The sequence below is a fragment of the Polaromonas sp. genome, assembly GCF_013817205.1.
GTDB lineage: Bacteria > Pseudomonadota > Gammaproteobacteria > Burkholderiales > Burkholderiaceae_C > Polaromonas.
The window spans coordinates 1-91,878 of the sequence record NZ_JACDDD010000003.1; the positions used below are offsets into that span (position 1 = coordinate 1).

Annotated in this window: 84 protein-coding genes and 1 tRNA gene; 52 read left to right on the plus strand and 33 right to left on the minus strand. The window is 62.1% G+C overall.

Annotation, left to right across the window (positions count from 1 at the left end):
• Positions 1-122 precede the first annotated feature (122 nt).
• The 7 genes from H0W47_RS01045 to H0W47_RS01075 all read right to left on the minus strand — a co-directional run bounded on the left by H0W47_RS01045 (position 123) and on the right by H0W47_RS01075 (position 8,042).
• Positions 123-716 carry a hypothetical protein gene (locus H0W47_RS01045; protein WP_296919539.1) on the minus strand — a complete coding sequence of 198 codons (594 nt, stop codon included), beginning with the start codon at positions 714-716 and terminating at the stop codon, positions 123-125.
• Positions 717-869: 153 nt separating this feature from the next.
• Positions 870-2,159: an amidohydrolase family protein gene (locus tag H0W47_RS01050; RefSeq protein WP_296919541.1), complete on the minus strand. Its 1,290-nt coding sequence runs from the start codon at positions 2,157-2,159 to the stop codon at positions 870-872.
• 26 nt (positions 2,160-2,185) lie between these two features.
• Positions 2,186-2,779 carry a carboxymuconolactone decarboxylase family protein gene (locus tag H0W47_RS01055; protein ID WP_296919542.1) on the minus strand — a complete coding sequence of 198 codons (594 nt, stop codon included), beginning with the start codon at positions 2,777-2,779 and terminating at the stop codon, positions 2,186-2,188.
• A 387-nt stretch (positions 2,780-3,166) separates the two neighbouring features.
• A complete protein-coding gene (gene upp, locus H0W47_RS01060) occupies positions 3,167-3,808 on the minus strand; it encodes a uracil phosphoribosyltransferase (RefSeq protein ID WP_296919544.1) in 642 nt (213 codons plus the stop codon).
• A 23-nt stretch (positions 3,809-3,831) separates the two neighbouring features.
• A complete protein-coding gene (locus tag H0W47_RS01065) occupies positions 3,832-5,133 on the minus strand; it encodes a URC4/urg3 family protein (protein WP_296919545.1) in 1,302 nt (433 codons plus the stop codon).
• Positions 5,126-6,445, minus strand: coding sequence for a GTP cyclohydrolase II (locus tag H0W47_RS01070; RefSeq protein WP_296919547.1), 1,320 nt, complete (start codon positions 6,443-6,445; stop codon positions 5,126-5,128). Before H0W47_RS01070 ends, H0W47_RS01065 begins: the two co-directional genes overlap by 8 nt.
• A 115-nt stretch (positions 6,446-6,560) precedes the next feature.
• A complete protein-coding gene (locus H0W47_RS01075; protein ID WP_296919549.1) occupies positions 6,561-8,042 on the minus strand; it encodes a helicase HerA-like domain-containing protein in 1,482 nt (493 codons plus the stop codon).
• A gap of 65 nt (positions 8,043-8,107) precedes the next feature.
• Between H0W47_RS01075 and H0W47_RS01080 the strand changes: the two genes are divergently transcribed.
• From H0W47_RS01080 to H0W47_RS01125, 10 genes are all read left to right on the plus strand, one after another.
• Positions 8,108-8,830, plus strand: a complete 723-nt coding sequence (locus tag H0W47_RS01080; protein ID WP_296919550.1) for a YebC/PmpR family DNA-binding transcriptional regulator — start codon at positions 8,108-8,110, stop codon at positions 8,828-8,830.
• Positions 8,831-9,017: 187 nt separating this feature from the next.
• A complete protein-coding gene (purD, locus tag H0W47_RS01085; protein WP_296919552.1) occupies positions 9,018-10,334 on the plus strand; it encodes a phosphoribosylamine--glycine ligase in 1,317 nt (438 codons plus the stop codon).
• Between the two features lie 115 nt (positions 10,335-10,449).
• Positions 10,450-11,361 (plus strand): oxygen-dependent coproporphyrinogen oxidase, encoded by a 912-nt coding sequence (gene hemF, locus H0W47_RS01090; RefSeq protein WP_296919554.1) that lies wholly within the window; start codon positions 10,450-10,452, stop codon positions 11,359-11,361.
• Positions 11,358-11,987, plus strand: coding sequence for a nicotinate (nicotinamide) nucleotide adenylyltransferase (gene nadD / locus H0W47_RS01095; RefSeq protein ID WP_296919556.1), 630 nt, complete (start codon positions 11,358-11,360; stop codon positions 11,985-11,987). Before hemF ends, nadD begins: the two co-directional genes overlap by 4 nt.
• A gap of 34 nt (positions 11,988-12,021) precedes the next feature.
• Positions 12,022-12,795: a ribosome silencing factor gene (gene rsfS / locus H0W47_RS01100; RefSeq protein ID WP_296919559.1), complete on the plus strand. Its 774-nt coding sequence runs from the start codon at positions 12,022-12,024 to the stop codon at positions 12,793-12,795.
• Positions 12,792-13,259: a 23S rRNA (pseudouridine(1915)-N(3))-methyltransferase RlmH gene (rlmH, locus tag H0W47_RS01105; RefSeq protein WP_296919561.1), complete on the plus strand. Its 468-nt coding sequence runs from the start codon at positions 12,792-12,794 to the stop codon at positions 13,257-13,259. The genes rsfS and rlmH overlap by 4 nt, the downstream gene beginning before the upstream one ends.
• 144 nt (positions 13,260-13,403) lie before the next feature.
• Positions 13,404-14,006 (plus strand): nucleoside triphosphate pyrophosphatase, encoded by a 603-nt coding sequence (locus H0W47_RS01110; protein WP_296919563.1) that lies wholly within the window; start codon positions 13,404-13,406, stop codon positions 14,004-14,006.
• Positions 14,007-14,015: 9 nt separating this feature from the next.
• Entirely contained in the window at positions 14,016-15,494 is a 1,479-nt protein-coding gene (gene rng / locus H0W47_RS01115; protein ID WP_296919565.1) for a ribonuclease G, read from the plus strand.
• Between the two features lie 15 nt (positions 15,495-15,509).
• Positions 15,510-16,256 carry a polysaccharide deacetylase family protein gene (locus tag H0W47_RS01120; RefSeq protein WP_296919568.1) on the plus strand — a complete coding sequence of 249 codons (747 nt, stop codon included), beginning with the start codon at positions 15,510-15,512 and terminating at the stop codon, positions 16,254-16,256.
• Positions 16,253-17,422, plus strand: coding sequence for a glycosyltransferase family 4 protein (locus H0W47_RS01125; RefSeq protein ID WP_296919570.1), 1,170 nt, complete (start codon positions 16,253-16,255; stop codon positions 17,420-17,422). The genes H0W47_RS01120 and H0W47_RS01125 overlap by 4 nt, the downstream gene beginning before the upstream one ends.
• 11 nt (positions 17,423-17,433) lie before the next feature.
• Here the strand turns inward: H0W47_RS01125 and H0W47_RS01130 are convergent, their stop codons facing one another.
• A complete protein-coding gene (locus H0W47_RS01130) occupies positions 17,434-18,306 on the minus strand; it encodes a glycosyltransferase (protein WP_296919571.1) in 873 nt (290 codons plus the stop codon).
• Positions 18,303-20,057 carry a lipid A export permease/ATP-binding protein MsbA gene (gene msbA / locus H0W47_RS01135; RefSeq protein ID WP_296919684.1) on the minus strand — a complete coding sequence of 585 codons (1,755 nt, stop codon included), beginning with the start codon at positions 20,055-20,057 and terminating at the stop codon, positions 18,303-18,305. Before msbA ends, H0W47_RS01130 begins: the two co-directional genes overlap by 4 nt.
• Before the next feature lie 359 nt (positions 20,058-20,416).
• Here msbA and H0W47_RS01140 point away from each other — a divergent pair, with 359 nt between their 5' ends.
• From H0W47_RS01140 to H0W47_RS01175, 8 genes are all read left to right on the plus strand, one after another.
• A complete protein-coding gene (locus H0W47_RS01140; protein ID WP_296919573.1) occupies positions 20,417-21,181 on the plus strand; it encodes a glycosyltransferase family 2 protein in 765 nt (254 codons plus the stop codon).
• Positions 21,182-21,224: 43 nt separating this feature from the next.
• Positions 21,225-22,484, plus strand: a complete 1,260-nt coding sequence (gene tolB, locus H0W47_RS01145) for a Tol-Pal system beta propeller repeat protein TolB (protein WP_296919574.1) — start codon at positions 21,225-21,227, stop codon at positions 22,482-22,484.
• A gap of 50 nt (positions 22,485-22,534) precedes the next feature.
• Positions 22,535-23,077, plus strand: coding sequence for a peptidoglycan-associated lipoprotein Pal (gene pal, locus H0W47_RS01150; RefSeq protein WP_296919576.1), 543 nt, complete (start codon positions 22,535-22,537; stop codon positions 23,075-23,077).
• Positions 23,078-23,095: 18 nt separating this feature from the next.
• The gene (gene ybgF / locus H0W47_RS01155; RefSeq protein WP_296919578.1) at positions 23,096-23,854 is read left to right on the plus strand and encodes a tol-pal system protein YbgF; all 759 of its coding nucleotides are present in this window, start codon (positions 23,096-23,098) and stop codon (positions 23,852-23,854) included.
• 46 nt (positions 23,855-23,900) lie between these two features.
• Complete coding sequence (locus tag H0W47_RS01160) at positions 23,901-25,016, plus strand: YeeE/YedE family protein (protein WP_296919580.1); 1,116 nt, start codon at positions 23,901-23,903, stop codon at positions 25,014-25,016.
• Between the two features lie 26 nt (positions 25,017-25,042).
• Positions 25,043-25,861: a tRNA threonylcarbamoyladenosine dehydratase gene (locus H0W47_RS01165; protein WP_296919581.1), complete on the plus strand. Its 819-nt coding sequence runs from the start codon at positions 25,043-25,045 to the stop codon at positions 25,859-25,861.
• Positions 25,862-25,951: 90 nt separating this feature from the next.
• Positions 25,952-26,027, plus strand: a tRNA-Lys gene (locus H0W47_RS01170).
• 182 nt (positions 26,028-26,209) lie between these two features.
• Positions 26,210-26,629, plus strand: coding sequence for a BLUF domain-containing protein (locus tag H0W47_RS01175; RefSeq protein WP_296919583.1), 420 nt, complete (start codon positions 26,210-26,212; stop codon positions 26,627-26,629).
• On the opposite strand, the gene H0W47_RS01180 is transcribed toward H0W47_RS01175, so the two are convergent.
• From H0W47_RS01180 to dapC, 7 genes are read right to left on the minus strand one after another with little or no spacing between them, the layout of a single operon-like run.
• Positions 26,614-27,165 carry a hypothetical protein gene (locus H0W47_RS01180; RefSeq protein WP_296919585.1) on the minus strand — a complete coding sequence of 184 codons (552 nt, stop codon included), beginning with the start codon at positions 27,163-27,165 and terminating at the stop codon, positions 26,614-26,616. The two genes, H0W47_RS01175 and H0W47_RS01180, sit on opposite strands and share 16 nt — an antisense overlap.
• Positions 27,166-27,224: 59 nt before the next feature.
• Positions 27,225-29,246 carry an ABC-F family ATP-binding cassette domain-containing protein gene (locus tag H0W47_RS01185; protein WP_296919586.1) on the minus strand — a complete coding sequence of 674 codons (2,022 nt, stop codon included), beginning with the start codon at positions 29,244-29,246 and terminating at the stop codon, positions 27,225-27,227.
• Positions 29,247-29,299: 53 nt separating this feature from the next.
• The gene (gene prmB, locus H0W47_RS01190; protein WP_296919588.1) at positions 29,300-30,190 is read right to left on the minus strand and encodes a 50S ribosomal protein L3 N(5)-glutamine methyltransferase; all 891 of its coding nucleotides are present in this window, start codon (positions 30,188-30,190) and stop codon (positions 29,300-29,302) included.
• On the minus strand, positions 30,187-31,389 hold the full coding sequence (gene dapE, locus H0W47_RS01195) for a succinyl-diaminopimelate desuccinylase (protein ID WP_296919590.1): 1,203 nt from the start codon (positions 31,387-31,389) through the stop codon (positions 30,187-30,189). Before dapE ends, prmB begins: the two co-directional genes overlap by 4 nt.
• A 19-nt stretch (positions 31,390-31,408) precedes the next feature.
• Positions 31,409-32,587 carry a PilT/PilU family type 4a pilus ATPase gene (locus H0W47_RS01200; RefSeq protein WP_296919686.1) on the minus strand — a complete coding sequence of 393 codons (1,179 nt, stop codon included), beginning with the start codon at positions 32,585-32,587 and terminating at the stop codon, positions 31,409-31,411.
• A gap of 48 nt (positions 32,588-32,635) precedes the next feature.
• A complete protein-coding gene (dapD, locus tag H0W47_RS01205) occupies positions 32,636-33,463 on the minus strand; it encodes a 2,3,4,5-tetrahydropyridine-2,6-dicarboxylate N-succinyltransferase (RefSeq protein WP_296919592.1) in 828 nt (275 codons plus the stop codon).
• Positions 33,464-33,465: 2 nt separating this feature from the next.
• Positions 33,466-34,671 (minus strand): succinyldiaminopimelate transaminase, encoded by a 1,206-nt coding sequence (dapC, locus tag H0W47_RS01210; protein WP_296919594.1) that lies wholly within the window; start codon positions 34,669-34,671, stop codon positions 33,466-33,468.
• Positions 34,672-34,972: 301 nt separating this feature from the next.
• Between dapC and smc the strand changes: the two genes are divergently transcribed.
• The 4 genes from smc to ligA all read left to right on the plus strand — a co-directional run bounded on the left by smc (position 34,973) and on the right by ligA (position 43,040).
• Positions 34,973-38,506, plus strand: coding sequence for a chromosome segregation protein SMC (smc, locus tag H0W47_RS01215; RefSeq protein WP_296919595.1), 3,534 nt, complete (start codon positions 34,973-34,975; stop codon positions 38,504-38,506).
• A gap of 136 nt (positions 38,507-38,642) precedes the next feature.
• Positions 38,643-39,722, plus strand: coding sequence for a cell division protein ZipA C-terminal FtsZ-binding domain-containing protein (locus H0W47_RS01220; protein ID WP_296919596.1), 1,080 nt, complete (start codon positions 38,643-38,645; stop codon positions 39,720-39,722).
• 94 nt (positions 39,723-39,816) lie between these two features.
• The gene (locus H0W47_RS01225; RefSeq protein ID WP_296919597.1) at positions 39,817-40,950 is read left to right on the plus strand and encodes an ATP-binding protein; all 1,134 of its coding nucleotides are present in this window, start codon (positions 39,817-39,819) and stop codon (positions 40,948-40,950) included.
• Complete coding sequence (ligA, locus tag H0W47_RS01230) at positions 40,947-43,040, plus strand: NAD-dependent DNA ligase LigA (RefSeq protein WP_296919598.1); 2,094 nt, start codon at positions 40,947-40,949, stop codon at positions 43,038-43,040. Before H0W47_RS01225 ends, ligA begins: the two co-directional genes overlap by 4 nt.
• 5 nt (positions 43,041-43,045) lie before the next feature.
• Here the strand turns inward: ligA and H0W47_RS01235 are convergent, their stop codons facing one another.
• Positions 43,046-43,486, minus strand: a complete 441-nt coding sequence (locus H0W47_RS01235) for a YbaN family protein (protein ID WP_296919600.1) — start codon at positions 43,484-43,486, stop codon at positions 43,046-43,048.
• 131 nt (positions 43,487-43,617) lie between these two features.
• On the opposite strand from H0W47_RS01235, the gene H0W47_RS01240 reads away from it, so the two are divergent.
• Genes H0W47_RS01240 through def form a run of 3 tightly spaced genes read left to right on the plus strand, consistent with a single transcriptional unit; the run spans position 43,618 to position 44,796 of the window.
• Positions 43,618-43,908 (plus strand): nucleotidyltransferase family protein, encoded by a 291-nt coding sequence (locus tag H0W47_RS01240; protein ID WP_296919601.1) that lies wholly within the window; start codon positions 43,618-43,620, stop codon positions 43,906-43,908.
• Positions 43,892-44,260 carry a DUF86 domain-containing protein gene (locus tag H0W47_RS01245; protein WP_296919603.1) on the plus strand — a complete coding sequence of 123 codons (369 nt, stop codon included), beginning with the start codon at positions 43,892-43,894 and terminating at the stop codon, positions 44,258-44,260. The genes H0W47_RS01240 and H0W47_RS01245 overlap by 17 nt, the downstream gene beginning before the upstream one ends.
• The gene (def, locus tag H0W47_RS01250; RefSeq protein WP_296919605.1) at positions 44,257-44,796 is read left to right on the plus strand and encodes a peptide deformylase; all 540 of its coding nucleotides are present in this window, start codon (positions 44,257-44,259) and stop codon (positions 44,794-44,796) included. The genes H0W47_RS01245 and def overlap by 4 nt, the downstream gene beginning before the upstream one ends.
• Before the next feature lie 75 nt (positions 44,797-44,871).
• Here def and H0W47_RS01255 read toward each other — a convergent pair whose 3' ends face one another.
• Together H0W47_RS01255 and map are read right to left on the minus strand one after the other, a co-directional pair.
• Entirely contained in the window at positions 44,872-47,700 is a 2,829-nt protein-coding gene (locus H0W47_RS01255) for a bifunctional uridylyltransferase/uridylyl-removing protein GlnD (protein WP_296919607.1), read from the minus strand.
• A gap of 48 nt (positions 47,701-47,748) precedes the next feature.
• Positions 47,749-48,603: a type I methionyl aminopeptidase gene (map, locus tag H0W47_RS01260; protein ID WP_296919609.1), complete on the minus strand. Its 855-nt coding sequence runs from the start codon at positions 48,601-48,603 to the stop codon at positions 47,749-47,751.
• Positions 48,604-48,717: 114 nt separating this feature from the next.
• Here map and purL point away from each other — a divergent pair, with 114 nt between their 5' ends.
• Complete coding sequence (gene purL / locus H0W47_RS01265; protein ID WP_296919611.1) at positions 48,718-52,767, plus strand: phosphoribosylformylglycinamidine synthase; 4,050 nt, start codon at positions 48,718-48,720, stop codon at positions 52,765-52,767.
• A gap of 3 nt (positions 52,768-52,770) precedes the next feature.
• Positions 52,771-53,076, plus strand: a complete 306-nt coding sequence (locus H0W47_RS01270; RefSeq protein ID WP_296919613.1) for a hypothetical protein — start codon at positions 52,771-52,773, stop codon at positions 53,074-53,076.
• Between the two features lie 87 nt (positions 53,077-53,163).
• Here H0W47_RS01270 and H0W47_RS01275 read toward each other — a convergent pair whose 3' ends face one another.
• The gene (locus tag H0W47_RS01275) at positions 53,164-53,301 is read right to left on the minus strand and encodes a hypothetical protein (protein ID WP_296919616.1); all 138 of its coding nucleotides are present in this window, start codon (positions 53,299-53,301) and stop codon (positions 53,164-53,166) included.
• A 150-nt stretch (positions 53,302-53,451) separates the two neighbouring features.
• Here H0W47_RS01275 and H0W47_RS01280 point away from each other — a divergent pair, with 150 nt between their 5' ends.
• Positions 53,452-55,857 (plus strand): catalase, encoded by a 2,406-nt coding sequence (locus H0W47_RS01280; RefSeq protein WP_296919618.1) that lies wholly within the window; start codon positions 53,452-53,454, stop codon positions 55,855-55,857.
• A gap of 68 nt (positions 55,858-55,925) precedes the next feature.
• Here the strand turns inward: H0W47_RS01280 and H0W47_RS01285 are convergent, their stop codons facing one another.
• From H0W47_RS01285 to H0W47_RS01310, 6 genes are all read right to left on the minus strand, one after another.
• On the minus strand, positions 55,926-56,711 hold the full coding sequence (locus H0W47_RS01285) for a peptidylprolyl isomerase (RefSeq protein WP_296919620.1): 786 nt from the start codon (positions 56,709-56,711) through the stop codon (positions 55,926-55,928).
• Between the two features lie 55 nt (positions 56,712-56,766).
• Complete coding sequence (locus H0W47_RS01290; protein ID WP_296919622.1) at positions 56,767-57,057, minus strand: BolA family transcriptional regulator; 291 nt, start codon at positions 57,055-57,057, stop codon at positions 56,767-56,769.
• 3 nt (positions 57,058-57,060) lie between these two features.
• Positions 57,061-57,675 carry a septation protein A gene (locus H0W47_RS01295; RefSeq protein ID WP_296919624.1) on the minus strand — a complete coding sequence of 205 codons (615 nt, stop codon included), beginning with the start codon at positions 57,673-57,675 and terminating at the stop codon, positions 57,061-57,063.
• A 79-nt stretch (positions 57,676-57,754) separates the two neighbouring features.
• Positions 57,755-58,162 (minus strand): peptide-methionine (R)-S-oxide reductase MsrB, encoded by a 408-nt coding sequence (gene msrB / locus H0W47_RS01300; protein ID WP_296919626.1) that lies wholly within the window; start codon positions 58,160-58,162, stop codon positions 57,755-57,757.
• Positions 58,163-58,194: 32 nt separating this feature from the next.
• Positions 58,195-59,673 (minus strand): YdiU family protein, encoded by a 1,479-nt coding sequence (locus H0W47_RS01305; protein ID WP_296919628.1) that lies wholly within the window; start codon positions 59,671-59,673, stop codon positions 58,195-58,197.
• A gap of 43 nt (positions 59,674-59,716) precedes the next feature.
• Positions 59,717-60,445 carry a Crp/Fnr family transcriptional regulator gene (locus H0W47_RS01310; protein ID WP_296919630.1) on the minus strand — a complete coding sequence of 243 codons (729 nt, stop codon included), beginning with the start codon at positions 60,443-60,445 and terminating at the stop codon, positions 59,717-59,719.
• Between the two features lie 234 nt (positions 60,446-60,679).
• Here H0W47_RS01310 and H0W47_RS01315 point away from each other — a divergent pair, with 234 nt between their 5' ends.
• The 16 genes from H0W47_RS01315 (at position 60,680) to H0W47_RS01390 (ending at position 78,709) form a co-directional block, all read left to right on the plus strand.
• Complete coding sequence (locus H0W47_RS01315; RefSeq protein ID WP_296919632.1) at positions 60,680-62,308, plus strand: 3-(methylthio)propionyl-CoA ligase; 1,629 nt, start codon at positions 60,680-60,682, stop codon at positions 62,306-62,308.
• 325 nt (positions 62,309-62,633) lie between these two features.
• A complete protein-coding gene (locus H0W47_RS01320; RefSeq protein ID WP_296919688.1) occupies positions 62,634-63,818 on the plus strand; it encodes a branched-chain amino acid ABC transporter substrate-binding protein in 1,185 nt (394 codons plus the stop codon).
• An 80-nt stretch (positions 63,819-63,898) separates the two neighbouring features.
• Positions 63,899-64,933 (plus strand): branched-chain amino acid ABC transporter permease, encoded by a 1,035-nt coding sequence (locus tag H0W47_RS01325; RefSeq protein ID WP_296919634.1) that lies wholly within the window; start codon positions 63,899-63,901, stop codon positions 64,931-64,933.
• Positions 64,934-64,936: 3 nt separating this feature from the next.
• On the plus strand, positions 64,937-66,226 hold the full coding sequence (locus tag H0W47_RS01330) for a branched-chain amino acid ABC transporter permease (RefSeq protein ID WP_296919636.1): 1,290 nt from the start codon (positions 64,937-64,939) through the stop codon (positions 66,224-66,226).
• Positions 66,227-66,446: 220 nt separating this feature from the next.
• Positions 66,447-67,217: an ABC transporter ATP-binding protein gene (locus tag H0W47_RS01335; RefSeq protein WP_296919638.1), complete on the plus strand. Its 771-nt coding sequence runs from the start codon at positions 66,447-66,449 to the stop codon at positions 67,215-67,217.
• 1 nt (position 67,218) lies between these two features.
• Positions 67,219-67,914 (plus strand): ABC transporter ATP-binding protein, encoded by a 696-nt coding sequence (locus tag H0W47_RS01340; protein WP_296919639.1) that lies wholly within the window; start codon positions 67,219-67,221, stop codon positions 67,912-67,914.
• 307 nt (positions 67,915-68,221) lie between these two features.
• The gene (locus H0W47_RS01345) at positions 68,222-70,321 is read left to right on the plus strand and encodes a 3-hydroxyacyl-CoA dehydrogenase NAD-binding domain-containing protein (protein ID WP_296919641.1); all 2,100 of its coding nucleotides are present in this window, start codon (positions 68,222-68,224) and stop codon (positions 70,319-70,321) included.
• A gap of 24 nt (positions 70,322-70,345) precedes the next feature.
• Positions 70,346-71,521 carry an acetyl-CoA C-acyltransferase gene (locus H0W47_RS01350; RefSeq protein WP_296919643.1) on the plus strand — a complete coding sequence of 392 codons (1,176 nt, stop codon included), beginning with the start codon at positions 70,346-70,348 and terminating at the stop codon, positions 71,519-71,521.
• Positions 71,522-71,632: 111 nt separating this feature from the next.
• Positions 71,633-73,465 carry an acyl-CoA dehydrogenase gene (locus tag H0W47_RS01355; protein ID WP_296919645.1) on the plus strand — a complete coding sequence of 611 codons (1,833 nt, stop codon included), beginning with the start codon at positions 71,633-71,635 and terminating at the stop codon, positions 73,463-73,465.
• Entirely contained in the window at positions 73,465-73,695 is a 231-nt protein-coding gene (locus H0W47_RS01360; protein WP_296919647.1) for a hypothetical protein, read from the plus strand. The genes H0W47_RS01355 and H0W47_RS01360 overlap by 1 nt, the downstream gene beginning before the upstream one ends.
• A 94-nt stretch (positions 73,696-73,789) precedes the next feature.
• A complete protein-coding gene (locus tag H0W47_RS01365) occupies positions 73,790-74,581 on the plus strand; it encodes an SDR family oxidoreductase (protein WP_296919649.1) in 792 nt (263 codons plus the stop codon).
• 121 nt (positions 74,582-74,702) lie between these two features.
• Positions 74,703-75,143 (plus strand): PaaI family thioesterase, encoded by a 441-nt coding sequence (locus tag H0W47_RS01370; protein ID WP_296919650.1) that lies wholly within the window; start codon positions 74,703-74,705, stop codon positions 75,141-75,143.
• A gap of 83 nt (positions 75,144-75,226) precedes the next feature.
• On the plus strand, positions 75,227-76,243 hold the full coding sequence (locus H0W47_RS01375; protein ID WP_296919651.1) for an NADP-dependent oxidoreductase: 1,017 nt from the start codon (positions 75,227-75,229) through the stop codon (positions 76,241-76,243).
• A gap of 144 nt (positions 76,244-76,387) precedes the next feature.
• The gene (locus tag H0W47_RS01380; protein ID WP_296919653.1) at positions 76,388-77,341 is read left to right on the plus strand and encodes a glutathione S-transferase family protein; all 954 of its coding nucleotides are present in this window, start codon (positions 76,388-76,390) and stop codon (positions 77,339-77,341) included.
• On the plus strand, positions 77,338-77,787 hold the full coding sequence (locus H0W47_RS01385; protein ID WP_296919655.1) for a GNAT family N-acetyltransferase: 450 nt from the start codon (positions 77,338-77,340) through the stop codon (positions 77,785-77,787). The genes H0W47_RS01380 and H0W47_RS01385 overlap by 4 nt, the downstream gene beginning before the upstream one ends.
• Positions 77,788-77,803: 16 nt before the next feature.
• The gene (locus H0W47_RS01390) at positions 77,804-78,709 is read left to right on the plus strand and encodes an SDR family oxidoreductase (RefSeq protein ID WP_296919656.1); all 906 of its coding nucleotides are present in this window, start codon (positions 77,804-77,806) and stop codon (positions 78,707-78,709) included.
• Positions 78,710-78,788: 79 nt separating this feature from the next.
• Here the strand turns inward: H0W47_RS01390 and H0W47_RS01395 are convergent, their stop codons facing one another.
• Together H0W47_RS01395 and H0W47_RS01400 are read right to left on the minus strand one after the other, a co-directional pair.
• Positions 78,789-79,073 carry a hypothetical protein gene (locus H0W47_RS01395; protein WP_296919657.1) on the minus strand — a complete coding sequence of 95 codons (285 nt, stop codon included), beginning with the start codon at positions 79,071-79,073 and terminating at the stop codon, positions 78,789-78,791.
• Between the two features lie 376 nt (positions 79,074-79,449).
• Positions 79,450-79,611 carry a hypothetical protein gene (locus tag H0W47_RS01400; RefSeq protein ID WP_296919659.1) on the minus strand — a complete coding sequence of 54 codons (162 nt, stop codon included), beginning with the start codon at positions 79,609-79,611 and terminating at the stop codon, positions 79,450-79,452.
• 359 nt (positions 79,612-79,970) lie between these two features.
• Here H0W47_RS01400 and H0W47_RS01405 point away from each other — a divergent pair, with 359 nt between their 5' ends.
• The 3 genes from H0W47_RS01405 to H0W47_RS01415 are packed head-to-tail and all read left to right on the plus strand — an operon-like array spanning position 79,971 to position 81,680.
• Positions 79,971-80,888, plus strand: a complete 918-nt coding sequence (locus H0W47_RS01405; RefSeq protein WP_296919661.1) for a helix-turn-helix domain-containing protein — start codon at positions 79,971-79,973, stop codon at positions 80,886-80,888.
• Positions 80,867-81,226: a VOC family protein gene (locus H0W47_RS01410; protein ID WP_296919663.1), complete on the plus strand. Its 360-nt coding sequence runs from the start codon at positions 80,867-80,869 to the stop codon at positions 81,224-81,226. Before H0W47_RS01405 ends, H0W47_RS01410 begins: the two co-directional genes overlap by 22 nt.
• 13 nt (positions 81,227-81,239) lie before the next feature.
• Positions 81,240-81,680, plus strand: coding sequence for an SRPBCC family protein (locus H0W47_RS01415; protein WP_296919665.1), 441 nt, complete (start codon positions 81,240-81,242; stop codon positions 81,678-81,680).
• Here the strand turns inward: H0W47_RS01415 and H0W47_RS01420 are convergent.
• Positions 81,668-82,228 carry a DUF2917 domain-containing protein gene (locus tag H0W47_RS01420; RefSeq protein ID WP_296919667.1) on the minus strand — a complete coding sequence of 187 codons (561 nt, stop codon included), beginning with the start codon at positions 82,226-82,228 and terminating at the stop codon, positions 81,668-81,670. The two genes, H0W47_RS01415 and H0W47_RS01420, sit on opposite strands and share 13 nt — an antisense overlap.
• Between H0W47_RS01420 and H0W47_RS01425 the strand changes: the two genes are divergently transcribed.
• Positions 82,154-83,041: a LysR substrate-binding domain-containing protein gene (locus H0W47_RS01425; RefSeq protein ID WP_296919691.1), complete on the plus strand. Its 888-nt coding sequence runs from the start codon at positions 82,154-82,156 to the stop codon at positions 83,039-83,041. The two genes, H0W47_RS01420 and H0W47_RS01425, sit on opposite strands and share 75 nt — an antisense overlap.
• 226 nt (positions 83,042-83,267) lie before the next feature.
• On the opposite strand, the gene H0W47_RS01430 is transcribed toward H0W47_RS01425, so the two are convergent.
• Positions 83,268-84,176 (minus strand): LysR family transcriptional regulator, encoded by a 909-nt coding sequence (locus H0W47_RS01430; RefSeq protein WP_296919669.1) that lies wholly within the window; start codon positions 84,174-84,176, stop codon positions 83,268-83,270.
• Positions 84,177-84,282: 106 nt separating this feature from the next.
• Between H0W47_RS01430 and H0W47_RS01435 the strand changes: the two genes are divergently transcribed.
• Entirely contained in the window at positions 84,283-84,900 is a 618-nt protein-coding gene (locus tag H0W47_RS01435; protein ID WP_296919672.1) for an NAD(P)H-dependent oxidoreductase, read from the plus strand.
• Between the two features lie 134 nt (positions 84,901-85,034).
• Here the strand turns inward: H0W47_RS01435 and H0W47_RS01440 are convergent, their stop codons facing one another.
• From H0W47_RS01440 to H0W47_RS01450, 3 genes are all read right to left on the minus strand, one after another.
• Entirely contained in the window at positions 85,035-85,730 is a 696-nt protein-coding gene (locus tag H0W47_RS01440) for a thioredoxin family protein (protein ID WP_296919674.1), read from the minus strand.
• 157 nt (positions 85,731-85,887) lie between these two features.
• Positions 85,888-86,406 (minus strand): hypothetical protein, encoded by a 519-nt coding sequence (locus H0W47_RS01445; RefSeq protein WP_296919675.1) that lies wholly within the window; start codon positions 86,404-86,406, stop codon positions 85,888-85,890.
• Between the two features lie 94 nt (positions 86,407-86,500).
• Complete coding sequence (locus H0W47_RS01450) at positions 86,501-88,372, minus strand: monovalent cation:proton antiporter-2 (CPA2) family protein (RefSeq protein ID WP_296919676.1); 1,872 nt, start codon at positions 88,370-88,372, stop codon at positions 86,501-86,503.
• A gap of 143 nt (positions 88,373-88,515) precedes the next feature.
• On the opposite strand from H0W47_RS01450, the gene H0W47_RS01455 reads away from it, so the two are divergent.
• From H0W47_RS01455 to H0W47_RS01465, 3 genes are all read left to right on the plus strand, one after another.
• Positions 88,516-90,891 carry a Tex family protein gene (locus tag H0W47_RS01455; RefSeq protein WP_296919678.1) on the plus strand — a complete coding sequence of 792 codons (2,376 nt, stop codon included), beginning with the start codon at positions 88,516-88,518 and terminating at the stop codon, positions 90,889-90,891.
• A 163-nt stretch (positions 90,892-91,054) separates the two neighbouring features.
• The gene (locus H0W47_RS01460; RefSeq protein ID WP_296919680.1) at positions 91,055-91,360 is read left to right on the plus strand and encodes a type II toxin-antitoxin system Phd/YefM family antitoxin; all 306 of its coding nucleotides are present in this window, start codon (positions 91,055-91,057) and stop codon (positions 91,358-91,360) included.
• Positions 91,357-91,791 (plus strand): type II toxin-antitoxin system VapC family toxin, encoded by a 435-nt coding sequence (locus tag H0W47_RS01465; RefSeq protein ID WP_296919682.1) that lies wholly within the window; start codon positions 91,357-91,359, stop codon positions 91,789-91,791. The genes H0W47_RS01460 and H0W47_RS01465 overlap by 4 nt, the downstream gene beginning before the upstream one ends.
• Positions 91,792-91,878 lie beyond the last annotated feature (87 nt).

Genomic DNA, 91,878 nt, shown 5'->3' on the forward strand with positions numbered 1-91,878 from the left:
CTCGCCTCGGTGCTCCTGCACCATACGGACCGCGCGTTCGCGTACTTCGGGGGAAAACTTGTTTGATTTCTTCATGGCTCCATCTTCTCAAAGGTTGGAGCCTCCTCAATTCCCGGGGCGATTCAATATAGACGCTGGATGCCTTCAGTATCGATCGGAATGACTTCAACAGATCTGAAGATGCGTAGTGCTGTTAGATCGTCTGCGGCCGCTCGCCGTCTTGCTTCTAGAGCGGTATCGCCTGTCCACGTTCCCGTTGTCACATAGTAGAGCCGGCAAACGGGGTTGCCTCTCTTGAATTTGCTGCTTTGCTTGTAAATTGAGGCCTGAATTTTTGCAAGCTTTGCAATGTCTTTTCCGCGTGGTAGTGCAGGTGTTTCTTTGAAAAAATCTTGAACGCCAAAGGAAAATTGACCAATTTTCGCAGTTTCGAAAGACGACGAGCGCTCTGCCTGAACGAAAACAAATGTGACGTCAAGATATCCATTTCGTTCTGCAAATTCGTCGATTTCGGTCGCGTCTTCAACCAAGGAGCCATTCACGACAATTGCTAGAGCATCAATGCCTGTGTCACCGCTTGCTCCAATTACCACTTCTCCAGTATCTAGAGCTTCGGCAAGAGAGCTACTAACTGTTAGAAAGGCCGCGAAGTGCTCGAACTGTTTGTCTTCGGACAATGCTCTCAAATTCTGTTCCGTCGTGAATTCGGTGAGCAAAGATTTTGTTATTAGGTCCATTTTGAGCTTTAGCTTTCGGAACTACAGGGAGAAATTTTCTTAGAGGCTACCATGCAAAAGCTTGCTGCGCGAGTTGCCAAGTCTCCACGTTGCCGAATATGGTCATTACAACTACGGGTAGGAGCTGCCACGTTAAGCTTTTGACGAACGTGAAAAGCCAATTGCATTCGGTCTGCCAGTTATATGCAGGCTTGCCATTAGCGCTTGCGTCTCTCCCAGCAATTTGCCCTTCCTCCAAACCTTCAACCGATTCGCCCTTAACCGGATCGCCTCCACCGCATCCCGCGCCTGCAGCAGCACAAAACTCGCATCACAGCCCGGCGCGATACCGTAGTTGTCGAGGTGCATCACCTTCGCGGCGTTGACCGTCACCGCGTCAAAACAGGCGCGAACGCATTTCTGGCTGGTCATCTGTGCCACGTGCAGGCCCATGTGCGCCACCTCCAGCATGTCGCCGCTGCCCATGCCGTACCAGGGGTCCATCACGCAGTCGTGGCCGAAGGCGACGTTGACGCCGGCGGCCATGAGTTCGGGCACGCGGGTCATGCCGCGGCGTTTGGGGTAGCTGTCGTGGCGGCCCTGCAGGGTGATGTTGATCAGCGGGTTGGCGATGACGCTGACGCCGCTTTCAGCGATCAGGGGCAGCAGCTTGCTGACGTAGTAGTTGTCCATGCTGTGCATGGAGGTGCAGTGGCTGCCGTTGATACGACCCTGCAGGCCGAGGCGCTGCGCTTCGAAGGCCAGGGTTTCGATGTGGCGGCTCAGCGGGTCGTCGGTTTCGTCGCAGTGCATGTCGGTCAGCAGGCCGCGTTCTGCGGCGATCTCGCACAGCAGCTTCACGCTGGCGGCGCCTTCGGCCATGGTGCGTTCGAAATGCGGAATGCCGCCGACGACGTCCACGCCCCGGTCCAACGCGCGTTTCAAATTTTCGACGCCGCCTGGACTGCGCAACACGCCGTCCTGCGGGAAGGCGACGAGTTGCAAATCGATATACGAAGCCACCTGCTTCTTCACTTCCAGCAAGGCGTCCACTGCCAGCAAACTCCGGTCGCTGGTGTCTACATGGCTGCGTATCGCGAGCAGCCCCTTGGCGACGGCCCAGTCGCAGTAGGTGAGGGCACGTTCGATGATGGCGTCGACTTTCAGCGTGGGTTTGAGTTCGCCCCAGACGGCAATGCCTTCGAGCAAGGTGCCGCTTTCATTGACACGCGGCAGGCCATAACTGAGCGTGGCGTCCATGTGGAAGTGCGGGTCGACAAAATGCGGGCTGAGCAGGTAGCCGCCGGCATCGACTGTTTCGGTAGCCTGCACCCCGACGATAGAGCCTGCGGTGACTTCGGTGATCTTTTCGTCCTGCACGGCGATGGACATGCCGGTGCGGCCGTCGGGCAGAGAGGCATTGGTGATCAAAAGGTCAAGCATGTGACGGCGTCCTCGCGTCCTTGCGTTCAGCGGAGATGTTTGCCGGCATCCCAGCCATGGCTGCCGGCGCTCTGCCGTGCGACCGCGTCGGGCACAGCTTCCAGCGGCGTGGCCATGCTGTCGTTCCAGCGGTTCAAAAAGCCGAACATCGCCACCACGCCCAGCAGTTCGACAATTTCGCCGTCGCTCCAGTGCTGGCGCAGTTGCGCAAACTGTTCGTCGGTGACCGCGTTAGGCTGCGCCGCGGCAGCCAGCGCGAAGTCCAGCGCCACGCGTTCGCGCTCAGAATACAGGGGGCTGGAGGCGTAGGTCCATACGGCGGCCAGTTTTTCTGGACTGACGCCGAAGTTGCTGGCGCCCAGCAGTGTATGGGCCTGGCAGTACAGACAACCGGCCGCCTTGCTTGCCACGTGGCCGATGAGGCGGCGAAAACCCAGCTCCACCTCACCCGCCGGATCCATCACTGCGGCATTGAGCTGGGCAAAGGCCTGCACCAGCTTGGGCTTGCGTTGCATGGTGAGCACGCTGTTGGGTGTGAACCCGAGCGTGGAGAGAAAGAAGTCGAAGTGCGGCTTCAGCTCAGGCGTGGTTTCGGGCGGCAGGGGTTCAAGACGGGACATAAGGCTCATTTCAAAAGTGGGGTCTGAAGCAATTTTGCCTGCCCGCCAGGCGCTGCCTCCCTGGCAGGGGCAGGTGGCAGGGGCAGGTGGCAGAGGCAACAGTGCCGTTTCGGCTAAGGTGTTTCCGGTTGTCCACTCAATAGTTTCAGCACCCAGGCCACCGCTCAGGGCGTCCAGCAAAACCTGTCGCTCAGCTTGCTTGCGCGCGGTTTTTTTCATCGAGAAGAGCCGGGTCGGCATTGTTTTGGCGGCTGCGCATCAATGTTCTCGGTAGGGCTTCATCAGCAGTTGGCGTGGCCAGGCGCAGGCTCTGTGTGACGATACTCCAGGGAATAGCATGCTATGAAATACATAGCTGCTTGCGCCCGTGTTTATTGGGCTGGTGGCCTATTTTGTGCCGAAGATGCGGTCACCGGCATCACCCAGGCCCGGCAGAATGTAGCCGTGGTCGTTGAGCTCGCGGTCGATGGCGGCGGTGTAGATCGGCACGTCGGGGTGGGCGGCCTGCAGCGCGGCGATGCCTTCGGGGCAGGTCAGCAGGCAGACAAACTTGATCGACTTGGGGTTGAGTTCCTTGAGCCGCTCAACCGCCGCAATGGCCGAATTGCCGGTGGCGAGCATCGGGTCGACGATGACGATGTCGCGCTCTTCCATGTCATGCGGCATCTTGAAGTAGTACTCGACGGCGGTCAGGGTTTTCGGGTCGCGGTACAGGCCGACATGGCCCACGCGGGCGCCTGGCACCACACTCAGCATGCCTTCAAGAATGCCGTTGCCGGCGCGCAAGATGGAGACAAACACCAGCTTTTTGCCGTCAATGACTTTGGAGGTGGTTTTTTCGAGCGGGGTTTCGATCTCGATGTCCTGCATGGGCATGTCGCGCGTGACCTCATAGGCCATCAGCATGCTCAGCTCATTGAGCAGGGTGCGAAAGGTGTTGGTGGATGCGTCCTTGCGCCGCATCAGCGTGAGCTTGTGCTGCACCAGCGGGTGGTCGATCAGGTGAACTTTGTCGCTGCGGGTGGTCATGTCGGTGTCTCGGGGTTCGGGTTCTAGAAAACGGTGCCGTCGCTCTGGATGTTCAGGGGCGGTTTGCCGCCATGCAACTGCTGGGCCAGCACGCGCCCGGCGGCCCAAGTGCCGCCTTCGAGCACGCAGGCCAGCGGCATCTGCTCAGCGCTCAATCCTAACTGCTCGCGCACCAGCGGCGCGAGCTCGTCCAGCAGCGCCACCGTCAGAGCGCGCCATTCGACGATCAGCTCGTCACCAGCCTCATGCAACCGGTCGGCCTGGGCCGGATCCTTGAGCTGCAACACGCCGGCGTCTAGAAAGAGGCCGCCGTTGCGGTATTCAGGCAAGCCGGTCAGCGCGTCCAGCCCGCCGACGGGGTGGCCGGCCCATTCAAAGGGCTCGAGCAGCGAATAGGTGAGCCACTGCGAAAGTTTGTGAAAAGGCACCCAGCCGATGGATGGACCTTCTTCCTCGCTGCCCGCAGCTGCGTGGCGCCAGCAGTCACCCAGCGCAACGCCATCCAGCGTGTTTTGCGCCGGCCAGATCGGCGACAGGCCGGTGAGCAGCACGGTCAGCAGATCGTGCGCGTTGATGTCGGAGCCGCCCTTGGACTGCCGCGCCAGCAAATCAAAGAGATGCCCGGGCCGCGCAGGCTGGCCAAACAGTTCGGGCTGGTCGTGCAGGGCCTGGCCCAGACGGCGCAGCAGGGTGGCGCGGCCTTCCAGGCCTACCAGCGGGTTGGTGGCAGCGTCTGCCTGAAAGGCCGCGGCCAGGCTGTCGGTGGTGACGGCCTGAAGCCCTTTGGCATCGGCCTGCAGCGCTTGCGCAGGGTCGCTGGAAAACAGCCCGCTCATGAACGCGTGAAAACTCGCCACGCCCAGGCCTTCCGAGCGGTTGTAGCTGTGCTCGGGGCGTTCACCTTCGGCAGCTTCGCAGAAAGACCAGTCGGGGCCGGCGCCTGCGTCCAGCAGCACGCTGACCAGCGCCAGGTCGATCTGCGCGCGGGCTCTTTCGGCGGCTGAGACCGCGCCAAGCGCCTGGTTCAGTTGCGCCAGCCTGTCCACGCCGCCAGCCTCGAAGTGCCGCCAGCGGCTGTGGTACGGAATTTTCAGATGGGGGTAACGCGCCTGCGTCAGCTCGGCCACCAGCAAGGCGGCTGTGTTCATGGCGCCGTCGTTGACGGTGAACCATGCCGATTCACCACGGCGCGCCCGCTCCAGTAGCGCCGAAGCGCGCCGGCGTATCGTGCTTGTAGAGCGTAATTCGGCTACAGCCCTTTCTGTACGGGCGTCAGCAGCTCCTATTTTAATAGCGTCTGCCTGCAGGGTGTGGGGCTCAGGCATCGAGCCCCCGTCCCTTGGCCTTTTTCAGCTCTTCGGCCGTGGGCACTGCACCGGGCGTGAAATAGCCGGCAGCCATCTTCGCGTCCATTTCCACCTGCGCATCGGCAGGAATCATGTGGTCAGGGATGTTGACGCGTTCAACGACCTCAATCCCGGCGCGCGTGATGGCGTCGTACTTCATGTTGCTCATGGAAACGAGCCGGTGAATCTTGCGTATGCCCATCCAGTTCAGCACGTCGGGCATCAACTCCTGAAAGCGCATGTCCTGCACGCCGGCCACACATTCGGTGCGGTTGAAGTACTGGTCGGCCGTGTCGCCGCCAACCTGGCGCTTGCGGGCGTTGTAGACCAGGAACTTGGTGACTTCGCCCAAAGCCCGACCTTCCTTGCGGAAGTAGGAGACCAAACCGACGCCCCCGCGTTGCGCACCCTGGATACATTCTTCAATGGCATGGGTCAGGTAGGGGCGGCAGGTGCAGATGTCGGAACCAAAAACGTCAGAGCCATTGCACTCGTCATGCACGCGGGCGGTCAGCTCGATGTCGGGGTTGGCCAAGTCGCGTGGCTTGCCGAAGATATACGCGGTGAGGCCGCCGATGGGCGGCAAAAATACTTCGAGGTCACTGCGAGTCACCAACTCCGGGTACATGCCACCGGTTTCTTCAAACAGCACGCGGCGCAGGTCGGTCTCGCTGCAGTTAAAACGTTTGGCAACTTCAGGCAAATACCAGACCGGCTCGACCGCCACCTTGGTCACCATGGCCGCGCCTCCGGCGGTCAGGTATTTGCCGTCGGCTTTCAAGCGGCCGGACTTCAAGGCCTCAATCACTTCCGGAAGGATGACGTGCGCCTGCGTGACGGCAATCGTGGGGCGGATGTCGTAACCCGCTGCCAATTCGTTGGCAAACACGTCGGCCACCGTCGCGCCCCAGGGGTCCATGGCGACAATGCGGCCGGGCTCGCTCCACTGCGGGTAGGGACCGATGATGTCGGTGGGGGATGTGTTGGTGAGGTCGGCCTTGTGTTTGGCAGAAAGCGAACCGGAAGCAATCGCGAGCGCACGGTAAACGCTGTAGGAGCCGCTGTGGGTGCCAATGACGTTGCGGTGGCTTCGTTTGGTAGTGGTGCCGACCACCGGTCCGCGTTCGGTGGGGGTGGCCGCCGCCCAGCGTATCGGCAGGGCGCCGTGGCCACCGGCGTGGGACGTCAGGCGAATGTGTTGTGGCGCAGCAGAGGCAGCGGCCGGGGATGGGGCAGAGGAGGGGGGTGCCGCAGTGGGGTCCACAGCCTTGGCAACAACTTCAGCAGACATTGCGGATCCTTCAAAAAATTCAATGTACCGATGCGTGCTGCGATTGACAAGCCCGAAATTTTGCAGGTCGCTAATTTGCGACAGCCCGCGGCAGCGAGCTTCGGTTCGAGTTGCTTTAGCGCTTTCTGCCGCCGAGGATGCCGCCCAGTGCGCCGCGCAGCACCTGGCGCGCCAGGTTGCGAGCCTCGGACTTGAGCACCTGTTGCACCAGTCCGTCGCGCTGACCGCCGCGCGGGCCCTTGGAGCCGAACAACACGTCGCTGAGCCCGCCCATGAAACCACCCGAGGTTTCGGCGGCCTTGGCTGTTTCGGCCTGTGTCGCGGCGGTGCGGGTCTTGAGCATCTCGTAGGCGGAGTCGCTATCGACCGCTTTTTCGTACACACCGGCAACCAGGGAGGTGGCCACCAGCGCATGGCGCTGCTGCGGCGTGATCGGGCCGATCTGGCTGCCGGGCGGCAGGACGTAGGCGCGCTCGGTGACGCTGGGCCGGCCCTTGCTGTCGAGAAAACTTACTAGCGCCTCGCCCACGGCGAGTTCGGTGATGGCGGTTTCAATGTCCAAACCGGGCTTTTGCCGCATGGTCTGCGCTGTTGCCTTGACGGCCTTCTGATCGCGCGGGGTGTAGGCGCGCAGCGCATGTTGCACGCGGTTGCCGAGCTGGGCCAGCACAGAATCGGGAATGTCCAACGGGTTCTGCGTGACGAAGAAAACGCCCACGCCCTTGGAGCGCACCAGCCGCACCACCAGTTCGATGCGCTCGATCAGTGCCTTGGGCGCGTCGGTGAACAGCAGATGCGCCTCGTCGAAGAAAAACACCAGCTTGGGCTGATCGGGATCGCCAATCTCGGGCAACTGTTCGAACAGCTCGGACAACATCCACAGCAAAAAGGTAGCGTACAGGCGTGGCGAGTTCATCAGCTTGTCGGCGGCCAGGATGTTGATGACACCCTTGCCGTCCACGGTTTGCATGAAGTCGCTGATGTTGAGCATGGGCTCACCGAAAAACTTGTCGCCACCCTGGGTTTCGATCTGCATCAGCCCGCGCTGGATGGCGCCCACGCTGGCGGCGCTGATATTGCCGTATTCGGTGGTGAACTTGCTGGCGTTGTCGCCCACATGCTGCAGCATGGCGCGCAAATCTTTCAGGTCCAGCAGCAGCATGCCGGCGTCGTCGGCGATCTTGAACACCAGGTTGATCACGCCAGCCTGGGTTTCGTTCAAGCCCAGCATGCGGCCCAGCAGCAGCGGGCCCATGTCGGAGACCGTTGCCCTCACCGGGTGCCCTTGCTCGCCAAACACATCCCACAGGGTGGTGGGGCAGGCCAGGGGTTCGGGCTTGGCTATGCCGCGCTCCTTCAGTACAGCGGACATCTTTTCGCCCATGCTGCCGGCCTGGCTGATGCCGGCCAGGTCGCCCTTGACGTCGGCCATGAAGACCGGCACGCCGATTTTCGAGAAGTTTTCAGCCAGGGTTTGCAGGGTGACCGTCTTGCCAGTGCCGGTGGCGCCGGTGATCAGGCCGTGGCGGTTGGCCAGCGCCGGGAGCAGTTCGCAGGTGGTGGATGCATTCCTGGCAATCAAAAACGGCTCGGCCATGGGGTGTCCTCTATGTGAAAAAGTAAAATGCGCCCTGCAGATTAAATCAATTCCAAAGGATTTCCGTGGCCGGTCACAGCAAATGGGCGAATATTCAGCACCGCAAGGGGCGCCAGGACGAAAAACGCCAGCGCGTCTGGACCCGCGTGATGCGGGAAATCATGGTTGCGGCCCGCATGGGCGGGGGCGACATGGGCACCAATCCGCGCCTGCGGCTGGCCGCTGAAAAAGCCAAGGCGGCCAACATGCCGCTGGAAAACGTCAAATACGGTATTGCCAAGGCGACTGGAAGCCTGGAAGGCGTGCATTACGAGGAAGTCCGCTACGAGGGTTACGGCATTGGCGGCGCGGCCATCATCGTGGACTGCATGACCGACAACAAGGTGCGCACCGTGGCCGAGGTGCGGCATGCGTTTTCCAAACACGGCGGCAACATGGGCACTGAAGGCTCGGTGGCTTTCCAGTTCAAGCATTGCGGTCAGCTTATTTTTGCGCCCGGCACCAGCGAAGACAAGATCATGGAAGTGGCGCTGGAGTCCGGCGCCGACGACGTGATCACGCATGAAGATGGCGCCATCGAGGTGTTGACGCCTTACACCGGTTTCGAAACCGTCAAGAACGCGCTGGAAGCCGCCGGTCTGAAGCCCGAAGTCGCCGAAGTCACCATGCGTGCCGACAACATGATCGAGATGTCCGGCGCAGAGGGCGAAAAAATGCAGCGCCTGCTCGACGTGCTGGAAGACCTGGGCGACACCCAGGACGTGTTTCACAACGCAGCCATTGCATGAGCCCCCACGCTCCGCACTTCGTGTCGTCGCTGCCCCCCGGGGGGGCGCTGCGCCTGCGGCCCGGCAAAGCCGGTTCCGCGGCCCTTGCTGGTAAAAAGGGCGTGCTCCCGCTTGTCGCTTTGCATATTGCGCTGCCGTCTGAAGGTTTGTTTGTTTGTTTTGGAAATCCATCTACGAAAGTTCTTCCATGAAAGTCCTGGTGGTCGGCGGCGGTGGCCGTGAACATGCGCTGGCCTGGAAACTGGCCCAGTCTCCCAAGGTGCAGGCGGTGTACGTTGCGCCGGGCAACGGGGGCACGGCGCTGGATTCGCGCCTTGAGAACGTAAATATCACGGATGTCCACGCGCTGCGGGCGTGGGCAGCTACTGAAAAGATAGCATTGACGGTGGTGGGCCCCGAGCAGCCTCTGGCGGCGGGCATGGTGGACGAGTTTCGCGCGCACGGTCTGCGTGTATTCGGCCCGACAAAAGCGGCCGCGCAGCTCGAAAGTTCCAAGGCCTTTTCGAAGGCCTTCATGAAGCGGCATGGCATTCCGACGGCCGAATACGAAACTTTCACCGATGCGACAGCAGCCCACGCCTATGTGGACGAGAAGGGCGCACCGATTGTGGTCAAGGCCGATGGCCTGGCGGCCGGCAAAGGTGTGGTCGTGGCCATGAGTCTGCATGAGGCACATGAAGCCATCGAGTTCATGCTGGCGCCCGACCCCAGCTTCAATCCGTTGGGCGTGACGCACAACGCTGGCGGCGCGCGGGTGGTGATCGAGGAATTTCTGGAAGGCGAGGAAGCCAGCTTCATCGTGATGTGCGACGGGAAGAATGTTGCGGCCATGGCGACCAGCCAGGACCACAAACGCCTGCTCGACGGCGACCAAGGGCCAAACACCGGCGGCATGGGCGCCTACTCGCCTGCGCCGGTGGTCACGCCCACGGTGCATGCGCGTGCCATGCGCGAGATCATCCTGCCGACCATCAAAGGCATGGAAAAAGACGGCATTCCTTTCACCGGCTTTTTGTACGCTGGCTTGATGATCACACCCGACGGCAAGGTCAAGACGCTGGAATTCAACTGCCGCATGGGCGACCCGGAAACCCAGCCCATCATGCTGCGGCTCAAGTCCGATCTCTATGAGGTGATGATGGCCGCGACCTCGGGCAAGCTGGACGAGGTCGAGCTCGACTGGGACCGCCGGGTGGCGCTGGGCGTGGTGATGGCCGCGCACGGCTATCCACTGCAGCCGCGCAAGGGCGACCTGATCACCGGCCTGCCGGCGGTCAATACCTTAGACGCGGAGGACACGGTGGTGTTTCATGCTGGCACTGCCACGGCCGAAGGTGGCAACAAAGGCGGCGTCGTCACTTCGGGCGGGCGCGTGTTATGTGTCACTGCGCTGGCCAGTTCGGTCAAGGAGGCGCAGCAGCATGCCTACGAGGCCGCGAAGTCCATTCATTTTGACGGCGCCCAGTACCGCAAGGACATCGGTTATCGAGCGATCAAGCCCTGATGGGCAGCGACGTACAGCCGCTTCAGGGTCGTGGCCTTTGGGCCGTGGCCGCCCGTCCTGTGCGCGTGCTCAAGGCGGGCCGCCTGTAGGCCGATACCATTGTGAAATGACGACCATGATCGATTCTTCCCCCGTTCGCAGCTATCTGCTGGGTTTGCAGCAGCGCATCACCAGCAGCATTGCTGCCATTGATGGCGGTGTGTTTGCCGCCGATCCCTGGGAGAAGGCGGCTGATGAGCCGCTGCAGGGCAATGGCATCACCATGATCCTGGAGCAGGGCGACGTGTTTGAGCGCGCCGGTTGCGGGTTCTCGCATGTGCGCGGGCCCAAACTGCCGCCCTCCGCCACACAGCACCGGCCGGAGCTGTCGGGCGCGCCCTTCGAAGCCATGGGCGTGTCCCTGGTGTTTCATCCGCGCAATCCCTATGTGCCGACGGTGCACATGAATGTGCGCATGCTGGTTGCAACGCCTGCCTCTGGCGCCAAAGCCTGCTGGTTCGGCGGCGGCATGGACCTGACGCCTTATTACGGCTTTGAAGATGACGCGCGGCACTTCCATCAGACCTGCAGCGATGCACTGGCGCCCTTCGGCGAGGACAAATACCCGCGCTTCAAGACCTGGTGCGACGAGTATTTCTATTTGAAGCACCGCGATGAGCAGCGCGGCATAGGCGGTGTGTTTTTCGACGACTTCCAGGAGCTGGGTTTTGAACGCAGCCGGGCCATGATGCAATCGGTGGCCGATGCCTTCCTGCCGGCCTACCTGCCCATTGTCGAAAGGCGCAAGGACATGGCGTACGGCGAGCGCGAGCGCGACTTCCAGCTTTACCGCCGGGGCCGGTATGTCGAGTTCAACCTGGTCTGGGACCGCGGAACCCATTTCGGGCTTCAGTCCGGTGGGCGCACCGAATCCATCCTCATGTCCATGCCGCCGCTGGTGAGCTGGTCTTACCAGCGGGCGCTGGAAGCAGGTTCGCCAGAGGCGCGCCTGAACACGGAGTTTTTGATCCGGCGGGACTGGCTTTGAGCAATCCAGAGGCCAGCGCACGACGCATCGGCATGTTCGGCGGTTCGTTTGACCCGCCGCATCTGGCGCACGTGGCGCTGGCCCAGGCGGCGGTGGCGCAGTTGCAACTCGATGCGCTGCACATCGTTCCAACGGGGCAGGCCTGGCACAAGGACAGGGCGCTCAGCGCCCCCGAACATCGGCTCGCCATGGCTGAACAGGCTTTTGGCGACCTTGAGCGGGTACGGGTGGACGCGCGCGAACTTCAGCGACCTGGACCGAGTTTCACCATTGACACCCTGGAGGCGCTGCAGGCCGAGAATCCGGGTGCCCGGCTCTACCTCATCATTGGAAAAGACCAGTTCGCGGCGCTGAAAACCTGGCACCGCTGGGAAGACCTGATCCAATTAGCTATAATTTGTATAGCAGATCGCGCAGGACCGACAAGGGCTGAGGCCGGATTTGACCCTCAAATTCAGCTTCCACACCCGCTGGTGCCCCTGCAACTGCCCCTGATGTCCGTCAGCGCCACCGATATCCGGCGGCAGATCGCGGCGGGCACCGCAAGCCTGCAAGACCTGGCTCGGCTGGTTCCCGAGCCTGTTGCGCGTTATATTGAGCGCCATCGTCTCTATATTTCGCCCTGATTCGAACCTTTTATTTTATTGAAGCCCACACTGCATGACCTCCACCCCCGCCAACACCACCGCTGCCAAAAAAGACGTCCAGAAACTGCAGCGAGCCATCATCGATGGGCTGGAAGACGTGAAAGGGGTGGACATTCAGGTGTTTGACACGGAACACATCACCTCGCTGTTCGAGCGCGTGATCATCGCTTCTGGCAGCTCTAACCGGCAAACCAAGGCCCTGGCAGCCAGCGTGCGTGATGCGGTGCGCGACGCCGGTTTCTCCAAGCCCCGCATAGAAGGCGAAGAAAACGGCGAATGGATCATCGTGGATTGCGGCGCAGCCGTGGCCCACATCATGCAACCCACCATCCGCCAGTATTACCACCTGGAAGAACTGTGGGGCGACAAACCTGTCAAGCTCAAACTCGGCGCGCCGGCCCCGCTGGTCAAGGCCGCCAAACCGGAAGCCGAAGAAGTACCCAAGCCAGTCAAGGGCCGCGCAGGCGGCAAGCCTGCTGCGAAGTCCGCCAAATCGGCTGGCAAGGCTGAAACCAAACCCGCCACCAAAAAGGTCGCCCGCACCGACGACGGCACTTATGTCGGCCGCGTCGGCAAGACCAACGACTGGACCGCCAAACGCAATGCCGCCGCACCAGCGGCCGAGCCTGCCGCCAAACCAGCGGCGAAGAAGTCTGCAGCCAAGACGCCGATCGTGAAGATTCCTGCCACCAAAAAAGCGGTGGCCAGGAAGACTGCCGTCAAAACGGCGGCCAAAACCGCAACCAAAAAGCCTGCCGCCCGCAAGACCTCGACCCGGAGCCAATGAGGCTGACGATTGTCGCCGTCGGCCAGAAGGTGCCCGACTGGGCGCAGACCGCTTACGACGACTACGCCAAACGTTTCCCGCCTGAGCTGAAGGTCGAACTCAAAGCCGTCAAGACCGAGCCGCGCGCGTCCAAAACGCTGGAAAACCTGCTGGCCGCCGAACGCCAGCGCATCGAAGCCGTAATTCCCAAAGGCACACGCATCGTGGCGCTGGACGAGCGCGGCACGGCCGTGACCACGTTGGCCTTGTCGGCCCGGCTGACCGGCTGGCAACTGGGGGGCGACGATGTGGCCATCGTCATCGGTGGGCCCGACGGGCTGGACCCCGGCTTCAAGCAGGCGGCGCACGAGCGCCTGCGCCTGTCCGACCTGACCTTGCCGCATGCCATGGTGCGCGTGCTGCTGATCGAGCAGCTGTACCGCGCCTGGAGCATCACGGTGAACCATCCGTACCACAGAGAGTGATGGCCCCCACGCTTGTCGCTTCGAGCCTCCGGCGCGCTGCCCCTTTTCTCACCTATGGGGCCGCTGCGCCTGCGGACTGGCAGAGCCAGATCCGCGCCCCTGTTGGACTAAATCGGGGATCCTGGTCTGCCTCGCGACTTCAATATGACTGAATTTATCTATCTCGCGTCCCAAAGCCCGCGGCGGCGGCAGTTGCTGGAGCAACTGGGCGTTTCCTGCGAATTGCTGCTGGCGGACGCCGGGGAAGACAGCGAAGCGCTGGAAGCCGTGTTAGGCGGCGAATCGCCCACTGCCTATGTGCAGCGTGTCACACAGCTCAAGCTCGACGCCGCGGTAGCGCGCTTGAAAAAGCGCGGCTTGCCGTCGGCGCCGGTCTTGTGCTCTGACACCACGGTGGCGCTGGGCCGCCGCATTTACGGCAAGCCTGAGGATGAAGCGGATGCCGCGCGCATGCTGGGTGAATTGGCGGGAACCACGCACCGCGTGCTGACTGCTGTCGCGGTGCAACTCGGACGCAAACGCGTGCAGTCCCTGAGCGTGTCGCGCGTGACGTTTGCCCCCATGAGCCGGGCACAGATCCGCGCCTATGTGGCATCGGGCGAACCCATGGGCAAGGCTGGCGCGTATGCGGTACAGGGCAGGGTGGCCATGTTCATCAGCCATATCAGCGGCAGTTATTCGGGCATCATGGGTTTGCCCCTGCATGAAACGGCAGGACTGCTGCGAGCGGCCGGCCTGAAAATATAGAGACAAAACATGCAACAAGACATCCTGATCAACTGGTCGCCCCAAGAAACCCGCGTGGCGGTGGTCGAATACGGCGCGGTGCAGGAGCTTCACGTGGAGCGCACCCTGGAGCGCGGTCTGGTGGGCAACGTCTACCTCGGCAAGGTGGTGCGGGTGTTGCCGGGCATGCAATCGGCCTTCATCGACATTGGACTGGAGCGAGCGGCGTTCTTGCATGTGGCCGACCTGATGAGCAGCATCAACAGCCGCCATGCCGATGCCGACGGTGGAGCCGCTTCGGCGGCTCCGCAGCCGATTGAAAAGCAGCTGTTCGAGGGCCAGGCCATGATGGTGCAGGTGCTCAAGGACCCGATAGGCACCAAGGGCGCCAGGCTGACGGCCCAGGTCAGCATTGCGGGGCGCCTGCTGGTCTTCCTGCCCCAGGACAACCACATCGGCGTGTCGCAGAAAATCCCGTCGGCACAGCGCGAGGAATTGCGCGATCGCCTGCAGGCCCTGACCGGAGACATGGGCGGTGGCTTTATCCTGCGCACCAACGGCGAAGACGCGACCGATGCGGAGCTGGGCGAGGACATTGCCTACCTGCGCAAGACCTGGGCGCGCATCAAGGACGCCGCGCTGCGGCTTCCTCCGGCGTCGGTACTGCACCAGGACCTGAGCCTGCTGCAGCGGGTGTTGCGTGACATGGTGGTGGAAAACACGCTGAGCATACGTATCGATTCGCGCGAACAGTTCGACCAGCTCAGGCAATTCGCCACCGAGTTCATGCCTGCAACGCTGCAGCGGCTGCAACTGCACGGCGGCGAGCGCCCGATTTTCGATCTGTTCAACATCGACGAGGAAATTGCCAAGGCTTTGGGCCGGCGTGTGGATCTCAAGTCCGGCGGTTACCTGATCATCGACCAGACCGAGGCACTGACCACGGTGGACGTCAACACCGGCGGTTATGTCGGTGCCCGCAATTTTGACGACACCATCTTCAAGACCAACCTCGAGGCCTCGCTGGCCATTGCGCGGCAACTGCGGCTGCGCAACCTCGGCGGCATCGTGATTGTCGACTTCATCGACATGGTGCAGGCCAGCCACCGCGAAGCCGTGCTGGCCGAATTTCAGAAGCAGCTCGCGCGTGACCGCATCAAGACCCATGTGAATGGCTTCTCGGCGCTGGGCCTGCTCGAGATGACACGCAAGCGCACCCGCGAGTCGCTGGCGCACCAGCTGTGCGAACCCTGCAGCGCCTGCATGGGCAAGGGTGTGGTCAAGACGGCGCGCAGCGTCGGCTACGACATTCTGCGTGAAATCCTGCGCGAGGCGCGCCAGTTCAATCCGCGCGAGTTCCGGGTCATCGCGTCACCCAAGGTGATCGAGCTGTTTCTCGATGAGGAAAGCCAGCACCTGGCGGGCTTGAGCGACTTCATCGGCAAGCCGATCTCGCTGCAGGCGGAGGCGGCGATGGCGCAGGAACAATACGATATCGTCCTGCTGTAGACCTGCTTGGCCCGTATGCTAGATACTGCCCGTCCATCGCCATCCATCCCCATCCTGGTCTACCACCAGATCAGCGAAGCGCCGCCCAGGGGGGCGCCGTTTCGAGGTCTGTACGTGTCGCCAGGCGCCTTTGCCCGGCAGATGGCCTTGCTCAAGCTGCTTGGCTACCAGGGGCTGTCGATGAGCGCATTGCTTCCTTATCTGAAAGGTCAACGAAGCGGCAAGGTGGTGGGCATCACCTTTGACGATGGCTACCTGAACAACCTGACACACGCGCTGCCGGTGCTGCAGCGCCACGGCTTTTCATCGACCTGTTACGCCGTCAGCAAGCTGCTGGGCCAGACGAATGTCTGGGACCAGGGCATCGGCATCGCCCAGGTGCCGCTGATGGATGCCAGCCAGTTGCGCCAGTGGACGGCCGGCGGGCAGGAGGTCGGCTCACACACTCAAAACCATGTGCGCCTTCTGCAGAGTGATGCGCCGACGGCACAAGCTGAAATGACGGACGACAAGGCTGCGCTGGAAACCGTGATGGGCACGTCCGTGCAGCACTTCTGTTATCCCTATGGCGAATACGCGCCTGAACATGTCGTGATGGCGCGCGAGGCAGGTTTCGAAACCGCGACCACCACTCGCCGGGGGCGCAGCACCATCATCGGCAACTTGCTGGAGTTGCCGCGCGTACCGGTGGTGCGTTCGACCAGCCTGCCGGTGTTCTGGCTCAAGATCGCCACTGGCTACGAAGACAGGGAGCGCGCTTGAGCCCGCCTGTGCCGCCCAGGCTCCGCGTTGCGGTGCTGAACCGGGTTTTCGACAACACGGGTGGTGGGGCGGAGCGTTATTCCATCGCGCTGGTCGAGCAACTGGCGCTACGCCATGAGGTCCATGTGTTTGCCCAGCAGATCAATCACCATGCGCCAGGCGTCGCTTATCACCGCGTGTCCATGCCGATGCGTAAACCGCGTTGGCTTAACCAGCTCTGGTATGCCTTTGCCACCTGGCGCGCCACGCGCACGGGCTTCGACATCGTGCATTCGCATGAAAACACCTGGCATGGCCAGGTTCAGACTGTGCATGTGGTGCCGGTCAGGCACAACCTGTTCCACAAGCGGACAGGCTGGCGGCGCTTGCTGCGCTGGATCAAGGTGCTGACCAGCCCTCGGCTGCTGATCTATCTTGGGCTGGAATGCATGCGGTTCAGACCGGTGAAGGCGCGCCGTGTGGTGGTCACCTCCGCCAGCCTGGGCAGCATCACGGCCGCAACTTACCCGGGCGCAGAGGTTATGACCAGCGTCATCACCCCGGGCGTTCACCTTCCGGCGCAGCCCGCCAACGACGACGACAAAGTCCGGGCGCGGCGAACGCTGGGCTTGCCCGCGCAAGGCTTTTGCCTGCTGTTTGTCGGCAACGACTACCGCAAGAAGGGGCTGGACACCCTCCTTGAGGTGCTGGCAATGCTGCCTGAGCCGACGGTGCTTGCCGTCGTCGGAAACCCCGGACATATCCCCGAGTTCAGGCAGCGGGCCGAGTCGCTCGGCATCGGCGGGCGGGTGTTTTTCCTGGGGGTCATGCAGGATGTGGGTGCGGCATATCTGGCTGTTGACGCCTTGGTGCACCCGACGCTGGAAGATACCTTTGCGATGGTGGTCCTGGAGGCCATGGCGCACGCCTTGCCGGTCGTGGTCAGCGGCGCGGCCTATTGCGGAATTTCCGGCCTGCTGAGCGATGGTGTCAACGCGCTGGTGCTTGAGGATCCTCGCAATGTCCAGGCACTGGGCGCAGCCCTGGAAAAGATATCAAGAGATGAGGAACTGCGCCGCACTTTGGGCGGGCATGCCCGGATTTTCGCCAGCGCTTTCCGCTGGGAATACATCGCGCGCCAGCAGGAGTCGGTGTATCTCTCGTCACTGGCAGCGTCGAGACTCTGAGCTGCGCGGACTCAGGCGACCAGCTTGAAGTGTTTGCGACTGAAATCCAGCCCCGTCAACAGTTCAATCCGCCGCATCAGGTGGTACTTGTTTTCCTTGGGCGTGGGCCGGTAGCCCGGGTCAATGTGGAGTTCCTGCTCGGCGCCCGTCGCCAGCCACTGCCTTGCCACAGCAGGGTGGGTCCCCCGATAGGCCTGCAAGGCCCTCGCGTCGAACTGACTGTACTTGACCTGCATGGTGGTGGAATCAGCCCAGTACTTGCTGACCTGGTCGAGCTTCTTCTGCATGTCCTCATTGCGGCGAATCCAGCCATAGTGAAAGATGTGCGCATTGGCCAGCGCCGCCTTGGGGTTGCGCGGCTTTTTGTGATCGGTGGTAACCAGCCAGTACTGGCCGTCGGGCGCATAGCTGCGGATGGTGTTGCGGATCAGCCGGCACTCGCGGCGATACCAGCCGGGGCTGATCGACACCCACTGCGCCGAACCGTAAAAATGGCGGTAGTCAAACACCAGGGCCTCCACCTCCGGGTTGGCGTGATGCCGCTCCACGCTGGCGCGGATGGCCGGCAGGTCATCCTCGTGGACCACTTCGTCGCCTTCAAGGTAAAACGCCCAGTCGCCGGTGCAGGCGTACTGGGCGATCATTTTCTGCTGGGCATACACAAATCCGCGGTCCGCCATGCGTTCATTCCACAGGGTTTCGATGACGCGGATTTTCGGGTCACCAATGGCGCGCACCCGTGCGAGGGTGTCATCGCTGCCTTGCCCCACGGCCACCACGAACTCATCCACCAGCGGCAGCAGCGAGCGTATCGACGCCTCAAAAGGAAAGCCCAGCTCAACGCCGTTGCGGATGAAGGTGAAACCACTGATGGAAACTGTCATGAGAGTTGCACAGAGGGTGCGCTTTGCGAAAGATCCGAATCGTACAGGCCCAGCCGGTACAGCCGCGCATACGGACCGTCGCCGGTGATCAGTTCGGCGTGGGAGCCGGTCTCTACAATCCGGCCGGTATCCATCACCACAATCCGACTGGCATGCTGCACAGTGGACAGGCGGTGGGCAATCACCAAAGTGGTGCGGTTGCGCATCAGGCGCAGCAGAGCTTCCTGTACGGCGCGTTCGGATTCGGTATCCAGGGCAGAAGTGGCCTCGTCAAGGATAAGAATGGGCGCATCCTTGTAAAGTGCACGCGCAATGGCCAAGCGCTGCCTCTGCCCTCCAGAGAGTTGCGTGGCGTTGTGGCCCACCAGGGTATCGATGCCTTGCGGCAGGTCGGTAACAAAACGCGCCAGGTTGGCGGCCTTGAGGCTGGAAGCTACCTTGTCCCGGTCCACCTCCATGCCCAGCGCCACGTTCGCCGCAACGGTGTCGTTGAGCATCACCACATGCTGGCTGACCAGCGCAAACTGGCTGCGCAAGGAGTCGATTTTCCAGTCGGCCAGCGGCACGCCATCAAGCTCAATGCTCCCCGAAGTGGGTTCCAGAAAGCGCGGCAGCAGGTTGACCAGCGTGGTTTTTCCTGCACCCGAAGCGCCGACCAGCGCAACTGTTTCGCCCGGGGCGATGGACAGGTTCAGGGCATCCACCGCAGGTGGAGCGTCCTGGGTATAGGCTACCCGCGTATTCAGAAAACTGATCTTTCCTTCAGCCCTCGGTTTTGAGAAGTCGCCACCCTGCTCGTCGGGGGCTTTCTCCATCAGGTCCAGACCGCGCTCCAGAGCCGCAAGGCCGCGGGTGATGGGGTTGGCGGCCTCAGACAGGCGTTTGATGGGTGCTACCAGCATCAGCATGGCTGTCACAAATGCCACAAACGAGCCTACCGAGGTGTTGTCGGTCGCACTTTGCAGCAGGGCCACGGAAATAACAGCCGACAGTGCCGAGGCCGTCAATAGCTGGGTGGCGGGTGTCATGGCCGCTGAGGCAACGACCGATTTCATGGACAGGCGGCGCAGGGCGTCGCTGAGCACAGCAAACCTTTGGGCCTGAGCGCCCTGAGCCGCATGCAGCCGAATATCTCTGTGAGCCAACACGTTTTCTTCAACAACGTAGGCCAGCGCATCGGTCGCCCCCTGGCTGGCCCTGGTCAACCTGTAAAGGCGGCTGGACAACACGCGCATCACCCAGGCAATTGCGGGGATCAGGAGGGTGATGATGAGAGTCAGTTGCCAGTTCAGGTACAGAAGGTAGCCGCAGAGGGCCATCACTGCCAGCGAATCACGCGTCAAACCCATCACGGCATTGACGAGCATGGAGGAGCCGTTCTGGACCTCATACACCACGGTGTTAGACAACGCGCTCGCCGACTGGCTGGAAAAGAGGTCGAGCCGCGCCCTGAGGAGCTTGTCGAACATGGCCTTGCGAAGCTTCAAAAGGCCGGAATTGGTGACTTTGGCCAGCGCGACTTCCGCGACAAAGCCGGCAAAACCGCGCACCCCGAACAGGAGCAACAGCGCGACGGGAACCTTCCAGATGTCAAGGTCCCCTTTGCGAAATCCCTTGTCGAGCAAAGGCTGGAGCAAAGCCGGAATCAGGGGCTCGGTGGCGGCACCGACAAGGGTCGCACCAATCGCCAGGGCCCAAGCGCTGGAAGGGCGACTGAAGTAAGGCCAGATGCGGCGTAAGCGCTTGCCCATAGGGATGGGTGACGCATCGGCAGGGATGACAGTGGCTGCCAGGCCAGTGATGCTTGTCAATTCAAGGCCTCGTTGACCCATGCGCTTGTTGCGTTTGAGTCGGATTTCCGGCGCGACCGCGCCGTTACCCGATCCGCAACTGCGGGGATGTGGCATGAAAGAACGACATGACGATCAATTGCAATTTTGGGCATGGCCGCTGCACAAGTGCGCAGTAAGTGGGGAAGCCTGCATTATCGTGGAACAATTGATGGTCAATTCCTACAAACCTGCCTGCAACCCACGGTCAAAATCGGTCGCTTGTCGACGGAAGCTTATTGTGGTGGCTGGCCTGTGCAATTTACGAAGCCCGGACTTCCATGACCCTGTCTGTCATCATCATCACCAAAAACGAAGAGGCCAATTTGCAGGCATGTCTGGAGTCAGTGAGCTTTGCCGACCAGTGGGTGGTTGTTGACAACGCGAGCACGGACAACACACGTGCTATTGCAAGTGCGTTTGGCGCAGAAGTTGTTCAGACCACGACATGGCCCGGCTTTGGTCCGCAAAAAAACATGGCGCTTGCGCATGCCACCCAGGATTGGGTGTTGTCACTGGATGCCGACGAACGTGTCACGCCGGAACTGGTGCTGGAGATTCAAAAGGCCATGCAAAACCGTGCGGCCGATGCCTTCGAAATTCCCCGCCTCACACAGTTTTGCGGCCAGTGGATCCATCATTGCGGCTGGACGCCGGATCATGTGTTGCGCCTGTTCCGCCGCGGCCAGGCGCGTTTTAGTGACGACCTGGTGCATGAACGTGTGATCCTCAATTCAGGTGCCCTTGTGCGCCTGAACTCGCGCCTGCTGCATTACAGCTATCCGACCCCGGCGCACTACTGGCGTAAGCTGGAGCAGTACAGCCTGGCGTGGGCGCAGCAGGCCCATGCACGCGGCAGGACCAGTTCGATGCCCCGGGCGGTAACATCGGGCCTGATGGCCTTCGTGAAAAGTTATATTTTTCGCCTTGGCATTCTTGATGGCAGCATGGGCTTTGCCGTGTGTGCCATGCAGGCCCAGGCCGCCTTCGGTAAATATTTCACCTTGTATTGTTTGAACCAGCAAAATGCACCCAAAAAAACCTGATAGTTCCCCGACCGCATTTGCCGGGCATCAACGGCGCAGTCTGATGGCCGCGTTGACGGGTCTGGGCACGCTGGCGGTATTGCCAGCGTCATGGGCCCAGTTCCGCGTCGAGGTGTCGGGCGTGGGCCTGACCCAGTTGCCCATCGCCATCGCAGCGTTCCGGGGTGACGCCCAGTCTCCGCAAAAGATCGCTGCCATCGTGCAGGCCGATCTGGAAAGAAGCGGCCAGTTTCGCGCCGTGGACGCCAGTGGCAACCCGCTCGATGAAACTTCGCGGCCTGACCTGGCGCTTTGGCGCCAGCGCGCTGCCGACTCCCTGCTGACCGGCAGCATCACGCGGCTGGCCGATGGCCGTTATGACGTGCGATGCCGCCTCTGGGACGTGGTGCGGGGGCAGGATCTGGGCGGCCAGAGTTACGTGGTGCCGCAGGGCGATTTACGCCTGTCTGCACACCGCATTGCCGACTTTGTCTATGAAAAGTTGACCGGCGAGAAGGGTGTTTTTTCCACCCGCATCGCCTATGTCACGAAGACGGGCACGCGCTACAACCTGTGGGTTGCGGACTCCGACGGTGAGGGCGCCCAGTCGGCGCTGGCCAGTCCGGAGCCCATTATTTCGCCGTCATGGTCCCCCAATGGCTCGCAACTGGCCTATGTGTCCTTCGAGTCGCGCAAGCCGGTGATTTATGCCCATGACGTGGCCTCGGGACGGCGCCGGCTGCTGGCCAATTTCCGTGGTTCCAACAGTGCGCCGAGTTGGTCACCCGATGGCAGCCAGTTGGTCGCCACGCTGAGCCGCGACGGGGGCTCACAACTCTACGCGATTGCAGCCGCAGGCGGCGAACCGCGCCGCCTCACGCAATCGGCCAGCATCGATACCGAACCGGCATTTTCTCCGGATGGACGCTTCATTTATTTCGTCAGCGACCGCGGTGGCTCTCCCCAGATCTACCGCATGGGCGCCTCTGGCGGCAATGAGGAGCGCGTCACCTTTACCGGGAGTTACAACATATCGCCCGCGCTCAGTCCCGACGGCCGCTGGCTGGCCTATATTTCACGCGTAGGCGGCGCCTTCAAGCTGCACGTCATGGAGCTCGGCAAGGGACCTGCGGTGGCCATCACGGACACCAACGGTGACGAAAGCCCCAGTTTTGCGCCCAACAGCCGCCTCATCGTCTACGCGACGCAGCAGCAAGGCCGCGAGGCTTTGCTGACCACCACGCTGGACGGAAAAATCAAGGCCCGCCTGACCGGGTCATCCGGAGACATACGTGAGCCAGACTGGGGACCTTTTCAGAGGTAAGCCGGCTGACCTCATCAGTTTCCTCCTTTCAATTTCCAGACAAGGTCATCATGAAACGCATTCTTACCCTCACCGCCATCATCACCCTGACTGCTGCTATCGTGGGCTGCAGTTCGGGCGTCAAACTCAATGATGTTCCAGTTGAAAACCGGGCGCCGGTTGCGACCGGCCAGGGCGGTACTGGCGCCGCCTCCGGCGTCACGGGTCGCGCTGTGGAGCCGGTGCTCATCGGTGCGACGGATCCCTCACTCGCAGGCCCGGCCGGTGCCGCTCGCGTGATTTACTTCGATTACGACAGTTTTGTGATCAAACCCGAAGCACAGACCACCGTCGAGGCCCATGCCCGTTTCCTGAGCGCAAATAAGGCGCGCAAGCTGGTGATCGAGGGCAGCACTGACGAGCGCGGTGGCCGCGAATACAACCTCGCGCTGGGCCAGAAACGCGCCGAAGCCGTGCGCCGTTCCCTGGCCTTGCTCGGGGCCACCGATGCGCAGGTCGAAGCGGTCAGCTTCGGCGAGGAAAAACCTGCCGCGACCGGTGCGGACGAGGAGTCCTACGCGAAAAATCGCCGTGCCGAGTTCAACTACCGCTAAGCCGGAGCTGTGATCTTGATGAAGCTCCCGATATCCCTGGCCGCGATGGCCTGCGTGTTGGCGTTCAATGCGCACGCTGGCTTGTTCGAAGATGACGAGGCCCGCAAGGCAATTTTAGACATGCGTCAGCGGCTCGATGTGTCCCAGCAGCGGACGGCCGAAGAATTGCGCAAGGTCAATGAAGACAACGCGCAACTCAGACGCAGCCTGCTGCAGTTGTCCGGGCAGATTGATGCACTGCGTAGCGAACTGGCGCAGATGCGCGGGCAGGGCGAGCAGATGACGCGAGAGCTGTCTGAGGTGCAGCGCCGGCAGAAGGACCTGTCGCAAGGTCTGGACGACAGGCTCAGCAAATTCGAGCCGTCCAAGGTCTCTGTGGACGGCAGGGAATTTGTCGCGGACCCGGCTGAAAAGCAGGAATTCGAGACAGCGCTGGCGGTGATGCGCAAGGGCGAGTTTGCAACGGCGCAAACTGGCTTCGGAAATTTCCTCAAGCGGTATCCGCAAAGCGGCTACAAGGCCCCGGCCCTGTTCTGGCTTGGCAATGCGCAGTACGCTCTCCGCAACTACCGCGATGCCATCACCAATTTCCGGACACTGGTCGCGACCGACACCGAACACGTCCGCGCGCCTGAGGCGGTGCTTGCAATAGCGAACTGCCAGGTTGAGCTCAAGGACATCAGCGCCGCGCGCAAGACGCTGCAGGACCTGCTCAAAGCCTATCCGCAGTCGGAAGCCGCCTCGGTGGCCAAAGATCGCCTCAGCAAGCTGAAGTAGCCGGAGGCGGGCGGCGGCTCTTCTGTTCAGCCCCTAAAATCGGGGGATGGACACTTCCCAGCTCGACACCCTCACCACCCAGGTTCTCTGGGCGGCCTTTCTCCTTTCCATGCTGTTCGGCGCGATTGCGCAGCGCACGCATTTCTGCACCATGGGCGCGGTCAGCGACATCATCAACATGGGTGACTGGACTCGCATGCGCATGTGGGGCATGGCTGTGGGCGTGGCCATGATCGGGTTTTATGGCATGGCCGCAGCCGGCCTGATTGATCCGTCCAAAACGCTGTATTCCTCGAACCGCTTCATCTGGCTGTCTGCCCTGGTGGGCGGCGGCCTGTTCGGCTTCGGCATGGTGCTGGCGTCCGGCTGCGGCAGCAAGACGCTGGTGCGCATAGGTGGTGGCAACCTCAAGTCGCTGGTGGTGATACTGGTCATGGGGGTGGCGGCGTTTGCGACGCTCAAGGGCATCACTGCTGTGCTGCGCGTGGCCACAGTGGACTCCGTGGCTGTTGATTTTTCAAGCAACGCAGCGCTTTCTAGCTGGGCTGGTGCAGCAGCAGGCGTGGCCCCGGCGCTGGCCGGCCTGGCCATCGCCCTTGTACTGGGCGGTGGGCTGATCGCCTGGGCGTTGCTTGGCGCTGAGTTTTGCCGCTTCGACAACCTGCTCGCCGGCCTGGGCATTGGTGCAGTGGTCGTAGCCATGTGGTGGGTGAGCGGTCATCTGGGTTACGTGGCCGAGCACCCCGACACACTGCAGGAAGCGTTTTTGGCGACCAACTCGGGCCGTATGGAGGCTCTGAGTTTTGTCTCGCCGGTGGCCTACACGGTGGACTGGCTCATGTTTTTCAGCGACAAGAGCAAACTGCTGACCCTAGGCATCGTGTCAGTGTTTGGTGTGGTCGTGGGCTCGGCCGTGTATTCGCTGCTGTCGCGCAGCTTCCGCTGGGAAGGTTTTCGTGATGCAGAAGACACCGGTAATCACCTGGTCGGCGCTGTGCTGATGGGTGTGGGCGGCGTGACCGCCATGGGCTGCACCATCGGCCAGGGCCTGTCAGGCATCGCCACCCTGAGTGCCACCAGTTTTGTGGCGGTGGCCGCCATCCTGGTGGGTTGCGTGGCCGGTCTGCGTTACCAGATCTGGCGGCTTGAGCGCAGCATGTGATGACCCTAGATTTGCTCCGCACGTCAATGCCTGGGGCACCCGAGGTAACGCCGGCGGATCTGGAGCGCCGCTTCGGTGGCCTGGCGCGTTTGTACGGCGCCGCAGGCGCGCGCAAAATCCGCGCGGCCCACATGGTGGTGGTCGGGCTCGGGGGTGTTGGCTCCTGGGCTGCCGAGGCGCTTGCGCGCAGCGGCGTGGCTCGTCTCACACTGATCGATCTCGACCACATCGCCGAGTCCAACATCAACCGCCAGATCCATGCGCTGGACAACACGCTGGGGCAGGCCAAGGTGCTGGCCATGCGCGACCGTATTTCGCACATCAACCCGGTATGCGCAGTAGACTGCATTGAAGAATTCGTCGATGCTGCCAACTGGCCGGCCATCGCCGGCCTGCAGGGCGGGGAGGGCGTCGCCGTGATCGATGCCTGCGATCAGGTCAGGGCCAAAACCGCGATGGCCGCGTGGGCCATGAAGAACAAAATTGATCTCATCAGCGTTGGCGCAGCCGGCGGCAAACGCCACGCCCACAAGGTCGACATCGACGACCTCGCACTGGTCACGCACGACCCCCTGCTGGCGCAATTGCGTTATCGCTTGCGCAAGGAACACGGCGCTGCACGCAAGGGGCGCATCGGCGTCGCCTGTGTGTTCAGCCGTGAAGCCGTGTTGCAGCCGGCGGCCATTGCGGCTGCAGGTTCAGGTGAAGGCGAGGCGTGTGAGTTGCCCGGTGAAGAGCTAAGCGATGGCAGCCTCAACTGCCACGGCTACGGCTCGGTCGTCAGCGTGACATCCACCTTCGGCTTGTGCGCGGCCGGCTGGGCACTCGACAAAATTGCGGTGTGAGTTTGCAAAGCCCAAAAAAATGACGCTATAATTCAAGGCTTTGCTGCACACGATGCAGCAAAGACCGGGAAGCATCGAAAGATGCCCCTCGGGGCCTTAGCTCAGTTGGTAGAGCAGCGGACTTTTAATCCGTTTGTCGTGGGTTCGACCCCCGCAGGCCCCACCAAATTTCAAAGCGCCTGACTGCAAAGTCAGGCGCTTTTTCTTTGGGGTGCCGTGTTGCAGCCTTCAAACTGAGGAGCCCGCACGAGCCCGCACAGCCAGCACGATTCCATGCAAAATCAACGCTGAAAGGCATGCTTCACAGATCGCTCCATTTTCGGTGCGTCGCATGGCATGGTTAGCCCAATGAACGCTCACATCATCAGACTGCTCTACATCAGCGACGCGGCAGAGGGCCTCGACGAAGAAGCTGTCACCGCCATTCTCAAAAGCGCGGAGAAAAACAATCCACCGCTCGGCATCACCGGGGTCCTGGTTTTTGGTGGTGGCGTATTTGCACAGGTTCTGGAAGGCCCGGAGCGCGGGGTGCTCGGAAAATATGTGCAGGTCATGGGCGACAGCAGGCACCGCAATTGCCGGATCGTCCACATCACCACCACTGTTGAGCGCCTGTTCGAAGGTGTCTCCATGGCCGCGCTGCAGGCGCTTCCGCTGGAGCTGGCGCAGATTGCCGAACTTGATGCTCACCGCAAGGAAACGGTACCCCCCGAGGATTTCAAAAACCTCATGAATGTGTTTTTCTCCAGACTTCAGGCCCTTCCCTGATTGTGGGCCGGCCCGCTGCGCCGCAGCGGTTGATCCGGCCTGTAGCCCAGCAGCGGTACCTCAAGCTGCGCCTGCTGCGCCACGCGTATGCAATCCTTCATATGCTCCTCGCCGAGGTAGCGTATCGCTGCATAACCGACCGAGGCGGCAACGATCTGGCCAGCGAAGGGAACGTATTTGGCGAGTTGCTTGGTGGTCAGGCGCATGCCAATTTTGGTGGCGGCCTTGAGTATCAGGTCTTTAGAGATGAGTTTTCCAATCAGCACCGATCCGACAGTAGCGACGGCTTTTTGCACCTGCTCTCGTTTGGTCGGGTCGAGTTGATCGAGCTGCTGCGGCGTGAGGCCGAACTCCTTGTTGATCTCGGGGATCAGCCGCGACAGCATGGCCGCATCGACGGCCCAGTCCAGCCCGGGCACCGGCACAGCGCTGGCCGCTGCGGCGACCACGGCGCGCCTGTGCAAGAGCTTGCGGCTGCGGGTGACGGCGGCGGCGAGGGCTGCATCGTCGGCAGCCATTTGAAGGGCGGTGGGCATGGACGCACTGTAGCCCGAAATGCCGCCCGGCGTTAGGGCGGCGCGTCAAGCCAGGGTTTTCAGGCCGTAGCGGTTTCGATCTGCTCGGTCAGTTCCAGCCAGCGTTCTTCCAGCGTCACCAGTTCGGCGTCGATGGCCTTGAGGCGTTTACCCGACTGCGCGATTTCCGCTGGCGCCGTGGTGACTGCCAGACCCGCCTGAAGACTGTCCCGCTCGGCCGTCAGCGAGGCCATGCGGGTATCGATTTTTTCCAGTTCCTTGCGCAGCGGTTTAGCGTTGTCGGATTGCTGCTGGCGGCGCTGCGCCTCCTGCTTCTTGTCGGCCGGTTTTTGGGCATCAAATATGCCTTTAGCCCCCACCTGTTGTGCGCTGACAGCTATTGTTTTTGTAGCATCGACGGCGGGACCCGGTGTGTTGGCAGCCTTTTTGGCTTCCTCGCGCTGGCGTTTGGCGTAGTCCAGCAGATACTTCTGATAGTCGTCCAGGTCGCCGTCAAAGGGCGCAACACCGCCTTGCGAGACCATCCAGAACTCGTCGCACACCGCGCGTAGCAGCGCCCGGTCATGGCTGACCAGCATCACCGTGCCTTCGAATTCATTGAGCGCCATTGACAGCGCTTCGCGCGTGGCCAGGTCCAGGTGGTTGGTCGGCTCATCGAGCAGCAGCAGGTTGGGGCGTTGCCAGACAATCATGCACAGCACCAGCCGGGCTTTCTCGCCGCCGCTCATGCTGCCGACGGCCTGCTTGACCATGTCGCCGCTGAAATTGAAGTTGCCCAGAAAGCTGCGCAGGTCCTGCTCACGTGTGGGCTGGTTGCCTAGCTTGCCGGCTGCGGTCATTTCCTTGACCAGGCGGATCATGTGCTCCAGCGGGTTGTCGGCGGGGCGTAACACGTCGAGCTCCTGCTGAGCGAAATAGCCGATGTTCAGGCCCTTGCCCTCGGTCATCTCCCCACTGATGGGGGTCAATGCCCTCGCAATGGTCTTGACCAGGGTTGACTTGCCTTGCCCGTTGGCGCCCAGAATGCCGATGCGCTGGCCGGCGAGCACCGACTTGCTGACGTTCTGCACGATGACGGTGGGCGGCGTGCCTTCGGGCGCATCCTCGGGCGCGGGGTAGCCGAAGAATGCGTTCTGCATCGACAGCATGGGGTTGGGCAGGTTCGCCGGTTCCTTGAACTCGAAAGTGAAGTCGGCCTCGGCGAGAAGCGGTGCGATTTTCTCCATGCGGTCCAGCGCCTTGACCCGGCTTTGCGCCTGTTTGGCCTTGCTGGCCTTGGCCTTGAAGCGGGCGATGAATTTTTGCAGGTGGGCAATCTTGTCCTGCTGCTTGTTGAATGCGCCTTGTTGCAGCGCCATCTGTTCGGCGCGCAGGTCCTCAAACTTGCTGTAGTTGCCGCCATAACGCGTCAGCTTGGCACGTTCGATGTGCACCGTCACGTCGGTCACGGCATCGAGAAATTCGCGGTCATGGCTGATGACCAGCATGGTGCCAGGGTAGCGCTGCAGCCAGGCTTCCAGCCAGACCAATGCGTCCAGGTCCAGGTGGTTGGTGGGTTCGTCGAGCAGCAGCAGCTCGGAAGGGCACATCAGGGCGCGCGCCAGTTGCAGGCGCATGCGCCAGCCGCCGGAAAAACTGTTGACCGGGTTGTCAAGTTCACTGACCTTGAAGCCGAGTCCGAGGATCAGTGCCTGGGCCCTGGCCTGCGCGTCGTGCGCGCCGGCGTCGTAAAGCTCCATGTAGGCGTGCGCCATTCGGTCGCCGTCGCCGCTTTCTTCGGAGGCGGTGACCTCGGCCTGCGCTGCCAGCAGCACCACATCACCCTCGACCACATAGTCGGTGGCACTTTGCTCCGTTTCGGGCATGTCCTGGGCGACCTGCGCCATGCGCCACTGCGCGGGAATGTAGAACTCACCGCCGTCTTCGTGCAAGGTGCCGTTGAGCATGGCAAACAGTGACGATTTGCCGGCGCCGTTGCGCCCCACCAGGCCGATTTTTTCGCCGGGGTTGAGGGTGACAGACGCGCTGTCGAGAATCACTTTGGCGCCGCGACGCAGCACCACGTTTTTAAGGGTAATCATTTAAAACAGACAAACTCGGGAAAGGATGTGGCCCAGGGGCCAGGACGCAGGTTTCAGGCCAGTTGCTGGCGCGTGAGCAGCAAAACCTGGTCAGGGCCTGCGCTGGTCTCGAACCACAGGGGTTCGAGACCGGGAAAGGCGCGTTCAAAATTAACGCGCTCATTGCCGATTTCCAGCACCAAAACCGCATTTTCGCTCATATGAGCGGCTGCGTTTAGAAAAAGGCTTCTGATGAAGTCCATGCCGTCTTCGCCGCCGGACAGTGCCAGCGCCGGCTCGGCCCGGAATTCGGCCGGAAGCGCCGCCATGCTGGCCGCGTTGACATAGGGCGGGTTGCACAGGATCAGGTCATAGGGGCCGGGGCAGGCGGCCAGGCCGTCGGATTCAATCAAGGTGATGCGCTGCTGCAGCTCATGCACACCTACATTGATTTTCGCCACCGCCAGCGCGTCGCTGCTGATATCGGCGGCATCCACAGCCACGTCGGGGTATGCCATTGCGGCCAGGATGGCCAGGCTGCCGTTGCCGGTGCATAAATCGAGCACACGCCGTGTGTTTTCGCTGAGCCAGTGATCAATGCTTTCATCCACCAGCAGCTCGGCAATCAGCGAGCGCGGGATGATCACGCGTTCATCCACGTAGAAGGGAACGCCCTGAAGCCAGGCCTCGCGCGTCAGGTAGGCGGCCGGCTTGCGGGTGCTGATGCGTGCTTCCAAAAGTGTAGCAACCTTTTCAGCATCGGCGGGGGCTACAGGTGTATTTTCCTCTTCATCGAGCTCATCCAGCGGCAGGCCCAGTGACCACAGCACCAGCCAGGCGGCTTCGTCGAAGGCCGTCAGCGTGCCCTGGCCGAAGCCATCGGCCAAGGTCAGGCCGGCGGCCTCCAGCCGATCAGCCCAATACTCGACCAGCGCGATGACGGTCGTAGTCTGCGCGTTACTCACAGCGCGGCCAGGCGCTCCAGCACGCCCTTGTAGATGTTTTTGAGCGGGTCCAGCGTGTCAACGCGCACGTTTTCGTCGATTTTGTGGATGGAGGCGTTGATCGGGCCGAATTCGATAAGCTGCGGGCAGATGCTCGCGATAAAACGCCCGTCGCTGGTGCCACCGGTGGTGGACAGCTCGGTCGTCACGCCGGTTTCGGCCTTGATGGCGTCGGTCACCGCCTGCACCAGTTCGCCCGGCGTCGTCAGAAAGGGCTGGCCGCCCAGCGTCCACTTCAGCGCGTAGTCGAGCTGGTGTTTCTGCAGGATGGCTTCGAGCCGGGTTCTCAGGCTGTCGGCCGTCGATTCGGTGGAGAAACGGAAGTTGAAGTCCACCACCAGTTCGCCCGGGATGATGTTGGACGCGCCTGTTCCGCCATGCACATTCGAGACCTGCCAGCTGGTTGCGGGGAAAAATTCATTGCCTTTGTCCCACTCGGTGGCCACCAGCTCGGCCAGGGCCGGTGCAAAGCGGTGCACCGGGTTGTCGGCCAGGTGCGGGTAGGCGATGTGGCCCTGCACGCCCTTGACGCTGAGCTTGCCACTCAGGGTGCCGCGCCGTCCGTTCTTGATCATGTCGCCGAGCTGGTCCACCGAAGTCGGCTCGCCGACGATGCAGTAGTCCAGCACCTCGCCGCGCGCCTTGAGCTGCTGCACAACAATGGTGGTGCCGTCCACCGAGGGGCCTTCCTCGTCGCTGGTGATCAGGAAGGCGATTGACAGATGTGGTTGCGGGTTGGCGGCGAGGAATTCCTCAACGGCCACCACCATGGCGGCAATCGATGTTTTCATGTCCGCCGCGCCGCGGCCGTAGAGCACGCCGTCGCGATGGCTGGGCGTGAAAGGCGGGCTGGTCCACTGTTCCAGCGGGCCGGTGGGCACGACATCGGTGTGGCCGGCGAAGACCAGCGTTCGGGGCACCCGGGGTGCTATCAAATCAGGAGCTTCTTGTCCTTGACGGACGGGGGCTACCGGCCTAAAACCTTTGAATTTTGCCCACAGGTTGGTGACCCGGAAATGCTCTGGTCCACTGATGATGGTTTCGCATTCAAAGCCCAGCGGCGCCAGCCGGGCCGTGAGGATGGCCTGGCAGCCAGCGTCGTCAGGGGTGACGGAGGGTCGAGAAATCAGTTGCTCGGCAAGGCGCAGTGTGGATGACATGAGGCGGGCAGGGCTGGCTTCAGGGGTTGCCGTAACCGGTGTTGCCGGTTTTGTCGTGGCGAACGTCGAGCGTGATCTCGGTGAAGGAAGGGTGGTCGTCCGGGTCTTCCTCGGGCTCTTCTGCCTTGGCGGCGGCGGAGAAGTCGTTTTCCAGGCGCCACATCAGGTTGGTCGGCGAGTCCGCGTGCAGCAGACCCTCCTTGCGTGTGACCGTGCCGTTGACGATGAGCTTGGCAATGTCCTGCTCAAAGGTTTGCGAGCCTTCCGCCATGGATTTTTCCATGGCTTCCTTGACGCCGGAAAAGTCGCCTTTTTCGATCAGCTCGGAAATCAGCTTGGTGTTGAGCATGACCTCGACCGCCGGTGCGCGGCCTCCGGCCTGGGTTCGCAGCAGGCGCTGCGAGACGATGGCCTTCATGGCCGCACCGAGGTCGCCCAGCATGGTGCTGCGCACCTCGACCGGATAGAAGCTCAGAATACGGTTGAGCGCCTGGTAGCTGTTGTTGGCGTGCATGGTGGCCAGGCACAGGTGGCCGGACTGGGCGTAGGCAATCGCCGCCGACATGGTTTCCCGGTCGCGGATTTCGCCAATCAGGATCACGTCGGGCGCCTGACGCAGCGCGTTTTTCAGCGCCACCTGCAGCGACTGGGTGTCGCTGCCGACCTCGCGCTGGTTCACCACCGATTTCTTGTTGGTGAACAAAAATTCCACCGGGTCCTCAATGGTCAGGATGTGGCCGGGCTGGGTTGCGTTGCGGTGGTCCATCATGGCCGCCAAGGTGGTGCTTTTGCCGGCGCCGGTGGATCCCACCATCAGCAGCAGGCCGCGCTTTTCCATGATCAGGTCGGCCAGGATGGGTGGCACATTGAGGCTTGAGAGTGCGGGAATCTCGCTCGGTACATATCGGATCACGGCGGCGTAGGTGCTGCGCTGCCTGAAGCCGCTGATGCGGAAGTTGCCAACGCCGGCCAGCGGGAAGGCCATGTTGAGCTCGCCCAGCTCTTCCATCTCCTCGATTTTCTCAGGCGGCAACACCTCGGCCAGCAGGTTGCGCGGCGCATCCGGTGGCAGGATCTGGCTGTTGATCGGGATCGCCTCGCCGTTGATCTTGATCAGGGCCGGCGAGTGCGCCGACAGGTAAACGTCGGAGGCCTTTTTCTCGGCCATCAAACGCAGGATACGTTCCATCGTGCTCATGGTCTGCGCATTCATCGTCGGTTCCGATCAATCAGTCAGGAGAGGCTATCAGTCGCGGAGAAGATCATTGAGACTGGTGGTCGCGCGGGTCTTGGCATCCACTCGCTTCACGATCACCGCGCAGTACAGACTGTATTTGCCGCCGGCCTTGGGCAGGTTGCCCGACACCACAACAGAACCTGCCGGGATGCGGCCGTAGGTCACGGTGTCGGCTTCGCGGTCGTAGATCGGCGTGCTCTGGCCGATGTAGACGCCCATGGAGATAACGGAATTTTCTTCGACAATCACGCCTTCGACCACTTCCGAGCGTGCACCGATAAAGCAGTTGTCTTCGATGATGGTCGGGTTCGCCTGCAGCGGCTCCAGCACGCCGCCCAGGCCAACGCCGCCGGACAGGTGCACGTTCTTGCCGACCTGCGCGCAGCTGCCGACGGTGGCCCAGGCATCAACCATGGAGCCTTCATCGACGTAAGCGCCGATGTTGACGTAGCTGGGCATCAGGATCGCGCCCTTGGCAATGAAGCTGCCGCGACGTGCCACCGCAGGCGGCACCACACGCACGCCGCTGGCTTTCATTTCCTCTTCGCTCAGGTGGGCGAACTTGGTCGGCACCTTGTCGAAAAACCCGAGGTCGCCGGCGCGCATCATCACGTTGTCTTTCAGGCGGAAGCTCAGCAGCACGGCCTTCTTGATCCACTGATGCGTGGTCCATTGGCCCACGCCCTGGCGCGTGGCCACGCGCAGCCGGCCGGCGTTGAGCTCGGAGATCGTGTGCTCCACCGCGTCCTGGACTTCTTTCGACGCGGCCGTCGGGGACAGATTCGCGCGGTCGTCCCAGGCGGCGTTGATGATGCTTTCGAGTTGGTCTTGATTCATGGTCACTTTGCGGTGGATTGGATGAAGGAAACGATTCTTTCTGCGGCTTCGACACACTCGGCGGTTTCAGCCACCAGGGCCATACGGATTCTGCCGGCGCCTGGGTTGTGGCCGCGGGCTTCGCGGGCCAGATAACTACCGGGCAGCACCACGACATTGTAAAGAGCGAGCAGCTCGCGCGAGAAAGTCGCGTCATCGCCAGCAAAACGCTCAGGGATCGCAGCCCACAGGTAAAAACCGGCGTCGGGCAGGGCCACGTCCATGACTTTGGCCAGTAGGGGCGTGACTGCGGCGAACTTCTCGCGGTACATCGCGCGGTTGAGCCCGACATGTTCTTCGTCATCCCAGGCGGCAATGCTGGCAGCTTGCACGACGGGGCTCATGGCGCTGCCGTGGTAGGTGCGGTAGAGCAGAAAGGGCTTGATCAGGGCCGCATCACCGGCCACAAAGCCGCTGCGCAGACCCGGCACATTGCTGCGTTTGGACAGGCTGGTCAGCGTGATGAGGTTTTTGAAATCATGGCGCCCCAGTTGCTCGGCGGCTTGCAGCCCGCCCAGTGGCGGCTCGTCACGGAAGTAGATCTCGCTGTAGCACTCGTCCGAGGCAATCACGAAGCCGTAGCGCTCGCTCAGCTCGAACAGCAGTTTCCACTCGTCCAGGCCCATCACCGCGCCGGTGGGGTTGCCGGGTGAGCAGACAAACAGCAGTTGCGTCTTTTGCCAGACCTCCTGTGGCACGGCGGCCCAGTCGACGGCGAAGTTGCGCGCCGGGTCGCTGGGGGCGAACCAGGTGTCTGCGCCCGCAAGAAGCGCAGCGCCTTCATAGATTTGATAGAAGGGATTGGGTGACACGACCGTCGCGCCGGGCTGTGTGGGATCGATCACGGTCTGAGCCAGGGCGAACAGCGCTTCACGCGAGCCATTGACCGGCAGGATCTGCGTTAGCGGATCCAGGCTCAGGCCGTAACGCCGCTGCATCCAGCCGGCCATGGACTGGCGCAGCCTGGGTTCGCCGGCCGTTGCGGGATAGCTGGCCAGCCCGGCGAGGCTGGCGCTCAGCGCGGTCTTGATCAGCTCGGGGGTGGCATGTTTGGGCTCCCCAATCCCCAGGCTGATGGGCCGGTAGGCAGGATGGGGGGCGACATCGGCGTGCAGCAGGCGCAGCCGCTCAAAAGGGTAGGGCTGCAGGCGTTTCAACAGGGGATTCATGGCCCGGATTATCCCGTGTGTACGCCGGGGGCCGGCCAGCTACGGCAGCTGGCACCATGCTTGCTATTGAATTTATAGCTAACTTCCCTTGCTGGTCGGGGGCTAGGGGGCGATTTGATGCATCAGCCGGTGGGACAGGCTGCGGGGAGGCCCCGGACACCCTTTTTTACAGCGGCCAGCCCTGGTCCCTCGGGTAACATTGCAGGCTCAGCATTGCTGGAGGCGGGTCGGGTGCTTCCTGAAAGCGCTATAAAAATCAACGACTTAGCTCCAAAGCGCCAAGAAGAAAACAGGGTCTGCCGTGCGTCTCAATTCGATCAAGTTATCCGGGTTCAAGTCCTTTGCCGAACCGACCAATTTTGTGCTGCCGGGGCAACTGGTCGGCGTGGTCGGCCCCAACGGTTGCGGCAAGTCCAACATCATGGATGCCGTGCGCTGGGTGCTCGGTGAAAGCCGCGCCTCTGAGCTGCGCGGCGAGTCCATGCAGGACGTGATCTTCAACGGCACCAACCTCCGCAAACCGGCCAGCCGCTCCAGCGTCGAACTGGTCTTCGACAACGCCGACCACCGCGCAGGCGGCCAGTGGGGCCAGTTTGCCGAAATCGCCGTCAAGCGGGTGCTCACGCGCGACGGCACCAGCAGCTACTACATCAATAACCAGCCGGTGCGCCGGCGTGACGTGCAGGACGTGTTCCTGGGCACCGGCCTGGGACCGCGCGCCTACGCCATCATCGGACAGGGCACGATCAGCCGCATCATCGAATCCAAACCCGAGGAGCTGCGCCTGTTCCTCGAGGAAGCCGCGGGTGTTTCCAAGTACAAGGAGCGCCGCCGCGAAACCGCCAACCGCCTGAGCGACACGCGTGAGAACCTGACGCGCGTCGAGGACATCCTGCGCGAGCTCAATGCCAACCTCGACAAGCTGGAGAAGCAGGCCGAGGTCGCCTTGCGCTACAACACCTTGCACGCCGACGCTACGCTCAAGCAGCACCAGCTGTGGTTTCTGAAGCGCGCCGAGAGCGAAGCCGATCAGGCCAGAGTCAAGGCCGAAGCCGAAAAATCGGTCAACGACCTCGAAAGCCGCATCGCCGATTTGCGCCACATCGAGGCTGACCTGGAAACCATTCGCCAGGCGCACTATGCCGCTGGCGACCATGTGAACCAGGCCCAGGGCAAGCTGTACGAGGCCAGTGCCGAAGTCGGACGCCTGGAGGCCGAAATCCGTTTTGTGGTGGAGGGCCGGCAGCGGGTCGAGCAGCGGCTGGCGCAATTGAAAGAGCAAACCGCCCAGTGGGCCGCGCGCAAGGATGACGCCGCGCAGGAAACCGAAAACCTCGCCGCCCAAGCGCTGCAGGCCGAAGAACAGTCAGAACTGCTGGCCGCACAAAGTGAAGACCAGGCCGGCCAGCTACCCGCGCTGGAAGAAGCGCTGCGCGCTGCCCAGTCCAAGGCCAATGAGCAGCGCGGCAGTGTCGGCCAGGTGCAGCAGCAGATCCAGGTGCTGGCCGCCGACCAGCGCAATATCGAGGAGCAGTCGCGCGCGCTGAGCCTGCGCCACGAACGCCTGAGCGCCGACAAAAACGCGCTCAACGCCCCCGACGAGGCGCGCCTGGCCAACCTCAACACGCAGTTCAGCGCGGCGCAGGAAAACCAGGAAATGGTCGAGGCCCGCCTGCACGAGCTGACCGACAGCGTGCCGCAGCTCGACGAGGATCGGCGCACCAGGCAGCAGACCGTCAACACTGAATCGGCCAAACAGGCCGAGCTGTCAGCGCGCATGGAAGCGCTTAAGGCGCTGCAGGAAAAGGTCAAGACCGACGGCAAGCTCAAACCGTGGCTGGCCAAACACGGGCTCGATGGTTTGCAGGGCCTGTGGAGTCGCATTCACATCGAACAGGGCTGGGAAAACGCCCTCGAAGCCGCGCTGCGTGAGCGCCTGGGCGCGCTGGAAGTCAGCCGCCTGGACATGGTGCGTGGTTTTGCCGGGACTGACGGCCGCGATACCCCGCCGGCCAAACTCTCGTTTTATTCGCCGCCATCGGCCGCCGCCCCGGCCCCGGCTTCGCGCCCCGGCCTGAAACCACTGGGCGATTTCCTTCGCCTCGGCGATGCCGGCCAGGCCGCGTTGCTGGGCGACTGGTTGCACGGCTGCCTGACCGCCACCAGCCTGGACGATGCCCTGGCCGTGCGCCAGCAACTGCAGGCCGGTGAGGTGATTTTTGTGCAGACCGGCCATGCGGTAACGCAGCACAGCGTAAGTTTTTATGCCCAGGATTCAGAGCAATCCGGCCTGCTGGCGCGCGCCCAGGAAATCGAAAACCTTGAAAAGCAACTGCGTGGCCAGGCACTGATCGCTGACGAGGCGCGCAGCGCGCTGATTCGTGCCGAAGCGGCTTACGCCGACGCCGCCCAGCGTCTGGCCACGGCGCGACGCGAAGCGGCCGAAGGCCAAAGCCGCACCCACGAGCTACAGGTCGAGGTCCTGCGCCTGACCCAACTGGCCGAACAGACCCGGGCACGCAGCGAGCAGATTGCTGCCGACCTCGGCGAAATCGACGCCCAGATGGCTGACCTGCAGGAACGCAAGGTCACCGCCGAGGCGCGTTTTGAAGAACTCGACATGCAACTGGCCGACAGCCAGGAGCGCCACGCCCAGCTTGACGACCGCGTGATCGAGGCCGAGCGCAAATTGAACGAATCGCGCGAACAGCAGCGCGCGCTCGAGCGCCAGTCGCAGGAAGCGCAGTTTGCGCTGCGCAGCCTGGCTTCGCGCCGCGACGAGCTGGCACGTTCAATAGAAATCGCCGCGCAGCAGGCCGCAACAATTGCCAGCGAGGAAGAGCGCGCCAAAGAGGAACTATCGCGCCTCAGCGATGCCGCCGCCAAGGCCGGCCTGCAGGATGCGCTCAACGTGAAGCTGGAGCGCGAGGCTGACCTGGGTGCCAAACGCAGCCAGTATGACGACCTGACCACCAAGCTGCGGGCCAGCGACGAGCGCCGGCTGCAGCTGGAACGCGAACTCGAGCCGCTGCGCCAGCGCATCACCGAGTTCCAGCTGAAAGAACAGGCGGCGCGCTTGGGGTTCGAGCAGTACGCGCAACTGCTGGCCGATGCCCAGGCTGACCTCGTCGCAGTCGAGTCATCGATCCAGACCGGCAATGTGCGCCTGACTGGCCTGCAGGGCGAGATCGACCGCATCAACCGCGAGATCCAGTCCCTGGGTGCGGTGAATCTGGCGGCTCTCGATGAACTGGCCAGCGCGCGCGAACGCAAGCAGTTCCTCGATGCGCAGTCGGCCGACCTCAACGAGGCCATGAACACGCTGGAAGACGCGATCAAGAAGATCGATACCGAAACGCGTGAGCTGCTGTCCGCCACCTTTGAAACGGTGAACCGGCATTTCGGCGAGATGTTCCCCCGGCTGTTCGGCGGCGGCAATGCCAAACTGATGATGACCGGCGAGGAAATCCTCGACGCCGGCGTGCAGGTGCTTGCGCAGCCGCCCGGCAAGAAGAACCAGACCATCCATTTGCTGTCGGGCGGCGAAAAGGCACTGACCGCAATTGCGCTGGTGTTTGCGATCTTCCAGCTCAATCCCGCGCCATTCTGTCTGCTGGACGAGGTGGATGCGCCGCTGGACGACGCCAACACCGAGCGTTATGCCAAGCTGGTGGCCAGCATGAGCAAGGAAACCCAGTTCCTGTTCATCAGCCACAACAAGATCGCCATGGAAATGGCCGAACAACTCATCGGCGTCACCATGCAGGAGCAGGGCGTTTCGCGCATCGTTGCGGTCGATATGGAAGCAGCCCTCGGATTTGCGGAGGTCGCATGACGATAGTTAAGGAGAGAGGCGCATGTTGGGCTCTTCAGTTCAGCCGGGGCCGCGGAACCGGCTTCGCCGGGCCGCAGGCGCAGCGGCCCCCTCGGGGGGCAGAGAGCCACACGCAGTGGGCGAACGTGGGGGCTAGATGAGCACACTTCAGATCAGTCTGGCAATCATTGGCGGCATCGTGCTGGCCATCGTGGTGGCGCACAGCGCCTGGTCAGCGCGCAAAAATTTGCCGATGCAGCCCACGCCCGACCCGGTGGCCCCGGTCATCGAACCGACCGTCGGGGACTTCGCACCCCACGGCGAGGACACCCAGCCCCAACGCCTGGAACCCGGCTTTGACGGTGACTCCGGCATGGACGCCCTGACGGCGCTGACTACGCCTGAGAAAAGACCGGGCCTGGACGCGTTGATTGATGTGATTGCCCCCATCGTCATCGACTCGGTGGTGTCGGGCGAGGCGGCGCTGGCCGACATGCCAGGCACGCGCCGCGCCGGCAGCAAGCCCTTCGCCATCGAGGGCCTGAGCCTGGCCACAGGTGCCTGGGAAACCCCGACCGCCGGCCAGCGTTACAGCGCCTTCCAGGCCGGCGTGCAACTGGCCAACCGCACCGGCGCGCTGAACCAGATCGAATTTTCCGAATTTGTCATGAAGGCCCAAGCCTTTGCCGACGCCATCGACGGCCTGCCGGAGTTTCCGGACATGATGGAAGAGGTGGCGCGCGCCCGCGAACTCGACAGCTTTGCCAGCACCCACGATGCACAGCTGGGCTTCACCCTGCGTGCCAGGCACACGGCCTGGAGCCCCGGTTATGTACACCAGAGTGCGGCCAAGCTCGGTTTTGTGGCCGGGTCCATCCCGGGCCGCATGGTGCTGCCGGCCAGTCAGTCCGGCCCGCACGCGCCGCCGGTGCTGGGCCTGTCCTTCGACACCCAGGCCGCCATGGCTGAAGAGCCGGAACAGACGGCCTTGCGCGAGCTGACGCTGTCGCTGGATGTGCCGCAGGTGTTGCGCGCCGAGCAGCCGTTTGTACGACTTTGCGAGGCCGCGATTGCGTTGGCTTCCAGCATGGACGGCGTGATCATCGACGACCAGGGCCAGCCGATCCGGCCGGAAGCCATGGAAGCCATCCACGCCGACCTGGAGCAGCTCTACAACACGCTGGAAGAGCGCGACATGCCAGCCGGATCTGCGCTGGGCCGGCGCCTGTTCTCCTGAAAATGGGATGCTTGCCGCGTCTGTTGTTGCGACTTTAATGTATGAGATTGCCAAAAAGTCGCGACTTTTTGACAATTTGATTTAAAATAGTCGCATGCAGCGCTATCTTGATGCCTGTGTCAGGGCCGATCTCAACAAGAAGATGGTCATCCTGACAGGGCCCCGTCAGGTGGGTAAAACCACACTCAGTCGGCAGTTGCTGAGTGAATTCAAAGACGCGCAATACTTCAATTACGACGTGCCGGAGCACAGAGCCGTGCTGGAAAACAGGACCTGGAACAAGAAGTCCACGCTGCTCGTCTTTGACGAAATCCACAAAATGCGCCAGTGGAAGCCTTGGCTAAAGGGCGTGTTTGATGGCCGAACTGACGGCCAGTCGCTGCTGGTCACGGGGAGCGCCCGCATGGACACGTTCCGGCAATCCGGCGAATCGCTGGCCGGGCGCTACTACAAGCTGCGCTTGCACCCGATTTCGGTGCGCGAGTGGTGTGAGCAAACCGGCGCTGCGCCCGAGGACGCGCTGTCGCATCTGCTGCAGCGCGGCGGCTTCCCCGAGCCATGCCTGGCCGATACCGACGAGGAGGCTGCGCGCTGGCGGGCAGAGTACTTTTCCGATCTCGTGCGTGAGGACGTTCTGGAGTTTTCGCGTCTGCAAGAGATCACCACCATGCGCCTGTTTGCAGAGCTGCTGCGCTCTCGGGTGGGCTCGCCCTTGTCACTCGCATCGATGGGGCGGGATCTGGCCATTTCGCCGGGCACGCTCAAAAAATACCTTGATATTCTGGAGGCCTTGTTCATTGTGTTCACCGTGCGCCCCTGGCACCGCAATATCGCCCGGGCCACGTTACAGGCGCCCAAGGTGTATTTTTATGACACCGGACTGGTCAAGGGCGATGACGGCGTACGCTTTGAAAACTTCATGGCTTGCTCGCTGCTCAAACATGTCGAATGGCAGCAGGACGCGCTGGGCAAAGAAGCCGGGCTGCATTACATCCGCACCAAGGATGGCGCCGAAGTTGATTTCGCGCTCAGCCACGGCGACACCTTGACCGATCTCGTGGAATGCAAGCTCAGCGATGCCAAGCCGCACCGTGCCCTGCTGCGGTTTGCCGGCGAATGGCCACAGGCGCGCGCCAGTCAGGTGCTGCGCGGCTTGAGCCATGCCATGGATGTGGGGCCGCTGCAAATCCGTGAAGCAGCAGGATGGCTGATGGAGCTTTCGGCATGACAACTCCCGACCTGTTCACGCAGCCTGAGCCGGGCTCGGCGGCTGACCACATCGCCGCGCTGCGTACCGAATTACATCTGCACGCGCACCGCTATTACGTGCTGGACGAGCCCAGCATTCCGGATGCCGAGTACGACAAGCTGTTCCGGGAGCTGCAGGCACTGGAAGCCGCAAACCCGGAGCTGGCCAGCCCGGATTCGCCGACCTTGCGTGTCGGCGGCAAGGCGCTTGACCAGTTCGCCAGCGTGCGCCATGCGGTGCCCATGCTCAGCATACGCACAGAAACCGATACCGAAGCGACCGGTGCGCAGAACTTCGATGCCCGCGTGCGCAAGGAACTGGGCCTGGCCGAGTCCGATCCGCCGGTGGAATACGTCGCCGAACTGAAATTCGACGGCCTGGCGATGAACCTGCGTTATGAAAACGGTGTGTTGATGCAGGCGGCCACGCGCGGCGATGGCGAGGTCGGCGAGGAGGTGACGCAGAACATCCGCACTCTCCGGCAAATTCCGCTGCGGCTTCCGAGCGACGTTCCGCCGGTGCTAGAGGTTCGTGGCGAGGTCTACATGCGGCGCGATGCCTTCGAGTCACTCAACGACAAGCAGCGCGACAAAATTGCCAAGGGTGCCAAAAACGAAAAAACCTTCGTCAATCCGCGCAATGCTGCGGCCGGCGCCGTGCGCCAGCTCGACCCGGGTATTGCTGCCCAGCGCCCCCTGAGCTTTTTTGCCTACGGCCTGGGCGAAGTCACGCCGCAGGAAGAGGGCGGTCCGCAGTTCGAAAGCCATTACCAGATGCTGCTGATCCTCAAATCTTGGGGTTTTCCGGTCGCAGCCCTTACCCAGACTGCGCAAGGCGCTCCTGAATTGATATCATTTCACGGCAAGATCGCGCGCGAGCGGGACCAGCTGCCTTATGACATCGACGGCGTGGTTTACAAGGTCAACAGCTTGGCGTTGCAGAAAAAACTGGGTTTTGTTACACGCGAGCCACGCTGGGCGGTGGCGCACAAATACCCGGCACAGGAGCAAATCACGACCGTGCTTGCCATCGATGTGCAGGTCGGCCGCACCGGCAAACTGACGCCGGTGGCCAAGCTGGCGCCGGTGTTTGTGGGTGGCGTGACCGTCACCAATGCCACGCTGCACAACGAGGACGAAGCCAGACGCAAGGATGTGCGGATCGGCGACACCGTGATCGTGCGGCGCGCCGGCGATGTGATTCCGGAGGTGGTCAGCGTGCTGGTCGACAAGCGTGTGCAGGACGCGCCGCAGTTCAGCATGCCGCGCACCTGCCCGGTCTGCGGCTCCGACGCGGTGCGGGAGGAGGGCGAGGCCGACTACCGCTGCACTGGCGGCCTGTTCTGCGGCGCCCAGCGCAAGGAAGCCATCCTGCATTACGCGCATCGGCGAGCCGTCGAGGTCGAAGGCCTGGGCGACAGGCTGGTCGAGCAGATGGTTGATGCCAACATCATCCGCACCTTGCCCGATCTCTACAAGCTGGGCCTGACGGCGCTGGCCGGGCTGGAGCGCATGGCCGACAAGTCGGCGCAAAACCTGCTGCAGGCGCTGGAAAAATCCAAGTCCACCACCTTGCCGCGTTTCCTGTTTGGTCTGGGCATACGCCATGTGGGCGAAGCCACGGCCAAGGAGCTGGCGGGCCATTTTGGGAAGCTTGACACGATCATGGATGCGACCGAAGCGCAGCTGCTGGAAGTCAGCGATGTCGGACCCATCGTCGCCCAGAGCATCCGCACCTTTTTCGACCAGGCGCACAACCGCGAGGTGGTCGAGCAGTTGCGCGCCTGTGGGGTGCACTGGCCAGAGGCCGAGCCGGCCGCCCGCGCGCCGCAGCCCCTGTCGGGCAAGACCTTTGTCATCACCGGCACCTTACCGACCCTGAGCCGCGACGAGGCGAAAGACCGGGTGGAGGCAGCCGGCGGCAAGGTGGCAGGCTCGGTCAGCAAAAAAACCGACTACGTGGTGGCTGGTACCGAAGCCGGCAGCAAACTGACCAAAGCGCAGGAACTGGACATTAGCGTGATTGATGAGACCGGTTTGCTGCTATTGCTGAAAACACCTGCCGCCTGATCGGTTCAGGGAGCAGGCGGGACGGCATCAGGCATCTTTTCCGGCCGGCGCCATATCCAGACCAGCACACAGACCATGACGGCAATCACCACCAACGCCATCCAGCGCTTGGGAAAAGTCAGCAGCATGAAGACCGCGCTGCCACTCATGGTCAGGGTGGTCAGCCATTTGGCACGCCGGCGCACTACACCGCCGCGCCGCCACTCGGTCAGCATGGGCCCGAACGCCCGATGCGCTTCCAGCCAGGCCAGCAGTTTCGGTGAACTGCGGGCCGCAGCCCAGGCCGACAGCAGGATGAAGGGTACCGTTGGCACCACCGGCAAGAACAGACCGACGATGCCCAGCACCAGGCTGGTGACCGCAAGGGCGATCAGCAGCCAGCGTACGGGCGCCGCAGGCGGGGTGGTGCCGGGGAGCGCCGGCGGGGGATCGGGTTGGTCGGCCATGCCCCATTTTGCCGTGTGGCAGGCGCGGCTCTGCATGCTCGGGGTTTTGCCATTGCCCAGGAGCGGGAGCCGCGCGTTACGGTGATCAAGAGGTCCATGCTGCCCTATCGCCGGGACGGTAAACTGCGGTCATGAAACGTCAAACAGCGCTCCGGCTTCTCACAGAGCACAAATCCCGTTTGGTCAGCCAATTTGGCGTGACAAAACTCGCTGTATTTGGCTCAACCGCACGGGATTCAGCCACTGACCAAAGTGATGTCGATGTTCTTGTCGCCTTCGATGGCCCAGCGACTTCGGCCCGCTATTTTGGCGTGCAGTTCTACCTCGAAGACCTGCTGGCCTGCCGTGTTGATCTGGTCACGGAAAAAGCGCTACGCGCCGAACTCCGGCCCTTTGTGGAGAGGGATGCTGTTCATGTCTGAGGGCATGTCAAACCGGGAATGGCGTTTTTATATTGACGACATGCTCGATTTCTGTGTCCGCGTGCAGACTTTTACGACAGGGCTCGATCAAGCCGGATTTGTAAACGATGACTTGCGTTTTGATGCCACGGTTCGCAATCTTGAGTTGATTGGTGAGGCCGCCAACCATATCCCCGAATCGGTCCGTACCTCGTTGCCGCAGATTCCGTGGCGCATGATCATTGCAACGCGAAATCGACTCATTCACGGTTATCTCGGAATCGACCATGACACTCTCTGGAGTATTGTCGAAACCGACGTTCCGACCTTGCTTGTCCATCTACAAACGCTGAAAGCGAGGTGGGTGCCATGACCATCCGCGAAATCCTCAAAATGGGCGACCCGCGCCTGCTGCGTGTTGCGCCTCCCGTGACCGAATTCGACACCGACGAGATCCATCTGCTGGTGTCTGACATGTTCGAGACCATGCGTTTGGTCAACGGCGCCGGACTGGCCGCGCCGCAGATTGGCGTGGACCTGCAACTGGTGATTTTTGGCACCGATGCGGTGAACCCGCGTTATCCGGATGCGCCGCTGGTGCCGCGCACCGTGTTGCTCAACCCGGTGATCATGCCGCTGTCGGACGAGGAAGAAAACGGCTGGGAAGGCTGCCTGTCGGCGCCCGGCCTGCGCGGGCTGGTGCCGCGTTATTCACGCATCCGTTACACCGGCTTTGACCCTTACGGCGATCCGATTGATCGCACTGTGGATGGTTTTCATGCCCGGGTGGTCCAGCATGAGTGCGACCACCTGATCGGCAAGTTGTACCCCATGCGAATCCGCGACTTCAACCAGTTTGGCTTTACCGAGGTGCTGTTTCCGGGACTGGACGCGTCAGAAGACGACTGAGAGCCATACCATTGAACCTCATGTAAAACATGAGAAAAGCCTAATAAACAATTGAAAGTATTTATTAATTTGTAATCAAGACGCCAGTGCTTCCAGAATTTCCGTCTCGATGGCGATTTGTGCCTTGTTTTGCTGCAGCTCCGGACCGTCGATCAAAAAGGTGTCTTCCACCCGTTCCCCCAGAGTGGTGACCTTGGCGAGTTGAAGGTTGATGCGGTGGTGTGCCAGCACCCGGGCGATGGAATAAAGCAGGCCGACCCGGTCGCTGGCGGATACGCTGAGCAGCCAACGCTGGCCTTTTTCGTCCGGCCGCAGGTCCACGCGCGGCGTGACAGGAAAGCTCTTGACCCGGCGCGACACCCGGCCCTTGCCGGGCGACGGCAGCGGGCCATTTTCTTCAATCGCCCGATCCAGGTCGGCCTCCACCATCGCGACCAGCTCCCGGTAGTGGTCGGCCAAGGTCGGGCTCACGACCTGGAAGGTGTCCAGCGCGTAACCTTGCGAGCCCTTGTGGGGCTTGGCAGTGTGTACCTTGGCATCCAGAATGCTGAAGCCGGCTTTCTCGAAGTAGCCGCAGATGCGGGCGAACAGATCGGGCGTGTCGGGCGTGTACACCAGCACCTGCATGCCTTCACCTTCGGCCGAGCAGCGCGCCCGCACGATGCATTTGGCGGTGCCCACGTGGCGCGACAGGTGGCGCGCGTGCCAAGCAATGTCACCGGCCTCGTGGCGCATGAAATAGCTGACGTCCAGAGAGTCCCACAGGGCCTTGTGCGCTTGGAAGGGCTCGGCGTGCAGGGCCAGCATCGCCAGCGCCTCTCGTTTGCGGGACTCGACCTCGGCGTCGGCATCCGGTGCGCGGCCGCCCAGCACGCGCAGCGTGTAGCGGTACAGGTCTTCCAGCAGCTTGCCTTTCCAGGCGTTCCAGACCTTGGGGCTGGTGCCGCGAATGTCGGCCACCGTCAGCAGGTAGAGCGCCGTCAGGTAGCGCTCGTTGCCGACCCGTCGGGCGAAAGCGCCAATGACTTCAGGGTCGCTCAGGTCTTCCTTTTGCGCGATGCGGCTCATGGTCAGGTGTTCGCCGACCAGGAACTCGATCAGTCGGGCATCTTCGGCCGGAATGCCGTGCTGGCGGCAAAACACCCGCACGTCCAGACAGCCGAGTACGGAATGGTCGCCGCCGCGCCCCTTGGCGATGTCGTGGAACAGCGCGGCGATGTACAGAATCCAGGGCTTGTCCCAGCCGGCGCCCAATTGTGAGCAGGACGGGTATTCGTGCGCATGTTCGGCCATGAAAAATCGCCGCACATTGCGCAGCACCATCAGAATGTGTTGGTCCACCGTGTAAACGTGGAACAAGTCATGCTGCATCTGCCCGACGATCTTGCGGAACACCCACAAATAGCGCCCCAGCACCGAGGTCTGGTTCATCAGCCGCATGGCGTGGGTGATGCCCGAGGGCTGCTGCAGGATCTGGCGGAAGGTGTTGCGGTTGATCGGGTCGCGCCGGAAACCGGCATTCATGATGCCGCGGGTGTTGTAGAGCGCGCGCAGGGTGCGGGCTGACAGACCCTTGATGCCCGGCGTGGTCTGGAACAGTAAAAAAGTTTCCAGGATGGCGTGGGGCTCGCGCTGGTAGAGTTCGTCGCTGGCCACTTCGATCATGCCGCCCCTGTCGAAGAAGCGTTCATTGACGACCTGCATGGGCGCGGTTTGCGGGTGGATGCGCTCCTCGATGTTGAGCAGCAGGATCTGGTTGAGCTGGGTCACCGCTTTGGCAGCCCAGTAATACCGCTTCATCAGCGCTTCGCTGGCGCGAATCATGGGACGTTTCGCCGACGGGCCGCCCCTAGGCGAAACAGCCTCCTCGGGGGGCAGCGAGGACACGTCAGTGCCGAGCGTGGGGGCGAGATTCGCCGACGGGCCGCCCCTAGGCGAAACAGCCCCCTCGGGGGGCAGCGAGGACACGCCAGTGCCGAGCGTGGGGGCGAGATTCGCCGACGGGCCGCCCCTAGGCGAAACAGCCCCCTCGGGGGGCAGCGAGGACACGTCAGTGCCGAGCGTGGGGGCATTGCGATAACCGAACGACTCGGCGACGGCGGTCTGCAGGTCAAACACCAATCGATCTTCGCGCCGGCCCGAGAGCAGGTGCAGGCGCGCGCGGATCAGGCTCAGCAGCCCTTCGTTGGCCTTGATCTGGCGCACCTCGAAAGCCGTGGCCAGCCCGTTGCGGGCCACTTCGTCCCAGGTCTTGCCCAGGCCGGCGGCCTTGGCCACCCACAGCACCACCTGCAGGTCGCGCAGGCCGCCCGGCGACTCCTTGCAGTTGGGCTCGAGCGCATACGGCGTGTTTTCAAACTTGTTGTGGCGTTGGCGCAGCTCCAGGGTCTTGGCCACAAAAAAGGCCTGCGGGTCCATCACGCGGTCCAGCTCGCCGATCAAGGCCGCAAAAATCTTGGTGGAGCCAGCGATCAAGCGCGCCTCCAGCATCGAGGTCTGCACCGTCACGTCCCTGGCGGCTTCTTCGGCACAGTCTTTCACCGTGCGCACGCTGGAGCCAATCTCCAGCCCGTTGTCCCAGCAGGCGCCTATGAAATTCTCGATCTTGCTTTTCAGCGCCGGGTTGCCTTCGACCTGCGAGTCGTCGCGCAGCAGCAGCAGCACGTCCACATCCGAGTTGGGAAACAGCTCGCCACGGCCAAAACCGCCAACGGCCACCAGCGCGCAACCGACCGGAAAGTCAGCGCGTTGCCAGATGTGGCGCAAAGTGGCATCGGTATGCCGGGCGAGCCGCCGCAGCAGGCTGTGGATGCCCCGGGTGGAGGCGCCACTGCCGGCCAGGGAGGCCAGCAACGCAGTTTTGCCAGCGCGATACTGTTCACGCAGGGCGACCGCTTCGGTCATGGCGGGCTGCGCGGGGAGCATCTTCGGACGGGGAAGTGGCGTGTAGCCTCAGGCCGCAGCGTCGGCCGCCGCCGGCGCGGAAGCGGCCGGGTAAGCCGCCACGAAGTCCGGCGTGGCCGGGCTGCCGGCGGACAGGGTCAGGACCTCATAGCCGGTCGGGGTGACCAGCACCGTGTGTTCCCACTGGGCCGACAGCGAATGGTCGCGCGTGACAATGGTCCAGCCGTCTTTTTCAGGGCCGTCCTTGATGTCGCGTTTGCCGGCGTTGATCATGGGCTCGATGGTGAAGGTCATGCCGGGCTTGAGTTCTTCCAGTGTGCCGGGACGGCCGTAATGCAACACCTGCGGTTCTTCGTGAAAGCGCTTGCCGATGCCGTGGCCACAAAACTCGCGCACCACTGAGAAGCCCTGCTTTTCGGCAAAGGTCTGGATGGCGTGGCCGATGTCGCCCAGCCGCACGCCTGGTTTGACGCGCATGATGCCCTGCCACATGGCTTCAAAGGTGACCCGGCACAGACGCTTGGCAGCAATCGACACGTCGCCAATCATGTACATCCGGCTGTTGTCGCCGTACCAGCCGTCCTTGGTGATCACAGTGACATCGATGTTCATGATGTCGCCCTTTTTCAGCGGCTTGTCGTTCGGGATTCCGTGGCAGACCACGTGGTTGAGCGAGGTGCACAGCGAGGCCGGGTAGGGCGGGTAGCCGGGCGGCTGGTAACCCAGGGTGGCAGATACCGTGCCCTGCACATTGACCATGTAATCATTGGCCAGCTTGTCGATCTCGCGCGTGGTGACACCGGCTTTCACGAAGGGGGTGAGGTAGTCCAGCACCTCAGACGCCAGTTTGCAGGCGACACGCATGCCTTCGATACCCGCTGCGTCTTTGTACGTAATACTCATGTCGCGATTATCCCACCTGGACCCCGCAGAGGCAGGAAGGGCGCCCATCGCTGATAAAATTCAGGGTTAACCAGCACCCCGGCAGCCGCCGACAACCACAAGGCCACCGCCACCGTGACCCTGCACCTGACGACTTTCGAGGGCGATGCCCACGGTATCAGCGCCCTGAGTGACTTCCGCGCCCTGCAACTGCTTCCCCGCCTGCATGCCATAACACCCGACATCAGCGGGATCAGCGCGCGTTTTGTGCATCTGGTGGCCACCGAAGCCCCCCCCAGCGAGGAACTCCGGGCCAGTCTGGCCGCGCTGCTCAGTTACGGCGAACCGGCCGCGCCGGTGGTCGAAGGCAGCCTGTTGTTCATCGTCTCGCCGCGTTTTGGCACGGTCTCGCCCTGGGCCTCCAAGGCCACCGACATTGCCCACAACTGCGGGCTGGCGGTCAAACGCATAGAACGCATCACCGAATACCGCGCCAGCCTCAAACCGGGCTTTTTCAGCAAGGGTGCACTCAGTGAAGCCCAGCGCGGGCAGGTCGCCGCGCTGCTGCATGACCGCATGACCGAAAGCGTGATGGACGACCGGGCGCAGGCCGCCGGCCTGTTCACCGAACTGCAGGGCGCGCCGCTGCAATCCATTGATGTATTGGCCGGTGGCAAGGCCGCGCTCGAAGCCGCCAATAGCGAATTCGGGCTGGCGCTGGCCGCCGACGAAATCGATTACCTGGTGAACGCCTTCACCGGCCTGCAGCGCAACCCGACCGACGTCGAGCTGATGATGTTTGCCCAGGCCAACAGCGAACACTGCCGCCACAAGATCTTCAACGCCGACTTCACCATCGACGGTGTGGCTCAGGGCATCAGCCTGTTCGGCATGATCCGCAACACCGAGAAGCTGCACCCGCAGCACACCGTGGTCGCGTACTCGGACAACGCCTCCGTCATGGAAGGCCTGCCGGTCCAAAAGTTTTATGCCAAATCGGCCTCCAGCCCCCGTCCGACGGGCGCAACCAGCTATCAAAATTATAGCGCAACGGACGATGTGCTGACCCATGTGCTGATGAAGGTCGAGACGCACAACCACCCGACGGCGATATCGCCGTTCCCCGGCGCCTCCACCGGCGCGGGCGGTGAGATCCGCGACGAAGGCGCGACCGGCCGAGGCTCTCGCCCCAAGGCCGGCCTGACGGGTTTCACCGTATCGCGCCTTTTCGACGATAGTTTCGGCAAGCCCGGCCACATCGCCAGCCCGCTGCAGATCATGACCGAGGGCCCGCTGGGCGGCGCTGCCTTCAACAACGAATTTGGCCGTCCGAACCTGGCGGGCTACTTCCGCGAGTACGAACAGACGGTGGGCGGCCAGCGCTGGGGGTACCACAAGCCCATCATGATTGCCGGCGGCGTCGGCACCATCGATGCGCGGCTGACCAAAAAGATTCTGTTTCCGGCGGGCACCTTGCTGATCCAGCTCGGCGGCCCCGGCATGCGTATCGGCATGGGTGGCAGCGCGGCCAGCTCCATGGCTTCGGGCACCAACGCGGCCCAGCTCGACTTTGATTCGGTGCAGCGTGGCAACCCCGAGATCGAGCGGCGCGCCCAGGAGGTCATCAACCAGTGCGCCCAGCTCGGCAGCGGCAACCCGATCCTGGCTATCCACGACGTCGGCGCTGGCGGATTGTCGAACGCCTTCCCGGAGCTGGTCAACGACGCCGGGCGCGGCGCACGGTTCGACTTGCGCGCGGTGCCGCTGGAGGAAAGCGGCCTGTCGCCCAAGGAAATCTGGAGCAATGAAAGCCAGGAACGTTATGTGATGGCGATTTCGCCTGAATCTATGCCGGTGTTTCAGGCCTTTTGCGAGCGTGAGCGTTGCCCGTTTGCGGTGATTGGGGTCGCGACCGAGGAGAAGCAGCTGGTGCTGTCAGACAAGAATGCTGCATCTCCAGTAGATATGCCGATGAATGTCCTGCTGGGCAAGCCGCCAAAAATGCAGCGCGACGTGAAGACGGTTCGCCACGAGATCAAGCCAATCAACCTCACCGGCGTCGACCTGCAGGCCAGCGCGATTGCCGTGCTCAACCACCCGACGGTGGCGTCCAAACGTTTCCTGATCACCATCGGCGACCGTACCGTCGGTGGCCTGACGCACCGCGACCAGATGGTCGGTCCCTGGCAGGTGCCGGTGGCCGATTGCGCGGTAACGCTGGCCGACTACGCCGGTTTTGCGGGCGAGGCCATGAGCATGGGCGAACGCACGCCGCTGGCGGCCGTCAATGCGGCGGCTTCCGGCCGGATGGCGGTGGCAGAGGCCATCACCAACCTGCTGGCTGCACCGATTGAGCTGCCGCGCGTCAAGCTGTCGGCCAACTGGATGGCGGCCTGCGGCGAACCCGGGCAGGACGCTGCGCTGTACGAAACCGTGAAAGCCGTGGGCATGGAACTGTGCCCGGCGCTGGGTGTGTCGATTCCGGTCGGCAAGGATTCGCTGTCCATGCGCACCGTCTGGACGGACGATGGCGCCTCCAAAAAAGTCACATCGCCGGTCTCGCTGATCGTCAGCGCCTTCGCGACGCTGCCCGACGTACGCGGCACGCTGACGCCACAACTCAACGCCGAAGAAGCAGACAGCACGCTGATCCTGATTGACCTGGGCAAGGGCAAAAACCGCATGGGCGGCTCCATCCTGGCGCAGACGCTGGAGCTGGAAGACGGCGAGGTGCCGGACCTGGACGAGCCGCAGGACCTGGTGAACCTGGTCAACGCGGTCAACCACTTGCGCCAGCAGGGCCGGCTGCTGGCCTACCACGACCGCAGCGACGGCGGCCTGTTCGCCACGGTCTGCGAGATGGCGTTTGCCGGCCATGTGGGCGTGTCGCTCAACATCGACATGCTGCTGCTGGAAGGCGACGGCATCTCTGACAGCCGCATGGACACGGGCGACAGCAAGAACTGGGCGTCGCAGGTCAGCGCCCGCCGCGAGGAGCTGACGCTCAAGGCGCTGTTTAATGAGGAGATCGGCGCTGTGATCCAGGTCGCTACCTCCGTGCGTAATGAGGTCATGCAGACGCTGCGAGATCATGGCCTGTCGAAGTTCAGCCACTTCATTGGCAAGACCCGGCCGCAACACGCCTCGCTGGAAGTCGGCAAGGGCGAAGTCCAGGTCTGGCGCGATACCAAAGCGGTGTTCAGCGCCAAGCTGCAGGATCTGCACCAGGTCTGGGACAGCGTGAGCTGGAAGATCAACCAGCAGCGCGACAACCCGGCCTGCGCCGACCAGGAACACGCTGCGGCCGGCGATCCGCTGGATCCGGGCCTGCACGTGGTTTTGGCATCAAATCAGGCTCTAGCCCCCGTCCCGCCTGCGCAGGCAGCTATTGATTCAGTAGCAATTCCGGGGCTGCTGGTGTCCCGGCCCAGGGTCGCCATCCTGCGCGAGCAGGGCGTCAATTCGCATGTGGAGATGGCTTACGCCTTCACCCAGGCTGGTTTCGAAGCCTTTGACGTGCACATGACCGATCTGCAGACCGGCCGCGCGCAACTGGCTGATTTCACTGGCGTCGTGGCCTGCGGCGGTTTTAGCTATGGCGACACCCTGGGTGCCGGCATCGGCTGGGCCCGCTCCATCACCTTCAACCCGGCACTGTCGGCGCAGTTCCAGGCTTTCTTCGGGCGGGCCGATACCTTCGGCCTGGGCGTGTGCAACGGCTGCCAGATGTTTGCCGAACTGGCCGACATCATTCCGGGTGCCGAAGCCTGGCCGCGTTTCACCACCAACCGCAGCGAGCGTTTCGAGGCCCGACTGAGCCAGGTCGAGGTGCTGGACTCACCCAGTCTGTTTTTTGCCGGTATGGCGGGCTACCGCCTCCCGATTGCGGTGGCGCACGGCGAGGGTTATGCCAACTTCGCGCATCGCGGCGACGCATCGAAAGCGATTGCTGCCATGCGTTTCACCGACAACCACGGCCAGCCGACGGAGGCCTACCCGGCCAACCCTAATGGCAGCGCCGGCGGCCTGACGGCGGTGACCACGGCAGACGGCCGCTTCACGGCGATGATGCCGCACCCCGAACGCGTGTTCCGCAATATCCAGATGAGCTGGACGCCGCTGGACCGGAGCGCACCCAGCCCGTGGATGGAGATCTGGCGTAATGCGCGCCGCTGGGTGGGCTAAGCCTTGTCCTTGGATGCGGTCCGGCGTATTTCCTATGTCGTCCCCTATGGTCTGATCGCACTGCTCGCATGGCTGGGCAACCTTTCATGGTGGGCTGTCGCCATGCTTGCGGGTGGGGGTGTGTTCGCCTGGGACTGGTTGTGGGGCGACCGACATTTGCTGAAGGCCGGTACCTGTCTGGCCATCACAGGCCTGGGCCTGTTTTGCCTGCTCGCGGCTTTTTTCCTGGCGCACGGCTTGAACCTGTCTTTGAACGACTACCTCGAGCTCGCGAGTCAATCGCCGCGCAGGCAAAGGCTGTTGTACTAGTTGCCGGCGATCGGCGTCGGAGTGACCCTGTATGGACTTCTTGGCTGGAGCCGCGCCTGGCTCCTTGAGAGAGATGAGCGCTGGTGACTAGCCCCCCGGCGGTACCTGCGCCGCACCTTCGATCCGGTGGCGTGCCAGCACCACGGACACAAAGCCCCAGGCCTCCATCTCCTCGACAAAAACAATGACGTAACGCCCCGGATTCCGAGCTTTTGGCAGGCCCATTGCCTGCTGGACAACCGGGTGGGCGCTTGTGTTTTCCGGACTGCTTCATCCATTCCCGCTCCGCACATCGGCGGCGTCCTACACGGTGGCCTTGGGCAGCCTCCTAGCGTGGGCCTTGGTAATTTTGCCGCACGCTAATCTCCAACTCCGATGCCTAAAAAACCCAAAGCCGATGTCGCAGCCAAGGCTGCCACCCGCAATACCGATAGCGGCCCTGCCGGCGGCGCTCCCCTCGACGCCAGCGACCTGCCGTCCCGCAAGATGGCGGAAGTCCAGGCGTTGGCCGAAGCCATGCCCTACAACGTCAGCAAGCCGCTGGAACACGGCTTTCACAACGCCCTTGAACCGCAGCGCGGGGCTACCGTGGACAGTCCGTCGCGGCTGGCCACTGGCAGCACCCTTTCGGAAGAGAACGGCACTGAAAAAACCGGCAGCACTGCGCTGGAAGGCCTGAACGCCACTATCGAGCCGCTCGACCGAGTGCGCGTCGACTCCGGCGGCCAAGTGCTCACCACCAACCAGGGTGTGCCCATCGCCGACAACCAGAATTCGTTGAAGTTCGGCCTGCGCGGCCCGGCCCTGCTGGAAGACTTCATCCTGCGCGAAAAACTCACGCATTTCGACCATGAACGCATTCCAGAACGCATCGTGCATGCGCGTGGCTCTGGCGCTCACGGCTATTTTGAGTGTTACGAGCCGCTGCCCCAGTACACCAAAGCGGCGCCCTTCAAGGAAGCCGGCAAGATCACGCCAGTTTTTGTGCGCTTTTCCACCGTGGCCGGTGAGCGCGGCTCCAAGGACACGGCACGCGATGTGCGCGGCTTCGCTGTCAAGTTTTATACGGACGAGGGCAACTGGGATTTGGTGGGCAACAACATGCCTGTGTTTTTCATCCAGGACGCGATGAAATTTCCGGATCTGGTGCACGCCGTCAAACCCGAGCCGCACCACGCCATGCCGCAGGCGGCCAGTGCGCATGACACCTTCTGGGACTTTGTTTCATTGATGCCGGAGTCCACCCACATGCTGATGTGGGCCATGTCGGACCGCGCCATCCCGCGCAGCTATGCCACCATGCAGGGTTTTGGCGTGCACAGCTTCCGCCTGGTCAACGAAGCCGGTGAGTCCTTCTTCGTCAAGTTTCACTGGGAGCCGAAATACGGCACGCATTCGCTGGTTTGGGACGAGGCGGTCAAGATCTCTGGCGCTGATCCGGACTTTCACCGGCGCGACCTGTGGGAGCGTATCGAGTCGGGTGCTTTCCCCGAGTGGGAGCTCGGCTTGCAAATCTTCACTGAAGAGCAGGCTGACAAATTCAGCTTTGACATTCTGGACGCGACCAAGATCATTCCCGAAGAACTGGTGCCGGTGCAGAAAGTCGGGCGCATGGTCCTCAATCGCAACCCGGACAACTTCTTTGCCGAAACCGAGCAGGTGGCGTTTTGCACCGCGCACGTCGTCCCCGGCGTCGACTTTTCCAACGATCCGCTGCTGGCCGGACGCATCCATTCCTATGTGGATACGCAGATATCCCGCCTGGGTGGCCCGAACTTCCATGAAATTCCGATCAATGCGCCGGTGGCGCCGGTGCACAACAACCAGCGCGACGGCATGCACCGCCAGGCCATCAACCGTGGCCGCGTAGCCTACGAGCCAAATTCGCTGGCCGGTGGCTGCCCGTTTCAGGCCGGGGCCGCGCAGGGTTTTGTGACAGTGGCCGCCGGTTTGCGAGCCCAGGAGGAGCAGGGCAAAGTCCGCGGCAAGCCTGAAAAGTTTGCCGATCACTACACCCAGGCCACGCTCTTCTATGAGAGCCAGACCCCTGTCGAGCAGGCGCACATCGCAGCGGCCTTCCGCTTCGAGCTCAGCAAGGTCACGGTGCCCGCGATCCGTGAGCGCATGGTGGCTTCGCTGCGCAATGCTTCGGAAGACCTCGCGCGCAAGGTGGCAGACGGGCTCGGCATGGACCCCATGCCTGCACCCATGCCACGCGCGCTGGCCAAGCCAGAGCGGGCCGAAGTCACGAAGTCACCCACGCTGTCGTTGATGGCCCGGCCTGGTGATGGTTCGCCCAAGGGGCGCAAGGTTGCGATTCTGGTCGCACCAGGCGTGATTGGTGCATCGGTGGCCGCCGTGCAAGGGGCTTTGCTTGCCCAGGGCGCGGTCGGGCGTCTGGTGGGTCCGCGCATCGGGCCTTTGCCCACGCACGAGGGCGACATGCTCGACGCCGATGCTTCGCTGGAAAATGAGCCAGGTTTCCTGTTCGACGCCCTGGTGCTTCCCGATGGCGAGGCGGCTGTCACCGCCCTGGCCAGCGACGGTCACACCATGGAGTTCATCAAGGACCAGTACCGGCATGGCAAGACCATTCTGGTGCTGGGCGCGGCGAAAGCCTTGATCGCCAAGGCCGGCGTGCCAGCAGAACTGCCGGATGGCCGGTCTGACCCGGGCCTGATGTTCTCGGGCGGTGACGCGGCGCAGGCGCTGGATGCTTTCATCAAGGCCGTGGGCGGCCCGCGTCACGCTGAACGCGAGACCGACCCGCCCCGGGTGTGACTTCCGCGCGCGCATGAAAAAACGGCCCAAGGGCCGTTTTTTTTGCCGACGGTGCGTGCAGGGTTGGCTTATTCCACCTTGGCCTTGTCGCGCAGGCCCTGCTGGAAAGCGGCCAGTTTTTGCTGCTGCATCTGCTGCGTGATTTGCGGCTTGAGCTCTTCGAAGGGCGGCAGCTTGGCGGTGCGGATGTCATCGACGCGGATCACGTGGTAGCCGAACTGGGTTTTGACCGGGGTGTCGCTGAGCTGGCCCTTGTTGAGTTTGGCCAGGGCTGCTGAAAATTCGGGCACATAGCTGCCCGGATTGGCCCAGTCCAGGTCGCCACCGTTGGCGCCGGATCCGGGGTCCTTGGACTGCTTCTTGGCGATGTCTTCAAACTTGCCGCCTTTTTTCAGGCTGGCAATGATGGCCTTGGCTTCGTCTTCCTTTTCCACCAGGATATGACGCGCCTTGTATTCCTTGCCGCCATTGGTCGCCACGAACTTGTCGTACTCGCCCTTGAGGGCGGCGTCGGTGACCGGGTTTTTCTTCTGGTAATCGGCGAACAGTTCGCGAATCAGGATGGCCTGGCGCGCCAGTTCCATCTGAACCTTGAAGTCATCGGTAGACGACAGGCCCAACTTCTCTGCTTCCTGCATAAAGACTTCTCGTGCAATCACTTCTTCGCGGATTTGACCCTGCATCTCGGGTGTGACCGGCCGGCCGGAGCGCGCCAGCTGCAGCGCCAGCGCGTCCACGCGTGCCTTGGGTACGGGCTTGCCGTTGACGATGGCGACGTTCTGCGCGAAGGCGCTGCCTGCGCCGACCGTCATCAGGGCGCTCAGGGCGCCGGCAAATAAAAAGTGCTTTTTCATGGGTTTCCTTGGGTAATCGGGTCATTCATCGCGCCTGGGCTACCGGGGCAACAAATCAGGGTGTTTCGATGATTTCAATGGCCAGCGCATGCAGGCCCTGATCAATGAAATTTTGCAGTGCATCATACACAAGCCGGTGGCGCGCCACGCGGGCTTTGCCGGTAAAGACCGGGCTGGAAATGCGAACGCGGAAATGACTGCCAAAACCATCTGCATTCGCGCCGGAATGCCCTGCATGCGCAGCACTTTCGTCCACAACTTCCAGGAATGTCGGCGCCAGGCGATCGCGCAATTGTTGCTCAATGCGAATTGCGTGAACCGGTTGCGGCGCGATCGGCAGAGACATGGCTCAAGCCTTGACGTGTTTGTTCAGGAAGACCGTCTGCGCCATCACGAACACCAGCATCAGGCCCATCCCACCAAACAGCTTGAAGTTGACCCAGGTTGCCGTCGAAAAGCTGTAGGCCACCCAGAGATTGAGGACACCCATGACCGCAAAGAAAGCGATCCAGCTGTAGTTGACCTTGCGCCAGATATCGTCAGGCAGACTCAACTGCGCGCCCATGAGCTTCTGTATGCCGTTTTTCTTGAACAACAGCTGACCAACCAGCAACGCGCCGCCCATGACCCAATACAGCACCGTGGGCTTCCATTTGATGAACGCTTCGCTGTGAAAGTAGATGGTGGCGCCACCGAGCAGAGTGACAAGGCCGAGGCTGACCCACAGCATGGTGTCGATCTTGCGGCCGCGAGCCACCAGCCAAAGGATTTGCGCCAGCGTGGCCAGGATCACCACCACCGTGGCCAGCAGCACCGGCGCTTCGGCAGTGCCGACCACGCCGCCTGACACCATGAAACCGAGCCACTCGGTGGCGGTGCGTGCCGCCCATTCGGTGTTGCCTTCGGCGTACTTGAACATGCCGAAGAACAGGATGATGGGGAGGAAGTCGAAGAGAATTTTCATGATCTGATTATCTCAGGCCCCCGTGTTCCGCCGGTTCCGCGGCGCCAGCTTGCACAAATGGGAAGCATTGAGCGCAGCTTCATGCTTTCTGGAAGTCCAGGGAGGCGGAGTTCATGCAGTAGCGCAGACTGGTATCAGTGGGTCCATCAGGAAAGACGTGCCCCAGATGTGCACCGCACTGGCTGCAAACGGTTTCAGTGCGTGTCATGCCGTGGCTGCGGTCAACAATGTCGGTGATGGAACCAGGCACGGCTTCGGAAAAACTGGGCCAGCCGCATCCGGCATCGAACTTGGTGCTGGCATCAAACAGCAAGTTGCCGCAACAGATGCAGTGGTAACTGCCGTCGTCCCAAACCGCCTCGTACTTGCCAGTGAAGGGGCGCTCCGTTGCCGCGTGGCGGGTGACTTCAAAAGCGCCGCGCTCGGCGCCTTTTTCCGCCAGCACAGCCTTCCACTCGGCGTCGGTTTTCTGGATTTTTGCGGTCATGAATTACCTTTGGTGATGGTCATTATTCCTGCTTACGAACTGCAGCTGATTTCAATGGAGGACGCCCAGTCTGGCGGGAAGCCGGCAAAAGCCTCGTGATCCGGATGTTCCCCAAATGGGGCTTGCAGCAACTTCAGCAAGGTATCGACCCCGGAAAAGTCCTGAAGTTTCGCCGCGCGTATGGCTTGTTCGCCCAAATGGTTGCGGAGCACGTATTTCGGATTGGATTCAAGCATAAAATCGGCCCTCAGCCCTTGATCCACGGGAGCCGCGCGCTCCGAATACTGTAGCAACCAGGTGTCGAACCCCTGTCGGTCCAGGAACAGGTCTCGCACGGCCTCGGGGGGGCCGCCGGCCGCAAGGCCGCTCAGGCGGCGCCAGAAAATGGTGTAGTCCACCCTGTCGGCGGCCAGCAGCTTGAAGATGCCTTCAATCAGTGCTTTGTCCTCGGGCCGGCTGTCCGGCAGACCCAGCTTGGCACGCATCCGGCCCTCCAGTTTCTCTGGAAAGACGGTCTTGTAAGACTCCAGGGCGGCCAGCGCCTGCTCCTGTGTGTCCATCAAGGGCAGCAGCGCCTGGCCTAGGCAGAACAGGTTCCAGTAGGCGATGTTGGGCTGCTTGTTGTAGGCGTAACGACCCTGGGTGTCGGAGTGGTTGCAGATGTGTCCGGGGTCGAAGGCGTCCAAGAACTGGAACGGGCCGTAATCAATGGTCAGGCCCAGAATGCTCATGTTGTCGGTGTTCATGACACCGTGGCAAAAGCCGACGGCCTGCCACGCCGCGACCATGTGCGCAGTTCGTTCGCTGACGGCCTGTAGCAGCTCGGCATAAGGCTGCGCGGCATCCCGGCACTCGGGATAGAAGTTGTCGATCACGAAGTCGGCCAGAATTTTGAGCTGCTCGTGCTGGTCGCTGTAGCTGAAGTGTTCGAAATGGCCGAAGCGGATGAAGCTGGGCGCCATGCGCGTGACCACGGCGGCGGTTTCAACTTCCTCACGGCGCACCCTCGCATCGGATCCGGTGATGCACAGCGCACGGGTGGTCGGGATGCCCAGCCCGTGCATGGCCTCGGAGCACAGGTATTCGCGGATCGAACTGCGCAGCACCGCGCGCCCGTCGCCCATGCGCGAGTAGGGTGTGAGGCCGGCGCCCTTGAGCTGGATCTCCTGCGGTCCGGCAGCGGTTTGCAGTTCCCCCAGCAGGATCGCGCGGCCATCGCCGAGCTGTCCGGCCCATTGGCCGAACTGGTGGCCGCTGTACACGCTGGCCAGCGGCTGCGAGCCCTGGGCCAGCACATTGCCGGTGAACAAGTCCAGTGACTCCTGGGATGCGAACCACTGCTCTTGCAGCCCGAGTTCGCGCGCCACCGCCTGGTTGCGACCAACCCAGTAAGGCGATGGCAGCGGTGTGGGCCGGAGTTCGGTAAAAAAGTCAGGCCCCAGCGTGGCGAAGCGGTTGTTCCAGGTGAGGCCCGGAATGGCCGCAGCGGGATCTGTAATGACTGCATTCATGCGCTGATTGTCCCCGCAGCCAAACAGCCCCGTGCCTGCGGGGTTAAAGGTCCTGACCGGCGGTCGCAGAAGGCTGGTCCGGCGCCCCACTGGGTCGGGTGGCATAAGCTGCCAGCGCCTGCTCATCGAGCATGGCAACCCGCCCGAACTCCAGCGACACCAGGCCCCGCTGTTCCATCGACTTGAGGGCCCGGTTGACCGTCTGCCGCGACAGCCCGGCCAAATGGCCCAGTTCTTCCTGTGACAGCACCAGCCGCCGCCGCCCCTGCCAGAACACGCGGCTCAGGTACAGGGCGACGCGCTGCCCGGGTGAGCGCAGCCGCCCGGCCTCGATGATGGTCATGGCCTGGCCCAGACGGCGGTTCAGGTGCGCCACCAGAAAGTGGTTGAAGGGCAGGCAATCCGCCAACAGCTTGTCGAACTCGGTTCGTGGCAGGCACAGCAGCACCGTCTCGCGCAATGCAATCACGTCGTAACGCCGTGCTTCGGTTTTTAGCACCGAGCCTTCACCAAACCATTCACCGTCCGGCACGCCGAGAAAGGCCGACACGCGGCCTTCGGAGGAAGTGCTTTGCAGCTTGACCAGACCGGACAACACGGCGTACCAGCCCTGGACGGGCGCGCCCGCGGCCAGCATCACCTCACCTTTTCGGCCCGCCAGCGTGAGGCTGCGCTCCAGCAGCGCCGCTTTGCTGTCATCGCTCAGGGTCCCAAACCAGGGTTGGCCGCGCAGAAAGCGATGGTGGGGTAGGGCGGCTGGTTCAAGGGACATGAGCCGATTGTCTCGCGGCCGTTGGTTGGCAACACGTAGCCCGGGTTTGTACCTAGAAACTGTCGGGACGAAGACATCCCTTGCCGGGAGGTGGCTACGGCTTCACAGTCCATGACTGGACAGCGCGGATCCAAGGATTCATCAGGTCGAAAGCAAGGATGCGGGCGTTACCATGCGAAGCACGAAGCCTGTCGCGAGGACCGCGATTTTTATCTATAAAAAGGAAACGAGACCATGTTGGGATTGATGCAAGGCCAGCCGCTGCTGATTTCATCGCTGATTGATTTTGCGGAACGCCACCACGGCGATGCAGAAATTGTTTCGCGCCGTGTGGAGGGCGATATTCACCGCTATACCTACCGTGACCTGGCGCGCCGCGCGCGCCAGGTGGCGAGCGCCCTGGACGCGCTCAAGCTGGCGTTCAGCGACCGCGTGGCAACACTGGCCTGGAACGGCTACCGGCACCTCGAGCTGTATTTCGGCGTGAGTGGGTCGGGCCGGGTGCTGCACACGCTGAATCCGCGCTTGCACCCAGACCTGGTGTCCTGGATTGCCAATCACGCGGAAGACCAGGTGCTGTTTTTTGACATGTCCTTTTTGCCGCTGGTTCAGGCCTTCCATGCGAAATGCACGACTATCAAGCATTACATTGCGTTGTGTGACGCGGACAAGCTGCCGGCAGACAGTGGTATCCCCAACCTGAGTAGCTACGAGGCCTGGATTGCCCCGCATTCGCCCGAATACAAGTGGCCCTGCTTCGACGAAAATTCGGCGTCCAGCATGTGTTACACCAGCGGCACCACCGGCAACCCCAAGGCGGCGCTGTACAGCCACCGCTCGACCATCCTGCATGCCTACGCTGCCGCGCTACCCGACGTGATGGCCCTGAGCGCACGTGACTCCATCCTTCCTGTGGTGCCCATGTTCCATGTCAATGCCTGGGGCATTCCGTATTCAGCCGCGCTGACGGGTGCCAAGCTGGTGTTTCCGGGTCCGGGTCTGGACGGCAAGTCCGTCTACGAGCTGATCGAGAACGAAAAAGTGACTTATGCCGCAGGCGTGCCGACGGTCTGGCAGATGATGCTGGGCCACATGAAGCCGGCCGGACTGAAGTTTTCCACCCTCAAGCGCACGGTCATTGGCGGTTCGGCCTGCCCGCCGGCCATGATCCACGCCTTCCAGGAAGACTATGGCGTCGAGGTGCTGCACGCTTGGGGCATGACCGAAATGTCACCGCTGGGCACCTTGTGTACCCTCAAGAACAAGCATCTGGACATGTCCAAAGACGAACAGATGAAGATCCGCCTGAAGCAGGGGCGCGCGATCTACGGTGTAGACATGAAAATTGTCGACACCGAAGGCAAGGAAATCGCCTGGGACGGCAAGGCTTTTGGTGACCTTTACGTCAAGGGGCCCTGGATAGTGGCCGAGTATTTCAAGGGCGAGGGCGGCAACCCGCTGGTGGACGGCTGGTTTCCGACGGGCGACGTCGCAACCATTGACGCGGACGGCTACATGCAGATCACTGATCGAAGCAAAGACGTGATCAAGTCCGGCGGAGAGTGGATCAGTTCCATCGACATTGAAAACATTGCGGTGGCGCATCCGGCCGTGGCCATGGCGGCCTGTATCGGCGTGCGGCATCCGAAGTGGGACGAACGCCCCATCATTGCCGTGGTGAAAAAACCGGGTGCTGAAGTCAGCCGCGAGGAATTGCTTCAGTTTTACGAAGGCAAAACCGCCAAGTGGCAGATCCCCGATGACGTGGTGTTTGTCGATGCGATTCCGCTAGGCGCCACCGGAAAAATGCTGAAAACCCGCTTGCGCGAACAACTGAAGGACTATCAGCTGCCCTCCATCTGAGGCCATGCCTCGCGGCGTGCACTGCTGCGGTGCAGAACGGGATCTTTCGGCTGTGGTGGCGCAGCTGTCGCCTCGGCGATAGAAACCAGGATGCTTAGGGGCAATCCCTTATCGCTGCACTGCACAAAACTTGTACGCTCGTTTGATTGTGATTACTTAGGAGACATCGATGACTTTCAGGATCAGACACCTCGCACTGGCCGCTGCTTTTACATGCGCTGGTACCGTTTTTGCGCAGCCCGCTGCGCCAGCAAAGCCGGCAACGCCAGCGGCCAAGGCGGCACCTGCGGCCAAAGCCGCTCCCGCCAAGGCGGCCGGCGCCCCCATGTACCCGGCCGGGCCACTCAAGGGTGAAACTGTCAAGCTGGTCAGGATTGATCCCTTGACCGGATTGTTGGGGCCGGTGGGCGTCGCCCAGACCAAGGGTTACCAGTTTTTTGCCGAAAAATACAGCGGCACCGGCAACCCTGCCGGCGTGAAATTCGAGTTCTCGACCATTGACAACAAGCTCAGCCCCGCAGAAAGCCTGAACGCGCTGAAAGCGGCCATTGACCAGGGCGCGCGCTACATCATTCAGGGCAACGGCTCCTCAGTTGCGCTGGCATTGTCCGACGCGGTGGAAAAGCACAATGCCCGCAACCCCGGCAAGGAGGTTTTGTACCTCAATGATTCGGCCGTGGATCCGGACCTGACGAACAGCAAGTGCAGCTACTGGCACTTCCGCTTTGATGCCGACACTTCCATGAAGATGGAAGCCATGTCCAGCTTCATGGCTAGCCAGCCAGACATCAAGAAAGTTTATTTTCTGAACCAGAACTACTCGCACGGACACCAGGTCGTCAAGTTCGGCAAGGAATCGCTGGCGCGCAAGCGGCCTGACATTCAGGTGGTGGGCGAAGACCTGCACCCGCTGGCGCAAACGCGTGACTTTGCCCCCTACATTGCCAAGATCAAGGCTTCTGGCGCCGACACCGTGATCACTGGCAACTGGGGTTCTGACCTCTCACTGCTGATCAAGGCGGCCAATGAAAACGGCTACAACGGAAAGTTCTTTACTTACTACGCGGGTGTCACAGGCACGCCAACAGCGCTGGGCCAAAACGGCGCCGGGCGTGTTTACCAGATCGCCTACAACCACTACAACATGGGTGGGCAGATGGATACGTGGATGAAGGAGTTCAACACCAAGTACAACGACGACTTCTACACCGGCTCGACCATCCGCATCTTTGAAATGCTTGGCGCGGCAATGGCCAAGGCGAAATCCACCGATCCGGTCAAAGTGGCGGCAGCCATGGAAGGTTTGCGTGTGCAGAGCTTCAACGGCGAGGTGGAAATGCGCAAGACTGACCACCAGCTGCAGCAACCGCTGTACATGTCGGTGTGGCAAAAGGCCGAGGGCAAGTACCCCTACAGCCCCGAGAAAACCGGCATGACGCTGGCACCGGTCGCGGAATACCCGAACTACGTGTCCAGCACGCCCACCAGCTGCCAGATGAAGCGTCCGTAATCAACAACGCTTGAAACAGAGCCCGTGCGGGTTGCCGTATCGGGCTTTTTTATTTTTATCGACGAGGAAGGTCAGGCTGAATGGAGTTTTTCATCATTTCGATGCTGAACGGCTTGAGCTACGGGCTCCTGCTGTTCATGCTGAGTTCGGGACTCACGCTGATTTTCAGCATGATGGGCGTGCTCAATTTTGCGCATGCCAGTTTTTACATGCTGGGCGCTTACGTCGGTTACACCGTGGCCCAGTTCGTCGGATTCTGGCCGGCGCTGCTGATCGCGCCCCTGGTGGTTGGTGCCCTGGGCGCCATCTTCGAACGCCAGTGCCTGCGCAAGGTGCATAAATTCGGGCACGTGCCGGAGTTGCTAATCACTTTTGGCCTGTCCTATGTGATCGTCGAACTGGTGCAACTGATCTGGGGCCGCATCGCCGTGGAATTCCGTCCTCCGGAGTTGCTGCAAGGGCCGGCATTCACGCTGATCAATGATTCAATCAAGGGTCTGAGCGTGTTCTGGGGTGCGGCCCCCACCGAACTGTGCAGTACCGCCGACGCCGCTGTACGCATCGTCTGCTCCCCGTTCCCTGCCACCCGCGGCTTCATGATGCTGGTGGCCGTGATCATGCTGGGGTCGGTCTGGCTGCTGCTGACCCGTACGCGAATTGGCCTGGTCATTCAGGCGGCTTTGACCCATCCGGAAGCGGTAGAGTCCCTTGGCCACAACGTTCCGCGCGTCTTCATGCTGGTATTCGGCGCGGGCTCGGCGCTGGCGGGTCTGGCCGGTGTGATCGGCGGCAGCACCTTTCTGACCGAACCGGCCATGGCAGCCACGGTGGGGTCGGTGATTTTTGTGGTGGTGGTGGTCGGGGGCATGGGCTCGCTCTCAGGGGCCTTTGTAGCTTCCCTGCTGATCGGTGTGATACAGACCTTCGCAGTGGCTTTCGATTATTCGCTGGCCACCCTGGCGCAACAAATCGGCCTGCCGCTGAGCAGCGCGGTGACGAACAACTCCTACGTCAAGCTGACCCTGTCTCAGGTCGCACCCATTCTTCCCTACCTGTTCCTGGTGCTCATCCTGATCTTCAGGCCGCGCGGCCTGCTTGGAAAGCGGGAGGGCTAAGCCGTGAAAACCCACTACCAATTCAAGCCTTTCAACGTCGGGCGCTGGCTGACCTGGGGCCTGTTTGCGCTGCTGCTCATCGTGTCGCCCAAGCTGTTCGGCAGCGGGCTGGCCCTGACGGTGCTGTCGCAAATGGGTATTGCCATCATTGCCTGCCTGTCCTACAACATGTTGCTGGGCCAGGGCGGCATGCTGAGCTTCGGCCACGCGGTGTACACCGGCCTGGGCTCGTTTCTTGCCATCCACGCGCTCAACAGCGTCGGCACCGGGGCCTTGCCGTTGCCTGTGTCGCTGGTGCCCCTTGTCGGCGGGCTGGCGGGTGTCGGCTTTGCCGTGCTGTTCGGTTATGTCACCACGCGCAAGTCGGGCACGACCTTCGCCATGATCACGCTGGGACTGGGCGAGTTGGTGTTTGCACTGTCGCTGATGATCCCTGAATTCTTCGGCGGTGAGGGCGGGGTCTCGGGTAATCGCATGGTCGGCAAGCCATTTCTGGGTATCACGTTTGGGCCCCAGATACAGGTCTACTACCTGATTGCGCTTTACACCTTTGTGGCCGTGGCCGCGATGTTCGCCTTCACACGCACGCCGCTGGGGCGCATGCTCAACGCGGTTCGGGACAACCCCGAACGCGTGGAGTTCGTCGGCTATGACACGCAGAAGGTCCGCTACTTTGCCTTCATCATCGCGGGCTTTTTTGCCGGTATTTCGGGTGGCCTGGCGGCACTCAACTTCGAGATCGTCACGGCTGAGGTCGTGGGCGCTGCGCGCTCGGGCGCCTACCTGCTGTTTACATTCCTCGGGGGTGCCACCTTCTTTTTCGGCCCCATCATCGGCGCGGTCCTGATGGTGCTGGCCTTTGTGCTGCTGTCCGAGTACACCCAGGCCTGGCTGCTGTACCTCGGCCTGGTGTTCCTCTTCATGGTGATGTACGCGCCCGGCGGCATCGCCAGCCTGATCATGATGAACCTGCGTGTGGCCGCTTTCGGCAAGCTGCGGCAACTCTGGGTCAGCTATCTGGCCATGACGGTGACGGTGCTGGTGCTGCTGGTCGGTGCCAGCGCGATGATCGAGATGGTCTATCACCTGCAGCTCAGCACCTCGCTGGGGTCCAAGCTCCAGTTCATGGGGGTGACGCTGGACGCGAAGAATCTCAACAGCTGGTTTGGCGCAGCCTTTGTCATGCTGACCGGTCTGGGCCTGTTTGAAGTCACGCGGCGCCAGTTTCTGGTCGAATGGGGCGAGATCCAGGAGTACATCGAAAAAGAAATCAAGCGCCGGGAGGCACTATGAGCCCCCACGCTCGTCGCTTCGCGTACTTCGCTGCCCCCCGAGGGGGTGTGCCTTGCTTGGGACGGCCCTGCGCCGGCGGCCTGAGCCCCCACGCTTGTCACTTCGTGTACTTCGCTGCCCCCCGGGGGGGCTGGCCTTGCTTGAGGCGGCCCTGCGCGGCGGCCGATCATTATCACGCTGGTTGCGCTGTGTACGGCGCGCTGGCCCGGTGAGAAACAATATGAGCTACGCACTTGAACTGAAAGACCTGCGCAAGAGTTTTGGCAAGACCGAAATCATCCGCGGTGTCAACCTGGCCGTGAATGCGGGTGAACGCGTCGGCATCATCGGGCCTAACGGCGCTGGCAAATCCACGCTGTTCAACCTGATCAGCGGGCGTTTTGAGCCCAGCAGCGGCGATATTCTGCTGGGTGGCCAGCGCATCAACGGAAAAAAGCCGTTCGAGATCAACCGCATGGGCTTGTCGCGCAGCTTCCAGATCACCAACATCTTTCCCAAGCTCAGTGTTTTCGAGAACCTGCGCTGCGGCGTGCTCTGGAGCCTGGGCTACAAGTACACTTTTCTGAAGTTCCTCGCTGATCTGGATGATGCAAATGACCGCGCCGACGAGCTCATGAAAATGATCAAGCTCGACAAGAAACGCGACGTGCTGGCCATTAACCTGACTTACGCAGAACAACGCGCGCTGGAAATCGGCATCACCATCGCTGGGGGCGCCGGGGTCATCCTGCTCGACGAACCGACGGCGGGCATGAGCCGCAGTGAAACCAGCCGCTTCATCAACCTGATCAAGGAAGTGACTGTAGGCAAAACCCTGCTGACGGTGGAACACGACATGGGTGTGGTCTTCGGCCTGGCCGACCGCATTGCCGTCGTGGTGTATGGCGAGGTGCTGGCTTTTGACACGCCCGACGCCGTGCGCGCCAACCCGCGTGTGCAGGAGGCCTATCTTGGCTCCCATGTCGCTGATGCCCAGACAGAAAATCATTGATATGCTGAAAATCGAAAACCTCCACGCCTATTACGGCAAGAGCCATGTGCTGCATGGCGTTCATTTCGACGTTCAGCCCGGTGAGATCGTGGCCTTGCTCGGCCGCAACGGCTCCGGCCGGTCCACAACCGCCAAGGCCATCATGGGCTTGGTCGACTGCCAGGGCGACATCCAGTGGAAGGGCAAGCAGATCGCCGGCCGCAAGGCCTACGAGGTGGCGCACCTGGGCATTGGTTACGTGCCGGAAAACCGCGATATCTTCCCCACGCTGACAGTGCACCAGAACCTGATGCTGGGGCAGAAGGGCAAAGGCAAGGGAAGTCGCTGGTCGTTTGAGGACATGTACCAGATGTTTCCGCGCCTCCGAGAGCGCCAGCACACCGAAGCCGGTGTCTTGTCCGGCGGCGAGCAGCAAATGTTGACCTTGTGCCGGGCGCTGATGGGTGACCCGGACCTGATCATCATCGACGAGCCGACCGAGGGCCTGGCGCCCAAGATTGTCGAATTGGTGGGCCAGTACCTGCAGACCCTGAAGGCCAAAGGCATTTCGGTGCTGCTGATTGAGCAGAAGTTGACGATTGCCATGGCCATTTCCGACCGGGCATTGGTCATGGGCCACGGCAGCATCGTGTTCCAGGGCACGCCGGACAGCCTGCGCGCCGACGCGTATATCCGCAAGGAATGGCTGGAAGTCTGAGAAACTGTGAACCTTTCTACTGCGCGTCCCGATCGGACTCCTCCGGTGCTCACCGTACTTTTGTACGGCTGCGCGCCTAGCAGCCACTTCGGCCCGCTCGCTACGAAATCTTCACAGCCCCTGCGCGAAGACCGGAAAGCCGTTTTTTGTCGCCGGTGGGACATGAAGGCGACCGGCGGTCTTGAACTGGACTGCAAGCTCTCTACAATAAGAAAAGAACGGTCGTACTATTTTGACGACCAGCCGTTTCAGCCGGTTTGCTGCAATGCCGCAAACCGCCAGAGAAAACCTAACCCAAGGAAAACACATGACAGCGAAATATGAAGTTCACGGCAGCGTGGCGGTGATCACCATGGACAACCCGCCGGTCAACGGCCTCGGTTATTCCACCAGGCTGGGCATCACCGACGGCCTGCAAAAAGCCAATGCCGATGCAGCCGTCAAATCGATTGTGTTGACTGGTGGCGGCAAGGCTTTCTCCGGCGGTGCGGACATCAAGGAATTTGGCTCCCCAAAAGCGCTGGCTGAGCCCAATCTGCTCAGCGTCATTCTGGCGCTGGAGAATTCGTCCAAGCCCGTGGTGGCGGCGGTGCATTCTGTTTGCATGGGCGGTGGCCTCGAACTTTCGCTGGGCTGTCACTACCGCATTGCGGCGCCAGGTTGCAGCGTGGCCTTGCCTGAAGTCAAGCTTGGTTTGATTCCCGGCGCCGGTGGCACGCAACGCCTGCCGCGTGCCATCGGTGTGGAGCCGGCACTGAACATGATTGTCAGTGGCGAGGCGGTCAAGAGTGAACTTCTGGCCCAGATCCCAGGCCAGAAGCTGTTTGACAAGATGGCGGCCTCCGCCGAGTCGCTGGCTGAGGAGGCGCTGGCCTATGCCCAGGCTGTGTCCGACACCCGGCCTCTGCCGCTGGTACGCAATCTGCCTTGCAAGCACCCGAACGGCGACGCTTACTTCCAGTTTGCGCGCAACATGGTCAAGGGCATGGCGAAAAACTTCCCCGCACCGGGCAAGTGTGTGGACGCGGTGGAGTCGGCGACGAAGAAGAAATTCGACGAAGGCATGGCTTTTGAACGCGAGATATTCACCGCCCTGATGTTCACGCCGGAAAGCCGCGCGCTGCGCCACATCTTCGTGGCAGAACGCGCCGCTTCCAAAATCCCGGACGTGCCGGAAGAAACCCCGAAGCGCGACATTCAGTCCGTCGCCGTCATCGGCGCCGGCACCATGGGAGGCGGCATTGCGATGAACTTCCTGAATGCGGGTATTCCTGTCAAGATGCTGGAGATGAAGCAGGAGGCGCTGGACAAGGGCCTGGGCATCATCCGCAAGAACTACGAAGCCCAGGTCAAGAAAGGCAAGCTCAAGCAGGATAAATACGAGCAGCGCATGAGCCTCTTGAGCACCACGCTGAACTACGACGACCTGAAGGACGCCGATATGGTCATTGAAGCCGTGTTCGAGGAAATGGGCGTCAAGGAAAAAGTTTTCAAGGAACTGGACCGGGTGATGAAACCCGGCGCCATTCTGGCTTCCAACACCTCCACGCTGGACGTTGACCAGATTGCAGCGTTCACCAAACGCCCGCAGGACGTGGTGGGCATGCATTTTTTCAGCCCCGCCAACGTGATGAAGCTGCTGGAAGTGATTCGCGGCGAGAAGACCGCGAAAGACGTGCTGGCCACCGTGATGGCCGTTAGCAAGAAGATCAAAAAAACGGCGGTGGTGTCTGGCGTGTGCGACGGCTTCATCGGCAACCGCATGATCGAGCAGTACGGACGTCAGGGCGGCTTCCTGCTGGACGAAGGTTGCACCCCCGCGCAGGTGGACAAGGCGATGGAGAAGTTCGGCATGGCCATGGGCCCGTTCCGCATGGGAGACCTGGCCGGCAACGATATTGGCTGGGCCATCCGCAAGCGCCGCTACCAGGAAAAGCCGAACATGAAATACAGCAAGACTGCAGACTTGCTGTGCGAGAAGGGCCGTTTCGGCCAGAAGACCGGCGCGGGCTGGTACGACTACATTCCCGGCAAACGTGATGCCATTCCCAATGCCGAAGTGGTGAAAATGATTGAAGACCACCGCGCTGCGCTAGGCATCACGCCGCGCAAGATTTCTGATGAGGAAATCGTTCAGCGCCTGGTCTACGCCCTGGTCAATGAAGCGGCGCACATCCTGGAGGAGGGCATTGCGTCCAAAGCCAGCGACATCGACATGGTTTACCTGATGGGTTACGGTTTCCCGATCTACCGCGGTGGACCCATGAACTACGCCGACCAGATCGGACTGTTCAATGTGGTGCAAAGCATGCAGCGCTTCGCCCAGAACCCTCTGGACGACGCGGCATTCTGGCAGCCTGCGCCGCTGCTGGCCAAGCTGGCCGCCGAAGGCAAGACCTTCAACTAACCCCCCCATTTTTCGGAGATTCACATGACTTCAGCCGTAATCGTTTCGACCGCACGCACCCCCCTGGCCAAAAGCTGGAAGGGCTCCTTCAACATGACCCACGGCGCCACCCTGGGCGGCCACGCGATTGAACACGCGATCAAACGCGCCGGCATAGAGGCTGGTGAGGTTGATGACGTGATCATGGGCTGCGCCAACCCGGAAGGCGCGACCGGCGCCAACATCGCGCGCCAGGCCGCCCTGCGCGCCGGCTGCCCGATCACCGTCTCGGGCGTCACCGTCAACCGTTTTTGCTCGTCGGGCCTGCAAACCATTGCCCTGGCTGCACAGCGCGTGATCGCCGGCGAAGCCGACATCTATGTGGCCGGCGGCGTTGAAAGCATCTCCTGCGTGCAGCAGGAAATGAACACCCACATGCTGGCCGACTCATGGCTGGTGAAGAACAAGCCCGAGATCTACTGGAACATGCTGCAGACTGCCGAGCAGGTCGCCAAGCGTTATGGCATCTCGCGCGAACAGATGGACGAATACGGCGCTGCCAGCCAGCAAAAAGCCACGGCTGCACTGGCCGCCGGCCTGTTTGATGCCGAAATTGCCCCCATCACCGTCACCATGGGTGTGGCTGATGCCGTGATGGGCCTGACCACCAAACAGGTCACGGTCAGCAAGGACGAGGGCATCCGCGAAGGCACGACCAAAGAAGGCATCAGCGGCATCAAGCCAGCCATTCCGGGCGGCGTGATCTCTGCCGGCAATGCCAGCCAGTTCTCCGACGGCGGCGGCGCGGTGGTGGTGATGAACGAAACCGTGGCTGAGAAAAAAGGCCTGAAGCCGCTGGGCCGCTTCCTCGGCTTTGCGGTGGCCGGTTGCGAGCCTGACGAAATGGGCATTGGCCCGGTGTACGCCATTCCCAAGGTGCTGGCGCGCCTGGGCCTGAAGGTCAGCGACATCGACCTGTGGGAGTTGAATGAAGCGTTTGCCGTGCAGGTGATCTACTGCCGCGACAAGCTGGGCATCCCCATGGACAAGCTCAATGTCAATGGCGGCGCGATTGCCGTGGGCCACCCTTACGGTGTCAGCGGCCAACGCCTGACCGGCCACGCCCTCATCGAAGGCAAGCGCCGCGGCGCAAAACGTGTCTGCGTGACCATGTGTATCGGCGGCGGCATGGGTGCGGCAGGCGTTTTCGAAGTGCTGTGAGCTTCTTTTTTCATTGACTCGCTGACCATGGGCTGGGCAGGCTTTGCGGATATTCCGGCAAGCGACCCAGCCCTGATTGTTTCTGGCCCTTCCTGAACAAAATAGAGCACCATGAGCCTTCGTCATACACTCGATTTCCTGCTTTACCAATGGCTGGGCGCCGAGTCGCTGAATCAGCGTGAGCGTTTTAGCGACCATTCACGCGAAACCTTCGATGCGGTGTTCGACACCTGCGAACGCATTGCGCGCGAAAAATACGCACCTTTTAACCGGCTGGTCGATACGCAGGAGCCGCATTTCGATGGTGAAACAGTCTTATTGCCGCAAGCCACGCACGACGCGCACAAGGCCTATGCAGGTTCCGGCATGCTCAGCGCTGCGCAGGACTATGACGAAGGCGGCATGCAACTGCCTTACACCATCGAGGCCGCGGCAAATTGTTTTTTCGCCATGGCTTCGGTCAGCATTGGCTCCAGCCTGCTGACCAAGGGCAATGCCAATTTGCTGCTGGTGCACGGCACCGAGATGCAGAAAGAAGTCTTCGCGCGAAATGAATTTGCCGGGCGCTTTTCCGGCACCATGTGCCTGAGCGAGCCGCAGGCCGGCTCCTCGCTGAGCGACATCACCACACGCGCCGTTCCGGATGGGCCGGATTTCGAGGCCGAGGCCCTGGGTCCGCGTTACCGCCTCACCGGCAACAAGATGTGGATCTCAAGCGGCGAGCACGAGCTCACCGAAAACATCATCCACCTCGTGCTGGCCAAGATCCCGGGGCCGGATGGCAAGTTGATCCCCGGCACACGCGGCATCTCACTGTTTATCGTGCCCAAGAAAATGGTCGGCAGCGATGGCCAACTGACCGGCGTGCGCAACGATGTGGCACTGGCTGGACTGAACCACAAGCTGGGCTGGCGTGGCACCACCAATACGCTGCTGAACTTTGGCGAAGGCAAATATCCGGTGAACGGGGCTGCCGGCGCCGTCGGTTATCTGGTCGGCAAGCCGCATGAAGGCCTGCGCTGCATGTTCCACATGATGAACGAGGCACGGATCGGTGTCGGAACGGCGGCCGTGATGCTCGGCATGGCGGGGTATTACGCCAGCCTGGAGTACGCCAAAAATCGTCCGCAGGGCAGGCCAATGGGACCGGCGGGAAAAGACGCAGCCCAGCCACAGGTGCGCATCATTGAACACGCGGACGTCAAACGCATGCTGCTGGCGCAAAAAGCCTACTGCGAAGGCGCATTGGCGCTGGAGCTGTATTGCGCGCGCCTGGTGGACGAGCAGCATACCGCCGAGGCGCAGGCCGCCGACGAGGCCCGCCTGCTGCTGGAGGTGCTCACGCCGATTGCCAAAAGCTGGCCCAGCGAGTGGTGTCTGGAAGCCAATTCGCTGGCGATCCAGATCCACGGCGGCTACGGCTACACCCGCGACTTCCCGGTGGAGCAGTACTGGCGCGACAACCGCCTGAACATGATCCACGAAGGCACACACGGCATTCAGGCCACCGACCTGCTGGGCCGCAAGGTGCTGATGGAAGATGGCAAGGGCCTGCAACTCCTGGCTGCGCGCATCAACCACACGATTGAGCGCGCCATCCAGGTACCCGAATTGGCCGCGCATGCCAACGCGCTGGGCGAGGCGCTCCAGCAGGTAGGCGCGACCACAAAGGCCGCCTGGGCCACTGGCAACCCCACCGATGCATTGGCCAACGCTGTTCCCTACATGCAGGGCTTCGGCCACACCGTGCTGGCCTGGATCTGGCTTGACGTGGCCTTGGCCGCCCTGCAGGCAGATGCTACCAAATCGATAGCTGTTACCGCAGGCAAGCTCGGTGCATTGCGCTACTTTTATCACTATGAATTGCCTAAAATCGACGCTTGGCTCAAGGTGGTTGCAAGCCGTGACCTGACCTGCGCCGACCTTCCGGAGGAGGCTTTCTGATGGGTTTTTTCAAGGAGTCGGGCAGTGCCACGTCGAACAAATCCATTGTCCGGCTGCAGAAGCTGATCTGGGTACTGATCTACGGGGGCTTGCTGACGCTGGTGTTGGGCCTGTCGGTACAACGTACCCATGAGCCGCTCGGCTGGGCCATGGTGGTGGGCGGTGGCATTGTGGCTACCATCGGCTTTTCGCTGATTTATGTACGCTCCCGCCTGACGCCCGAGGATTGATCCTTTTTCTCCTGAACCGTCCACCGCGCGACAGCCGGTCGGCGTGCATCCCCCGACACTCTCTGCATCTCTACCCACAACAAGGAACCCGACCATGACCCGTACCATTCAGCAACTGTTTGACCTTAGCGGCAAGACCGCGCTGGTCACCGGCGGCTCGCGCGGCCTGGGCCTGCAGCTGGCGCAGGCTCTTGGCGAAGCGGGCGCCAAAATCATGCTGAGCTCACGCAAGGCGGAAGACCTGGAAGAGTCGGCCGCAACGCTGAAGGCTGCCGGCATCGCCGTTGACTGGATTGCCGCCGACTGCGCCAAGGAGGCGGATATCCGCATGCTGGCTGATGAAACCATCAAGCGTTTCGGCCATGTGGACATCCTGGTCAACAACGCCGGCGCAGCCTGGGGCGCACCGGCCGAAGACCACCCGGTGGACGCCTGGGACAAGGTCATGAACCTGAACATCCGCGGCTACTTCATCCTGAGCCAGCACATCGCCAAACACAGCATGATTGCGCGCCGCTCCGGCCGCATCATCAATGTGGCATCGATCGCCGGCCTGGGGGGCAACCCGCCCGAGATGACCACCGTGGCCTACAACACGTCCAAGGGCGCGGTGATCAACTTCACCCGCGCGCTCGGCTGCGAATGGGGCAAGTACAACATCACCGTCAACGCCATCTGCCCCGGCTTTTTCCCGAGCAAAATGACCGTGGCCACGCTCAAGTCCATGGGTGAGGAAAAACTCGCCGCCCACGCGCCACTGGGCCGGCTCGGGGATGACGAAGACCTCAAGGGCCTGTGTGTGCTGTACGCGTCTGACGCCGGTAAACACATCACCGCGCAGTGGATGGCTGTCGACGGCGGCGTCTCCGCCGTAACCGGCGGCTAGAGATGGAGCCCCCACGTTCGCTCGCTGCGCGTAGCTCTCTGCCCCCCGGGGGGGCCGCTGCGCCTGCGGGCCGGCAGAGCCGGCCCCGCGGCCCCTGCTTGAACGGAAACGGGGAGCCCCCATGAACTTTGGCGTTGAAATTCCTTTTGTCCACCATCTCGGGTTCGAGCTGATGCTGTTCGAGAGCGGGGCATCGCAGATCGACTACACGCCGCTGCCTGAGCATCTGAACTCCTTCCAGGTAACACACGGCGGCGCGCTGATGACCTTGCAGGATGTGGTGATGGCGACAGCCGCGCGCAGTGTCGAGCCGGACATGGGCGTGGTGACCATCGAGATGAAAACCAGCTTCATGCGACCGGCGCCGGGTGACGGTAGCAAACTCACCGCGAAGGGTCGGTTGATCCACCGCACCGCAACCATGGCGTTTACCGAAGGCTCGGTGTTCGATGCGCAGGGGCGGATCTGCTCGCACGCGACAGGCACCTTCAAATATGTCAAACGCCTTGCTGTCGGGCCCAAGGGCGTGAACCCGCTCAACACGGTGATTTCAACGGACTAACCGGAATTATTGGACAAATCGTGCTTCAGCCCTTATCCAGCGGGCGCAAGCAGCTTTCAAATTCATAGCATCAGGAGACTTCCATGCCAAAGAACCAGCAAATCCTTCTCGACAACCGCCCGACCGGCGAAGCCGTCGCCAGCAACTTCAAACTTGTCAGCAGCGACACACCGGCACTGACCGACGGCCAGGTGCTGGTGCGCCACCATTTCATGAGTCTGGACCCCTACATGCGTGGCCGCATGAACGACGCCAAGAGTTACGCCCAGCCGCAGGCGCTAGGCCAGGTCATGGGCGGCGGCACGGCTGGCGAAGTGGTCGAGTCGAAGAACCCGAAGTTCGCGGTCGGCGACAAGGTTGTTGGCATGGGCGGCTGGCAGGAGTACAGCGTGGTGGATGCGAGCCAGCCCGGCGCGCTACGCAAGGTCGACACCACCCACGTGCCGCTGTCGCACTACCTGGGCGCAGTCGGCATGCCGGGCGTCACGGCCTGGTACGGTCTGGTGAAAATCATCGAGCCCCAAGCCGGCCAGACGGTGGTGGTTAGCGCCGCGACCGGCGCCGTGGGCAGTGCCTTCGGAGCACTGGCCAAGGCACGTGGCTGCCGCGCAGTCGGAATCGCCGGCGGCCCGGACAAGTGCAAATACGCCGTGGACGAACTCGGCTTCGACGTCTGCATTGATTACAGGCAGCACAAGGATGCGGCATCGCTGTCGAAAGCGCTCAAGGAAGCCTGCCCCGACGGCATTGACGGCTACTTTGAAAACGTCGGCGGCATGATTCTGGACGCGGTGCTGAGCCGCATGAACGCTTTCGGCAAGATTGCGCTGTGCGGCATGATCGCTGGCTACGATGGCCAGCCGCTGCCCATGACTTACCCGCAGCTGATCCTGACGAATCGCCTGAAGATTCAAGGTTTCATCGTCAGCGAACACATGGAAGTCTGGCCGGAAGCGCTGAAAGAACTCGGCACCCTGGTCGGCACCGGCAAGCTCAAGCCGCGCGAGACTGTGGCGCAGGGCATCGCAGCTGCTCCGGAGGCATTCCTGGGCTTGCTCAAGGGGAAGAATTTCGGCAAGCAGCTCGTGAAGCTGGTCTAGGCCGCACAGCGTGGCCGAAGGGAGATGGATATTTCACGCCTGACCGTCAACTGCGGCCGGGCTCTTGGGACCTTGGCCGCGGGCCAGGATGTTGACGCGCTGACCCAGCGCGCCATGCAGCAGTAAAAATTCAAGGAGACACCCATGGCTGACCTGATTCTTCACCACTACCCCGCATCGCCTTTCTCGGAAAAGGTCCGGCTCATTCTGGGCTACAAGCAACTGGCCTGGAAGTCCGTGGTCATTCCCAGCCTGATGCCCAAGCCGGATGTGGTGGCGCTGACGGGCGGTTACCGCAAAACGCCTTTCATGCAGATCGGCGCGGACATCTATTGCGACAGCGCCCTGATTTGCGACGTGCTGGAGCACCTGCAGCCCACGCCGGCCTTGTACCCGGAGCCAGGCAAAGGCATGGCCCGCACCCTGGCGCAGTGGGCCGACGAGACACTGTTCTGGACGGCCATGGCCCACAACCTGGGCCCCAAGGGCGCTGCCCACATGTTTGCCGGCGCACCGCCCGAGGCGGCCAAGGCTTTCAGCGAGGACCGTAAGGCCATGCGCATCGGCGTACCCCGCATCCGCCCGCAAGACGCCGCAGCGGCCTACAAGTCGTACCTGCGCCGCCTGTCGGACATGCTTGACAAGCAGCCCTTCCTGCTCGGGCAGGTGCCCTGCATTGCCGACTTTTCGGCTTACCACCCGCTGTGGTTCACGCGTGTGCGCACACCCGTGGTGGCCGACATCCTGCAACTCACGCCGGCGGTGCTCGACTGGATGGACCGCATGGCCGCCATCGGCCAGGGGAGCATGGAAAAATTTGATGCCGCACGGGCCATTGCCATCGCCGCCGAGTCCGACCCCATGCCGGCCGGCCAGGGCCTGCTGACCGACAGCACCTTCCAGGACGAGCACGCTATCCCGCTGGGCAGCTGCGTGAGCATCAGTTCTGAAACTTTTGGCCCGGAGCCAACCACGGGGGAACTGATCGCCGCCACACGCACGCACTACACCCTGCGACGCAGTGACGAACGCGCCGGCACCTTGTATGTGCACTTTCCGCGCATAGGCTATGTGCTGAAAGCTGTCGCCCCGGCATGAACATCACGTGGCGGTTTGCAGCGTTTGATGCACTGTCGGCCGCGGAACTCTATGGAGCCCTGCAACTTCGCACGGAAGTTTTCGTGATGGAGCAAGCCGGCATTTACCAGGACATGGACGGTTTTGACCACTTGGCCGTGCACGTTCTTGGCGCGTCCGATGAGCAGCTTGTGGCTTATGCGCGCTGCTTTCCAGCCGGTGTGAAGTTTACCGAAGCCAGCATAGGGCGCGTGATCACCCGGCAGATCCTGCGGGGAAGCGGCCAGGGGCATGAGCTCATGCGCCACGCTATTTCCTGCGTGTTCGAGCACTGGGGTGCGCAGCCCATACGCATGGGCGCGCAGGCGCGGCTGGAAAAATTTTATGTGCAGCACGGGTTTGTAAAAACCGGCTTGCCCTACATCGAAGACGGCATTTCCCACATCGAGATGCTACGCACCGTTTAATTTTCAGGAGCTACCCATGATCAGCGATTTCAAAGGAAAAACAGCGGTGTTGACCGGCGCCGGTTCGGGCTTCGGGCTGGAATGTGCGCGTTTAGGCGCCAGACTTGGCATGAACCTGGTTCTGGCCGATGTGCAGCAGGACGCCCTCGACAAGGCCGCGGCCGAGATGACCGCCGCCGGCGCGCAGGTGCTGGCTTTCCGCCTTGACGTATCGAAAGCCGCCGAGGTGGAAGCCTTGGGCGCAGCCGTGTTCGCGCGTTTCGGCGCGCCGCATTTTGTCTTCAACAACGCCGGCGTCGGGGCAGGCGGCCTGATCTGGGAAAACACGCTGAAAGACTGGGAATGGGTCATTGGCGTCAACCTGATGGGCGTGGCCCACGGCGTGCGCGTGTTTACGCCCATGATGCTCGACGCCGCCAGAAAAGACCCCGCCTGGCAAGGCCACATCGTCAACACCGCGAGCATGGCCGGTCTGCTCAACGCGCCCAACATGGGCATTTACAACGTCAGCAAACACGCAGTGGTCAGCATGAGCGAAACGCTGTACCAGGACCTGGCGCTGGTGACCGATCAGATCAGCGCCTCGGTGCTGTGCCCCTTCTTCGTGCCCACCGGCATCAGCCAGAGCCACCGCAACCGGCCGGACGGGCTGGAAGCGGTCAAACCCACGCGCAGCCAGCTGATCGGCCAGGCCATGAGCGACAAGGCCGTGGGTTCCGGCAAGGTCACGGCCGCCGAGGTGGCGCAAAAGGTTTTCGACGCGATCGCGGCCAACCAGTTCTATGTCTACAGCCACCCCAAGGCCATTGGCTCGGTGCAGACGCGACTGGAAGACATCCTGCAGGCGCGCAACCCGACCAGCCCGTTCGCGCACAAGCCGGAGCTCGGCGAGGAGTTGAAGAAGGCTTTGCGCGAGGCTTGATACGTCTTGCCACCGGGGCGCTCAACGCCGGCCCGGCGTTATGCGGGCCAGTCGCTTCATGTAGCGCTTGGGGAAGCGCTTAGATCTGGGATTTGAAGTAGTTGAACGAATGAACAAATGCGTCGCGGATTTTTTCTGTTTCCGCAACCATCTTGTCCCATGTGTCTTCGGAAGCCGCTTTCAGCTCTTCGTATTTGGCAACGGCCAGTCGGGACTGGTGACGCAGCTTTGCGACCTCGGCCTTGTAGGCCTCGCGCGCATCTGCCTTGGCTTCCTGGGTCTTTGCTTCCAGTGCGTCCATCTTGGCATTCAGCGTATCGAGTTCGCTTTTCAGCTTCTGGGTATATTCTTCGCGTTTAGACATGGTGTGGTTTCCTTTGAGTTGATTCGGGAATTGCTGAGAGCAGCCTGTTTACCGCGGCTCGGCGCTTGCGCACTGAGCGTCAGTGCCTCTTGAATGTAGCGGTCCAGACCCTGCAGATCTGAGGTGGGTGACCCTCTCTAGCGCGCCATCATTGGGCTCTGTGCCGGACGCGGCTGGAAGACATCATGCAGCCCGCAACCTGACTGCCCGGTTTTGGCACAGCCCCGAAATTGGGTGGAGGCTGAAGAAGGCCAGGGCTAAATGAGTTGTCAAGCCTAGTCGAGCAACCGCCTCGCCGCTGGGAACTGGCCTGACAACACTTGTTCATCGCTCAGTTCAGGGCCTTGCCACATCAGCACGTTGGAAGCGCCGGCACTCAGCGCCGGAACGCCCGGATTTCCAGCTGGGTGAAACCACCGGCGGGGTCTCCCAGCGGATGAAACACGACGCGTGGCGCCATGGCCAGCCAGCTGGCCCCGGTCAGCTTGGGAATGAAGGCTTTCACGAGCTGCTCACTGGCGGTGAAATCTCCCACCATGGTGCGCGGATGGGCAAAAGGGTTGAGAACTTCGACAGAGGGGCTTGCCCGATGCAAAGAAGCCTCAGCGCCCACACCCAGGACTTGCAACTTTTTCGCCCCGCGCAGATGGCGATTTCAGGCACCTCGGAAATGAAAGCCCCGGTCTTGACATTGCGTTCGTCAGCCGCTCTGGCGACAGGCGCAGGTACAGAGGATGGCTGAAGAAGTCGAGCAGGTTCGGCATGGGCCGAATATAGCAAGCACCGCTATGCGCAGACCTACGTGCCCCCGACGGAACGCTCCTGCCCGGAAACTCCCATAATCTTCCTCATGACAGTGACGATTTCACATTCTTCGGCCCGCAGGGAGGAAAGCTCATGCTGACCGCCAACGCACTGCAGTCCGGCCCCATCGAGGTGGTGGACTACCGCTGCAGCACGGGCCCCGATGCCAGGCCTTTCACCGAGGTACACAGCGGTTACTCGGTCTCGTATGTACGCAAGGGCAGCTTCGGCTACCGCACGCGCGGCGAGTGTTATGAACTGGTGGCCGGCTCGGTGCTGGTGGGCCACCCTGGCGATGAGTTCATGTGCACACACGACAACCATGTCTGCGGCGACGAGTGTCTGGCTTTTCACCTCTCGCCGGGTTTTGTCGACCTGATTGGCGGCGACGCCGGCACCTGGCGCACCGGCGGCCTGCCGCCTTTGCCCGAACTCATGGTGCTGGGCGAGCTGGCACAGGCAGCAGCCGAAAGCCGGAGCGATGTCGGCCTGAACGAAGCCGGCCTGTGGTTTGCGTCCCGTTTTGTTGAAGTGGTGTCGGGCCGCAGGCAGACGCCTCAGCGCGCAGGCGGGCGCGACCGCCAGCGCGCGGTCGATGCGGCGATTTGGATCAACGCCCATTCGCACGACGACATCGCGCTGGACCACGCCGCCAGCCAGGCGGGACTGAGCCCTTTTCACTTCCTGCGCCTGTTTTCCCGGGTGCTCGGTGTTTCGCCGCACCAGTATCTGGTGCGCTCCCGGCTGCGCCACGCCGCGCGGCTGCTGGCCAATGGCGACCGATCCGTCACTGATGTGGCGCTGGACGTTGGTTTTGCCGACCTCAGCAACTTCGTGCGCACCTTCCACCGTGCGGCTGGCGTCTCGCCGCGCGCCTTCCGCCAGACCGCCAGAAAAGGGCTGAAAGGGGAGCGCAAGATTCTCCAAGACCGCATGGCCGCGCTGCTCGATGATGGCCGCCTGATCCACTCTTCCAGCAGGAAACCACCATGTACGACCACCTCGGGATAAAAGTCGGCGACCTCGCAACCAGCATCCGTTTTTACGAAGCCGCCCTGGCACCGCTGGGCCATGTGCTGGGTTCTCACGACGACAGCTACGCCGGTATCGGCCCGGCCGACGCGCCGGCCTTGTGGCTTTATGCGGCCAAAGGCGCGCAAGGCCCCGGCACACACATCGCGTTCCGTGCGGCTAGCCACAAGGCGGTGGATGCCTTTTACAAGGCCGGCCTGAAGGCCGGCGCCAGCGGCAACGGCGGACCCGGTCCGCGCCCGGACTACAGCCCGACCTACTACGCAGCCTTTCTGGTCGACCCCGACGGCAACAACGTCGAAGCCGTCTGCCCGTGAAGCGAGAAGCACCATGACCACGGTTTACAAGGAATTCATCGTTGAGGCCGGCGTAAACCAGGTCTGGGACGCGTTGCGTGATTTCGGTGCTGTGCACCAGCGCCTGGCGCCCGGCTTTGTGACAGACTGCCGCCTCGAAGAGGGCGCGCGCGTGGTGACCTTCGCCAACGGCTTGGTGGCGCGTGAACTGCTGGTCGGCCTCGACGAGTCCGCCCGCCGGCTTTGCTATTCAGTGGCGGGCGGCAAGGCGACACACCACCAGGCCTCGGCGCAGGTATTTGCCGAAGGTGAAGACTGGACGCGCTTTGTCTGGATCACCGATGTGCTGCCAGCCGAACTTGCCGGATTTATTGACGCCATGATGGCGCAGGGCATCGAGGTGATGAAACACACACTGTCCCCTCAAACGCTGGCCGGTTCGGGCCACCGAAACGACGCACCTCAGGCGGATTGAAATGCAAACGTCACTTTGACGGCGGGGGCCGCCTGCGTTGGTCCGGCAGGGCGCGCCACGGCAACCGAGGGCGCCACCACCAGGCTGAGGGAAGACGGCTCCATCGCGTAGATCAGCGCACGACGGTGTTCCGTGGTCAGGAAGCTGCCGCCCGCGTCGACCAAGATATCGCGCGGATCATCATCGAGCGTGACCCACAAGCTGCCTTCATGGCAGAGGATTTGCACGCCGGCAGCGTCGGACACGCTGAACATCGCTTGGTGGGCAAGGGTCAGGGCAAAGGGGCTTGAATCGGTTGGCATGGCAGGCCATTCTTTCGTTTTCACATTCGCTATGGAAATGAATGTACTGGCCAGCCCCAGAGTGTTCAAACGTTCATTTGGAATCTTTCGCATGCCGCTACCGAATGTGAAGTCAGCATCCTCCCTGGTGCTTGCCCAGGGCATACGCCGCAGCGACTGCCGCGGCTGGACCTGCTTTACAGCTTTGAAGCGGCCGCGCGCAACCTCAGCTTCACCGTCGCTGCAACCGAGCTGTTCTTGACGCAATCCGCCGTCAGCCGGCAAATCCAGCAACTCGAGGCAGACCTGGGCGTGGCCTTGTTCGAGCGCCGCCATCGCGCGCTGGTGCTCACCGATGCGGGCCGGGTCATGTACCGCGCTGTGGGCGACTGCCTGGAGCGCCTGCGCGACGCCACCGCCAGCGTGCGCGCGCCCACCGCGCTGCGGCAGGTCGCCATTACCACCACGCCGGGCTTTGCCTCGCTCTGGCTGATTCCGCGCTTGGCCGGCTTTACCGCGACGCACCCCGGGGTTGATGTGCGAATCTCCGCCACACTGGAAGTGCTGGACCTGGAGCGAAGCGGCATCGACGTGTCCGTCCGTTTGAGGGCCATCGAAAATGCGAAGGGTCGCTCCCTGTTCGATGAAACCGTCACGCCGGTGTGTTCTCCCGCATTGCTCAAGAACAGGGCCCTGCCTCTGAAAAAGCCGGCAGATCTTGCCAATCACACCCTGCTGGCCATTGACATGCCTCTGGGCAAGCCGCTGACCATGGACTGGGAACCCTGGTTTCGTGTGATGGGCCTGCCGGACCTGCGCATGAAGAACACCTTGCGCTTTTCGCAGTATTCCGACGTGGTGGCCGCAGCGGTGGCGGGGCAGGGCGTTGCGATAGGCCGCCTGCCGCTTCTGGCCGAACTGTTGCGTGACGGCAGGCTGGTTGCACCTTTCAGCGCTGCCGCATCACATTTTGGCTATTTCGTGAATGTCGCACCACGCTCGGCCGGCAACAGCGATGCGCAGGATTTCGTGAATTGGCTGCTGGCAGAAGCCGGTCCGGCGCCGATTGTTTACGCCTGACGAATGAACACTAGCGGTACTGCGCCGCCGAGATGAATTCGGTTAAGGTCTCGCACCAGGCCAGCACCGTGGTGTATTGCGCGACACCCACGCCTTCGGGCACCGGCACGACGAAGTTCCCCCGGAAAATGGGACCCCTGGTTCCTCTTGATGGACCGGCTCTGCATACGCCTGAAAAACACGCCACGCCTTTCGCAGCATTTGGCTGTAATTGCGGCAGCCGTCGTTAGTCCCGGGTCACCCCGGCGAGCCGCGTCCGCAGATCAGCAAGCAGCCAACGTCCAGCTTTTCCCGGCGCTCGATCGCGCAGGTGCGCAGCGTAGATCGTCAGACCCTCTGCAGGGTTGGTATCTTCTGCAATCTCGATCAGCGCAAGTCGGCCAGCCGCCAGTGGTCCTGCAATGAGATGCATGGGCATCCTGCACCAGCCGAATCCCGCGAGCAGAAAATCGAGACGCCGCCCGAGATCGACAAATCGCCACAGCCTGTCCGCAACCAGCCCGTAATCGGGACCTGCTGAATCGACCGGATCGGACAGGACAAGCTGCACATAAGGCGCCAGATCATCGCGCTCCGCTGGTCGCCCCAACGCAGCGAGCGGGTGGTCGCGCGAAACCACGGCATACAGCCGGGTACGCATGAGCGGAAAGGCGACGATGTCTTCCGGCACAACGGGCAGCAGCAGGCAGATCGCCAGGGCCGCCGTCTGGCTGCGCAAGCGTCGTAACGAGCCGCCCAACCCTTCCGTCGAGAAGGTGACTGGGAGATCGGGAAAAGCGCTGTTCAGCGCCCGAATGCTCTCGATCAGCGGCCCGCTCGGAACCAGTGGATCGATGGCCAGCGCCAACTCGGGTTCCAGCCCGGCGCGCGTCCCGGCAGCCACGGCTTCAAACTTCCTCGCGGTGGCCAGCACCCTTCGAGCCTGTTCGACCAACACCCGGCCGATTTCTGTCATCCGGGGGCGGTGCCCGCTGCGGTCAAACAGGAGCACCCCCTGCACCTCTTCAAGGGTCGCCACCGCTTGGCTGATAGAGGATTGCGCGCGATGGAGCTTTCGACCTGCGGCGGAAAAGCTTCCTGCGTCCGCAATGCTGACGAGGACACGCAGTTGGTCGAGAGTGAGACTGCCAATCATGATTCATCAGTTTAGCCGATGGATCTAATCGGTTTTTTATCGCTTACGAAAGGGGCGGGAAATCCCTATATTCGTTACTTCAAATCACCTACCACCAGGAACCAGGATGCCCAAACTTCTCATCGTAGAAACCAGCCCACGAGGTGAATCTTCTATTTCCCGTCAAATGACGCGGCGCTTTTTGACCCACTGGCAGGCCGCGCATCCGCAGGGCGAAGTTGTCGTGCGCGATCTCGCAAAAATCGAACTTCCGCACGTCAACGCTCCGTGGCTGTCAGCCTACTTCACCCCTGAAGAGAAGCATTCTCCGGAAATGAAAGAGGCGCTTCGCTTGTCGGACGCGCTGGTGGCCGAGGTCCTTGCCGCCGATCACCTCCTGATCGCGACCCCCGTGTACAACTACAACGTGCCAGCGGCACTCAAGGCCTGGATCGACCACATCGTTCGCAAGGGGCAGACGCTCGGCATCGACGGCAAAGGTCTCGTCACAGGCAAGAAGGCAACGGTACTGATCGCTTCGGGCGGGGTGTACACAGAAGGCTCCCCGATCCGCGACCGAGACATCGCTGCGCAGTACCTCCGGCTGATTCTCAACGTCATCGGCATCACAGATGTGACCATCGTTGCCGGAGGCGCAGCGAAGTTAGTCGACATGGGTGAAGAAACGATGGATGCGTTCGTAGCCAAGCACGCGACTGCGATCAAACAAGCCGCGATGGTATGAGAGATGCGATTCGTCAAGTTGCATCGTCAGCGCACTCGCGAAGCCACTCAATCTTCAAGCACAGCGGGGATCAATTAACTTTCAACCGGGCTCACTCCGAATGATGGGTGCGGCACCAAGGGGGTAGATCAAAGTCAGCGGACCTCAGCCGAGCAGCTCAGGCTGAGCGCCTGCAAGGTCTTGCCGCTTTGCGGTTCAAACACCACCAGGTTGATCTGCCGTTCATGGCCGGGCGTGGCGGCAATGCTGCGAAAGGCCAGTTTCTGCGGTGTGCTGCCGCTCTTGTAAACCCCTGCCTGGGTGTACTGACGCACAACAAAATCGTGTTTCAGGAACTCCCCGGCGTTCTCGCCGGCCTTGACCTTTGAGCTGTGGCCGTGCTCGGTCACCGTCCAGTAGGCGGACCATGCCTGCGCAGCGTCAGTCGCCGGCGCCTGGGTGACCGTGGCTTCAAACTGGTCGTCAGCCAGCCGCTTCAGGGAAACATGGACAGTGGCAATGCTGCGGGAACCGGTGATGCGCGACTGCGCGTTACCCCATTGCGGCCAGTCCCGGCCATTGACCACCACCTGCGGCGTGTAGATGTTGCGCAGCCGGTTTTGGGCAGCAATCTCGCGCTGGCGGCTGGTGTGGGCCGGGCTGGCAAAGCGGTCCACCCAACCGATGTGGTCCCAGTACCCCACGTGAAAAGCCTGTACCACCACGTCCTTGCCTTTGAAACCCGAGACCCACTGGTCAGCCGGCGGGCAGGAACTGCAGCCTTCCGAGGTGTAGAGCTCCAGCACCGGGGTCACCAAGGAGCCGGAACTTGCGATGCATTGATTTTGCATGCCAAATGTGACTGTAGCCCCCGTCAGCAAAGCGCAGGCAGCTATGATTTTGGGAGCAGATGAAAACATGGCCGGAATCCTTTTGATCGGTGTTCCGGTTGGTCGCGCGGCACGGCGACTTCTTACAGCCGCTGCGGGGCAGATGCGCGAGACTTCCTCAGCGCAGGACCGGGCTCCCGGCCAGCACAGGCGCACGAGGGACGCCATCACGGTTTTCCAGCCGGTCTTCCAGCTCGCCAATGTAAGCGGCCAGGGTGTTGCCGGACTGGTCAATTTTTTCGGCCAGGGCTTGCTGGCTCTGCGCCACCCGTTCGGACATCACCGTGACATGGGCCGCCTCACGTTGCTGGGCGGCAAGTGCCTGGGCTTCCAGGTAGCTGCGCAGCTCGGTGAAACGCGAAGCCTCAGCCTTGTCGGCGAGGTCGCGCTGGGCATGTAATTCACGCGCGGTTTGCCGGTTTTCAATCAGGTGGGCGCTCTGGATGTACAAGGTGCTGGCCAGAAACAGCAGCAGCGCGGCCGCCAGAATCACCAACATGACCAGGCCCAGAGGCGCCTGCACCGTGGTGAAACCCAGGCTTAACAGGGCGGGGCGGGTAAATTCATCCATGTTCAGCGCGGCAAAACCAACCATCAACACAATGGCAACAATCAACACCATGGTTCGGATACGCATGCTAAATACTCCTCGGAATGTAGGCCCCATCTTCTGTGGCAAGGGCAGCGCCGTCTGTAGGAAAAAGGCCTGAATCCTCGCTTCCGTCCACGCCTCAGCCCGGGCCGGGCAGCCGCAGGTCCGGCGGCGAGTGCGGCGGTGCGGGCGGCGCCTCCTCGATCACGTCGGCAGCTTCTTCATTGAGTGCCTGGCCTGCCTGCTTGGGCCGCGTGAGCGGGGTCGGGGTCCAGCGCCCACCGTGCATCAGGTCAATGCCGCTGCTGATGTCGCCGCACAACTGCAGTTGCAGGCGCTCGGCGTCGCGGCGGCGGATGTCCTCGGCAATCTCGGCCACTTCGGTTTCTTCCACGCCCAGGCGACGCAAGGCCTCGCTGCTGAAGGCCAGGGCTGATTCCAGGGTCTCCCGCATCTGGTAGTCCACGCCGCTGCGGATCAGTTCGATCGCGTGCTGGCGGTCATAGGAGCGCGCCAGGATGGGTATCAGCGGAAACTCGTGTTTGACCAGTTCGACGATGCGCGTGGTGGCCGCCTTGTTGTCCACGCAGACCAGAATGGCCCGTGCATGCGCAGCGCCGCTGGCGTGCAACACGTCCATGCGCGTGCCGTCGCCGTAATAAACCTTGAAGCCGAATCTGGCCGCACTGCGGATCATGTCGGTGTCGTTTTCGATCAGCGCGATATCGATACCGCGTGCCAGCAGCGCCTGACTGGCAATCTGCCCAAAGCGACCGAAGCCAATGATCAGCACGCTGCCCTTGATCTCGCGCGCTTCCTCGACACTTTCGATGCCGTCCAGGTCAGCCTCGGGCTCTGCGGGCGTGACCCAGCGCAGCGCAAATACCGCCAGCGGCGTCAGCGCCATCGAGATGATGATGGTTGCCGTCAATATCGCATTGACACTGGCTTGCACAATCCCGGCCGCAGCCGCAGCCGAATACAGCACAAAGGCAAATTCGCCGCCCTGGGCCATCAGCGCCGTTCGCTGCAGCGCGTCGCCGTGGCTGGACCTGGTAACCCGCGCCACCGCATAGATGCCCAGTCCCTTGAATAGCATGTAGGCCAGCACACCACCGAGGATCAGCGGCCAGTCGGCCAGCACCAGCGGCATGTCCAGCGACATGCCCACGCCCATGAAAAACAGGCCCAGCAAAATGCCGCGGAAGGGTTCGATGTCTGCCTCGAGCTGATGCCTGAAAGTCGATTCGGACAACATCACGCCCGCGGCAAACGCGCCCATGGCCATGGACAGCCCGCCCCACTGCATGGCCAGCGCAGAACCCAGCACCACCAGCAGCGCGGCCGCGGTCATGACCTCGCGCGCATGCGCCTTGGCGAGGATGCGAAACAGCGGGTTTAGCAGCCAGCGGCTGACTGCCACCAGGCCGACGAAGGCAGCCAGCGCCGCACCAATCGTGACCCAGCGTGAGACGCCGCCCGCAGCAGCAGGCGCCATGAAAGCAACGATGGCCAGCAGCGGCACGATGGCCAGGTCTTCCAGCAGCAAGATGGACACCATGCGCTGGCCGCGCGGGGTCGAAGTGTCGCCGCGCTCGTCGAGCAACTGCATCACGATGGCGGTGGAGGACAGCACGAAACCCATGGCCGCGATAAAGGCCACCGGCAGCTTGAACCCGGCCAGAACGCCGACCCCGGTCAGCAGCGCGCCGCAAACGACGACCTGCAACAGGCCCAGGCCGAAAATTTCGCGGCGCAGCTTCCACAGGCGGGTCGGCTGCATTTCGAGGCCGATGACGAACAGAAACATCACCACGCCGAGTTCGGCCACATGCAGGATGGTCCCGGCCTCGCTGAAAAAACCCATGCCGAAAGGGCCGATGGCAAGGCCTGCCGCCAGATAACCAAGCACCGAGCCCAGGCCGAGGCGTTTGAACAGCGGCACCGCCAGCACGCCAGCACCCAGCAAAACCACCACCTTGACCAGCTCGCTGCCTTGTTCGACTGCCATGAATGTCCTGTGTGCTGCTCGATGGATGAGAGGGGGAGGGGAGGTGAACATGGTAGCGGACTTTGGCGACCCGTCGGCGCTGCGGCATGTGGCAAACTCGCCCCTTTTCCTTCCAGCTTGTCCCAGCGTATTCCAGACATTCCATGCAAAAAATCATTCGCCAGATCGCCGCCGAAATCAAAGTCCAGGAGCATCAGGTCAAAACCGCGGTGGAGCTGCTCGACGGCGGCGCCACCGTGCCTTTTATCGCGCGTTACCGCAAGGAGGTCACCGGTGGTCTCGACGACATCCAGCTGCGCGAACTCGAATTCCGCCTCGGCTATCTGCGCGAGCTGGAAGAGCGGCGCGAAGCCGTGCTCAAAAGCATTGAGGAGCAAGGCAAACTGACGTCCGAACTGGCTGCCGCGATTGCCGCCGCGCCGACCAAGCAGGAACTGGAAGACCTGTATTTGCCCTTCAAGCAGAAACGTCGCACCAAGGGCCAGATGGCGCGTGAAGCCGGCTTGGAGCCGCTCGCCGACAAGCTGTTTGCCGATCCCTCGCTGGTGCCGGCAGACGAGGCCATGGCCTTCGTCAAGGCCGAAAAAATGGAAAGCGGTGACGACTTCACCACGGTGCAGGCCGTGCTGGACGGCGTGCGCGACATCCTCAGTGAACGCTGGGCGGAAGACGCGGCGCTGCTGCAGATGTTGCGCCAGTGGCTGTGGAGTGAAGGGCTGCTGTCGTCCAAGCTGGTCGCCGGCAAGGATGAAAACAACGCCGATACAGCCAAGTTTCGGGATTATTTCGACTACGACGAACCGATTGGCCGCGTGCCGTCACACCGGGCGCTGGCGGTGTTCCGCGGCCGTGGGCTCGAGATCCTCGACGCCAAGCTGCTGTTGCCCGAGATGCCCGAGCCGGGCAAACCCAGCATCGCGGAGGGGAAAATCGCCATCCACCTCGGCTGGAGCCACAAGGGCAGGGCGGCCGACGACCTGCTGCGCAAATGTGTGGCCTGGACCTGGAAGGTCAAGCTGAGCCTGTCCATCGAGCGTGACCTGTTCAGCCGCCTGCGTGAAGATGCCGAAAAAGTCGCCATCAAGGTCTTCGCCGACAACTTGCGCGACCTGCTGCTGGCTGCCCCGGCTGGCCCGCGCGTGGTGATGGGGCTGGACCCCGGCATACGTACCGGCGTCAAGGTCGCAGTGGTCGATGCCACCGGCAAGTTGGTCGAAACGGCGACGGTGTATCCGCATGAGCCGCGCAAGGACTGGGACGGCTCGCTCCACACCCTGGCCAAACTCTGCGAGAAACACGGCGTGAACCTGATCGCCATTGGCAACGGCACGGCCAGCCGCGAAACTGACAAACTCGCCGCCGACCTGATCAAGGGTTTGGCGAAAGTCGAACAAGTGATTGAAAAGGTCGTGGTCAGCGAAGCCGGCGCCTCCGTCTACTCCGCCAGCGAGTTCGCCAGCCAGGAGATGCCCGATGTAGACGTCAGCCTGCGCGGCGCAGCGAGCATTGCGCGCCGGCTGCAGGACCCGCTGGCCGAGCTGGTCAAGATCGACCCCAAGTCCATCGGCGTGGGCCAGTACCAGCACGACGTCAACCAGAGTGACCTGATGCGCAGCCTGGACACGGTAGTGGAAGACTGTGTGAACAGCGTGGGTGTGGACCTGAACACCGCCAGCGTGCCGCTGCTGGCGAGGGTTTCGGGCTTGAGCAACACTGTGGCCAAGGCGGTGGTGCGCTGGCGCGACGCCAACGGCGCGTTTGCATCACGCGCCGATTTGCTGAAGGTCAGCGGCCTGGGCGCCAAAACTTTTGAACAAAGCGCCGGCTTTTTGCGCCTGCGCAGCCAAGCCGAAGGCAGCAACCCGCTGGACATGACCGGGGTGCACCCCGAAACCTACCCGGTGGTGGAAAAAATCATGGCCCACACCGGCAAGCCGGTGGCCGAGCTGATGGGCCGAGCCGACATGCTCAAGACGCTGAAACCCGAGCTGTTTGCCAACGAGCAGTTCGGCGTGATCACCGTGAAGGACATCATCGCCGAGCTCGAAAAACCCGGCCGCGACCCGCGCCCCGACTTCAAGGTGGCGCGTTTCAACGACGGCGTGGAAGACATCAAGGATTTGAAAGAAGGCATGACGCTCGAAGGCACAGTCAGCAACGTCGCCGCCTTCGGCGCCTTCATCGACATCGGCGTACACCAGGACGGCCTGGTGCATGTGAGCCAGTTGTCCAACAAGTTCGTCACCGATGCGCGCGAAGTCGTCAAAACCGGCGACATCGTGAAAGTGCGCGTGACCGAGGTCGACGTGGCGCGCAAACGCATTGGGTTGACCATGAAGCTGGACGCGGCGCCGGCCAGACGTGAAGCGCCGCGCGACAACCGTTTCGAAGGCGCACGGCCAGGCCAGGGGCAAAATCGCGGCGGCAATTACGGCGGCGGTCAGGGCAGGGTGCCGCAGCCGGCGGCGTCAACGGCCATGGAATCGGCCTTCAGCAAGCTGGCAGGGCTCAAGAAATAGGCTTGTGACAAGAATCAAGCATGAAATTAGGCTCCGGTCCCTGCTGCGCCTGCGTTGACAGCTATCAATATGAGAGCAATCTTCGAATCCGACGGGATCGCGCGAAACCGTCGACTGACCTATAATCTAGACAGTCTAGCCAGATGTTTATACTGGAGGTCACATGCAAACATCCCCTACACCGAAGATTACCGATACCCAGCTTCCGCAGTGGCAGCTCCAAGAAGCCAAAAACCGCTTCAGCGCCGTCGTCAAGGCCGCAGCCAGTGGCCCGGCCCAGGTCGTTACGGTGCATGGCGTGCCTGCCGCCGTTGTTTTGTCACCCGAAGCCTATGAGCGGCTGGTGGCGGTTGCGGCACCGGCGCAAAGCCTGTCGGAGGCGCTGCGCTGTCCTGAACTGGACGCCGCCGATGAAGCGCTGTTTGAACGCAATCGCAGGGTCAACCCGGTGCGTGAGCTGAGCTTGTGAACGCCTTGCTCGACACTTGCGTGCTGTCGGAGTACGCCAAACGCGAACCGCACGCTGGCGTCATCGCCTGGCTGGACGCACAGACCGAGTCTGGCCTGTTTATCAGCGCCCTGAGTCTGGCCGAAATTGAAAAAGGCATCCTCAAGCTGGCCGCCAAAGATGGCAGCGCTGCGCGTGCCGCGCACCTGGCTGAATGGCTGGGCAAGCTGACGGATCGCTTTGCCGCGCGTACCTTGCCTGTGGACGCGGCCGTGTGGCGCGTCTGGGCACAGCAGTCCGCGCAGGCCGAGCTGGAAGGGCAGCCGGTCTCGCCCCTGGACGGTTTGCTGCTGGCCACCGCCCAATGCCACGGTCTGACCGTGGTCACGCGCAATGTGGCCGACTTTGCGCGCTATCCGCAGGTGTTCAATCCGTGGGCGCTGGCCACATGAGCGCCAAAGCCCTCCGCATCTACGCCGGCCCCAAGGCGCGCCTGCATATTGAACAGCACGGCCTGAACCCGCAGGACATCCGTGTGG

What these genes read in the sequence shown, in the direction of transcription:
- H0W47_RS01185 (WP_296919586.1), bottom strand. Translation starts at nt 29,246, where the DNA reads ATGATTACCCTTAAAAACGTGGTGCTGCGTCGCGGCGCCAAAGTGATT.
- H0W47_RS01245 (WP_296919603.1), top strand. Translation starts at nt 43,892, where the DNA reads ATGCTGTTCATGTCTGAGGGCATGTCAAACCGGGAATGGCGTTTTTAT.
- H0W47_RS01255 (WP_296919607.1), bottom strand. Translation starts at nt 47,700, where the DNA reads ATGACCGAAGCGGTCGCCCTGCGTGAACAGTATCGCGCTGGCAAAACT.
- def (WP_296919605.1), top strand. Translation starts at nt 44,257, where the DNA reads ATGACCATCCGCGAAATCCTCAAAATGGGCGACCCGCGCCTGCTGCGT.
- H0W47_RS01280 (WP_296919618.1), top strand. Translation starts at nt 53,452, where the DNA reads ATGCCTAAAAAACCCAAAGCCGATGTCGCAGCCAAGGCTGCCACCCGC.
- H0W47_RS01460 (WP_296919680.1), top strand. Translation starts at nt 91,055, where the DNA reads ATGCAAACATCCCCTACACCGAAGATTACCGATACCCAGCTTCCGCAG.
- H0W47_RS01345 (WP_296919641.1), top strand. Translation starts at nt 68,222, where the DNA reads ATGACAGCGAAATATGAAGTTCACGGCAGCGTGGCGGTGATCACCATG.
- H0W47_RS01050 (WP_296919541.1), bottom strand. Translation starts at nt 2,159, where the DNA reads ATGCTTGACCTTTTGATCACCAATGCCTCTCTGCCCGACGGCCGCACC.
- map (WP_296919609.1), bottom strand. Translation starts at nt 48,603, where the DNA reads ATGAGTATTACGTACAAAGACGCAGCGGGTATCGAAGGCATGCGTGTC.
- H0W47_RS01175 (WP_296919583.1), top strand. Translation starts at nt 26,210, where the DNA reads ATGAACGCTCACATCATCAGACTGCTCTACATCAGCGACGCGGCAGAG.
- H0W47_RS01160 (WP_296919580.1), top strand. Translation starts at nt 23,901, where the DNA reads ATGGACACTTCCCAGCTCGACACCCTCACCACCCAGGTTCTCTGGGCG.
- H0W47_RS01405 (WP_296919661.1), top strand. Translation starts at nt 79,971, where the DNA reads ATGCTGACCGCCAACGCACTGCAGTCCGGCCCCATCGAGGTGGTGGAC.
- H0W47_RS01415 (WP_296919665.1), top strand. Translation starts at nt 81,240, where the DNA reads ATGACCACGGTTTACAAGGAATTCATCGTTGAGGCCGGCGTAAACCAG.
- H0W47_RS01390 (WP_296919656.1), top strand. Translation starts at nt 77,804, where the DNA reads ATGATCAGCGATTTCAAAGGAAAAACAGCGGTGTTGACCGGCGCCGGT.
- H0W47_RS01365 (WP_296919649.1), top strand. Translation starts at nt 73,790, where the DNA reads ATGACCCGTACCATTCAGCAACTGTTTGACCTTAGCGGCAAGACCGCG.
- H0W47_RS01445 (WP_296919675.1), bottom strand. Translation starts at nt 86,406, where the DNA reads ATGCGTATCCGAACCATGGTGTTGATTGTTGCCATTGTGTTGATGGTT.
- tolB (WP_296919574.1), top strand. Translation starts at nt 21,225, where the DNA reads ATGGCCGCGTTGACGGGTCTGGGCACGCTGGCGGTATTGCCAGCGTCA.
- ligA (WP_296919598.1), top strand. Translation starts at nt 40,947, where the DNA reads ATGACAACTCCCGACCTGTTCACGCAGCCTGAGCCGGGCTCGGCGGCT.
- H0W47_RS01400 (WP_296919659.1), bottom strand. Translation starts at nt 79,611, where the DNA reads ATGGTGGGAGATTTCACCGCCAGTGAGCAGCTCGTGAAAGCCTTCATT.
- H0W47_RS01335 (WP_296919638.1), top strand. Translation starts at nt 66,447, where the DNA reads ATGAGCTACGCACTTGAACTGAAAGACCTGCGCAAGAGTTTTGGCAAG.
- H0W47_RS01120 (WP_296919568.1), top strand. Translation starts at nt 15,510, where the DNA reads ATGCTAGATACTGCCCGTCCATCGCCATCCATCCCCATCCTGGTCTAC.
- H0W47_RS01275 (WP_296919616.1), bottom strand. Translation starts at nt 53,301, where the DNA reads ATGGGCCTGCCAAAAGCTCGGAATCCGGGGCGTTACGTCATTGTTTTT.
- H0W47_RS01410 (WP_296919663.1), top strand. Translation starts at nt 80,867, where the DNA reads ATGTACGACCACCTCGGGATAAAAGTCGGCGACCTCGCAACCAGCATC.
- H0W47_RS01180 (WP_296919585.1), bottom strand. Translation starts at nt 27,165, where the DNA reads ATGCCCACCGCCCTTCAAATGGCTGCCGACGATGCAGCCCTCGCCGCC.
- H0W47_RS01225 (WP_296919597.1), top strand. Translation starts at nt 39,817, where the DNA reads ATGCAGCGCTATCTTGATGCCTGTGTCAGGGCCGATCTCAACAAGAAG.
- H0W47_RS01075 (WP_296919549.1), bottom strand. Translation starts at nt 8,042, where the DNA reads ATGGCCGAGCCGTTTTTGATTGCCAGGAATGCATCCACCACCTGCGAA.
- H0W47_RS01430 (WP_296919669.1), bottom strand. Translation starts at nt 84,176, where the DNA reads ATGATTGGCAGTCTCACTCTCGACCAACTGCGTGTCCTCGTCAGCATT.
- rlmH (WP_296919561.1), top strand. Translation starts at nt 12,792, where the DNA reads ATGAGGCTGACGATTGTCGCCGTCGGCCAGAAGGTGCCCGACTGGGCG.
- dapE (WP_296919590.1), bottom strand. Translation starts at nt 31,389, where the DNA reads ATGTCATCCACACTGCGCCTTGCCGAGCAACTGATTTCTCGACCCTCC.
- msrB (WP_296919626.1), bottom strand. Translation starts at nt 58,162, where the DNA reads ATGACCGCAAAAATCCAGAAAACCGACGCCGAGTGGAAGGCTGTGCTG.
- H0W47_RS01450 (WP_296919676.1), bottom strand. Translation starts at nt 88,372, where the DNA reads ATGGCAGTCGAACAAGGCAGCGAGCTGGTCAAGGTGGTGGTTTTGCTG.
- H0W47_RS01295 (WP_296919624.1), bottom strand. Translation starts at nt 57,675, where the DNA reads ATGAAAATTCTCTTCGACTTCCTCCCCATCATCCTGTTCTTCGGCATG.
- pal (WP_296919576.1), top strand. Translation starts at nt 22,535, where the DNA reads ATGAAACGCATTCTTACCCTCACCGCCATCATCACCCTGACTGCTGCT.
- upp (WP_296919544.1), bottom strand. Translation starts at nt 3,808, where the DNA reads ATGACCACCCGCAGCGACAAAGTTCACCTGATCGACCACCCGCTGGTG.
- ybgF (WP_296919578.1), top strand. Translation starts at nt 23,096, where the DNA reads ATGAAGCTCCCGATATCCCTGGCCGCGATGGCCTGCGTGTTGGCGTTC.
- dapD (WP_296919592.1), bottom strand. Translation starts at nt 33,463, where the DNA reads ATGAATCAAGACCAACTCGAAAGCATCATCAACGCCGCCTGGGACGAC.
- H0W47_RS01220 (WP_296919596.1), top strand. Translation starts at nt 38,643, where the DNA reads ATGAGCACACTTCAGATCAGTCTGGCAATCATTGGCGGCATCGTGCTG.
- hemF (WP_296919554.1), top strand. Translation starts at nt 10,450, where the DNA reads ATGATCGATTCTTCCCCCGTTCGCAGCTATCTGCTGGGTTTGCAGCAG.
- H0W47_RS01065 (WP_296919545.1), bottom strand. Translation starts at nt 5,133, where the DNA reads ATGCCTGAGCCCCACACCCTGCAGGCAGACGCTATTAAAATAGGAGCT.
- H0W47_RS01110 (WP_296919563.1), top strand. Translation starts at nt 13,404, where the DNA reads ATGACTGAATTTATCTATCTCGCGTCCCAAAGCCCGCGGCGGCGGCAG.
- H0W47_RS01235 (WP_296919600.1), bottom strand. Translation starts at nt 43,486, where the DNA reads ATGGCCGACCAACCCGATCCCCCGCCGGCGCTCCCCGGCACCACCCCG.
- rng (WP_296919565.1), top strand. Translation starts at nt 14,016, where the DNA reads ATGCAACAAGACATCCTGATCAACTGGTCGCCCCAAGAAACCCGCGTG.
- H0W47_RS01395 (WP_296919657.1), bottom strand. Translation starts at nt 79,073, where the DNA reads ATGTCTAAACGCGAAGAATATACCCAGAAGCTGAAAAGCGAACTCGAT.
- H0W47_RS01440 (WP_296919674.1), bottom strand. Translation starts at nt 85,730, where the DNA reads ATGCAAAATCAATGCATCGCAAGTTCCGGCTCCTTGGTGACCCCGGTG.
- H0W47_RS01285 (WP_296919620.1), bottom strand. Translation starts at nt 56,711, where the DNA reads ATGAAAAAGCACTTTTTATTTGCCGGCGCCCTGAGCGCCCTGATGACG.
- H0W47_RS01070 (WP_296919547.1), bottom strand. Translation starts at nt 6,445, where the DNA reads ATGTCTGCTGAAGTTGTTGCCAAGGCTGTGGACCCCACTGCGGCACCC.
- H0W47_RS01140 (WP_296919573.1), top strand. Translation starts at nt 20,417, where the DNA reads ATGACCCTGTCTGTCATCATCATCACCAAAAACGAAGAGGCCAATTTG.
- H0W47_RS01340 (WP_296919639.1), top strand. Translation starts at nt 67,219, where the DNA reads ATGCTGAAAATCGAAAACCTCCACGCCTATTACGGCAAGAGCCATGTG.
- H0W47_RS01320 (WP_296919688.1), top strand. Translation starts at nt 62,634, where the DNA reads ATGTACCCGGCCGGGCCACTCAAGGGTGAAACTGTCAAGCTGGTCAGG.
- H0W47_RS01130 (WP_296919571.1), bottom strand. Translation starts at nt 18,306, where the DNA reads ATGACAGTTTCCATCAGTGGTTTCACCTTCATCCGCAACGGCGTTGAG.
- purD (WP_296919552.1), top strand. Translation starts at nt 9,018, where the DNA reads ATGAAAGTCCTGGTGGTCGGCGGCGGTGGCCGTGAACATGCGCTGGCC.
- H0W47_RS01455 (WP_296919678.1), top strand. Translation starts at nt 88,516, where the DNA reads ATGCAAAAAATCATTCGCCAGATCGCCGCCGAAATCAAAGTCCAGGAG.
- H0W47_RS01055 (WP_296919542.1), bottom strand. Translation starts at nt 2,779, where the DNA reads ATGTCCCGTCTTGAACCCCTGCCGCCCGAAACCACGCCTGAGCTGAAG.
- H0W47_RS01360 (WP_296919647.1), top strand. Translation starts at nt 73,465, where the DNA reads ATGGGTTTTTTCAAGGAGTCGGGCAGTGCCACGTCGAACAAATCCATT.
- H0W47_RS01315 (WP_296919632.1), top strand. Translation starts at nt 60,680, where the DNA reads ATGTTGGGATTGATGCAAGGCCAGCCGCTGCTGATTTCATCGCTGATT.
- msbA (WP_296919684.1), bottom strand. Translation starts at nt 20,057, where the DNA reads ATGGGCAAGCGCTTACGCCGCATCTGGCCTTACTTCAGTCGCCCTTCC.
- H0W47_RS01240 (WP_296919601.1), top strand. Translation starts at nt 43,618, where the DNA reads ATGAAACGTCAAACAGCGCTCCGGCTTCTCACAGAGCACAAATCCCGT.
- H0W47_RS01200 (WP_296919686.1), bottom strand. Translation starts at nt 32,587, where the DNA reads ATGAGCACGATGGAACGTATCCTGCGTTTGATGGCCGAGAAAAAGGCC.
- H0W47_RS01305 (WP_296919628.1), bottom strand. Translation starts at nt 59,673, where the DNA reads ATGAATGCAGTCATTACAGATCCCGCTGCGGCCATTCCGGGCCTCACC.
- H0W47_RS01325 (WP_296919634.1), top strand. Translation starts at nt 63,899, where the DNA reads ATGGAGTTTTTCATCATTTCGATGCTGAACGGCTTGAGCTACGGGCTC.
- H0W47_RS01355 (WP_296919645.1), top strand. Translation starts at nt 71,633, where the DNA reads ATGAGCCTTCGTCATACACTCGATTTCCTGCTTTACCAATGGCTGGGC.
- H0W47_RS01435 (WP_296919672.1), top strand. Translation starts at nt 84,283, where the DNA reads ATGCCCAAACTTCTCATCGTAGAAACCAGCCCACGAGGTGAATCTTCT.
- H0W47_RS01385 (WP_296919655.1), top strand. Translation starts at nt 77,338, where the DNA reads ATGAACATCACGTGGCGGTTTGCAGCGTTTGATGCACTGTCGGCCGCG.
- H0W47_RS01290 (WP_296919622.1), bottom strand. Translation starts at nt 57,057, where the DNA reads ATGTCTCTGCCGATCGCGCCGCAACCGGTTCACGCAATTCGCATTGAG.
- H0W47_RS01310 (WP_296919630.1), bottom strand. Translation starts at nt 60,445, where the DNA reads ATGTCCCTTGAACCAGCCGCCCTACCCCACCATCGCTTTCTGCGCGGC.
- H0W47_RS01370 (WP_296919650.1), top strand. Translation starts at nt 74,703, where the DNA reads ATGAACTTTGGCGTTGAAATTCCTTTTGTCCACCATCTCGGGTTCGAG.
- H0W47_RS01375 (WP_296919651.1), top strand. Translation starts at nt 75,227, where the DNA reads ATGCCAAAGAACCAGCAAATCCTTCTCGACAACCGCCCGACCGGCGAA.
- H0W47_RS01350 (WP_296919643.1), top strand. Translation starts at nt 70,346, where the DNA reads ATGACTTCAGCCGTAATCGTTTCGACCGCACGCACCCCCCTGGCCAAA.
- rsfS (WP_296919559.1), top strand. Translation starts at nt 12,022, where the DNA reads ATGACCTCCACCCCCGCCAACACCACCGCTGCCAAAAAAGACGTCCAG.
- dapC (WP_296919594.1), bottom strand. Translation starts at nt 34,671, where the DNA reads ATGAATCCCCTGTTGAAACGCCTGCAGCCCTACCCTTTTGAGCGGCTG.
- H0W47_RS01380 (WP_296919653.1), top strand. Translation starts at nt 76,388, where the DNA reads ATGGCTGACCTGATTCTTCACCACTACCCCGCATCGCCTTTCTCGGAA.
- H0W47_RS01165 (WP_296919581.1), top strand. Translation starts at nt 25,043, where the DNA reads ATGCCTGGGGCACCCGAGGTAACGCCGGCGGATCTGGAGCGCCGCTTC.